108 protein-coding genes and 4 pseudogenes (1 of these 112 running past the window's edge) are annotated in these 115,343 nt (G+C 67.6%); 30 read left to right on the plus strand and 82 right to left on the minus strand.

The window, feature by feature from the left end; genetic code table 11:
• On the plus strand, positions 1-472 hold a 472-nt coding region (locus tag GKO32_RS09895; protein WP_154756514.1), incomplete at its 5' end, for a zinc-binding dehydrogenase.
• Between the two features lie 286 nt (positions 473-758).
• Here the strand turns inward: GKO32_RS09895 and GKO32_RS09900 are convergent.
• Positions 759-1,403 carry a TetR/AcrR family transcriptional regulator gene (locus GKO32_RS09900; RefSeq protein WP_154756515.1) on the minus strand — a complete coding sequence of 215 codons (645 nt, stop codon included), beginning with the start codon at positions 1,401-1,403 and terminating at the stop codon, positions 759-761.
• Between the two features lie 119 nt (positions 1,404-1,522).
• Here GKO32_RS09900 and GKO32_RS09905 point away from each other — a divergent pair, with 119 nt between their 5' ends.
• The 3 genes from GKO32_RS09905 to GKO32_RS09915 all read left to right on the plus strand — a co-directional run bounded on the left by GKO32_RS09905 (position 1,523) and on the right by GKO32_RS09915 (position 3,911).
• Entirely contained in the window at positions 1,523-2,302 is a 780-nt protein-coding gene (locus GKO32_RS09905) for an SDR family oxidoreductase (RefSeq protein WP_154756516.1), read from the plus strand.
• A complete protein-coding gene (locus tag GKO32_RS09910) occupies positions 2,299-2,775 on the plus strand; it encodes a nitroreductase/quinone reductase family protein (protein WP_154756517.1) in 477 nt (158 codons plus the stop codon). The genes GKO32_RS09905 and GKO32_RS09910 overlap by 4 nt, the downstream gene beginning before the upstream one ends.
• An 89-nt stretch (positions 2,776-2,864) precedes the next feature.
• On the plus strand, positions 2,865-3,911 hold the full coding sequence (locus GKO32_RS09915) for an aldo/keto reductase (protein ID WP_312867772.1): 1,047 nt from the start codon (positions 2,865-2,867) through the stop codon (positions 3,909-3,911).
• Between the two features lie 14 nt (positions 3,912-3,925).
• Here GKO32_RS09915 and GKO32_RS09920 read toward each other — a convergent pair whose 3' ends face one another.
• The 11 genes from GKO32_RS09920 to GKO32_RS09970 form a co-directional block, all read right to left on the minus strand.
• Entirely contained in the window at positions 3,926-4,783 is an 858-nt protein-coding gene (locus tag GKO32_RS09920) for an amidohydrolase family protein (protein WP_166459467.1), read from the minus strand.
• Between the two features lie 96 nt (positions 4,784-4,879).
• On the minus strand, positions 4,880-5,884 hold the full coding sequence (locus tag GKO32_RS09925; RefSeq protein WP_154756519.1) for a sugar ABC transporter substrate-binding protein: 1,005 nt from the start codon (positions 5,882-5,884) through the stop codon (positions 4,880-4,882).
• 9 nt (positions 5,885-5,893) lie between these two features.
• The gene (locus GKO32_RS09930; RefSeq protein WP_154756520.1) at positions 5,894-7,408 is read right to left on the minus strand and encodes a sugar ABC transporter ATP-binding protein; all 1,515 of its coding nucleotides are present in this window, start codon (positions 7,406-7,408) and stop codon (positions 5,894-5,896) included.
• Positions 7,405-8,403 (minus strand): ABC transporter permease, encoded by a 999-nt coding sequence (locus tag GKO32_RS09935; protein ID WP_154756521.1) that lies wholly within the window; start codon positions 8,401-8,403, stop codon positions 7,405-7,407. The genes GKO32_RS09930 and GKO32_RS09935 overlap by 4 nt, the downstream gene beginning before the upstream one ends.
• Positions 8,404-8,492: 89 nt before the next feature.
• Positions 8,493-8,729, minus strand: a complete 237-nt coding sequence (locus tag GKO32_RS09940) for a hypothetical protein (protein WP_154756522.1) — start codon at positions 8,727-8,729, stop codon at positions 8,493-8,495.
• 73 nt (positions 8,730-8,802) lie between these two features.
• Positions 8,803-10,101: a CaiB/BaiF CoA transferase family protein gene (locus GKO32_RS09945; RefSeq protein WP_154756523.1), complete on the minus strand. Its 1,299-nt coding sequence runs from the start codon at positions 10,099-10,101 to the stop codon at positions 8,803-8,805.
• The gene (locus GKO32_RS09950; RefSeq protein ID WP_166459468.1) at positions 10,091-10,549 is read right to left on the minus strand and encodes a Zn-ribbon domain-containing OB-fold protein; all 459 of its coding nucleotides are present in this window, start codon (positions 10,547-10,549) and stop codon (positions 10,091-10,093) included. Before GKO32_RS09950 ends, GKO32_RS09945 begins: the two co-directional genes overlap by 11 nt.
• A gap of 19 nt (positions 10,550-10,568) precedes the next feature.
• Complete coding sequence (locus GKO32_RS09955) at positions 10,569-11,753, minus strand: thiolase C-terminal domain-containing protein (protein WP_154756525.1); 1,185 nt, start codon at positions 11,751-11,753, stop codon at positions 10,569-10,571.
• A 153-nt stretch (positions 11,754-11,906) separates the two neighbouring features.
• Positions 11,907-12,890, minus strand: coding sequence for an NHL repeat-containing protein (locus GKO32_RS09960; RefSeq protein ID WP_154756526.1), 984 nt, complete (start codon positions 12,888-12,890; stop codon positions 11,907-11,909).
• Between the two features lie 27 nt (positions 12,891-12,917).
• The gene (locus GKO32_RS09965; protein ID WP_154756527.1) at positions 12,918-13,463 is read right to left on the minus strand and encodes a cupin domain-containing protein; all 546 of its coding nucleotides are present in this window, start codon (positions 13,461-13,463) and stop codon (positions 12,918-12,920) included.
• Positions 13,464-13,537: 74 nt separating this feature from the next.
• The gene (locus GKO32_RS09970) at positions 13,538-14,269 is read right to left on the minus strand and encodes an SDR family NAD(P)-dependent oxidoreductase (protein ID WP_166459470.1); all 732 of its coding nucleotides are present in this window, start codon (positions 14,267-14,269) and stop codon (positions 13,538-13,540) included.
• Between the two features lie 161 nt (positions 14,270-14,430).
• Here GKO32_RS09970 and GKO32_RS09975 point away from each other — a divergent pair, with 161 nt between their 5' ends.
• On the plus strand, positions 14,431-15,315 hold the full coding sequence (locus GKO32_RS09975; protein WP_312867758.1) for a helix-turn-helix transcriptional regulator: 885 nt from the start codon (positions 14,431-14,433) through the stop codon (positions 15,313-15,315).
• A gap of 26 nt (positions 15,316-15,341) precedes the next feature.
• Here GKO32_RS09975 and GKO32_RS09980 read toward each other — a convergent pair whose 3' ends face one another.
• The 6 genes from GKO32_RS09980 to GKO32_RS10005 form a co-directional block, all read right to left on the minus strand.
• Entirely contained in the window at positions 15,342-16,379 is a 1,038-nt protein-coding gene (locus GKO32_RS09980; protein ID WP_154756529.1) for an NAD(P)-dependent alcohol dehydrogenase, read from the minus strand.
• A gap of 33 nt (positions 16,380-16,412) precedes the next feature.
• Positions 16,413-17,747, minus strand: a complete 1,335-nt coding sequence (locus GKO32_RS09985; protein WP_154756530.1) for an MFS transporter — start codon at positions 17,745-17,747, stop codon at positions 16,413-16,415.
• 11 nt (positions 17,748-17,758) lie between these two features.
• The gene (locus tag GKO32_RS09990) at positions 17,759-18,163 is read right to left on the minus strand and encodes a RidA family protein (RefSeq protein ID WP_154756531.1); all 405 of its coding nucleotides are present in this window, start codon (positions 18,161-18,163) and stop codon (positions 17,759-17,761) included.
• Positions 18,160-19,752: an FAD-dependent monooxygenase gene (locus GKO32_RS09995; RefSeq protein WP_154756532.1), complete on the minus strand. Its 1,593-nt coding sequence runs from the start codon at positions 19,750-19,752 to the stop codon at positions 18,160-18,162. The genes GKO32_RS09990 and GKO32_RS09995 overlap by 4 nt, the downstream gene beginning before the upstream one ends.
• Before the next feature lie 28 nt (positions 19,753-19,780).
• On the minus strand, positions 19,781-20,260 hold the full coding sequence (locus GKO32_RS10000) for a cupin domain-containing protein (RefSeq protein ID WP_154756533.1): 480 nt from the start codon (positions 20,258-20,260) through the stop codon (positions 19,781-19,783).
• A 78-nt stretch (positions 20,261-20,338) separates the two neighbouring features.
• The gene (locus tag GKO32_RS10005) at positions 20,339-21,517 is read right to left on the minus strand and encodes an FAD binding domain-containing protein (RefSeq protein ID WP_154756534.1); all 1,179 of its coding nucleotides are present in this window, start codon (positions 21,515-21,517) and stop codon (positions 20,339-20,341) included.
• A gap of 278 nt (positions 21,518-21,795) precedes the next feature.
• On the opposite strand from GKO32_RS10005, the gene GKO32_RS10010 reads away from it, so the two are divergent.
• Together GKO32_RS10010 and GKO32_RS10015 are read left to right on the plus strand one after the other, a co-directional pair.
• Positions 21,796-23,061, plus strand: coding sequence for an MFS transporter (locus GKO32_RS10010; RefSeq protein ID WP_166459471.1), 1,266 nt, complete (start codon positions 21,796-21,798; stop codon positions 23,059-23,061).
• A gap of 98 nt (positions 23,062-23,159) precedes the next feature.
• On the plus strand, positions 23,160-25,478 hold the full coding sequence (locus GKO32_RS10015) for a helix-turn-helix transcriptional regulator (RefSeq protein WP_166459472.1): 2,319 nt from the start codon (positions 23,160-23,162) through the stop codon (positions 25,476-25,478).
• A 97-nt stretch (positions 25,479-25,575) separates the two neighbouring features.
• Here the strand turns inward: GKO32_RS10015 and GKO32_RS10020 are convergent, their stop codons facing one another.
• From GKO32_RS10020 to GKO32_RS10030, 3 genes are all read right to left on the minus strand, one after another.
• Positions 25,576-27,231 (minus strand): methyltransferase, encoded by a 1,656-nt coding sequence (locus tag GKO32_RS10020; protein WP_208024349.1) that lies wholly within the window; start codon positions 27,229-27,231, stop codon positions 25,576-25,578.
• Positions 27,232-27,286: 55 nt separating this feature from the next.
• The gene (locus tag GKO32_RS10025; protein ID WP_154756537.1) at positions 27,287-34,975 is read right to left on the minus strand and encodes a type I polyketide synthase; all 7,689 of its coding nucleotides are present in this window, start codon (positions 34,973-34,975) and stop codon (positions 27,287-27,289) included.
• A 230-nt stretch (positions 34,976-35,205) separates the two neighbouring features.
• The gene (locus GKO32_RS10030) at positions 35,206-35,808 is read right to left on the minus strand and encodes a TetR/AcrR family transcriptional regulator (RefSeq protein ID WP_154756538.1); all 603 of its coding nucleotides are present in this window, start codon (positions 35,806-35,808) and stop codon (positions 35,206-35,208) included.
• Between the two features lie 166 nt (positions 35,809-35,974).
• On the opposite strand from GKO32_RS10030, the gene GKO32_RS10035 reads away from it, so the two are divergent.
• Genes GKO32_RS10035 through GKO32_RS10045 form a run of 3 tightly spaced genes read left to right on the plus strand, consistent with a single transcriptional unit; the run spans position 35,975 to position 39,651 of the window.
• Positions 35,975-37,447: an APC family permease gene (locus tag GKO32_RS10035; protein ID WP_154756539.1), complete on the plus strand. Its 1,473-nt coding sequence runs from the start codon at positions 35,975-35,977 to the stop codon at positions 37,445-37,447.
• 33 nt (positions 37,448-37,480) lie between these two features.
• A complete protein-coding gene (locus GKO32_RS10040) occupies positions 37,481-38,806 on the plus strand; it encodes a flavin-containing monooxygenase (RefSeq protein WP_154756540.1) in 1,326 nt (441 codons plus the stop codon).
• Between the two features lie 2 nt (positions 38,807-38,808).
• On the plus strand, positions 38,809-39,651 hold the full coding sequence (locus GKO32_RS10045; protein ID WP_154756541.1) for an SDR family NAD(P)-dependent oxidoreductase: 843 nt from the start codon (positions 38,809-38,811) through the stop codon (positions 39,649-39,651).
• 38 nt (positions 39,652-39,689) lie between these two features.
• Here GKO32_RS10045 and GKO32_RS10050 read toward each other — a convergent pair whose 3' ends face one another.
• The 3 genes from GKO32_RS10050 to GKO32_RS10060 form a co-directional block, all read right to left on the minus strand.
• Complete coding sequence (locus GKO32_RS10050; protein ID WP_376765944.1) at positions 39,690-40,649, minus strand: IS110 family RNA-guided transposase; 960 nt, start codon at positions 40,647-40,649, stop codon at positions 39,690-39,692.
• Between the two features lie 314 nt (positions 40,650-40,963).
• Positions 40,964-41,773 carry a helix-turn-helix domain-containing protein gene (locus GKO32_RS10055; RefSeq protein ID WP_154756542.1) on the minus strand — a complete coding sequence of 270 codons (810 nt, stop codon included), beginning with the start codon at positions 41,771-41,773 and terminating at the stop codon, positions 40,964-40,966.
• Positions 41,770-42,498, minus strand: coding sequence for a peptidoglycan-binding protein (locus tag GKO32_RS10060; protein WP_154756543.1), 729 nt, complete (start codon positions 42,496-42,498; stop codon positions 41,770-41,772). Before GKO32_RS10060 ends, GKO32_RS10055 begins: the two co-directional genes overlap by 4 nt.
• Positions 42,499-42,792: 294 nt before the next feature.
• Between GKO32_RS10060 and GKO32_RS10065 the strand changes: the two genes are divergently transcribed.
• Positions 42,793-43,179: an alpha-amylase inhibitor gene (locus GKO32_RS10065; protein ID WP_154756544.1), complete on the plus strand. Its 387-nt coding sequence runs from the start codon at positions 42,793-42,795 to the stop codon at positions 43,177-43,179.
• A 128-nt stretch (positions 43,180-43,307) separates the two neighbouring features.
• Complete coding sequence (locus tag GKO32_RS10070) at positions 43,308-43,469, plus strand: hypothetical protein (protein ID WP_154756545.1); 162 nt, start codon at positions 43,308-43,310, stop codon at positions 43,467-43,469.
• 50 nt (positions 43,470-43,519) lie between these two features.
• Here GKO32_RS10070 and GKO32_RS10075 read toward each other — a convergent pair whose 3' ends face one another.
• The 14 genes from GKO32_RS10075 to GKO32_RS10140 all read right to left on the minus strand — a co-directional run bounded on the left by GKO32_RS10075 (position 43,520) and on the right by GKO32_RS10140 (position 56,733).
• The gene (locus GKO32_RS10075) at positions 43,520-43,948 is read right to left on the minus strand and encodes an HIT family protein (RefSeq protein ID WP_154756546.1); all 429 of its coding nucleotides are present in this window, start codon (positions 43,946-43,948) and stop codon (positions 43,520-43,522) included.
• Entirely contained in the window at positions 43,945-44,796 is an 852-nt protein-coding gene (locus GKO32_RS10080; protein ID WP_154756547.1) for a fumarylacetoacetate hydrolase family protein, read from the minus strand. Before GKO32_RS10080 ends, GKO32_RS10075 begins: the two co-directional genes overlap by 4 nt.
• Positions 44,797-45,213, minus strand: coding sequence for a Zn-ribbon domain-containing OB-fold protein (locus GKO32_RS10085; RefSeq protein ID WP_208024350.1), 417 nt, complete (start codon positions 45,211-45,213; stop codon positions 44,797-44,799). It abuts the gene before it with no gap.
• Positions 45,214-45,233: 20 nt separating this feature from the next.
• On the minus strand, positions 45,234-46,376 hold the full coding sequence (locus GKO32_RS10090; RefSeq protein ID WP_154756549.1) for a thiolase family protein: 1,143 nt from the start codon (positions 46,374-46,376) through the stop codon (positions 45,234-45,236).
• A complete protein-coding gene (locus GKO32_RS10095) occupies positions 46,373-47,932 on the minus strand; it encodes a class I adenylate-forming enzyme family protein (protein ID WP_154756550.1) in 1,560 nt (519 codons plus the stop codon). Before GKO32_RS10095 ends, GKO32_RS10090 begins: the two co-directional genes overlap by 4 nt.
• 5 nt (positions 47,933-47,937) lie before the next feature.
• Positions 47,938-48,375 carry a nuclear transport factor 2 family protein gene (locus tag GKO32_RS10100; protein WP_166459473.1) on the minus strand — a complete coding sequence of 146 codons (438 nt, stop codon included), beginning with the start codon at positions 48,373-48,375 and terminating at the stop codon, positions 47,938-47,940.
• 108 nt (positions 48,376-48,483) lie between these two features.
• Positions 48,484-49,599: a sugar ABC transporter substrate-binding protein gene (locus GKO32_RS10105; protein WP_154756552.1), complete on the minus strand. Its 1,116-nt coding sequence runs from the start codon at positions 49,597-49,599 to the stop codon at positions 48,484-48,486.
• A gap of 66 nt (positions 49,600-49,665) precedes the next feature.
• On the minus strand, positions 49,666-50,670 hold the full coding sequence (locus tag GKO32_RS10110) for an ABC transporter permease (RefSeq protein WP_154756553.1): 1,005 nt from the start codon (positions 50,668-50,670) through the stop codon (positions 49,666-49,668).
• Complete coding sequence (locus GKO32_RS10115; protein ID WP_154756554.1) at positions 50,667-52,169, minus strand: sugar ABC transporter ATP-binding protein; 1,503 nt, start codon at positions 52,167-52,169, stop codon at positions 50,667-50,669. Before GKO32_RS10115 ends, GKO32_RS10110 begins: the two co-directional genes overlap by 4 nt.
• 40 nt (positions 52,170-52,209) lie before the next feature.
• A complete protein-coding gene (locus GKO32_RS10120; RefSeq protein WP_154756555.1) occupies positions 52,210-52,926 on the minus strand; it encodes an SDR family oxidoreductase in 717 nt (238 codons plus the stop codon).
• Positions 52,923-53,756, minus strand: coding sequence for an LLM class F420-dependent oxidoreductase (locus GKO32_RS10125; RefSeq protein ID WP_154756556.1), 834 nt, complete (start codon positions 53,754-53,756; stop codon positions 52,923-52,925). Before GKO32_RS10125 ends, GKO32_RS10120 begins: the two co-directional genes overlap by 4 nt.
• A 13-nt stretch (positions 53,757-53,769) precedes the next feature.
• A complete protein-coding gene (locus GKO32_RS10130; protein WP_154756557.1) occupies positions 53,770-54,603 on the minus strand; it encodes a mycofactocin-coupled SDR family oxidoreductase in 834 nt (277 codons plus the stop codon).
• A 30-nt stretch (positions 54,604-54,633) separates the two neighbouring features.
• Positions 54,634-55,071, minus strand: coding sequence for a nuclear transport factor 2 family protein (locus tag GKO32_RS10135; RefSeq protein WP_154756558.1), 438 nt, complete (start codon positions 55,069-55,071; stop codon positions 54,634-54,636).
• A gap of 18 nt (positions 55,072-55,089) precedes the next feature.
• A complete protein-coding gene (locus GKO32_RS10140; protein WP_154756559.1) occupies positions 55,090-56,733 on the minus strand; it encodes a flavin-containing monooxygenase in 1,644 nt (547 codons plus the stop codon).
• Positions 56,734-57,141: 408 nt separating this feature from the next.
• Between GKO32_RS10140 and GKO32_RS10145 the strand changes: the two genes are divergently transcribed.
• The gene (locus tag GKO32_RS10145; protein ID WP_312867759.1) at positions 57,142-58,122 is read left to right on the plus strand and encodes an alpha/beta hydrolase; all 981 of its coding nucleotides are present in this window, start codon (positions 57,142-57,144) and stop codon (positions 58,120-58,122) included.
• A 58-nt stretch (positions 58,123-58,180) separates the two neighbouring features.
• Here GKO32_RS10145 and GKO32_RS10150 read toward each other — a convergent pair whose 3' ends face one another.
• Both GKO32_RS10150 and GKO32_RS10155 read right to left on the minus strand, forming a co-directional pair.
• Positions 58,181-59,281, minus strand: coding sequence for a 2-oxo acid dehydrogenase subunit E2 (locus GKO32_RS10150; RefSeq protein WP_154756560.1), 1,101 nt, complete (start codon positions 59,279-59,281; stop codon positions 58,181-58,183).
• A pseudogene (locus GKO32_RS10155) lies at positions 59,281-61,603 on the minus strand (thiamine pyrophosphate-binding protein). The gene GKO32_RS10150 and the pseudogene GKO32_RS10155 overlap by 1 nt, the downstream one beginning before the upstream one ends.
• 310 nt (positions 61,604-61,913) lie before the next feature.
• Between GKO32_RS10155 and GKO32_RS10160 the strand changes: the two are divergent.
• Positions 61,914-62,399, plus strand: coding sequence for an MDR/zinc-dependent alcohol dehydrogenase-like family protein (locus GKO32_RS10160; protein WP_208024351.1), 486 nt, complete (start codon positions 61,914-61,916; stop codon positions 62,397-62,399).
• 172 nt (positions 62,400-62,571) lie between these two features.
• Here the strand turns inward: GKO32_RS10160 and GKO32_RS40105 are convergent, their stop codons facing one another.
• Positions 62,572-63,666, minus strand: a complete 1,095-nt coding sequence (locus GKO32_RS40105) for a helix-turn-helix domain-containing protein (protein WP_154756561.1) — start codon at positions 63,664-63,666, stop codon at positions 62,572-62,574.
• 126 nt (positions 63,667-63,792) lie between these two features.
• Here GKO32_RS40105 and GKO32_RS10170 point away from each other — a divergent pair, with 126 nt between their 5' ends.
• Positions 63,793-64,818 (plus strand): alpha/beta hydrolase, encoded by a 1,026-nt coding sequence (locus GKO32_RS10170; RefSeq protein ID WP_312867760.1) that lies wholly within the window; start codon positions 63,793-63,795, stop codon positions 64,816-64,818.
• Between the two features lie 71 nt (positions 64,819-64,889).
• Here the strand turns inward: GKO32_RS10170 and GKO32_RS10175 are convergent, their stop codons facing one another.
• On the minus strand, positions 64,890-65,813 hold the full coding sequence (locus GKO32_RS10175; RefSeq protein ID WP_154756562.1) for a LysR family transcriptional regulator: 924 nt from the start codon (positions 65,811-65,813) through the stop codon (positions 64,890-64,892).
• A gap of 71 nt (positions 65,814-65,884) precedes the next feature.
• Here GKO32_RS10175 and GKO32_RS10180 point away from each other — a divergent pair, with 71 nt between their 5' ends.
• The gene (locus tag GKO32_RS10180; RefSeq protein WP_154756563.1) at positions 65,885-66,811 is read left to right on the plus strand and encodes an EamA family transporter; all 927 of its coding nucleotides are present in this window, start codon (positions 65,885-65,887) and stop codon (positions 66,809-66,811) included.
• 272 nt (positions 66,812-67,083) lie between these two features.
• Here GKO32_RS10180 and GKO32_RS10185 read toward each other — a convergent pair whose 3' ends face one another.
• Genes GKO32_RS10185 through GKO32_RS10235 form a run of 11 tightly spaced genes read right to left on the minus strand, consistent with a single transcriptional unit; the run spans position 67,084 to position 79,123 of the window.
• Positions 67,084-68,286, minus strand: a complete 1,203-nt coding sequence (locus GKO32_RS10185; RefSeq protein ID WP_154756564.1) for an acetyl-CoA C-acetyltransferase — start codon at positions 68,284-68,286, stop codon at positions 67,084-67,086.
• 4 nt (positions 68,287-68,290) lie between these two features.
• Positions 68,291-69,550 (minus strand): acetyl-CoA hydrolase/transferase family protein, encoded by a 1,260-nt coding sequence (locus GKO32_RS10190; protein WP_312867761.1) that lies wholly within the window; start codon positions 69,548-69,550, stop codon positions 68,291-68,293.
• 5 nt (positions 69,551-69,555) lie between these two features.
• Positions 69,556-70,893, minus strand: a complete 1,338-nt coding sequence (locus GKO32_RS10195; protein WP_154756565.1) for an MmgE/PrpD family protein — start codon at positions 70,891-70,893, stop codon at positions 69,556-69,558.
• A complete protein-coding gene (locus tag GKO32_RS10200) occupies positions 70,887-71,591 on the minus strand; it encodes a maleate cis-trans isomerase family protein (protein ID WP_154756566.1) in 705 nt (234 codons plus the stop codon). Before GKO32_RS10200 ends, GKO32_RS10195 begins: the two co-directional genes overlap by 7 nt.
• Complete coding sequence (locus GKO32_RS10205; RefSeq protein ID WP_312867762.1) at positions 71,588-72,979, minus strand: amidohydrolase family protein; 1,392 nt, start codon at positions 72,977-72,979, stop codon at positions 71,588-71,590. Before GKO32_RS10205 ends, GKO32_RS10200 begins: the two co-directional genes overlap by 4 nt.
• Positions 72,972-73,658 carry an aspartate racemase/maleate isomerase family protein gene (locus tag GKO32_RS10210; protein WP_154756567.1) on the minus strand — a complete coding sequence of 229 codons (687 nt, stop codon included), beginning with the start codon at positions 73,656-73,658 and terminating at the stop codon, positions 72,972-72,974. The genes GKO32_RS10205 and GKO32_RS10210 overlap by 8 nt, the downstream gene beginning before the upstream one ends.
• Entirely contained in the window at positions 73,655-75,145 is a 1,491-nt protein-coding gene (locus GKO32_RS10215; RefSeq protein ID WP_154756568.1) for an MFS transporter, read from the minus strand. The genes GKO32_RS10210 and GKO32_RS10215 overlap by 4 nt, the downstream gene beginning before the upstream one ends.
• A 28-nt stretch (positions 75,146-75,173) precedes the next feature.
• Positions 75,174-76,379: a CaiB/BaiF CoA transferase family protein gene (locus tag GKO32_RS10220; RefSeq protein ID WP_154756569.1), complete on the minus strand. Its 1,206-nt coding sequence runs from the start codon at positions 76,377-76,379 to the stop codon at positions 75,174-75,176.
• Complete coding sequence (locus GKO32_RS10225; protein ID WP_166459474.1) at positions 76,376-77,176, minus strand: CoA-transferase; 801 nt, start codon at positions 77,174-77,176, stop codon at positions 76,376-76,378. Before GKO32_RS10225 ends, GKO32_RS10220 begins: the two co-directional genes overlap by 4 nt.
• Positions 77,173-78,081, minus strand: a complete 909-nt coding sequence (locus GKO32_RS10230; protein ID WP_166459475.1) for a CoA transferase subunit A — start codon at positions 78,079-78,081, stop codon at positions 77,173-77,175. The genes GKO32_RS10225 and GKO32_RS10230 overlap by 4 nt, the downstream gene beginning before the upstream one ends.
• Positions 78,074-79,123: an amidohydrolase family protein gene (locus tag GKO32_RS10235; RefSeq protein ID WP_154756572.1), complete on the minus strand. Its 1,050-nt coding sequence runs from the start codon at positions 79,121-79,123 to the stop codon at positions 78,074-78,076. The genes GKO32_RS10230 and GKO32_RS10235 overlap by 8 nt, the downstream gene beginning before the upstream one ends.
• A 471-nt stretch (positions 79,124-79,594) precedes the next feature.
• Between GKO32_RS10235 and GKO32_RS10240 the strand changes: the two genes are divergently transcribed.
• Positions 79,595-80,287, plus strand: a complete 693-nt coding sequence (locus tag GKO32_RS10240; protein WP_154756573.1) for a GntR family transcriptional regulator — start codon at positions 79,595-79,597, stop codon at positions 80,285-80,287.
• Between the two features lie 60 nt (positions 80,288-80,347).
• Here the strand turns inward: GKO32_RS10240 and GKO32_RS10245 are convergent, their stop codons facing one another.
• Positions 80,348-81,874: a class I adenylate-forming enzyme family protein gene (locus GKO32_RS10245; protein WP_312867763.1), complete on the minus strand. Its 1,527-nt coding sequence runs from the start codon at positions 81,872-81,874 to the stop codon at positions 80,348-80,350.
• A 188-nt stretch (positions 81,875-82,062) separates the two neighbouring features.
• On the opposite strand from GKO32_RS10245, the gene GKO32_RS40110 reads away from it, so the two are divergent.
• Positions 82,063-83,064: a zinc-binding dehydrogenase gene (locus GKO32_RS40110; RefSeq protein ID WP_208024352.1), complete on the plus strand. Its 1,002-nt coding sequence runs from the start codon at positions 82,063-82,065 to the stop codon at positions 83,062-83,064.
• Entirely contained in the window at positions 83,061-83,843 is a 783-nt protein-coding gene (locus GKO32_RS40115) for a 2-keto-4-pentenoate hydratase (protein WP_154756575.1), read from the plus strand. Before GKO32_RS40110 ends, GKO32_RS40115 begins: the two co-directional genes overlap by 4 nt.
• On the opposite strand, the gene GKO32_RS10260 is transcribed toward GKO32_RS40115, so the two are convergent.
• From GKO32_RS10260 to GKO32_RS40465, 3 genes and pseudogenes are all read right to left on the minus strand, one after another.
• The gene (locus tag GKO32_RS10260; protein WP_154756576.1) at positions 83,836-84,744 is read right to left on the minus strand and encodes a LysR family transcriptional regulator; all 909 of its coding nucleotides are present in this window, start codon (positions 84,742-84,744) and stop codon (positions 83,836-83,838) included. The genes GKO32_RS40115 and GKO32_RS10260 overlap by 8 nt on opposite strands.
• A gap of 57 nt (positions 84,745-84,801) precedes the next feature.
• A complete protein-coding gene (locus GKO32_RS10265) occupies positions 84,802-85,158 on the minus strand; it encodes a helix-turn-helix domain-containing protein (protein ID WP_208024353.1) in 357 nt (118 codons plus the stop codon).
• Positions 85,133-85,231 (minus strand): annotated as a pseudogene (locus tag GKO32_RS40465) (hypothetical protein); the annotation flags it as partial. The pseudogene GKO32_RS40465 and the gene GKO32_RS10265, both read right to left, overlap by 26 nt.
• Before the next feature lie 46 nt (positions 85,232-85,277).
• Here GKO32_RS40465 and GKO32_RS10270 point away from each other — a divergent pair.
• Positions 85,278-85,406: a hypothetical protein gene (locus GKO32_RS10270; protein WP_376765943.1), complete on the plus strand. Its 129-nt coding sequence runs from the start codon at positions 85,278-85,280 to the stop codon at positions 85,404-85,406.
• Here GKO32_RS10270 and GKO32_RS10275 read toward each other — a convergent pair.
• Together GKO32_RS10275 and GKO32_RS10280 are read right to left on the minus strand one after the other, a co-directional pair.
• On the minus strand, positions 85,382-86,461 hold the full coding sequence (locus GKO32_RS10275; RefSeq protein ID WP_154756577.1) for a CE1758 family FMN-dependent luciferase-like monooxygenase: 1,080 nt from the start codon (positions 86,459-86,461) through the stop codon (positions 85,382-85,384). The two genes, GKO32_RS10270 and GKO32_RS10275, sit on opposite strands and share 25 nt — an antisense overlap.
• 10 nt (positions 86,462-86,471) lie before the next feature.
• Entirely contained in the window at positions 86,472-87,533 is a 1,062-nt protein-coding gene (locus GKO32_RS10280; RefSeq protein ID WP_312867764.1) for an LLM class flavin-dependent oxidoreductase, read from the minus strand.
• A 69-nt stretch (positions 87,534-87,602) separates the two neighbouring features.
• On the opposite strand from GKO32_RS10280, the gene GKO32_RS10285 reads away from it, so the two are divergent.
• The 4 genes from GKO32_RS10285 to GKO32_RS38890 all read left to right on the plus strand — a co-directional run bounded on the left by GKO32_RS10285 (position 87,603) and on the right by GKO32_RS38890 (position 90,551).
• On the plus strand, positions 87,603-88,067 hold the full coding sequence (locus GKO32_RS10285) for a MarR family winged helix-turn-helix transcriptional regulator (protein WP_312867765.1): 465 nt from the start codon (positions 87,603-87,605) through the stop codon (positions 88,065-88,067).
• A gap of 131 nt (positions 88,068-88,198) precedes the next feature.
• The gene (locus tag GKO32_RS10290) at positions 88,199-89,416 is read left to right on the plus strand and encodes an MFS transporter (protein WP_246243414.1); all 1,218 of its coding nucleotides are present in this window, start codon (positions 88,199-88,201) and stop codon (positions 89,414-89,416) included.
• A 105-nt stretch (positions 89,417-89,521) separates the two neighbouring features.
• On the plus strand, positions 89,522-90,019 hold the full coding sequence (locus GKO32_RS10295) for an Lrp/AsnC family transcriptional regulator (protein WP_154756580.1): 498 nt from the start codon (positions 89,522-89,524) through the stop codon (positions 90,017-90,019).
• A 283-nt stretch (positions 90,020-90,302) separates the two neighbouring features.
• Positions 90,303-90,551, plus strand: coding sequence for a hypothetical protein (locus GKO32_RS38890; RefSeq protein WP_246243415.1), 249 nt, complete (start codon positions 90,303-90,305; stop codon positions 90,549-90,551).
• A 28-nt stretch (positions 90,552-90,579) separates the two neighbouring features.
• On the opposite strand, the pseudogene GKO32_RS40470 reads toward GKO32_RS38890, so the two are convergent.
• The 9 genes and pseudogenes from GKO32_RS40470 to GKO32_RS40120 all read right to left on the minus strand — a co-directional run.
• A pseudogene (locus GKO32_RS40470) lies at positions 90,580-90,729 on the minus strand (hypothetical protein); the annotation flags it as partial.
• Position 90,730: 1 nt separating this feature from the next.
• Complete coding sequence (locus GKO32_RS40475) at positions 90,731-90,913, minus strand: ABC transporter substrate-binding protein (protein ID WP_166459476.1); 183 nt, start codon at positions 90,911-90,913, stop codon at positions 90,731-90,733.
• 20 nt (positions 90,914-90,933) lie between these two features.
• Positions 90,934-91,263, minus strand: coding sequence for an ABC transporter substrate-binding protein (locus GKO32_RS40480; RefSeq protein WP_154756582.1), 330 nt, complete (start codon positions 91,261-91,263; stop codon positions 90,934-90,936).
• 507 nt (positions 91,264-91,770) lie between these two features.
• A complete protein-coding gene (locus tag GKO32_RS40485) occupies positions 91,771-92,274 on the minus strand; it encodes a serine hydrolase (RefSeq protein ID WP_154756583.1) in 504 nt (167 codons plus the stop codon).
• Positions 92,189-92,599: a serine hydrolase domain-containing protein gene (locus tag GKO32_RS39710; RefSeq protein ID WP_154756626.1), complete on the minus strand. Its 411-nt coding sequence runs from the start codon at positions 92,597-92,599 to the stop codon at positions 92,189-92,191. Before GKO32_RS39710 ends, GKO32_RS40485 begins: the two co-directional genes overlap by 86 nt.
• Before the next feature lie 322 nt (positions 92,600-92,921).
• On the minus strand, positions 92,922-93,875 hold the full coding sequence (locus GKO32_RS10325; protein ID WP_154756584.1) for an HpcH/HpaI aldolase/citrate lyase family protein: 954 nt from the start codon (positions 93,873-93,875) through the stop codon (positions 92,922-92,924).
• A 350-nt stretch (positions 93,876-94,225) separates the two neighbouring features.
• A complete protein-coding gene (locus GKO32_RS38900; RefSeq protein ID WP_312867773.1) occupies positions 94,226-94,414 on the minus strand; it encodes a hypothetical protein in 189 nt (62 codons plus the stop codon).
• A 130-nt stretch (positions 94,415-94,544) separates the two neighbouring features.
• A complete protein-coding gene (locus GKO32_RS38905; RefSeq protein ID WP_312867766.1) occupies positions 94,545-94,913 on the minus strand; it encodes a CoA transferase in 369 nt (122 codons plus the stop codon).
• A 4-nt stretch (positions 94,914-94,917) separates the two neighbouring features.
• A pseudogene (locus GKO32_RS40120) lies at positions 94,918-95,354 on the minus strand (CoA transferase).
• A 130-nt stretch (positions 95,355-95,484) separates the two neighbouring features.
• Here GKO32_RS40120 and GKO32_RS10335 point away from each other — a divergent pair.
• Genes GKO32_RS10335 through GKO32_RS10345 form a run of 3 tightly spaced genes read left to right on the plus strand, consistent with a single transcriptional unit; the run spans position 95,485 to position 97,759 of the window.
• Complete coding sequence (locus GKO32_RS10335; RefSeq protein ID WP_246243439.1) at positions 95,485-95,961, plus strand: thiamine pyrophosphate-dependent enzyme; 477 nt, start codon at positions 95,485-95,487, stop codon at positions 95,959-95,961.
• Entirely contained in the window at positions 95,958-96,959 is a 1,002-nt protein-coding gene (locus GKO32_RS10340; protein ID WP_154756586.1) for a carbohydrate kinase family protein, read from the plus strand. Before GKO32_RS10335 ends, GKO32_RS10340 begins: the two co-directional genes overlap by 4 nt.
• Positions 96,956-97,759, plus strand: coding sequence for a 5-deoxy-glucuronate isomerase (locus tag GKO32_RS10345; RefSeq protein WP_166459480.1), 804 nt, complete (start codon positions 96,956-96,958; stop codon positions 97,757-97,759). Before GKO32_RS10340 ends, GKO32_RS10345 begins: the two co-directional genes overlap by 4 nt.
• Positions 97,760-97,764: 5 nt before the next feature.
• Here GKO32_RS10345 and GKO32_RS10350 read toward each other — a convergent pair whose 3' ends face one another.
• Genes GKO32_RS10350 through pdhA form a run of 3 tightly spaced genes read right to left on the minus strand, consistent with a single transcriptional unit; the run spans position 97,765 to position 101,060 of the window.
• Complete coding sequence (locus GKO32_RS10350) at positions 97,765-98,988, minus strand: dihydrolipoamide acetyltransferase family protein (RefSeq protein WP_154756588.1); 1,224 nt, start codon at positions 98,986-98,988, stop codon at positions 97,765-97,767.
• Entirely contained in the window at positions 98,981-99,976 is a 996-nt protein-coding gene (locus GKO32_RS10355; RefSeq protein WP_154756627.1) for an alpha-ketoacid dehydrogenase subunit beta, read from the minus strand. The genes GKO32_RS10350 and GKO32_RS10355 overlap by 8 nt, the downstream gene beginning before the upstream one ends.
• A gap of 16 nt (positions 99,977-99,992) precedes the next feature.
• Positions 99,993-101,060 carry a pyruvate dehydrogenase (acetyl-transferring) E1 component subunit alpha gene (pdhA, locus tag GKO32_RS10360; protein WP_312867767.1) on the minus strand — a complete coding sequence of 356 codons (1,068 nt, stop codon included), beginning with the start codon at positions 101,058-101,060 and terminating at the stop codon, positions 99,993-99,995.
• A gap of 102 nt (positions 101,061-101,162) precedes the next feature.
• Between pdhA and GKO32_RS10365 the strand changes: the two genes are divergently transcribed.
• The gene (locus tag GKO32_RS10365) at positions 101,163-101,672 is read left to right on the plus strand and encodes an Lrp/AsnC family transcriptional regulator (protein ID WP_154756590.1); all 510 of its coding nucleotides are present in this window, start codon (positions 101,163-101,165) and stop codon (positions 101,670-101,672) included.
• 22 nt (positions 101,673-101,694) lie between these two features.
• Here GKO32_RS10365 and GKO32_RS10370 read toward each other — a convergent pair whose 3' ends face one another.
• From GKO32_RS10370 to GKO32_RS10415, 10 genes are all read right to left on the minus strand, one after another.
• Positions 101,695-102,450 carry an alpha/beta hydrolase gene (locus tag GKO32_RS10370; RefSeq protein ID WP_154756591.1) on the minus strand — a complete coding sequence of 252 codons (756 nt, stop codon included), beginning with the start codon at positions 102,448-102,450 and terminating at the stop codon, positions 101,695-101,697.
• A gap of 1 nt (position 102,451) precedes the next feature.
• Positions 102,452-103,462, minus strand: a complete 1,011-nt coding sequence (locus tag GKO32_RS10375; RefSeq protein WP_312867768.1) for an LLM class flavin-dependent oxidoreductase — start codon at positions 103,460-103,462, stop codon at positions 102,452-102,454.
• Entirely contained in the window at positions 103,459-105,153 is a 1,695-nt protein-coding gene (locus GKO32_RS10380) for an FAD-dependent monooxygenase (RefSeq protein ID WP_154756592.1), read from the minus strand. The genes GKO32_RS10375 and GKO32_RS10380 overlap by 4 nt, the downstream gene beginning before the upstream one ends.
• Complete coding sequence (locus GKO32_RS10385; RefSeq protein ID WP_154756593.1) at positions 105,153-106,493, minus strand: NtaA/DmoA family FMN-dependent monooxygenase; 1,341 nt, start codon at positions 106,491-106,493, stop codon at positions 105,153-105,155. The genes GKO32_RS10380 and GKO32_RS10385 overlap by 1 nt, the downstream gene beginning before the upstream one ends.
• A 12-nt stretch (positions 106,494-106,505) precedes the next feature.
• Positions 106,506-107,321, minus strand: a complete 816-nt coding sequence (locus GKO32_RS10390) for an ABC transporter ATP-binding protein (RefSeq protein WP_154756594.1) — start codon at positions 107,319-107,321, stop codon at positions 106,506-106,508.
• Positions 107,318-108,175, minus strand: a complete 858-nt coding sequence (locus tag GKO32_RS10395) for an ABC transporter ATP-binding protein (protein ID WP_154756595.1) — start codon at positions 108,173-108,175, stop codon at positions 107,318-107,320. Before GKO32_RS10395 ends, GKO32_RS10390 begins: the two co-directional genes overlap by 4 nt.
• A gap of 157 nt (positions 108,176-108,332) precedes the next feature.
• A complete protein-coding gene (locus GKO32_RS10400; RefSeq protein WP_154756596.1) occupies positions 108,333-109,205 on the minus strand; it encodes an ABC transporter permease in 873 nt (290 codons plus the stop codon).
• A 2-nt stretch (positions 109,206-109,207) separates the two neighbouring features.
• Positions 109,208-110,224: an ABC transporter permease gene (locus GKO32_RS10405; RefSeq protein ID WP_208024356.1), complete on the minus strand. Its 1,017-nt coding sequence runs from the start codon at positions 110,222-110,224 to the stop codon at positions 109,208-109,210.
• On the minus strand, positions 110,214-111,737 hold the full coding sequence (locus tag GKO32_RS10410) for an ABC transporter substrate-binding protein (RefSeq protein ID WP_154756597.1): 1,524 nt from the start codon (positions 111,735-111,737) through the stop codon (positions 110,214-110,216). Before GKO32_RS10410 ends, GKO32_RS10405 begins: the two co-directional genes overlap by 11 nt.
• Positions 111,738-111,763: 26 nt before the next feature.
• Positions 111,764-113,113, minus strand: a complete 1,350-nt coding sequence (locus GKO32_RS10415; RefSeq protein WP_154756598.1) for an NtaA/DmoA family FMN-dependent monooxygenase — start codon at positions 113,111-113,113, stop codon at positions 111,764-111,766.
• A gap of 316 nt (positions 113,114-113,429) precedes the next feature.
• On the opposite strand from GKO32_RS10415, the gene GKO32_RS10420 reads away from it, so the two are divergent.
• Entirely contained in the window at positions 113,430-114,299 is an 870-nt protein-coding gene (locus GKO32_RS10420) for a LysR substrate-binding domain-containing protein (protein WP_154756599.1), read from the plus strand.
• A 10-nt stretch (positions 114,300-114,309) separates the two neighbouring features.
• Here GKO32_RS10420 and GKO32_RS10425 read toward each other — a convergent pair whose 3' ends face one another.
• Complete coding sequence (locus tag GKO32_RS10425; protein ID WP_166459481.1) at positions 114,310-114,675, minus strand: YciI family protein; 366 nt, start codon at positions 114,673-114,675, stop codon at positions 114,310-114,312.
• Positions 114,676-114,832: 157 nt separating this feature from the next.
• On the opposite strand from GKO32_RS10425, the gene GKO32_RS10430 reads away from it, so the two are divergent.
• On the plus strand, positions 114,833-115,343 hold the 5' portion of the coding sequence (locus GKO32_RS10430) for a fumarylacetoacetate hydrolase family protein (RefSeq protein WP_154756601.1). 440 nt of this gene lie beyond the right edge of the window; only the first 511 of its 951 coding nucleotides appear in the window; it begins with the start codon at positions 114,833-114,835; its stop codon lies beyond the right edge, outside the window.

The following is a 115,343-nucleotide window of genomic DNA, read 5'->3' on the forward strand; positions in this document are numbered from 1 at the left end:
CGGGTGCCTGGGCGGGGTGGGCCGGGCCGCCGTCCAGTTCGCCCAGACGCGGGGAGCCTCGGTCGCCGGCAGCTGCCGCGACACCGCGGCTGACGAGGCCCGCGAGCTCGGCGTCGAACCGGTCGTGGGTTTCGGCTTCGACCCGGCCGCCCTCGCGGGACGGTTCGATCTCGTCTTCGACACGCCCGGCATGCTTCCCTTCGCCGCGGCCCGAACGCTGCTGAAGCCCCGCGGAACCATCGTCGACATCGTCCCGACGCCGGCCAAAATGATCAGGAGCGCCCTGCCCGGGCCGTACCGGGCGATGATGGGCCGGCTGGTGACCGCGGACCTGGAGGAGGTGGCCCGGACCCTGCGCCTACCCGTCGCCCGTACGGTCCCGTTGGCCGAGGCGATTCAGGCCCTGACGGAGCTGGAGCGCGAGCAACGCCCGAAGGGCGGCAAACTGGTCATCGCCATGGCCGGAAGCTAAGCCGGGCCGAGCCAAGGGTGTCCCGTGACTGCTCTTGGTAGTGACCACTGACCGGGTGCTGGCCGCGCGGCGGTGGTCCCGCAGGATTTTCCTTTGCGGTCGATGGCGTTGAGATCTTCCTGCCAGCCCTGGTAGCCGCCGTCAGCCATCACCGGACGCCCGGGCCAGTTTCTGGTCGATCCGGCGGCGCCGCGCTGGGCCTCTGCACAATGGGGCTCGTCACAGCTGAGGGTGTTGCCGACGGCCTCGATTGCGTAGGCATGGGCTCCTTTGGTCGCGGCGGGACTCAGTCGTTGGTGGACGTCCCTGGTCCGGTTGCGGCGTACCGGGCGGCGATGGTGCGGACGGCCTCGTCGACTACCTGGGCGACGCGTTCGGTGCTCACCTCCCAGCCGGGCACCAGGAGTGTCGGCCAGAAGACGTAGTTGGAGATCATGCCCAGGAACTGGGTGGCTGCGAGGTCGGCGTCCTCGACCCGCACGGTTCCCGCCTCGTGCTCGGCCAGGAGGTAGCTGCGTACGGACTCGAAGTAGGGCATCTTTCCGTGCGAGAACTGCGCATGGGCCAGCTCGGGGAACCGTGGCAGCTCGGCGATGACGATCCTGAACAGGTCGGTCATCTGGGCACGGCCCAGCAGCTCGGCGTAACGGCGACCGATGATGCTGAGTCCGTCGACGACGTTGCCTGCCGGCGGGGGATCCTCCTCGTCAGCGGTCGACCATGACTCGGTCACGATGGCGTCGAACAGGGCAGCTTTGCTCGGAAACTGCTTGAACAAGGTGGCCCGCGAAACGCCCGAGCGCTCCGCGATCCGCGCCAGCGACGTCCGGTCGTAGCCCAACTCGAGAAACAGTGCGGTCGCGGCCGTCACGATCAGCGCGCGCTTCTCCTGGGCGATGCGCTGGTGATACGTCGTCACAGCCCTGCTCATGGGCCGAGCATACGAGGTGAGTGGCTTGACTCGCCACTGCCCCCAACCTAGTGTCGGGAGTGGCGAGTCACCTGACTCACCACTGACCGCTGTTCACCCATGTACCGAAGGAACATCTGATGCCCCGCTTCGACAACCAGACCGTGCTCGTGACCGGTGGGACCGGCGGTCAGGGCTCGAGCCACGTGCGCGCCTTTCACGCGGAGGGAGCGAACGTGGTGATCGGCGGCATCGACGTGCAACGCGGCGCCGCTCTCGCCGACGAGCTCGGGACCCGTGCTCGCTTCGCCCGCCTCGACGTCACCGACGAGAGCTCGTGGTCCGCCGCTGTGCTAGCCGCCGAGAACGCCTTCGGCGCCCTGAACGTGCTCGTCAACAACGCGGGCGTGCAGAATCCGCCAGCGACAATCGAGAACACGGAGCAGGCCACGTGGTCGCGCATCCTCGACGTCAACCTCACCGGGACCTTCCTCGGCATCAAGGTCGCAGCTCCCGCTCTACGCCGCGCGGCAGGGGGAGCCATCGTCAACATCGCCTCGATCATGGGCCTGGGCGGCACGGCTCACTACGCGCCGTACGTCGCCGGCAAGTGGGCCGTGCGAGGGCTCACCCGAACGGCAGCACTCGAACTCGGCCGCGACCACATCCGGGTAAACACCATCCACCCCGGCGTGATCGCGACCTCCTTCATCCACGAACCAGCAGCCGGCGCCACCGCGGCAATCGCCGACTTCTACTCACCCGAGCCGTTCGCTATCCCCCGGCTCGGGGAGCCGACCGACGTCACCCGTCTTCTCCTGTTCCTCACCTCATCGGACGCGTCGTTCATCACGGGGTCGGAGTACGTCATCGACGGTGGCCTCCTCCTCGGCCCCGCCCTTCAGGCCGAGACCGCATGAGCACTCCAGACACGACCGGGTCGAACGACTCCGCACGGGACGCGTCTTTATCCCACCTGCCCGATTACATCCGGCGAGCCATCGAGATCACCCCCGCCGCAGGCACCAGAGAACGGATCATCGACATCACGACGCTAGGGCGCCGCACCGGCCGGCCACGCCGCATCGAGATCTTCTTCTACCGAGCGGCGGGCACCACTTACCTGTGTAGCGGCGCCGGCGGTGCCGCGACCGACTGGCATGCGAACCTTCTCGCCAATCCCACCTTCACCTTCCACCTCAAGAACGGGATCCGCGCAGATCTGCCCGCACGGGCCACGCCTGTCACCGACCCAGCTGAACGTCAGGCCGTGCTGGCGGAGATCGTCGCGGATCTCAATCAGCCCCACGACCCCGGCACCATCCGGCCGACCCGGCTCGAAGACTGGGCCGACAGCCGGCTGATGCGCATCAGCTTCCCCCATCGCCCGTGATCGCGAGGCAAGACTCACCGCTGAGGCCCGGACGCTGCATCGTCGAGGCCACTGTGCCGATGCCCGGACCGTCGTACTACCGTCCGGCTGTGGATTATCGCGGTCTTGGTCGTACCGGCATGCAGGTGAGCCCGCTGTGTCTTGGGGCCATGATGTTCGGAGCCTGGGGGGAACCCGACCACGACGCCTCGGTGAAGATAATTCATCGCGCGCTCGACGCCGGTATCAACTTCATCGATACGGCTGACGTCTACTCACTCGGCGAGTCGGAGGTCATCGTCGGCAAGGCGCTGGCTGACGGGCGCCGCGATGACGTCATTCTGGCCACGAAGTTCCATGCCCCGATGGATGTCGCATTGGGCCAGTCCGGCGGGGACCCGAACAAGCGTGGCAACTCCCGCCGGTGGATCGTGTCCGAGGTCGAGAGCAGCCTGCGGCGGCTGAACACCGATTGGATCGACCTTTACCAGGTGCACCGTCCCGAGGACGGAACCGATGTGGAAGAGACGCTGGCCGCGCTGACCGATCTGCAGCGCCAGGGCAAGATCCGGGCATTCGGCTCCTCGACCTTTCCGGCGCACCAGATCGTCGAGGCCCAGTGGATCGCCCGCGACCGGAAGCTGTCGCGCTTCGTCACCGAGCAGCCGCCGTACTCGATTCTGGTCCGGGGCATCGAGACGGACGTGCTGCCGGTGGCTGAGCAATACGGCATGGGCGTATTGCCGTGGAGTCCGCTGGCCGGCGGCTGGCTGACGGGGCGCTATCGCAAGGGCGAAGATGCGCCGCAGTCCCATCGCGCGGCCTGGAGGCCGGGCCGGTATGACCTGTCGAAGCCGGACAATCAGGCCAAGCTCGACGCGGCTGACGCGTTGGCGGTGCTTGCGGATGAGGCCGGAATTCCGCTGATCCACCTCGCTCTTGCGTTCGTTCTTCAGCATCCGGCGATCACTGCACCGATCATCGGACCACGGACGTTGGAGCAACTCGAATCGCAACTCGGTGCGGTTGACGTGACCCTGTCCGGTGATGTGCTCGACCGAATCGACGAGATCGTGCCGCCCGGTATCACACTCTCACGGGCCGACACCGGGTACATCCCGCCGGCGCTCGAGGACGCGAGCCGGCGTCGCCGGTAGTGCGAATGAACTTCCTAGGTATTCCAGCTCAGTAGCCGTCGGATGGTGCCGCCCAGCAATTGCTCCTTGACGTCGTCGGTCAACTCTTCGGTATCCCGAATGAAGTTCACCGCGTCGCTGTACAGACCAAACCATCCCGCCCTTGGTCCGCGCTCGACCGAGCGCGGCGCGTAACGCATGCGGGTGAAATCGCTCCCCCACATCACTCGGTTGGCACCGAATGCATCGATGACCTGATGCACGTAAGGCCAGACGTCGGTGAACGGGAACGGAGAGCGCGCCAGCGTAGGAACACCAGTGAGCTTCAACGCGACGTTGGCGAACCGTGCCATTTCCAGTACTTCGGGCAACCGTTCCCAAGGATCGTCCGGGACGACGCCCGGCTGCTGGTCGAGGCCCACGTGGTCTAGCACAAAGAGAAGATTCGGGTGGTTGCGGACCACAGGGGTGAGATCCGAGGGCAGGTATCCGGCCGCCTGAATGAACATGGGAACATTGTGTTTTTCCGCAACGTCATACGCCGGTTCGAATCGGCCCTCGATGAAGTCTTCGGTGAGCTTTCCGTCTACCCAGCTTCTCGCGATGGTACGCAATGCCAGCATGCCGGGACGATTCCGATAGCCGCTCACGAAGTTCGCTACCTCTGTATCGTTTGGATCGAAGGTCAAACAGCCCGCGAATCGATCGGGGTAGGTTTCGATCGCGAACTCGCAATACGCGGCGTTGCCGGTGTGAATCAGCGCGGCATCCACTCCCACGGAGTCCATCGCCTCACGGGCAAGCTCGCAACTCAACGCGATCTTCGAGTCCTCACCATAAACCCACGGAGTCGCCGGGTCCGGCGGATGTATTTGGGCGTCGACAATTTCCACTACAACCTCCATCCATAACGGAACGCCGCACGTCCGCCCCGGATCCGGCCGAGTTGCCGGCGGGAGCCCGGTATCGGGCTCCCCCCAATCCCACGTCTAGGAGGTGCAGCGCGCCGTCGGCGGAACCCACGAGTTGATGTCCGCCTTGGTGTAGGAGGTATAGGACAGCGTGGGGTTCGTAATGGTCTGGCCGGCGATGGCCTGATCCATCAGGCCCACCAGAGCCTCGCCCCACTCGTACGACTTGTTGTCGACCATGATGCTCAGCGTCCCGGCGCGCACATCCGCAGCCACATCTGGCGACGCTCCGACTCCGACGGTGAACACCTTCGTGCCAACGGCGTCTCCCTGGGCGTTGGCGGCCTGCGCAGCAGACGAGGCCGTGGCACCAGTAATACCCCAAATGATGTTTGCCTGCGGGTACTTCAGCAGCAGGCTCGACGTCTTGGCTTGAACGTCAGTCGCAGCCAGGGTGAGGCTGTCCTCCTCACCGAGGATCTGGATACCGGCTTTGCCCGCCGCCGCCCTGAATGCGTTTTCACGCGGCGTTACGCCGGCAACCGCCGGCGGTCCCCCGATCATGATGGCCTTCGCACCCGACGGAATTGCCTTCATGATCGCGTCTACAGTCGCCTGTGCGACCGCACTCGGATCCTCGCCGACGTTGGTTGCGTTCGGCGGGGACGCGTTCGGTCCGGCGTAGTCGATGACCGGGACACCCTCTCCATGCGCCTTCGCGTAAGAGGGATACATCGCCTGCTGATTGACGGGGTTGGCGATGATTCCCTTCGCGCCTTGAGTCAGCGCGGTATCGAACTGGTTGATCTGCTTGCCCTGGTCAAAGCCGGCGTTCAACGACACGATCGTGTCGCCGTCCTTCTTCGCGGCACACTGCATGCCCAGGGTCACCGACTGCACGCTCGGGTCAACCAGCGGCTGGAGGTAAGCAATCTTGTTGCCGTGCTGCGTGGCCGCGCTGCTGGATCCGCTTGCGGTCGCCGCCGTATCGGCAGCCGAACCACTTGAACCGCACGCCGTGATAGCTGACATCAGGGCGGCCAGAACTGCCATGTACCCGACGCACGCGAGTTTCATCATCATTGATGCTCCTCATGGTTTGTCATCCCGCGCGGCACCTTGCCGGCTCGGGGCCGTACCGATAATTGCCCGCCCGATATCAACGGCGTCCGAACCGCGGGGGAACTCCTCAACGACACGTCCGGAGCGCAATGCGATGATCCGGTCGCTGAGGCCAAGGAGTTCGGGCAGCTCAGACGCCACGAGCACAATTGCTGTGCCTTGCTCTGCGAGCTCGTGAATGAGGTCGTAGATCTCGCGCTTCGCACCGACGTCGATACCCCGCGTCGGCTCATCGAGCAGGAGCACTCGTGGCACCGCTTCCAGCAAACGACCGAGCACGATCTTCTGCTGGTTCCCACCCGACAGCGTGCTTGCGGCGAAGCGCGAGTTCGGAGCCTTCAATCGGATCCGCGCTGTCATCACTTGCAGGTGCCGATCTGAGCGGGCACCCGAGGTAAGCCGCGCGAGTCCGCGCCTCGTCGGGTCGAGCAAGCTTGCGTTCTGACGAAGAGATTGACTCAGCGCCAAGCCCTGCCGCCGGCGATCCTCGGGGACCAGGCCGACGCCGGCCCGCATCGCATCAGCGGGATTGCGCGTACGTATGCGGCGACCCTCACAGGCGACCAAACCGTGACGAGGCCGCAGCCCATAGAGCGACTCGAGCAGATTGCTTCGCCCGCTGCCAACCAGTCCAGCGATGCCTACCACTTCGCCCGCGCGAACGTCGAGTTTGAACGGTTCGCCGTCTTCCCGGTTTATGACACCCTCAGCGCTGAGGACTACCGGACCCTGCTGAGCGGCCGGGCGGAAGAACTGGTCACGGATGCTTCGGCCGACCATCAATTGGACGATGCGATCGGTGTCGAACTCGTCAAGCGGCGCAGTCTGGATGTGCTCTCCATCGCGCAGGACCGTGACGCTGTCACAGATGTCGAATACCTCGGCCAAGCGGTGCGTCACGAACAAGATTGCCGAGCCGCGATCGCGCAGCCTGCGGATGACGGCGAAGAGGTGCTCGACGTGATCCTCCGTCAACGACGCGGTTGTCTCATCGAACGCGATGATCCGGGATTCCTGCGCGATGACTCGAGCGACCTCGACCAGGTGCTGTCGATCCTGGGAGAGGTTTCCGACCCGGGTTCTGGCGTCGAGCCCGAGCCCCCACTCGTCCAGGAGCCGCTGGGCGCGGTCGACCACTCGCCGCGTCTGCATCCCCCGAAGCGATGACCGCCTACGCTGCGCGAGGAACATGTTGTCGGCGACACTCATGCCGGCACAAATCTCCGGAGACTGACCAACGATGCCGACACCAGCGAGCTGCCGGCCACGGATGTCCCTTGGTCGCAACGGGACCTGGTTGGCCGAGACCAACCCGCTGTCCTGGGCTACCTCACCGGCCACGATCCGGATCAGTGTGCTCTTCCCGGAACCGTTCTCTCCCAGGAGTGCGCGTACCTCCCCCGCCGGCACATCAAGGGAAACCCCACGAAGGGCTCGCACGCCGCTAAAGCTCTTGACGATCCCCTCGAGCTGAAGCCCGGTCATGCGCGTTTCCGCAACAACTCGAGTCCGACGGCGGCGATCAGCACGGCGCCGGTCACAACGCCTTGCCAGAATGTAGCCACGCCGATGAGGTCCAGGCCGTTCTGAACGATGGCAACAAAGGTGACACCGAAGAAGGTCCCGGTGAATGTGCCCGCTCCGCCTTGAAACGATGATCCACCAAGCAGAACGCCCGCGATCACTGAGAGTTCGAACCCGATGCCCGCGTTCGGGTCGGCAGAGGCCCCCCGGCCGGCGAACAAGATCGCTGCCAGGCCGACAGTGAGTCCGCTGATTGCAAAGACAATGACTTTGACTCGGGCGACAGGTAGCCCTGCGAGGCGCGCGGCTACCTCGTTACCACCGACCGCGCGAACCGCGTTCCCAAACTCCGTACGTGCCGTCACCAGTGCGCCGAGCAGTACGACCAGGAGGGCCACAAGAAACGGGACCGGGAACCCGCCCGCGGTCGAGTTGCTGAGCCAGCCGACAATCGACGCACCGGACTGTCCGAGGTCACTGGGCACGCCGTTGCCCGGGAGTTGCGCGATGGAACGGAAGATTGCCTGCATCCCGATCGTCACGACGAAGAAGGAGAGGCCGACCTTGCCGACGAGGATTCCGCTGGTAAGCCCTGACGCAGCGCCGGCGAACGCGACGGTCAGAACCACGACCACGATTCCGGGTAGGCCGGTGCCCATGAGGCCGGAGAGCACGATTATGGCGAGCGCCATGAGTGACCCGATGGACAGATCGACGTATCCCAGGGTGATCAACATAGTGGCGCCGGCCGCCATGAGCAGCACGGGCGACAAGCCCGTGAACAACGTCTGAAGGTTGCGCTCGGTCAGGAACAGGCTCTGGGATAGCGAGAGAACGACTACGAGGCAAGCCGTCGCCACGACGATCCCGGCCCACGGCGGCAGGGCGCTCAGCCGGGCTCGCGCCCCGGCACCACGAGGACGCGAGGGCTCTCCGGTGATCTTCGTCGCCGCCACCGGGTCAGCGGGATTTGTGGTCGGTTGCACGGTCTTCTCCTCATGCACACTATCCAGGGGTAGACGATGGGATCACTCGACCTTGCCTGTCAGTCCGACGACGGCAGTGGCTTGGTCGGTACCAGTTCGAGGGGATTCCCGTTGGCCAGCACGGGAAGCCCTCCCGGGGCCGTACACAGGACCTCGAGTCCACCGGTCGGGTCCCAGTAGCGACGTCCCATTTCCAGGCCGCCGTTCGTGGCTGGCTCGCCACCGTCCACAGCGGACTCCCCCATGGGTTGTCCGCCGCAGGTCAGGTCGGTGTGCACGGTTGGGGCCCGTACCACGATGACTCCTGTTGAGTCGACTTTGCTGTAGAGGGCTCTTCCTGGAGCTAGTTCCACGTGTGTGTCTGCCTTTCTAGCGGTGATCGGGGGCGGTTTGTTCGGTGCGTGCGCGTCCGGCCGCGGACTCGAACACCGCCCCGGATCGGACCAGCTCGTCGAATTGGCCCTGCTCCATGCCCAGGATGTTCGCCAGTACCTCTCGACTGTGCTGGCCCATCTCGGGCGCTGGTCCCCGCACGGAGGCGTTGGCGTCGGAGAACTTGAACGGTGGCTGGACCATCGTGACCGGACCGAGCCCGGGATAGTCAACCTCGCCGAAGGTGCCTCGCTCAGCGAAGTAGGGGTGGTTCAGCATGTCCATTTGGGACAGGACCGGTGCACAGAGAACGCGCTCGGCGTCGAACAGGGTCAGCGCGACGTCCCGGGAGGGCAACGATTCCAGCCACTCCTCGATGGCGGCCACCACGTCGGCAGTATGGACGACCCGGTCTGCGTCGGTGCGGTAACGCGGGTCATCGATCATGTCCAGCCGGCCGATGAGCTGCGCCACCCGCCCCCACGGACTGTCCGGTCCTTCGCCGTAGGCCTGAATCGAGAGGTATCCATCTTTCGCCTTGAGGGGGCCCATCGGGGATTGGTAGCTGTTCTGGGCGCCATTTCGGGCCCCGAGTTGTCGACCGGTCATCGCGGTATAGGGAAGCGACGTGCAATCGAGGTATGCGACGGATTCGACCATGGCGAGGTCGACGTACTGGCCTTCGCCCGTCGTGTTGCGGCCCACCAGCGCGGCAAGAATCGCCGACACGCCCACCATGGAGGTGATCGTGTCCGCGATCCCGCCACCGATCGCGTACGGGTAGCCATCACGTTCACCCGTCAGCCAACTCAAACCACTCATCGCCTGCGCAATGGGATCCGAGCACGGCTTTGTCGTATCCCCGTTCAGGCCCGCCTGCCCGAAGCCACTCATCGAACACATCACGATCCGGGAGTTGATGCGCTTCAACTCCTCATACGTCAGACCAAGACTCTGCATCACGCGGGGTGTCATGTTTTCCACGACCACATCACAAGAGGCCACCAGTTGCCGGATCAACTCCAGTCCCTGCGCGGACTTCAGGTTGATCGCCAGGCTCTTCTTGCCCGCATTCACGTGCGCGAACAACTGGTCACTCTGGTTGTCCGCGAGCATCCGATCACGACGAAACCTCGTGCCATCGGGATCGAATTCCTGCCCGTCAAAACGTTTCCGCGGCCACTCGACATGGATCACCTCCGCTCCCAGGTCGCACAAAACCCGGGTACAGAACGGCCCGACAGCCGCCAAAGTAAAATCGAGAACCCGGATGCCGGCCAACAGGTCAGTGCTCATCGTTTGCCTTCTCACGATCGGAATAAGACACCGGCCGGAACCGGGGCACGGTCACATCGTCGGAGACGTCGTCCCACACAACCTCGACCGGGAGACCGGGCCGTAACTGGTCGTTGTCGATATCGAGCACATTGCTCGTGATGAGCGCACCACCACAGTCATCGAGTTCGATGACTGTGGTGTTATACGGCACCGCTGACGCCGTCCCGGCCTGGATCGCACGAGGCGTCACCGTCCATGTGTAGACCCGCCCCCGCCCCGCCGACTCGACCCACGTGGTCTCCCACGACTGGCAGCAATGACACAGTGGAACAGGCGCAAAACGATACTCACCACACCGCGCGCACTGCTGCACCACCAACCGATGCTCCCGGCACCCCTCCCAGAACGGCAGCGTGTCCGGATCATCCACGCGCGGCCGGGCCATCTGTTCATCAAAGATCAGCACAATGGGATTCCTTCCCCGCTCACCGCGGCTCATTCGCCAGAATCAGCGCACTGGACGGCATCGCACCAGGACCGGCCGTCACCAGACAGGTAGACGCCCCCGCCACCTGCGAGGTCGACGTGCCACGCAACTGCCGCACACCCTCGACCAAATTGTTGAAGCCGTGAATATAGGCCTCCGCGAGCCCACCACCCGCCGTATTGATCGGAACCTCACCATCAGGCCAGCCAACACTGCCCGACTCAACAAACGGACCACTCTCACCCCGGCCACAAAAACCAAAATCCTCCAGTGCCATCATGCCCTGACCCGTGAAAGTCTCGAAAATCTGCGCAACATCCATATCGCTGGGGCCCAGCCCGGCGCGACGATATAGATCCTCAGCAATCTCGACAAAACCAGCCGTATTGAAACGCGACTGGTGCCGCACCTGCGTGTACAGATGATTCGAGGGACCACTACCCTCCGCCGCCGCCACCACAAACGCAGGCTTATGCGGCAGCCCTGCCGCCCGCTCCGCACCGGTGATGACCACCGCACAAGCCCCGTCAGCCTCCTGAGTACAGTCATACAAACGGTAAGGATCAGCCACCACCCGACTCGACTGATGATCCTCCACAGTAATCGGCCGACCATAATGAATCGCATTGGGATTACGCTGCGCGTTCCGATTCTGATTCACCGCATACGCACCGAACTGCTCACTCGTCGTACCGAAATCAATCATATGCCGCCGCGCATGCATCGCATAGAACTGCGCCGGGACGGTGACCCCGAACGGGAACAGGAAACTCTTCCGGAAGAACCCGTTGTCATCCTCGGCACTGATCTCAGGGCTATTCCCAAGGTAAAGCCGCCCACTCAGCGACCGGTAGGCGACCACCGTGTCCGCCACCCCCGCGTGGATCGCCATGGCTGCGTGGTGGACCACGCCGGCCAGTCCCTCGCCACCGCCCGGATAACGGTCCATGAACGTCGTCTTCTCGACGCCCAGCGTCTCCGCCAGGGTGTAGGGATCAGTGGACTCCACCCCGTAGGTCACGAAACCATCGACATCTGTCGGCCGCACGCCCGCATCCGCGCACGCACCCAGCGTGGCTTCAATCGCCAGAGAGAACGCGCTGCGACCACTCGCTCCAGGCTTCGTGAACGCCGTCTGACCGATCCCGACAATGGCCACCTTGTTTCTCAAAGCCCAACTCATCTCGCCCACCCCATGTCTACCAGCGTCAAAAACAAACCCCTTTCCCATGGCGGCAGGCCGAATACGGAGGGCCGATAGAGGTCAAAATCTGCGCCCTCGCCACAGAAATTGTCGCCTGGGTGCAACGCGCGATCGCCGAACGAAAAATTGACGCTAATGCAGGCGGACATATTTCACCACCCGCTTGCCGTCGACGTTCCGGTTGACATATACCGACCCGCTCGAGTCGACCCAGAGATCGTGACCGCCGAAGAGTTGATGGCGCCCACTGGAAATCGGCCCGTCCCCGGCGTCCAAGCGCGCCAATACCCCGCCGTCCTGGTCGAGGATCGTACAGACCGACGGCCCCGCGCACTCGGCGACGTACAGCCTCCGATCGGCGCTCATGAACAGGTCACAGGGCATCATGAAATCGGGCCAGATCTCGAGTGGCCGGCCGTCCGGACTGAAGACCTGGATCCGGTCGTTCTCGCGGTCCGCGACGTAGACTCGTTCTTCGTCGGCCCAGATTCCGTGCGGCAAATGCAGCTGCCCGGCGCCGCCCTTTCCTGGTTCGCCGAACGACGAAATCAGCTTGCCGTCGGGAGCGTAGCGATGGATCCGGGCGTTCCCGTAGCCGTCGCTGATGTACACGCTGCCGTCAGGCGCCACCGCGACATCGGTCGGCAGGCACATCGGCGGATGCGCGCTCGGCGGGGGCGCGTCGAGCCATTGCAGCTGCACGCCGTTCCAATCCGGATTCGACGCCACGTCACGAAGCCCGAAAGTCTGAATCAACCGCCCGTCCAGATCGCACTTGAGCACGACGTGGCAGGCAAGGACGCAGAAGTAGAGGTTCTGCTCCTCGTCGATGAACAAGCCGTGGGCACTGCGCAGGACTGAGTCGGTCCAGGCATGTGGGTGACCGAGCGGGCTGAACAACGCTTCGATGACGTCGTCGTCCCAGGCGCGCAGGAAGTCGCCATCGGCATTCAGCACGATCATCGGATGATCGGAACGGTTGTAAAGGTAGACGTTGTCGGCGGCATCAGTGACGATCGCGGCTTGGCCGAGTACCCAACCGTCCGGAAGTTTCGCCCAGTCGTCGTGGATCTCGAACTGGAATTCACCGCTACCGGTACGAGAATATGTCACCATGAAACCTCCAGCCTGCCGATTCGTCGGCTAGGCGAAGTCGTCGTGGTCAACACCGATAATGACGGCCACCATAACCGCCGGCACGTCGCCGTTATTGATCCACCGGTGCTTTGTCCCATTCTGGATGATCGTGTTGCCTGCCTTCACGGTCTTGCTGGCGCCATCGTCGAGTTCGAGGGTGAGCTCCCCGGACAGGACCATCATGAGGTCGATGCTGGCCGTCTTGTGCATCCCGGCGCCTTCGGGAAAATCAGCATCGAAACCGTAACGCATCGGCCGCCGCGGAGTAAAAGTGCCCGACGCCGGCTCCGGCACCGGGGCTGCGCCATTCGGCGGCGTCGTGATCTTCAAAAAACGAAACCCGCCCGTGCGCGGGAAGTACTCGTCTTCAACGGCAGGCTCAGAACCGTCGTCCGGCAGGTGTACACCTTTGTAGTCGCCGGCCCAAATCTGGTAAATAATAGGGCCACCACCCCCGTCGTGCTCAAGTTCCACGTCGCTGGCAAAAACAGCCTTGCCCTCCGCGTTGTGACCAGTAGCTACTCGTCTTATCGTCATGTTGAGCTCCCTCATGCGCTGATCGACACCACGGCGCCGCACGACTCGGTCTCGCGCCGACGCCGAGATCTCCCGGACCGGGACAAGTACTAGGTATGAGCGCCACCATTGATGTGCAAGACGGCTCCGGTAATAAATCCGGCGCGCTCTGAAGCGAGGAACTCGATCGCATCAGCGACTTCTTCGGCCGTACCCATGCGGCCCATCGGATTCCCGGCTGCCCTGGCCCGAATGGCCTCGGTTGCCGCGGCCAGCATTGGTGTATCGATAGCGCCCGGGGCCACGACGTTGGCCGTAATGCCCAACGGACCCACCTCTCGGCACAACGACTTGGCGAATCCGATCATCGCGGCCTTCGCCGCCGAGTAATGCGGACTCGTGCCGCCCGTGGCTGCCATCGAAGATACGAGAACAATACGACCGTAGTGATGGGCCGCCATGAAATCGATACACGATTGAGCCACATTGAATGCGCCCCGGGCGTGTACGGCCAGCATACGATCCCACTGCTCGGACTTGATATCCCGAATTCCCAGGAAATCCTGATAACCACCGGAGGCCACGGCGACGTCAATGCGCCCGAAATGCGCGCCGGCCGCGCCGATCTCGCGGGCGACCTCATCCGCATCGGCAACATCGAATTGATGCGCCTGTGCGCGGCCACCGGAGTCGCGGATCACAGCGGCGGTTCGTTCGGCCGCCTCACCATCGAGATCACAGACCGCGACCCGCATGGTTCGAGCCAACGTCAAGGCCGTCTGGCGGCCGATACCGCTGCCGCCACCGGTGACGACGGCAACCCGGTCGCTTGAGTCGCTCATGCCACACCGCGTAGGGAGATCGCCCCGGACGGGCTTACGATAACCGTGGTGTCTGTCATGGCTCACACGATGACCCGTGTTCATGGGCGGGCGGGAGCTACTGCTCTTCCCGGTAACGGCAGTACCTCCCAGCACGCCGCCGCACGACCTATGGTGGTCGTGTGACCGACCGCGCGAGGAATGAGCACGCCGACGAGGTGCGGGAGTTCCTCAGTAGCCATCGCGCCCGCATCACGCCTCAGCAGGCAGGGCTGCCTGCCCTCAACGTGAAACGACGGGTAACCGGGTTGCGCCGGGAGGAGGTGGCACTGCTGGCCGGCATGAGCATCGACTATTACATCCGTCTTGAGCGCGGGAACTTGAGCGGCGTCTCGGACTCGGTGCTGGACTCCTTGTCCCACGCACTCCAGCTCGACGATGCCGAGCGGGCCCACCTTTACGACCTGGCCCGCGCGACCAGGGCGTCCGAGCGCCGATCACCCGCCGCGAGCGGGCGGATCCGACCGGTGGTTCTGCGGATGCTCGACGCGATGATCGACCTGCCGGCCTTCATCCACAACGGGCGGTTCGACATCCTCGCCGCCAACTCTCTCGGCCAGGCTGTGCATGCCCCGGTCTACGATTCCCCGTTGTTCGCGCAACGTAGTCCGGTCAACATCGCGCGGTTCCTGTTCCTCGATCCTGGTTCCGCCGTTTTCTGGCCCGAGCGGGAGAAGGCGGCCAGCGACACGGTCGCGTTCTTGCGCACCGAGACCGGCCGCTCGCCGCGCGACAAGGGCCTGACAGACCTGATCGGCGAGCTCTCCACCAATAGCGCCGAGTTCGCCCAGCTATGGGCCAGGCACGACGTGAAATTCCACCGCTCCGGCGTGAAGCAACTCCACCACCCGGTCGTCGGGGACCTGGCCCTGCCCTACGAAGCCCTCGATCTGCCCGCTGACCCCGGGCTCCACATCAGCGTCTTCTCGCCCGAGCCCGACTCACCCGCGCGCCAGGCGCTCGACCTTCTGGCCAGCTGGAGTGCCCCGGCCCGGCACCTCAAGTAACACCAGCAGGGGTGGTATGACCACCGTCAGGCAGACGGCACCAGGATGGCGCGGCCCCGCACCCGGTTCGACGCGAGGTCTTCGAACGCCTCTGCCGCCGCGTCGAGCGGGTAGCGCCGGGTGTGCAGGGCTACCTTGCCGGATTCGGCGAGCGCCATCAGCTCAACGAGCTCGCTGTAGGTACCGACCATGTTCCCGACCACGTTCTTCTCCTGGCCGACCAGGGCCATAGTGGGGATCCGCAGCTCGCCCCCATACCCCACCACGAACAGGGAGCCACCCGCGGCGGTCATGGACCACGCATCGCTTTCCGCGCCCTGCTCGGCGACGAAATCGAACACGACGTCCGCGCCCTGCCCACCGGTGAGATCCAGGACCGCGTCAACCGGGTTGTCACCGTCAGAACGGACGCTCGAGTGCGCGCCGAGTTCGGCGGCGAGTGCGAGTGCGTCCGGGTCCCGATCGACGACGATGATCCTCGTCGCGGTCAGCTCAGCCAGAACCTGGATGCCGATGTGCCCGAGTCCGCCGGCGCCCTGAACGACCGCCGTGCTGCCGGGCGGCAGCAGCGGGATCGCCTTACGCACCGCGTGGTAGGCGGTGAGCCCGGCGTCGGCCAAGGCGGCGACCTCCGCGGGCTCGGTGGTGGCATCGAGGCGGACACACGCCCGCGCACTCGTGCGTACGTACTCGGCCATCCCACCGTCCTGATCGGACACTCCGGGGAACGTACCGGCGGCACACCCCATGTCCCGGCCCGACCGGCAGGCCAGGCACTGCCCGCAGGACGGTTGCGGATGCAGGATCACGGTGTCGCCGACCGCGACATTGGTGACCCCGGAGCCGACCGCCTGCACCCAGCCGGCGTTTTCGTGCCCCAAGGTGTAGGGCAGCCGGGGGTTCATCGCCCCGGCCCACTGTCCCTCGATGATGTGCAGGTCGGTCCGGCACACCCCGGCGCCCCCGACCCGGACGATCACGTCCAGCGGACTCGCCAGGGCCGGATCCGGCACTTCCTCGATGACGGGCTGCTTGTGGTAGTCGTGCAGGCGTACAGCCTTCATTGGCGCTCCTCGCGGGTGACGATTGTGAGCGGATCAGGGCAGCGCAACGGGTTCGCCGGTTTTCGTGGCCGACCGCGACGGCCGCCGGGACGTGGTGGCCGCGAAGGCCGCTACCGCAGCCACCACCAGGGGGACGACGAGCAGACCGAACAGAGACCGCGGCGACCACGAGTGGTCAAGCAGCACGCCGGCCAGCGCCGGCGCCGTCAGTGCGCCGACGCGCCCAACGGCCAAGGCCCACCCGACGCCCGTGGCACGCACGGAAGTGGGGTACATGCCGGGCGCGAGAGCATTGAGCCCGTTGCCGCTGGCGTTGATGAACATCCCGACCGCGACCGCGGCTGCCAGCGCGGCGGCGACCGCACCGAGGAAGAGGCTCATCGCAAGGAACGAGACTCCCGCGGCCAGGAAACACAACACCGTCAGCACGCGCAGCGACACCTTGAGCGCGAGCGCGCTGAACATCAGGGTGCCGGCCATACCGCCCAGGTTGAGCAGGAGACCCGCATTTGTGCCCTCTCCGGCCGAAAATCCGCTCTGCTGCAGCAGCAGCGGTGTCCAACTCGCGGCGAAGTAGAACCCGGCCATCATGACGAAGTAGGACAGCCACAGCAGTGCGGTGCGCACCGCGTCTCGGGTCAGCAACGTCGTCACCCGCACCCGGGCTTCGCTCGGGTCAGGCTCGGGCAGAGTGTCGATACCCGCCAACCGCATCCTGGCCAGCAGCGCGTTGACCTTGCGCAGCGCACCTTGTGGCCGGCGGCTGATCAGGTAGTCCAGCGACTCCGGCATCGCCACGGCCACCGCGAGCACCATGACCGACGACAGCACCGCGCCCACGAAGAAGGTGCCGCGCCAGCCGTACTGGTCGACCACGAGTGCCGCGACCGCGCCGCCGAGCACCCCGCCCACCGGCAGACCCGTGCCGTAGAGCGCGATCATCGTGCCGCGCAGGCGACGCGGCGAGTACTCGGTGATGACCACGGGCAGGCCCGCCACCATCCCCCCGATACCGAGCCCGGTCCAGAGGCGGGATCCCACGAGCATCGCGAAACCGTCGCTGAAACCGGCCACCGTCATCCCGGCAGAGCACATGATCAGGCAGATCAAGGTGAGCGGCCGCCTGCCGATGCGGTCAGCCAGCGGGGCGAGCACCGCCGAGCCGACTGCCATCCCCACGAGCCCGCTGCTCAGCAGCACACCCACCTGAGAGTCCGACAGGCCCCAGTCGTGCGCCACACCCGGCGCCGCGAACGACATCACCAGGACGTCGAAACCCTCGACGAGGTTGATGACGAGGCAGAGCACGACAACCGTGACCTGGAACCGGCTCATTCCCGCGCGATCGATCGCATCACGAACCGACATGGCTTTCCTCCTTATCGGCGATAGGCCGTGGCATCGATCTCGACCAGCAGGTCTGCGCGCACGAGGCCCTGGACGATCAACAGCGTGTTCGGCGGGTATGCGCGTTCGGGGTAGTGCGCGGCGAAGTACTTGTCTCGAGCGGCGTAGAAGTCGCTGACGTCGTCGCGGGTTGTCAGGTAGCTGACGAACCGCACGACGTCGCCCAACGAGGCACCCTGCGACTCGAGGATGATACGGATGTTCTCGTAGGCACGGATCGTCTGAGTCGCCACGTCCGGCCCCGCGACGGAATTGTCTTCGACGATTCCGCATTGGCCCGCGACGCAGATCAGCTCACCCGCGCGTGCCACATGGGAATACGCGCTGAATGGCGTCCCGATCCCAGCCGGGTTTTCGTAGGTGGGCTCAGTAGTCATAGTGCTCCCCCGGCGAGCACGCGGTCGAGTGCCAGCGACAGTTCGCTGCCCTCTCCGGGGTGCCGGGACCGCCAGGCGACGTGCCCGTCGGGGCGCACCAGGGCGGCCCCCTCCCGGCCGATCGACAGCGGCCCGAGCAGGTGCGGCAGTCGTTTGACCTGAACGGAAACGCCGGCCGTCGCGGCCAGGTCCTGCCCGGCCCGCTCCCATGCCTTCGCCTCCGGTCCGCAGACGAGAACGAAGGCGGTGTCGAACCAGTCGATGCTCGACTCGGTCTGGTCGACGTCGAGCCAGAAGTGCGGGAACCGCGCACCGGGACGGTCGGTCGGCCAGTAGTGCTGTGAGTCGTACGGCGGTATCAGGGAGCCGTCGTCGACAATGGCGCCGTTTGCGTAGACGTATCCCAATGTGTGACCGTCGCTGTGGAGCTGCTTGTTCTGCTCGATGAGCAGCTCTCGCCAGCGCTCGGGTTCTTTTTCGCGATTGCGGAACGCAACGGTCATTTCGTCCAGCCGTTGCTGGTTGCGCACGGCGAAGTCGGTATTGGACTGTGCGACCGGACGACGCTCGGACTCGTAGGTGTCGAGCAGGGCGTCATCGGCCGCGCCGGAGAGCACCGACACGAGCTTCCAGGCGAGGTTGTGCACGTCCTGGACTCCTGAGTTCAGCCCATTGCCGCCGGCCGTGGGAAAGCGGTGGGCGGCGTCCCCGGCGAGGAACACCCGCCCCTCTCGGAACCGCTGCGCGACCTGGGCGCTCATCCGCCAGGTCAGCACGTTGATGCGCTTGACCTCCAGGTCAGGCATTTCCCACTGCTCGCGCACCGTCTCGATCAGACTCTCCTCGGACAGCGGCTCCTCGCCCTCCCGCAGCTTCTGTACCGCGAGCCACCGGTCACCGTCCGGGCCGGTGGTCAGGACGTTCAGCTCGGGCAGCTGGGGGTCGGGCGGCCGGACCAGGAACCCGATGGCGCTCCGCACATGCGGCAGATGCCCCAGGTCGGCGCGGTAGTAGTGGTTCGCCATCAGCTCCAGGGTCTCCGGGCCGTCCATCGCGATCCCGACGGTCTCGCGGACCTTGCTATTCGCCCCGTCGCACCCAACCAGGTACTGCGCGCGGACGTCGAACTCTGCACCGCCGGACTCCGACCGCACCCTCGCCGTCACGCCACCGGCGTCCTGGGTGAGCGACACGAGTTCGGCGGACCGGCGCACCCGTGCCCGTGGCCGGGTGGACAGCGCGTCGTCGAGGGCTTCCTCCACCGCGTCCTGAGGGACGATCGACCGGGGCGCCGGGGTGTGCAGGCTCGGGGCGGGATCGGTGTAGGCCACCAGTGGCCCGTTGAGGCTCTCGCACCAGCAGGCCACATCCGCCTCCTGCGCCAGCCCGGCACGACGCACCCGATCTTCGATTCCCCACAGGCGGAACAGCTCCATGGTCCGGGGATGGCACCCCCGGGCTTTCGGATGTCTGGTCGTGGTGGGCCGGCGCTCGACGAGCAGGCTCTCCACCCCGAACCGGTCCAGCAGCAGCGCGAGGCTCATGCCGGCCGGTCCGCCCCCCACGATGAGCACAGGTACCTCGATCATCAGGAACTTTCCTTTCCCCGTGCGGGATTCAGTCGATCCAGGCGATGCGGGACTCGCAACGGCCGTCATCGAGCTCCGGGGTCGTCACGACACGCTCCTGCTCCAAGGGGTCAGTACGCGCGACGACGAAGGTCGCGCCCTCGGTCCGGCTGCGGCTGAACGTCTTGTGCGGCGTGAACGGCGGAATGTACACGAAATCGCCGGCCTCGACCTCGAGCATGACCTCGAGCTCGTCGCCCCAGAACATCACCGCCTTGCCCTCGGTGCAGTACAGCGCTGTCTCGTGGTCGAGGTGATAGTGGGTGGTGGTGGCGCCGTCGAGACCGGGGCCGCAGATCGTCACGAGCATGCAGATTTGCCGTGTGGCGACGGTGTTTTCGTTGATGCCCTGGTACGCATCGATGTTCTGCTTGATGCGGTCCGTATCCTTCACCCGGACAGCCGTGACAACTCGCTCCCACTTCCCTTCCTCGGCGAGGGGAATCCACGATGCGGTGGTGCCGCACATTTCGGTCACCTTTCTGTTTTTCGTTTCCCAAAGATTGGAGTGACCGTTATTGAGCGGCCTCACCAATACGGATTGCTGTCATCCGTGGACTCGTTCTTTGAAGGAGCGCACATCGAACGTGGGATCCCGCGGATCCCACGTGCCCTCGACCTGCCCCCGGTACCCCTGCAGGCGACCGCTCTCGCACAGGATTTCGCTTTCCCGCAGCTGGTCCTGCTCCCAGGCCTCGAGGCGGGCAGGGTCGCCATCCCAGTCCTTCAAGGCCGCGGCGAGCGTCCACGCGTTCTCGGAGGCCTTCGCCGCCCCGGAGGCGACATGCGGACGCGCGACGCACGCCGCGTCCCCGATCAGCACGACCCGTCCGTACACCATCTGCGGGACTCGCAGATCACCGATGAGCTGGCTGAACGGCTCATCCGCGCCGGCGACGACCTCGGCGGCCTGCGGGGCGAGTGCCTTGGCAGCCTCGCGCATCTCGGCCACGTATTTGTGCGCCATCAACCCGGGAGGCACTGAAAGCGGCCGGCGCACACCGTTCCGATCGGTGAGCAGCTCGGCAACTTGCCCGGGTGACTCGTAGTTGCGGTACCAAACCATGTTGATACGCCGCTCGCCGCCCGGCTCGCGCGGCGGAACGGGATAGATGACGCAATGCGTGCGGTCCCCGAGACAATAGGTGAGGCGCTGGTCGAAGGTATCCGACGTCTCCCGCGAGACGCGCGATACGTCGGCGACGCAGCGCCAAGCCAGATAGCCGGCCGGCTCCAGGGCGATGCCCGGGGCGACCGCGGCTCGCACCGTCGAGTTGACGCCGTCAGCACCGACGACCAGGTCGAACGGTCCCTCATCTCCGGACTCGGTGGCCAAGTACACCCGGCCGTTTTCGCGCTCGGTGACGCCGAGAACCGGGTGAGATGCGTGGTAGTGCTTGGTTCCGTACAGCTCCATCAGGCCGCGATGGAGGGTGCCCCAGGTCGTGAACCGGGTCGGTCGGCGGGCTTCGTAACGCACACTTCCGTCGGGGTTCAGATAACGCACGCCCTCGACCTCGAACGTGAGGTCCTCCACCTTCGCGCCCCCGCGCTCGATGAGGTAGCGGACGGACGGTTCCTGAACGGTCAGTCCGGCGCCGGTGGCCGTCATGTCCGCCGGTGCGCGCTCGAACAACTCCACGTCCCAGCCCGCGTCGCGAAGCGTGAGCGCCGCGGTGAGGCCGGCCAGGGAACCGCCGACGATTCCGGCGCGAAACCTGCTCATGGAAATTCCTTCCCTCTCACAACGTCTAATGTCCGCACACAGAACGTCAGCGGATTAGCGTCGCTGAGAGCGTGGCACGCAATGAAGCCAAATCAACCGGTGGCCGCTGGGGGCGAGGGAAACCCCTGAAAGGCATAGGGGAACCCCGCTATCTCATGCACGATGGGAGTCTTACCCGGTTTCGTGGCAGAGGATCTGAGGCAGTGACTCCCGCGGTGAACGCGGGGAGCCCAGTCCCCGGCTCTGCTCCGACACCTCACATCACTGGACGGCCAACGATGTCCAAATCCACGATGCCCGAATCCGCGTCCGCAGATCCACTCTCCGCGCGCTGGACGATGCTGACCATCGTCAGTCTCGGCTTCATCTCGCTGACCCTCAACTGGTTCGACATCGCGGCGTCGTTCCCGTTGATCGCCCCCGATCTGGGAGTCGGCATTCCGCACCTGGCGGTGCTGATCTCGCTGTTCCTCGCCGGCTACGGCCTCGCGCACATTCCCGGCGGAATCCTGACCACCCGCATCGGGATGAAACGCACCCTCGTTCTCGGTGTCCTGCTCGAGGCCGTCGCCGGCGTGCTTTCCGGTCTCGCCACCGACTACACCACGCTCGCGATCTTCCGGCTCCTCGCCGGTATCGGCGGGTCCATCTTCATCGCCGTCGCCTTTGGCGCCGTGACAGTCTGGTTCGAACGCCGCGAACTCACCCTTGCCCTGGGTATCGCCGGGGGCGCCGCATTCAGCGTCGGGGTGGCCCTCGGCCTGTACGGCTGGACCGTGCTCCAAGAGGCAACCGGTTGGCACACCGCGCTCATCATCGGTGGCGTCTTCGGCATCGTCGTCGCCGTGATCACCGCTGCCGGATTCCGCACCCCGGTCGGTGCCACCACGCTCGGGGGCGTAGCAGTCACCCACGCCGGACTGCGCCAGGCGCTCGGCCACCGTGACCTCTGGCGGTACGGCTTCGTCATGCTCGGCGGCTACGGCGCCTACTTCACCGCGTCACAACTGCTGAGCGAGTACGCCGTGACCGTCCGAGGCTTTTCCCCCGCCGCCGGTGGGCTGCTCGCCGCATTCATCGGACTGGCGGGCATCCCGGGCAGCATCCTCGGCGGATGGTGGGCCGACCACTCGGGCAGCACCCGCGCCTTCGTCCTCGTGCCGCTCCTGATCATGGCCGTGACGCTGGGTCTGGTCCCGTTCGTCCCGGCCGCCGCGTTGTGGGCCCTCGGCATCGGCATCGGCTTCTTCTTGATCTTCAGTTTCGCCGCGTGGTCGTCGATACCCAGCCGAGTGGCCGGGATCGCTCACGAGCACATCGGGACCGCCATCGGCCTCATGCTCACCCTGGCGGCCGTGGGCGGCTTCCTGGTGCCTCTCGGGTTCGGCGGCTTCGTCGACGGGGTGGGTTTCACCGGCGGCTGGATCTTCCTCGCCGTAGCCACCTTTACGTTCGCGCTCCTCGGGCTGACCCGACGACGGCAAGGAACTGGGAGCGCAGCGCCATCAGCCAAGCACCTCACAGACACCGTCATCTCCGACTGAGCACCTTCCGCCGGCGCACTCTTGAACCGTCGGCGAATTTGATACATGCTCCCGCAAGAACCTCAGACAGGATTGACCGCCGTTGCTGGGGGATGTCGATGGTGCAGCGCTACCGTCCCGAAGACCCTGCGAGCCGCGCTCCCGAGGCCGATGCCTCCGACGAAGAATTCTCGCTGCAGCAGTCAGCGGAACCTACGCCAGAGCGTCACAGCCTGACCAGGCTGGATGCTCTGGAATGGAGCACCGGGACTCGCCACCTGTCGATCATCGAACTGGCGCGCAGACTGTCGGCGGCGTCCTCCTGGCCACAACTGGCGGCGTGCGTGGCAACCACGATCGCGCCGGGTGCAGCCACAGCCGTGCGGCTGTGGGCCGTGCTGCCAGACGGTCCTCATGAGATCGTGCGGTACCCGAGCGACGTAACGATGCCCATGCGCAGCGCACGCCAAGTGCGTCAGGCGGTCACGGCGCCCTACACCACGGAAGACGGCCATAGGCTGGTGTGCCTGCGCGCCGCACGCGCTCCGCTGTATGTCCTGGAACTGCCTGCCCATGCCGCGGAAGAGGAGCTCATCCAGCAAGTTGCACCCCTGCTCGCGCTCCGGGCCGCATCGCTCTCGGCGGCAGGCGATGCCGGCCCGGCACTGACCGACTGGACCGACTATGCCGAGGAGGTCTCGGCCGTCGTCGGCAACTTCGCGGCTGAGGCGAAGCAACTGTTCGATCACGACCGGTTGAGCGTGTACCTCGTGACTCCGGACGGTCGCTACGTCGAGAGGTTGGCGGTCGCGTCCTCGCCAGTGCTCGCGGGGGAAAGCGTGATCACTCTCTTCTCCGATTTTGGGTTGCGTCGTGTTCTGGTTACGAACCGCGTGCTCGTGTCGGCGGATCTCAGTAGTGACCCGCGCATTGTCGGGCGCGAGGACCGCGTGATCGCCCGGGCCGGCTACCGAGGACTCCTCAGCGTGCCGCTCCGGCGGCGCGGCAAGCCGATCGGCGTGCTCAACTTCGTCAGTCGCAAGGTCGGCTTCTACAGCAGAGAAGACGGACTGGCCGCGGAACAGCTTGCGAATTATGTCGCCGTATTCTTCGAGCACCTGCAGCGTGAGCGAGCCGGACACGCATGGATGTCCCAGGTCATCGTGGATCGCGAACGTGCTCGCCTGGCACGGGAATTACACGAGGTACTCGGAGTGACGATGCCGGGGATGCTGCGGCGTGCGCGTGCCCTCACCGACGAGCTGACGGCAGATCTGCCGATGGTCGCAGCTCGGACGCAGGCACTCGCCGAGGACGCAGAGCGCGCACTTTCCGACTCCCGCCGGGGACTGGCTGGACTCGTCCCACCTGCACTCGACGCGCAGACCATCGAGCAGGCCATCGAAGGTGAGCTAGCGCTGTTGCGCGATACTGACGCGGTCGAGACGGCGTTCGTACGCCGGGGGGAAGGAGCATCGCTGCCCCTCAGCGTGCGCCGGGTGGTGTACGGCATCGTGCGGGAGTGTCTGAGCAACATCCGCCAGCACGCCGGAGCCACGCGTGTGGAGGTGACCTTCGAGATCGAAGACGACCTGGTCCTCAAGATCAAGGACGACGGTGTCGGCTTCGACCCGGCCCACGTGCGCGACCATCGCGGCCTCGGGCTGCGTTTCGTGCGCGAGCGGGCACAACTGCTCGGTGGAAACGTGCGGATCGACAGCGCCAAGCAGCGCGGCACAACCCTCACCGTCCGGCTCCTGGACATCAACGAGATGATCGACGCGGGCGTCGACGAGCCATGGGGCCGCGAACCGGCGATGACGGGACTGCGCTTGCGCGTGTTCGTGGTCGAGAGTCATCAACTTCTGCTCGCCGGCATCAAGCACGCGCTCGACAAGACTGGCGACGCCCGCGTCATCGGGCATGCGCAAGACGGCGCCACCGCGCTCGAGCGCATTGCCCGGATGCGTCCCGACGTCGTGCTCATCGATATCGACGCGGATCCCGACGGGGCGAGTGCGTCAATGCGGCAGATCAGGCGAGTGTCGCCGAACACGACGGTCGTCGGCATGTCGGATCTAGAAGTGAACGCATCAGCACAGATGACGGAGCACGGAGCCGCCGGCGTCGTCGCCAAGAACCTCACTGCCGAGGACCTCGTCGGGCTGCTCGTGAGCCTTTCCAGCGACGAGTTGGTGAATCCCGGCATCGAGCGTCCTGGCTCTGCCGGCGCGACGCCACTGTTGACTCCGCACGAGACCGCGATCCTCGCACTGATCGCCGCCGGGCGGACGAACACGGAGATCGGTCAGAGCCTCTTCGCCGCGACCAAGACGGTCGAACGCCACGTGATGAACATCGTTGCGAAGCTAGGCGCCCGGAATCGCACGCACGCGGCCGCGATCGCCATCTCGACCGGGCTGGTTCGCCTTCCGTAGACCGACTGCAGCGGCGTGGCACCCGATGCCGGTAGTTTCGCCAACAGCGTGGCCGCCGGCCACTGCATCGCAGGTTCTGCGCCAGTCCGTTCTCCGATCACCGCTCCCGGCGAGCGCGTAGTACGTAGCCGTCCAGTGGGAGGGGCTGGGTGTCGACGAGGGTGAAACCGGCCTTGGCGAGCAGGGCGCGATAGTGCGATTCGGTGCGTTCGCGGCCACCGACGTTGCACAGCATGTGCACATCCCAGGGGATCGCGAGTGACTCGGTGCCGGCCGACTCCGGCAGGAGGCGTTCGATGACGAGCAATTCGGCGTGCTCAGGCATGTTCGCGGCGCACGTGGTGAGAATCGTGTGGCATTGGGCGTCGTCCCAGTCGTGGAGGACACGGGACAGCAGGTAGACGTCGCCGCCGGTGGGGACGACTTCGGTGAAGTCACCGGGAATCAGGGCGCACCGGTCGGCGAAGGGGGCCAAGGCCGGCTCGGCGACGGTCAGCACGTGCGGCTGGTCCACCAGGACGCCCCGCAGGCACGGATGGGCCGCGAGGACTTGTGACAGCAGCTCACCGTTGCCACCGGCCACGTCGACCACCGTCCGCGCCGCCGAGAAGTCGATCAGCCGGACGACTTCGGTGAACATGGCGTTGCTGGCGGCCATGGACCGGTGGAACAACTCCGCGAGCTCCGGGTCTGCCGCCATGTGCTTGAAATGGTGTGCGCCGAAGACCCGCTCGTAGGACTCCGCCCCGGTGCGCACGGCATCGGTGAGGGCAGCGAAAGACCGATAGAACGGCCCGCCGTACATCGAGGCGAGTGCGGCCATGGAGTTTTTCCCGTCCGAGCGCAGCAACCGGCCCAGGTCGGTGAGCGCATAGCCGTCCGCCGACGCGTGGAGAATCCCCAGGGAACTCAGATAGCGAACAAGCCGGCCCAGGCTTTCCCGGTCACATCCGGTGGCGGCAGCCAGCGTGGCCAGATCGGCGGTCGTGCCAAGGTGATCCGGCAGGCGCAGCTCGACCGCCGTCGCAATCGCCTGTGTCGCCCACGCACCGGTCAGCAGGCGCAGCAGGCGGGTACCCGGCACGGACTCGCGCCGATGGGCGGTCACCAGGTCCGGGAACCGGCCCGTGCTGACCAGCTCCAGCCTGCGATAGGCCGGAGCCGGGTGATGGTCGTTGCGGAAGTACAGGACCGTGGAGTCTTCGTGGGCGTTGTAACCGCCCCCGTCGGGGCGCATCTGCGTGCCGGTCACCGTCATGAGTCCATTGAGGACGATGGCGTCGGCGGCCGGCACGGCCAGTGCGAAGTGGTTTTCCCAGCCATGCCGGCGTTCGTCGGCAGCGATGTGGGCCAGTTCCGGTGGAGTGACCATGGCGAAGATTTCCACTTCGCACGGCCGGTCCAGCCGGTCGGGCACCGAGGCGTGGAAGATCCCGACCGTGAGATCGGCGACGGGCACGGTGTACCGGCGGCTCAGCCGGTCCCGGACGACCACACTCGGCGTCATCGCGCCGACCGTGATGCCATGTTGGGCGAGCTCGGCGGCGAGCCCGTCGAGCGTAGTGGGAAACACGAGCACGGCGGTGTGGGCGAAGCCGGCATGACGGCTCATCGCCGCGCGCTCGGAGTCGCTGAGCGACGGCATCGCGGCGGCGAGGATCGACTCGGTGTCGTTGGCACGGATGAGTGCCATCGCCGCGGTGAGCCGGCCGAGGTCCTCAGCGGTCAGGGCGGGGGCGATCGTCGAGGTCAAACGTCCACTCCAATCAGTCGGATGCCGAAAAACCCGGGTGGTGCTGCTGAGGGGGTCAGGTCAAAGCTCCGTCCGGGGCGGGAAAGTAACCCGACTGGACAAAGAAACCGACATAGGTCTTGAACAGTTCTCTGGTTATCGAGGGACATTCGATTCCGCTGCCCTCGAGAGCCCGCTCGGTCTCACCGGGATCGGCCGCCGGGTAGGAGGCTTCACCACCGGGCGAGGTGATGGCTTCGAACTCCTCGAGCAACGAGGTCAACGGGTTTCCGTGGTCCGAGCGGATGAGGTTCTGCCAGGTCTCCCGATCGAGTTCTTCGAGCAGGTACCCGAACGAGCGCAGATACCCCACCATTTCCCGGAAGCTCACGGGGACCGGATTGGTGAGATGGAACGTCCCGCCGGTGGCGTCGGACCGCCCGGAAAGGTCGACGATCGCGCGGCTGACATAGTCGGCCGGCACCAGGTGGAAATGCCCGCGCAGTCCAGCGGGAACGGCATTGACCCGCAACATTCCCCGCATGCTCAGCCACACGAAATCCAGGGTCTGGCAGGCGCCGTTGTCCTGGGCGCCGGAAATGATGTCGGCCCGGTAGACGGAGACGGGAAGGCCACGTTCGCGCGCGAGATCGACGACTTGCTCGGCAACCCATTTGCTCTGCCGGTACCCGTTGGGCAGCAGCTGGGGCGGACCGGTCGGCTCGTCCACTTTGAGCGGCACACCCGGGGTCGCGGGCCCGGCGAACACGCCGGTACTCGACACGTAGTGCACCGCGACGGTGCGATGCGAAGCGGCCAGCCTCAGGATCTCCGCGGTGCCGGACACGTTCGCCGCTTTCAGCGCGGGATAGCGATAGAGCCAGTTGACCGCCGCTCCGGCGTGATACACCACGTCGGCTGTCTGGGCCAGCCGGTCGAATTCCCCGGCCGTCAACCCGAACCGCGGCTGTTCGAGGTCACCTACCACCAGCGAAAGCCGCGCGGGATCCACGGCGTCCCAGGTGCCGTACCACCGGGCATTCGCCCGCAATCGTTCCCGTGCCACCGCCTCGTCCGTGCCGCGAACGAGGCAGTGCACCACCGCATCCGTGGTGAGCATGAGATCACGCAGGAGAAAGGCCCCGAGGAATCCGGTGGCGCCGGTCAGGAAGATGTTCTTCGGTGCACGGCAAACCGCCATGACTTCGGCCGCCGGTGTCACGTCGTCGGCGAGCACGATCTCGGACTCGAAATCGACCGCGCCGGTCACTGCGGGCTCCGCACCGGGGAGCAACTCGGCAAGCAGATACGTGGTGAGCGCGGCGGGGGTGGGGTGATCGAAGAGGGTCCCGACAGGCAGGCGCAGACCGGTGATGGTGCACAGCCGGCCGCACAGCTCCACCGCGGTGAGCGAGTCGAGACCGAGGTCGGTGAACCGTTGCCCGCCCGGGATCCCGCCGCCGGAAGCGTGCCCCAGCACAGTGGCCGCGCTGTCCCGGACAAGCTCGGTCAGGACCTTTTCCCGTTCTCCCGCCGGCAAACCGGCCAGCCGCTGGACCACTTCGGCCGGCTCGCCGTCCGTCCGGTGTTCGTGCGGAGTCCGCCCGGCGCCGGGCATATCGGAGAGCAACGGGCTCGGCCGGCCGGAAGTGAAAACCGGCGCGAACGTGGTCCAGTCCAGGTCGGCGACGATCGCGGTGGCCTCGTCCCGGGCGAGCACATGCTCCAGTGCGGTGATGGCGAGCCGGGGCCGCATCGGCGCGACCCCCAGCCGGCGCAGGTGGTCACGGTGCCCGGGGCCGCTGTCGATCAGCATTCCCGTTTCGTCCCAGGTACCCCACGCCACCGAAGTGGCGGTGCGGCCCTGTGCCCGGCGGTATCCGGCCAGCGAATCCAGACACGCGTTGCCGGCCGCATAAGCGGCCTGACCACTGCTCCCCCAGGCCGCGGCACCCGACGAGAAGAGCACGAAAGCGTCCAGATCCGCATCGCGGGTCAGTTCGTCGAGGTGCCACGCGCCGGCGACTTTGGCCCGTGTGCCGGCCTCCAGCTGGTGCGGTGTCAACGACATCAGCGCGGCACCGTCGCCCATGACCCCGGCCGCGTGCACCACCGTCCGCAACGGGAATTCCGCCGGGATACCGGCCACCGCCGCGGCAAGGGCCTGCCGGTCGGCGACATCGCACGCGAGCACGGTCACCCCGGCTCCGGCCGTCTCCAGTTCCGCTCGTAACTCACCGGCGCCACCGGCATCCGGTCCCCGCCTGCTCAGCAACACCACATGCCGGGCGCCCCGGCCGACCAGCCACCGGGCGACGTGGGCGCCCAGCCCCCCGGTCCCGCCGGTGATCAGCGCTGTCCCCGAGGTCGTCCAGGAAGGGGACTCGAGTCCGGCCGGCGGGGCGGGTACCAGCCGGCGGCCGAACATTCCCGGGGAACGGATCGCGATCTGGTCCTCACCGCAGGCCTGCGATATCGCCGCGGCCAGCCGCCGCGCGGTCCTCGGGTCGAGCCGTTCGGGCAGGTCCACCAGACCGCCCCACTGCCCGGGGTGCTCGAGAGCCGCCACCCGGCCCAGTCCCCATACGCCGCCCTGCCAGGGACGGGTGATCGGGTCGTGGCGTCCGACCGACACCGCGCCGCGGGTCACCGCCCAGATCGGCGCGGTCATCCCGGCGTCCCGCAACGCCTGCACCAGCAATGTGGTGGAGACGAGGCCGGCCGTCGGCGAGGTTTCCCACACGGCCAGCAACGAGGCCACGCCGGTCACCGGGGTACCGGCGAGGTCCCGCAGTTTCCGGGTCAGCGCGCCGCGGTCGGTTCCGCCGTGTTCCAGCACCAGCGCATCGGTGCCGAGCGCATCGACCACGGCCCTTCCCCAGGCGTCTTGGCTCATCCCTTCCGGGACCACGACCAGCCACCGCCCGGACGGCCCGCCGGCCGGCTCTTTGCACGGTTTCCAGGTCTCCCGATACCGCCATCGCGCGACGGCCTTCTCTTCGTTGCGCCGGGAGTGCCACGACGCGAGCGCGGGCATCATCGTGGCCGCCGCGCCGGCGTCCACGTCCAGCAACTGTGCGAGCGCCCCCACGTCGTGGCGGTCCACCGGCGCCCAGAACCGCTCGTCCGCCGGGCCGGAAATGGGAAGCGGCTTGGTCTGGACCGCGTCGGACTCCGGCCAGAACCGCCTGCGTTGGAAGGCATAGAGCGGCAGCGGCACGGGATGGTGGCCGGCAAGCATCGTGGTCCAGTCCACTTCGACGCCGGCGACGGACAGCTGCGCCAGCGCGGACAGCACCGCTTCGTGGTCCGCGTGCCGGCGACGAAGCAGGGGGACCACGACCGTGCCCGGGTCGCACCCGGATCGTGCCAGCGCGGACAGCACGCCGTCGGGCCCCAGTTCCACGAGCGCGGTGACGCCCTGTCCGGCCAGGAACCGCACACCGTCGGCGAATCGCACGGTCTCCCGCACGTGTTCGGTCCAGTAGGCCGGGGAGCACAACTGAGCGGCCGTGGCGAGACACCCGGTCAGGTTCGACACCACCGGAATGCGTGGCGGCCGGAAGCTCAACGTTTCCAGGACTTCCCGGAACTCCGCCAGCATCGGCTCCATCAACGCCGAGTGGAACGCATGGGAGACGGCGAGACGCCGCACCTTGCGTCCGCGTGCCTCCACCAGCTCGCTGACATGCGCGACCTTCTCGGCCGGGCCGGAGATGACGACGGATTCACCGGTGTTGACCGCCGCGACGGACACGCCGTCCGTCAGGATTCCGGCGACCTCGGCCTCGGACATCTCCACGGCGGCCATCGCCCCACCGCGGGGCAGGGCCTGCATCAACCGTGCCCGCGCCGCGACCATCCGGCACGCGTCGGACAGTGACAGCACGCCGGCCACGTAGGCCGCGGTCACCTCACCGATCGAATGCCCCAGCAGGTAGCCGGGCGTGACGCCCAGCGCGCGCAACAGCTCGAACAGTGCCGCTTCCACGGCGAACAGCGCGGGCTGCGCCCATCCTGTTTCGTCCACCAGCCCTGCGTCGCCGCCCCAGATCACCTCACGCAAAGGCCGGTCCAGCAACGGATCGAGCTCGGCCAGGATGGTGTCCAGCGCGGCGGCGAACACCGGGGACCGGCCATAAAGGTCCTGGGCCATCCCGGCCCATTGCGCACCCTGGCCGGTGAACAACATGGCCACCTGGTGGGAACTTCGCGCGGTGCCGTGCCAGACCGACGCGGCGGGCCGGCCGGCCGCGGCGGCCCGCAGCCCGCTCAGCAGTTCGTCCCGGCTGGTTCCGGCGACGACGATGCGATGCTCGAACATCGTCCGTGAGGTGAGCAGGGACCATCCCACGTCCACCGGGTCCAGCGCGGGACGGTCTTCCACGTGCCGTGCCAACCGGGCGGCCTGAGCGCGGGCCGCGTCGGCCGTTTTCCCGGACAGCACCCAGGGAATCACATCGTCCACAGTGGATGGTGCCGGCCGTGGAACGCCGGCCCGGGTGTCGTGGTCACCGGTCCGCGGCGGGGATTCGAGGATGACGTGCGCGTTCGTTCCGCTGATGCCGAACGCGGACACCCCGGCGCGGCGCGGGTGCCCGGTTTCGGGCCAGTCACAGGTTCGCGTCAGCAGCCGCACCGCGCCCGCGGACCAGTCCACGTGCGTGGACGGCCGGTCCACGTGCAGGGTCCGCGGCAGTTTCCCGTGCCTCATGGCCAGCACCATCTTGATCACACCCGCGATGCCCGCGGCGGCGCCGGTGTGGCCGATGTTGGATTTCAGCGAGCCCAGCCACAGCGGCCGGTCCCCGGGGCGATCCTGGCCATAGGCGGCCAGCAGCGCCTGCGCCTCGATCGGATCACCCAGTTTGGTGCCGGTTCCGTGCGCCTCGACCACATCGACCTCGGCCGGCGACAGTCCGGCCGAGGCCAGCGCCCGCTTGATCACTCGCTGCTGGGACGGTCCGTTGGGCGCGGTCAGCCCGTTGGAAGCACCGTCCTGGTTGATCGCGCTGGAACGCAGCACCGCCAGCACCCGATGGCCGTTACGCCGGGCGGCGGACAGCCGCTCCACCACCACGACCCCGGCCCCCTCGGACCAGCCGGTCCCGTCGGCCGCATCCGCGAACGCCTTGCACCGCCCGTTTCCGGCCAGCCCGCCCTGCTGGGTGAACTCGACGAACGAACTGGGGCCGGCCAGCACCGTCACACCACCGGCCAGCGCCAGATCGCACTCCCCCGCCCGCAGCGCCTGTGCGGCGAGATGCAGTGCCACCAGCGATGACGAACACGCCGTGTCGACCGTGATCGCGGGGCCCTCCAGCCCCAGGGTGTAGGCCACCCGGCCGGACAGCACGCTGCCCGCGACACCGGTGATCAGGTGACCTTTCAGGTGCCCGGCCGCCGGCGCGGTCAGTTCGGCATATCCGGAATGAAAGGCGCCGACGAACACTCCGGTGGCGCTGCCGGCCAAGGACGAGGGGACGATCCCGGCATGTTCGAGCGCTTCCCAGGAGGTTTCCAGCACCAGACGTTGCTGGGGGTCGGTGGCCAGGGCTTCCCGGGGCGAGATCCCGAAGAACCCGGCGTCGAATTCGTCGACGCCGTCGAGAAAACCGCCTTCGGCCGTGGCCGATGCGCCGGAGCCGGGCCCTTCGGTCCCGAGCAGTTCCGCCAGATTCCAGCCGCGGTCCGCCGGGAACGGCGTGATGGCATCGGTTTCCTCGATGACCAAACGCCACAGGTCGTCAGGATCGGCGACACCGCCGGGGAAACGGCATGCCATGCCGACGATGACGATCGGATCGTCGGTCACCGGCGCCGCCACCACAGCGGAACTGGCGACGGCGGACTGCGGCCCGGACAAGCCCGCCAGATAGCGGGCCAGCCGAGTCACGGTCGGATAGTCGAACGCCACCGTGGAGGGCAGGCTCAACCCGGTTTCGGTCTGCAGGCGGTTCCGCAGCCGCACCGCAGTGAGCGAGTCGAAACCCAGCTCCTTGAACGGTTTGTCGTCGAGCTCTTGCCCCCACGGGTGGCCGAGCACCTCGGCCGCGGTGTCGCGGACCAACCCGGCCAGGGCCTTTTCTCGTTCCGCAGCGGGCAATCCGGCCGGCCACCCGGCGGGACCGTCGCCGTCGTGCCCGGAGTCGCCGACGAGCGCCCGGAGCATTTCCTGCGCACGGCGGCGGGCGACCTTCCCCGTCGCCGTGCGCGGCAAGTCGTCCACCACGCGCAGCGTCGTCGGGAGTTTGTGGGTGCTGGTTCCCTTGCCCACCAAATGGTCCGTGACCTCGACCAGCGAGACGGCGGCACCGTCGTGCACCGTGCACAGCAACGCCGGGATCTCCCCCAGCCGCTGATCGGGGATCGCCACCAGGACGGAGTCGCGGACCGGCGCGAAGTCCTCCAGCAGTCCCTCGATTTCCGCGGCGTTGACCTTGAGCCCGCCGACGTTGATCAACCCGGCCACCCGGCCGTGAATGGTCACCGCTCCGGTGGAGTCGATACTGGCCAGGTCACCGGTGCGCAACCAGCCGTCGGCGGTGAACGCCTGCTCGGTCGCCTCGGGGGCGCGATAGTAGCCGCGGAACACCGACGGGCCGTCGTATTCCAGATTGCCGACGACCCCGGCGGCACAGGGTCGCCCCTCGTCGTCCACCACCCGCGCCCGGCTTCCGCCGCCGGGCAGCCCGACCGTCCGGCTCATCACCTCGGCCGGGTCGCCGGGGCGGGTGTACATGCCCGCGCCGAGCTCGGACATCCCCCATTGCACGATCACGTGGTCGGCCAGTGACGGCATGAGGGCACGTACGAGGCTTTCCGGCACCAGGGAACCGCCGGTGCGGATTTCGCGCAGCCGCGGCAGCCGGAACGACTCGTTGTCCCGCAATTCGGCCACCACGTCGCGAAGCTGAGGGGGCACGGCGTAAAGCACGGTCGGCCGGACGGCCGCCACCAGCGAGACCAGCCGGTCGATGGCCCACGTGCGCAGCAACGCCTGCCGTGCGCCGGTCAGGATGCCGATGTGCGCGGACAGCAAGCCGAACGCGAAACTCAGCTGACTGCAGCTGAGGATCGTGTCGGCCGGGGAGACCGGAGTGCCGTCCGCGATCACTGTCTGCGCGTTGGAAAGCAGGCCACGGTAGGAGTGCATGCAGATCTTCGGGGCCATCGACGTGGTGCCGGACGAGGCGAACAGCAGGAACGGCGAATCCGGCCGGGTTTCGACGGCCTCCGGACGGCTCCCGGCCCACCGCCGCGCAAGTGCGGCAAGGGATTCCGGATCGTCCTCGGCGCCGTCGGCCACGAGCACCCTGCCCAGCCCGGTGATCGTGGCCCGCAGGGCCGCCCCCGCCTCCCGGCCATCGACATTCCGCCACTTCGCCGGCAGCACCAGCAGGGTGGGTGCGGTGCGGCTCAGGATCGACTCCAGATCGGCCTGACCGAGGTCCACGTGCAGCGGCAGGAACACCCCGCCGATCATGGCGACCGCGACGTGCAAAACCAGAAAATCAACGCAATTCGGTAGCCGGACCGCGATCACGTCACCGGGACCGGCACCGAGTTCCCGCAGTCCGCGAGCGACCGCGAAAGACTGCTCCTGCCACTGTTTCCAGGTCAGTTCCCGGTCACCATCGGAGGCCGCGATGCCGTCGGGATCCTTCGCGACCGTCGCGAAAAAGGCCTCGATCAACGTGACGGGTGCGATGCTCGCGTCACTCCGGGCCGGTTCGCGGAGATAGTCGTGAACGGTGATCGTCATCGTGCCTTCCCTGGACGCGAGAGAAAGAGCTCGAACGTGGTGGGTCACCCAGGGTCAAGAGCATCGCGCCACGACCTTCGACTTGTCAGGCCTGGCCGCGAGAATGGCGCGTCGAGCGAACTCGGCTTGCCCGTTCGCCGCAATGTGACCGGGTTTCCTTTACATCGCCCGGCGAGTGACGAAAAGCTGGAGGTTTCAGCGCGGGAAGACTTTCGTCCATTGTGGACATTTCACCGCGCAGAGGTGACGGCCAGACTGCTGAAGTAGTCGGCGAAGGCGTCGATGGCGGCGGTCGCACCTTCGGTGTCTCCGGCGGCGAGCCACGACAGGACAAGGCCGTCGATGGCGGTCGTGAACATCCGCACCAGGACCGCGCGGGGCACCGACCATCGCACGCCCGCCGCCGATTCGATGGCAGATACGAAGCGTTCCGACTGGGCGTAGTACTGCTCGTACTGCCAGGAGGCGAGTTCGGCCAGTTCGGGGTCACGCAGCACATAGGTCGTCAGCTCGTACCCCACCAGTTGACGTTCCGGGTGGGCCTGGGCCTCGGCCCAGACGCGCCGCATACCGTCGCGAATGGACTTCCCGGGGTCGTGGCTCACTTCCGAGACGAGGAGCGCGGCGTCGACCATGGCGACGACCGTCGTGCGCACCAGTTCCTGGAAGAGCTCCTTCTTCGACCGGAACGAATAGTGGAAGACGCTCTGGTGGACGCCCGCCTCGGCGCAGATCGCCCGTGTCGTCGACTGGCCGATGCCGTCCCGGGCGATCACCCGGAAAGCCGCATCCACCAGATCCCGCCGCCGCTGCTCCACGGAAACCCGTGCCACCGAGTGCTCCTCACGTCGTGTCGGGCGGCCACTACGCCGCGCTCGTCATGATCATACGTCAACCGACTTGGTCAGCAGACTTGGTCACTTGACTAACTTCTCCGCGGCACGTACCTTCACGCTGTGACGGGGGTCATGGTGAGGAAATCCTCTCGAAGGAGGAGCTATGACGGCACAAGGCGAGCGGCTCAAAGGAGAGCTGACGACCTTCAAGATCGTCGTGACAGTGATAGCGGCCGCGGCCCCCATGGGTGCGATCGTCGGGATCGTGCCCCTCGGATTGGCGATCGGCAGCGGCGCATCGACCCCGGTGGTGTTCGTCGTATCGGGGCTCGTGCTGCTGTGCTTTTCGGTCGGTTACGCCGCGATGAGCAAGCGGATGTCCGGGGCAGGTGGCTTCTACACGTATGTCGCGAAAGGACTGGGCAGGCCGCCCGCCATGGCCGCGGCCACGATCGCGATCATCGCCTATAACGCGCTGACGTTGCTGCTCGTCGCCGGTGTCGGCTACTTCGGCACGATGGTCGTGGAACTGCTCACCGGTGCGACCATGCCCTGGTGGGCCTTGTCGGCCGTCGCGATCGTGGTGGTCGGCTTCCTGGGGCTGCGGGCGGTCGATATCGCGAGCACCGTGCTCGCGGTGCTGCTGAGCGCCGAGGTGCTGACGCTGGTGATCCTGGACATCGCGATCGTCGCCAAGGTGGGTCTGCACGCTTTCCCCGTCGCGGCGATGAATCCGGTCGCGATGTTCTCGACGGGCTCCATCGGTCTCGGGCTGATGTTCGCCTTCACGACATTTCTCGGCTTCGAATCGGCCGCCGTTTATGCGGAGGAGTGCGCCGATCCGGTACGCGCCGTGCCCAGGGCGACCTACATCGCGGTCATCGTCATCGCCGCCTTCTACGCCATCACATCCTGGGTCACGGTCGGCGCGCTCGGGGCCGACAAAACTCAGGCGGTGGCGAACGAACAGCAGGGCAGCCTCTACTTCGGACTCAGCGACCAGTACGCGTCGTCGGTGCTGACCAAGGTCATGTACGTCACGCTGATCACGAGCCTGTTCGCCTCGATGCTGGCGTTGCACAACGCCGCAAGCCGCTACATGTACGCCGTGGGGCGGGAACGGGCGTTGCTCCCGGCGTGGATAGGGAGGCTCTCCCGTCGCGGCACCCCGGCACGGGCGAGTGCCGTGCAGACCACGATCAGCGTCGTCGTCGTCGCGGTCTTCGCCATCGCCCGCCTCGACCCCTACCGCAATATGGCCACCATCATGACCGGGCTGGGCACGCTGGGCCTGATCATTTTGTGGACCCTGTCCGCGATCGCGATCATCGGGTACTTCTGGCGGCGCGCGGACCGGCCGGTCACGGTGATCGCCGGCTCCGCGATCGGGCTCGTCCTCTTCGTGATCACCGCGGTCCTGATCGTCATGAACTTCGAGACGCTGGCCGGCAGCACGTCACCGGTCATCAGGGTCCTGCCGTGGGTTCTGATCGCGGTGTCCATTGTGGCCGGTCTCCACTCACTGCGCCTGCGCAAGGCATCGCCGACCGTGTATGCGGCCATCGGGTCGTTCGGCGAGGAACCAACCGGGAAACCACCCAAGGCCTCAGCAGAGGCGACCGAGTCGCGCGGTTAGTCCCGTCGCGAAGGAACGAGAAGAAAGTTGACCATGAGCACAGAAACTCAGGCCCCCGATCGCGTGTGTGTCGTCGGAGCCGGTCCCTCCGGCCTTGTCATCGCCCGGCAGCTCCGCGAGGCCGGGATCGCGTTCGACGTGTACGAGAAGCACTCCGACGTCGGCGGTATCTGGGACCCGGAGAACGAAGGCAGCCCGGTCTACCGCACCGCGCACTTCATCAGCTCCAAGTACAGCAGTGGTTTCTACGGCTACCCGATGCCGGACGACTATCCGGACTATCCTTCGTGGAGGCAGCTGCGCGACTACATCCGGCACTTCGCGACGGAAGAGAAGCTTTACGAGCACATCACTTTCAACACTCCGGTCGAGCGGGCCGAGCTGCTCGAGGACGGTTCGTGGCTGGTCACTGTCGGCGGGGAACGCAAGCGGTACCGCGCGCTGGTCGCCGCACCGGGCGTCACCTGGCATCCGAACGTGCCCGAGTTGCCCGGCCGTGAGACGTTCACCGGCCGGATATTGCACTCGTCGCAGTACTTCGACAGCTCTGTGTTCGTGGGCAAGACCGTGCTGGTCGTGGGCGCGGGCAACTCGGGAGTCGACATCGCCTGTGACGCGGCGGTGAGCGCCGACCGTGCCATGCTGAGCGTCCGCCGCGGTTACCGGTTCGTGCCGAAGCATCTGTTCGGTGTTCCGCTCGATGTGTTCCTGAACTACGGCGGCAAAGCTCCGGCCGGGATCACGGTGCCGGAGGACGTCAACGAGCTGGTGGACGCCATCGTCGGGGACGTCACGCGCTTCGGGCTCCCCGCCCCCGACCACGATGTGCTGTCCTCGCATCCGATTGTGAACGACCAGATCATCCACTATTTCAACCACGGCGACATCACGGCGAAGCCCGATGTGGCGCGTCTCGACGGGTCCGATGTCGTGTTCACCGACGGCTCCCGCGAGCAGGTCGACGTAGTGCTCCTGGCGACCGGATACGAGTACAAGATCCCGTTCGTCGACGAAGCGCTCTTCGAATGGAAGAGCGGCCACCCCCAGCTGTATCTGAACATCTTCAACCGGACGGTGGACTCGCTCTACGTCCTGGGCTTCATCGAGTTCGCCGACGCCGCCTACAAGCGGTTCGAGGAGATGGCCCAGCTCGTCGCCATGGACCTCAAACTGTCGGGCGCCGACAAGAACGCCTTCACCGACATGAAGCGCACCCACCGGCCCGACCTACGCGGCGGCAGGTACTACATCGACACGCCACGGCACGCCAACTACGTCGAAACGCACGCCTATCAAGCCGCGCTACACGACGTGCGCCACCGGTTCGGCGTCCCCGGACTGGACGGCGAGCCGAGCTGAGGATGGGAGCCCTCGACGACCAGGTCGCACTGGTCACCGGCGCGGGCCGGGCCCACGGTATCGGCCGGGCGGTCGCGCTCCGGCTCGCAAGCGCGGGCGCCGATGTCGCGGTCTGCGACATCGCGCGGCCCGTGCCCGAACTCGAGGCGGCCGGTGTCGGGCTCGGCGACGACCCGGCCGAACTCGAGCAGACCGCCGAACTGGTGCGGCGGCTCGGCCGGCGCAGCGTCGCGATAGCGATGGATGTGTCGAACCGGGCGAGTGCCGACGAAGGGGTCGCGGCCCTGACCGAATCCCTCGGCGGTGTCGGCGTTCTGGTCAACAACGCCGGCTCCGCCGTGGGGGTCGCCCCCTTCGAGCAGATCAGCGACACCGAATGGGAAACATCGTGGCGGGTCAACGTCCTCGGGGCGGTCAACCTCAGTCGCGCCGTGTTGCCCGGCATGAAGGAAGCCGGGCGGGGAACCATCATCAACATCGCGTCGACGCTCGGAGTCGCGGCGCTCGCCGAATACGGTGCCTACGTGCCGGCCAAGCATGCCGTGGTCGGCCTGACCCGCCTGCTGGCGCAGGAGCTGGCTCCGTTCGGCATCCGGACGAACGCCGTCGCACCCGGATACATCGTGACGGACATGGGCAAGGCGGAGCAGGCCAAGATCGCGACGGCGATGTCGGTCAGCGTCTCCGACGCCGTCGACGCCATTCTCGACGAGATCCCGGTCGGACGCCTCGGCGCACCCGATGACGTGGCGAACGCGGTGGCCTGGCTCGCCGACCCGGCCTCGTCGTTCGTCAACGGGGCGATTCTGCCCGTCCACGGTGGACAGACACCGGGCTTCGCCTGACCGTCCACAAGCGACTGAGCGGAATCTGAATGACCGTGTCAAGCCGCAGCAGTAGCGGGTTGTGGCGCGGTCGGGGTGAACTTCCGGCGGTCACGCAGCAGCGCCCACAGCACGTCGACCAGCCGACGGGCCAGGGCGAGCAGGGCTCGGGTGTGGACGAGCCGTTCACTGCGCTTCTTGTCATAGAAGACGCGCGAGGGTCCGTTGGCTTTGATGCTGGACAGGGCAGCCATGGAGAACACCCGTCGCAGCCTGCGGTTGTAGCGTTTCGGCCGGCGCAGGTTACCGGTGCCCCGGCCGGAATCCTGCGGCACGGGGACCAGCCCGGCGTAGGAGGCCAGTCGGCCGGAGGTGACGAACGTCGCGAGGTCACCGCCGGTGGCCACCAGGAACTCCGCACCCAGGATCGGTCCGAGACCGGGCAGCGAGTCGATGATCTCGGCCTGCGGGTGTTCCCGGAACCGGCTGGTGATCAGCTTGTCCGTGTCCTTGATCTGCCGGTCCAGATCGAGCAGGTGCCGGGCCAGGCGGGCGATCAGCGCGGCGGTGGTCTGCTCGCCAGGCAACCGCAAACCGGTGACCAGGACCAGGGCGCTGCGGGTGGAGTAGTCGAAGGCGCGTTCCAGCGCGGGGAAGATCCCGGTCAGCAGGTCGCGCAGCCGGTTGACGCCACGTACCCAGTCGGCCATCAGGTCCTCGCGGTGCGCGGTCAGCCGGGTCAGCTCGATCACCAGATCATCCGTGGCCGCGACCGGGGTCAGGTCGGTGCGCATGCGCGCGGTTTCGGCGATCACCCGGGCGTCTTTGGCGTCGGATTTCGCCTCACCACGGAACACTCCGGTCATGCGGTTGACGACCCGGCCGGGCACATAGACCACCTGCTGCCCGATCGCGGCCTGGTCGTTGGCGAGTTTCTGCGAGAACACCACTGTGCCGGCCGGGTCCATCACGCACGCGTGATGGGTGGCCTTGCCGACATCGACACCGACCCACACCAGCGGCCGATCCGTCCCACTCGTTCTCCTGTTGTCGCAGGTCAACCCCGCCAACAAGTCCCTAAACGAGCCACCACACGGCAACGAACCATCAGCCCCACCCCATCGCCCCGGGGCACCCAGGGCATCCAACCCCAGACAAGATCAACCTTAGGGACGAACCATGGCAAATCCGGCGGCGCTGCTGGAAAACTGGTGCCCAGTACAACAGCATGAAGCCGGTGCCAGGACCGGACAACTTGCTGGAGGTTGTCGCCAGGCGCCGCACACCGTGGTGGACGGTCTGGACAATGCCGTCGACGCGTTCCCGGGTCTTGTCATGGGGTTCCCCAGTCCGTGCACCGGCGCTCACCGCCGCGCATCAGGCAGGCCCGTACGCGGGAGTGCCGGTCCGCAGCGATCATCGGGGTCGGGAGGTACTGCCCGATCGCGGCCGGATCGGAGACGGTGATCGTCTCGGTCCGGCCGTCCCGGTCGGCCACCGATACCTCGTCTCCCAGGGCGGCGTGGGAGACACGGGCCCACGCGGCGGCGCACTGGTCGCTGATCCGCAGTTCCAGATAGGTGGTATCCACCTGGAGGCCGGCGAAGGAGGCAGCGTCGACGCCGCAAGCCATCCCCTGCGCTTCCCCACCGGTGCATTGCGGGCCCCGGCATCCGATGCTGTAGTCCGGGGCCGTCGAGCCGGACGGCTGCGCGCCGCCGGAACGCACGAGGTACAGGACGACCAGTCCGGCCACGGCCAGCGCCGCACCCACCAGGATGGCGGTGAACAGCTTCCGCCGCCCACCGGATGGATCCGCGGCATTGGGGTCCTCGCCGGGCTCACGAGGCATGGTCCGGGCGCCGGCGGTGCGGCCACTCCAGCCGGCCTCGGCGCGCTCCCACAAGGCGAACAGCCTTGCGGCCGGTTCCCCGGCGACCCTGGCGAGATCCTCGACCGCCTGCCGCGGCGGCAGGGCGATGCCGTTGAGGTAGCGCTCCCAGGAAGACTTGCTGTACGGGGTCCTGGCCGCCAGCGCGGCCAGGCTCAAGCCGGTGCGGTCTTTGAGCTGCCGCAACAGGCCGACCAGGTAGGCCACCTCGGGGGCCAGGGTGTCCGGCAACGGCCGCCACCTGCCGCTCATGAGCGCAACAGGCCCCACGTCTGCGGCCCCACAATCCCGTCGACCACCGCACCCGCCGCGCTCTGCAACTGTTCGACGGCCTGCGAGGTGCGCTGCCCGTACAGCCCGTCGACGCGCCCTGGGTCGAGGTCATGGTGGACGAGCAGGCACTGCACCTCCACCACATCCTGGCCACTGGCGTTGAGCGCGACCAGCCGGTCGGAACCGGTGCTGTGCCCGGCATAGAGGTGTCCATCGCGGGTGGTGTAGTCACAGGTATAGCCCGCGGGCTGGACCGGCGCCTGAGCCGGGGGCGACGACGACGAGGCGTCCCTGGCGGTCAGCCACACCGTCAGTCCCGCGCCGGCCGCCGCCACGGTCACGCCCGCCGCCACCGCGACGAGCCGGCCACGTCGCCGGGGTCTGGGCTCAGCGGCCGGTGCCGCATTCGGTCTTTCGGCGCCGGGTGCCGCCTGCCGGGTTCCCGGCACCTGGCTGGCCAACTCCCACGTCGCCAGCAGCCGCACGAGATCGGTCCCGGCCAGCCGGCCCAGCGCTTCCACCGCCTGCTTCGGCGGCACCACCGCGCCATTGAGGTAGCGATCCCAGGAGGACTTGCTATAGGGCGTCTTCCGCGCCAAGGCCGCGGTGCTGATTCCCAACTGGTCCTTGAGCTCCCGTAACCGGACCACCAATTCCCGCCGCCGCGGCTCGAGGCCGTCGGCGAGCGGTTTCCACCGAGCCATATTCCCACCCTGCCAACAAGACCCAGCACTATTCGATTCTCATCCAGACCTACTCCGATCACCGCATGCAGCACAAGACCTCGAGCAGGTGGACTGAACCATCGGGCCGGCGAGCGTCCCGCTGATGCCTCACCGGTTCACGCTTCTGCGCTGGTCAAGGCGCGGGACGTCCCGCGTTGCACCGCCTTGGGACGTCGACCTGGTACCGGCGGAGTCGCGCCACCCATGCTGAGGATCACCGGCGCGGGCCCTGTCATCCGCGTCGCGTCAGATCGGAAGAGAGGAACCCGGATCATGGCCATTTCCCACAAACTCGGCATGGTGTTAGGGGCCGCCGCCCTGGCCGGCGCCGCATCAGCCGGCTCACTCGCACCTGCCGCGCAGGCTGCGGTCTCCAGCCAGACAGGTGTTGTTCAAGCCGGCAGCGCGCCGGTGCTCACCGCGGCGGCCACCGCGACGCCTGCGGCAGCCAAGCCATCCTGCGTCAACGTGCGGCACACCGTCGGCACCGCCACCCAGACGGTCTATGTCACCAACAACTGCTCGTACACGGTGAGCTTCGTGGTCCACCGAGTGGGCCCGGACAGCCCCTGTCTCCACGCCGGCCCCCACGGCGGCTCTAGGTCCTACAAGTGGGCCAACGGACTCAACTACCAAGGCATCTCGTTCGGATGTGACTGAACCATCGGCCGTGCCGCCCCCGCCGGGGCGGCACGGCCGCGTGCCCTCGCCGTCCGGTGAGATGCTGGGCGAAGTCCACGCCAGGTGGAGGGTGACGGCGCTCACGATGCTGGTGAACACTGGAAATCATGACAGCGGGCAAGCCGGAGCAGTTCCCAGCCGCGATGCCCAGTGGCGAGCTGCTGACCCTCACCAGTAGCACCGCCGAGAACGAGCGGGTGATCATCGAAGCCGAGTCCCACGGTACGTCACCGACGATGCACGCCAACGATTATCTCGTGAAAAGGTAGACACCCGCCGGGTACCGGAGCCGTCCCCCGACGGTTCCGGCACCCGGCTTCTACGCCGTTCTCGACGAGTAAGCGGCCGCGACAGCAGGGGCAACCGCTTTCGCGGCCGCGAGGTCCACCAACGATTCCCGCAGCGCGAGGATGTCCGCCGACCGGTGCCGCTCCGGTAGGTCGTCACCTCGCCCGATCACGAGGGAATGGAAATGCGGGTGCCGTTCACCGAAGGACACGATGTACACGGTTTTCACGTCCAGCGCTCCGGAAACCGCCGCCGTCAGATCACGCAGCCGGGCGCCGTAGGTGGTGGCTTCGCGCTCGTCGAGGTCCCGCATATGGAGTACGTGGCGACGGGCCCGCACTACGAACCATCCGGGCACTTCGAAACCGGGAAAGATCTCGCAGGCCCACAAATCGTCGCGGAAGATCACCAGCGACGGGTCGGCGCGCTCCAGCGAGCACGGGACACAATGGACGGTCACCCTTCTTCCTTCCCCGCCTCGAAACGCGTGACCAGATCGCCGATGCCTTCGATCCTGCCCACCAAGACGTCGTCCTCGCGCAGGAAACGTGGCGGGGTACGGGAAAAACCGATGCCGCTCGGCGTTCCCGTGAAGATGACATCCCCGGGCAGCAGCGGGACGCGAGCCGAGAGGAACTCGATCAGCGTCCCGACTCCGAACACCAGATGCTTCGTCCGGGATTCCTGGACGATTTCCCCATTGAGCAAGCACGTTATCGCCAGGTCCTCCGGGTCGGCGAAATCGTCGACCGTCACCAGCCACGGCCCCAGCGGTCCGAATCCCGGTCGCGACTTCGCGAGACTGAACTGCGGCGTCTCGCCGGCGAACTGCTCCGCCCGGTCGGACAGGTCCTGCCCCACGGTCAGGCCCGCGACATACCGCCAAGCCGTGTCCGCCTTCACGCCGCGGGCGTACTTTCCCATGACGACAACGAGTTCGACCTCCCAGTCGATCTGCGCGCCGGCGAGCGTCACCACGTCCGCCGGGCCGCTCACACACGTCGGGAGTTTCGGGAACAGCAGCGGGCGGGCAGGGATTCCGGCGCCGAGTTCCCCGGAGTGATCCGCATAATTGAAGCCGACGGCGAACACTTGTCTCGGCCGCGGCACCGGGCTGCCCAGGTGCGAGGTCGCGGGAGATCCGGTTCCCGCCGGACGGTTCCGGCTCACCCAGTCCCGGAATTCCGCCCACCGATCGAAGATCGCCTGCGGGTCCGGGTCGAACCGGCCGCCGCTCGATTCGGCGACGTCGAAGAACCCGCCTTCGTATTCGGCCCACAATCGCCCGCCGGCATTGAGAAGCTTCATCTACTCGTGCCGCCAGACGGGTAGCGCGGCCGCGGGGTCGTCCGCGAACTGCAGGACGACCCGGTCCCCGATCGGCATCTTCGCGTCGGCCAGTCGCAGCCGGCCGGGCAGCCGGACACCCTCGTCGAGATCCACCAGCGCGACGGCATAAGGGATTTCCTCAGCGGGACGCCCGTCGAAGGGCATATCGACCATGCACCGCGTGTACAGCGTGCCCCGCCCGCTCGCCTCGATCCACGAGACATCGGGCGACCAGCAGTTCGGGCACCACTTGCGGGGGAAGAAGAACGGCCGCTCGCACCGGGTGCAATACGGGATCGACAGGCGCCCCTCCGCCAGTCCGTTCCAGTACGGTCCGGACACCGCGGATGCGGCGCAGTCCGCTGGGGCGACCGGCACGTGATCGTGTTCGGACATCACCATCTCCTCGCGTTTCTTCAATCACGGCCCAGGATCATGACGCCGGTCATGCCGAAATACCCGCCGGCGCCGGCGACCATCACGAAACGCGGGTCCTCGAGCTGACGTTCGCCCGCTTCTCCCCGCAGCTGCCGCACCGCCTCGGTGATGTGGAGCATGCCCGAGACGTGGCCCTGCGAAAGGTGCCCGCCATTGGTGTTCACCGGGCAATCCGCGCCGAGCTCCAGATTGCCGTCGAGTGCGTAGTCGCCGCCGGTGCCGCGTTTGCAGAAACCGAGTTCCTCAAGGAAAACGATGACGGAAATCGTGAACGCGTCGTGCACCTGCAGCAGGTCGATGTCCGGCAGGCTCAGCCCGGCGCCCTGCAGCGCTCGCGCGCCGACCTCGTCGATGCCGAGCCCGGCGACGCCGGGGAACTGGCCGATGTTGCGGTGTGACGATTTCATCGCCGACGAGCGCACGCGGACCGGCACCGCGCCCAGCTCCCTGGCGACCTCCTCCGACGCGACGATGACGGCACCCGCGCCGTCGACGATCACCGAGGAGTCGAGCAGCTTGATCGGTGACGCGATCGGCCGCGACGAGAGGTAGTCGTCCATCGAAAGCGGCTTGCGCATCACGGCGTTCTCGGTGAGCATGGCGTGCTTGCGGGCGGCCAGTGCGACCGCGCCGAAGCCTTCCATCCGCGTACCGTACTCGGCGATGTGCCGCGACATCACCAGCGCGTACGGCAGGACGGAGCCGACCAGCCCGAACGGGGCCTCGAATTCGAGGTCGTCCGCGGCCATCGTCCAGCCCCGGCCCGCCTTCGTCCGTCCCGTCGCGGCCGCTTCGCCAAAGGTACAGACAACGAGTGAGCACTCCCCCCGCTCGATCGACGCGATCGCATTGTTCAGCATATGCGACGGCGACACGATCCCACCCACGTCGATCGTTCCCTGACGCTTGAGGCGAAGACCGAGATATTCGTTGAGACTGGCCGAAAACATCGGGAACGGCCTCGAATACGGGCCGAGGTTGAACAGCCCGTCGAGATCCCCGACCGAGATCCCGGCGTCCGCACAGGCCCGGATCACCGCCTCGGCCTGAAGATCCACCGCTGTCCAGCCCGGCTGCTTCCCGACCCGGGTCTCCCCGATTCCCACTATCGCGTGGCTCATGCCTCGTCCCTTCCGGTCGCGACGTGTACGAGGTCCGCCATGGCGGTCTTGCCCGCGGCGGTCTTGGGGAGTTCATCCAGGATGAGGACCTGGCGCGGCGTCTGGTAACCGGCCATCCGCTGCCGCACCCAGGCGATGACCTCCTCGGGTGTCAGGTGCGGATCGGACGACACCACGGCCGCGACGACGCGCTCGTCGTACCGCGGATCCGGCACGCCGAAGACGGCGCAGTCGCGGATCGCGGGATGCTCACCCAGTTTCCGGGCGATCTCGCGCGGATACACGTTCACGCCCCCGGTGCGGATCATTTCCTTGAGCCGCCCGACGATGTGGAGCATTCCGCGTTCGTCGAGCCGGCCGAGATCACCGGTGTGCAGCCGGCCACCGCGGAACGCCTCGGCGGTCGCCTCCGGGTTGTCCAGATAGCCGTCCATGACCGAGTGGGAGCGCACGCAGATCTCCCCCACTTCTCCGGGCGGCAGCTCCCGTCCGTCGATGTCCACAATGGACACCACGACCCCGGGCACCGGAGTTCCCACCGAACCGATGTCCTGCTCGCACACTTCCGGCCGGGCGGTCGTGATGAGCGAGCTGTTCTCGGTCTGCCCGTAGATGTGCTCGATCGTCAGGCCCGCGGCGCCGCGCCGGCGGATCTGCTCGACGACGGGCCGCACCACGGAATTCGGGTCGTAGCTCGCGAACACGATGTTGCGCAGCGAGGAGAGATCCGACTCCTCGAAGTTCGGTGCCTCGACGAGTCCCTGTAGCACGAGCGGCACGGCGAAGAACGACGTGCACCGGTGCCGTTCGATGATCTCCAGCGCCCGGGTCGCCTCGAACGAGCGGGTCAGCACGATGGACGCGCCGACCAGAATGTACTGGCGCATCAGGGCCCAGGTTCCGCCGTGATAAGGCGCCTGGTAAACGAAAAAACGGTCGTCCGGCCGCAACCCGGAAGCGAGGGCCCCGGCGTAGGAGTCGACCATGGTGCCGCGCTGGCTCAGCACCGCGGCCTTCGGCACTCCCGTGGTACCGCTGGTGAAGATGATGAGGTGCGGATCGTCGAACTCGGCCCCCGATGCGGGCATCCCGGTGCGTTCGCTGAGCAGCTGCTCGCCCCACGTGGCGTCCCGGGTATCGGCGATCACGTGTTTCGCCGCCCCGCCGACGAGTTCGAGCTGCCGGGCGCCGGCCAGGACGAGTTTCGGCGTGGTCCGGTCGATGAAGGACAGGATCGACGCCTGGTTCAGCCGCCAGTTCAGCGGGACGAGCACGGCACCGAGGCGGGCCGTCGCGAAATAGAGCGCCACATAATCGATGCCGATCCCGTCGGCGACCGCGACGACGTCACCTCGCCCGATGCCGCGCTCGGCCAGGCCGTTGGCCATTGCCGCGATGCGCCCGGCCAGCTGCGCCCATGTGATCGATCCGGCGTCGTCGATGAGCGCGATCCGCTCGCCCCGGTACCGGCCGTGTGACTCGACGACGTCACACAGCCCCAGGCCTGCCCGCGGCGACCGCACTGCCCCGCGGGCCCGCTTACCGATGTCGGACATGGGCGCTACCGTCCGAGCGCGACCACGGTGACCATCGGGTTGTGGTATTCGACCCAATGTGAAACGAGATCGCCTTCGAAGAAAAAGAGCCCGACGTAGTCGTTCTGATAAGGGCGGCCGGTCCGCTCACGAACGGCGTCGGTGGCGTAAAGCGCGACGAGTCCGTCCGATTCCATTTCCCAGCTTTGTGACGCCTCGATACCGAATGGCCGGAAGTTCTCCGACACCCAGGTGAACAAGGCGCGCACATCGTCCTTGCTTCGGCACTTCCAGGTCATTCCGGGTGACTGGAACGGTACTTCCATCTTGAGATCGTCGGTGAACGCCGCGACGCAATCCTCGACCCGGCCCGCCGCCAGATCGGCGAAGAGCTTGTCGACGATCAATCGCCGGGAATTCCCCGGCTTTCCCGCGGGAAGGTTCATATCAGCGGAAAGCGCCATGACACTCCTTGTGAAAACCGATTTCTGGTCAGTCTTGCCCAGCACGGCCGCGGCGGTCATCCACCACGTGGCGCCGATACGACGACCGTCCTCGCCGCCCGGCGACCGTCACGAGGCGGCGCCCCACAGCTGCTGGAACATCCGGTCGCTGCCGGCGACCACGGGGATGATGTCGTCGATCGTCTGGTCGGTTTCGGCCACGTTCGACTTCGTGACGATCCAGGACCGGGGCAGCTGTGAGGGAAGCTGTGGCGCGCCGGTGACATGCCGGACGACCGAGTCCAGCCCCGCCAGGTAGGTCTCGATGTAGGGCCACGGCACCGAAGCGAGCTGGTCGCCGGTCTTGATGGCCTGGCTGGTGGCTGCGCCGCCCCCCTGGCCGACGATCTTCACCTGGTCCAGACCGGCCGCCTTCAACGCGGCCGGCACGCCCGAGGCGAGGCTGTCGATGGCCAGCGCCACGTAGTCGACGTCCGGGTGCGCCCGCAGGTAGCCGACGATCAGTTGCGGCGTCCCGTTGCCCAGCGCGGTGAGCGGGATGTCCAGCGTCCCGGTACCGCACGCGGCACAGAACTCCTTGGTGGCGGCCAGAAACTCGCCCCGCAGCTTCGACAGGTTGGTGAACGCGGGGACGTTGACGTACACGGAGTTCGCCTTGCCACCGCTGTCCGCGACGATCTCGGCGGCCATCAGCCGCCCGGTGTCCCGTTGCTGCTCGGGGGTGCAGATGGCGAAGTCGATACCGTTGCCCTGCTCGTCGGTGGAGCAGGCGCTGACCATCCAGGTGCCGTTGGCCTTCAGCTCCGGCAGGTATCGCTCGTAGACGGTGCGGTCGATGCCGACGTAGATCGCGGCGTCCGCCCTGTCCCGCGCGATCTGCGCGAACGCCTGCTGCTGGGAACCGGGGCTGCCGTCGGTGTTGATCGCCTTGAGCGTCCAGCCCAGCTTCTTCGCCGAGTCCGTCAGCAGGCCGGCGAACTGGTTGCATTCGGCGGCCGGGCAGCTGATGAAGTCGACGGTTTTGCCCGGTGGCACCGGTTTGCCCACGGGTGTCGTGCTGGGCAGCGCGGTCGGACGGTTCTGCAGCTGAGTGATCAGGTCCTTCGCCTTCTGCACACCGGCCTGGTCGACGGGTCCGGCGGCGGCGCCCCGCTCACCGGCGCCGCAGGCGGCGAGCGCGGAAGCGCAGAGCGCGGCGGCGATGACGGGCACGAGACGTTTCATGGGAACTCCGGTGGTTGGGGGTGGGCCCCGCAAGGAGGCTGGTTTCAATACAGTTCCGTGGGAAAGTCAGCCGCGGCGGCGCTGGAGACCAGTGGCGGCGAGCGCACCGATGAGGACCACGCCGGTGAACATGTCGGTGGCGTAGTTGGGGGCGGCGGACAGGCTCAGCCCGACCGTGCCGGCGCCGAGCATGACGACGGCGATGAGCGTGCCCCAGGCGTTGAACCGCCCGTTCTTCAGCTGGGTGGCGCCGACGAACACCGCGGCGAACGCCGGCAGCAGGTAGGCGGTACCCGCGGTGGGCGCGCCCGCCGACAGTGACGAGGCGAGGCACAGCCCGGCGAACCCGGCGATCGCCGAGGACACCAGGAGCCCGGCGAACCGGATCCGGTTCACGTCGATCGTCGCCAGCCGGGCCGCGTCGGGGTTGAATCCGACGGCGTAGATCCGCCGGCCCACCACGGTGTGCTCCAGCACGAACCACAACAGCGCGGCGAGCACGATCGCGTAGACCGCCGGGCCGGTGAACCCGGCGATCTGGACCTGTGCGAGCTGGGAGAACCCGCCGGAAAGCCGCACACCGGAGATGATCTGGGCGTTGGTGAAGAAGGTGATGAACGCCTGCACCAGCGAACCGGTGGCCAGTGTCCCGATGAACGAGTCGATCTTCATCACGACCACGACCACGCCGTTGATCGCGCCGATCACCAGCGCTGTCAGCATTCCGAGCAGCATCGCGGCCACGGGATTCGTCCCGCCGACCACGAAATGCGCGGCCGTGACGCCGGACAGCGTCATCACATAGGCGAAGGACAGGTCGAACGTCCGGGTCGCCAGCGGCACCACCAGCGCGAGCGCCCCCATCGCCGTGATCGAGTACCCGTTCGCCACCTGCTTGACGGTGGCCGATGTCGGGTAACTGATCGGCAGGTAGATGCTGAACACGACGACGATCAGCACCAGGATGTAGACGGCGCCGATGTTGCGCGGGCTGAACGCGGCCAGGCGCGAGGTGGCACGGGCCGTTCCAGGTGGCCGCGAAGTGGCCGGTTTCTGCACGGTCTCGGTCATGTCAGTTCCGTCTCTTCCATGGCACGGATCACCCCGTGCTCGGTGATCCCGGGCCCGGTCAGCTCCCGCACGATGTGGCCGCCGGCCAGCACCAGGACCCGGGTGCACAGGGCGAGCAGGTCGCCGATGTCCGCGGAGGTGACGATCAGCGCCATCCCCACGCGGGCGCGCTCGGCGACCATCTCGTAGATCGCCTGCCGTGCCGCGGGATCGACGCCCGCGGCCGGATCGCACAGCAGCAGCACATCCGGCTCCCGCGCGAGACAGCGCGCGATGATCACTTTCTGCTGGTTGCCGCCGCTGAGCGTGGCGATCGGTGCCGTCGCACCCGCCGCTTTCACCCGGACATCGGCCATCCAGCGGGCGACGGTGTGCCGCTCGCGGTGGTGCGCCAATACGGGACCGCTGCGCAACCGGTCGAGGATGGAGATCGACAGGTTCTCCGCCACCGACATCGAAGGCAGGATCGCGTCGCGGAGCCGGTCCGAGGGCACAATCGGCAGGTTCAGCCGCGCCGCCTTCGCGACCGGCACGGGCGGGCCCACCCCGAGGGCGACCTCACCACCCGCGCCGCGCACGGTGCCGGCCAGCACGTGCGCCAGCTCGGTGGCACCGGAGCCGGGGAGCCCGGCGATGCCGAGGACTTCGCCTTCGCGCACTTCCAGCGATACCCCGTCGAGGTACCGGCCGGTCAGACCGCGTGCGGTCAACGCGACCCGCCTGCCGTCGGCGGGCGGAAGGTCGGCGCGGTAACCGGCATCGACGTCGTCGCCGGCCATCAGCGTGGCCAGCGAGCCCGCGTCCAATCCCGCGACCGGCCGGGTCTCGACCAGTTTCCCGCCGCGCAGCACGGTGACCCGGTCGGCCAGCGCGAGCACCTCGTCGAGCCGGTGCGAGACGTACAGGATGCTGGTGCCCCGCGCCCGGACCCCCTCGACGATCTCCAGCAGGTGCGTGGCTTCCGCCGGCGGGAGAACGGCGGTGGGTTCGTCGAGCACCAGCAGACCCGCACCGCCGTCCCAGCCGGCCAGTGCCGCGGCGATCGCGACGACCGTGCGCTGCACCGGGGTCGCCGCGGACAACGGCGCCCGGACGTCGAGGTCCACGGCGAAATCGGCGAGCAGTTCCAGCGTGCGCTCGGTCTGCCGCCGCCACCGGATCCGGCCCGCGGAGGTGAGGAACTCGCTGCGCAGCGCCAGATTGTCCACTGCGGACAGTTCCAGGAACAGTCCCAGATCCTGGTGCACGAACCGCAGCCGGTGGTGCGCAGCAACAGTTTCGTGCGTGAGCTGCTCGCCGCACAACAGGATCCGCGAGCCGGGATCCGGCCGGTGATACCCGGCGAGCACCTTGATCAGCGTTGACTTGCCGGAGCCGTTCTGACCGACGAGCGCATGAATTTCGCCGTCACGTACCTCCAGGTCGACGGTGTCGAGCGCGGTCGTCCCCGGAAACGTCTTGGTGAGGCTCCGGATGTGCAGCACGGGCGGTGTGGACATGGCACCTCTCCTTTGAGGGCACGGGTTTCCTGGCCGGTTGTCAGGTCAGCGCGTAACCGCCGTCCACGGTGACGATCGACCCGGTCGCGTAGGTCGAAGTCAGGCAGTAGAGATAGGCGCGAGCCACCTCGGCCGCTTCGCCGACGTGCCCGACGAGGTTCGTCTCGGCCGTCTGCCGGAACAGCGCCTCGCGCGCCTGCTCGTCGAGATCCGCCCACATCCCGGTGTTGGTGAAACCGGGACGCACCAGGTTCACCCGGACCGGAGACAGTTCGACCGCCAGTGCTCTCGTCAACGCCTCCATCGCGCCACACACGCCGGCGAGCACGCCCGACGTGGCGCGGGGGCGGATCGACGCCGCCCCGCTGGTGAGCGTGATGGACTGCCGGACTCGCCCGGCGGCGCAGCGGATGGTGGTCACCGCACCGAAGTAGCGCGTCTCGAACGCCTGCCGGACCTCCTCGACCGGCATCGTCGTGATGCGTCCCGCGACGGGTGCGTCCGCGGCGGTATAGACCAGGTGGTCGACCGGACCGATTTCGTCGAACATCGCGCGCAGTTTGGCTTCGTCGAGCGAGCTCACCGCACGACCGTCCACATCGGACGGAAGTTGTCCGATGGCCTTCGCGACGCTCGCGTCGGTGTGCGAGAGCACCGTCACCTTCGCCCCCGCCTCGGCCGCGCCGCGTGCCGTCGCCAGCCCGAAGCCGGAGCCGCCGCCGACGACCACGACGCGGCTGCCCGCCAGCGCGGTCATGACCCCAGCCCCAATGCCGGGGCCAGTTCGGCCAGCACCGACAGCTTGTCGTCGCTGCCGAGCACCTGCAGCGGGATGTGGTCGGCGCCCGCGGCGAAGAAGTCCCCCAGCCGCGCGGCGACGGCCTCGGCGTTGCCGTGTGCGACGACGGAATCGACGAGCCGCTCGCTGCCTCCGCCGGCCAGATCTTCTTCGGTGAAGCCGAGTCGTTTCCAGCTGTTGCGGTAGTTCGTCTTCCGGATCGACGTCTCGAAGGACTTGCGCCCGATGGCACGGGCGGCACGCACGTCGGTGGTCAGGACCACTTTGTGTTCCGGCGCCACAAACGCGTCCCGGCCCATGATTTCGCGCGCCAGGGCGGTGTGCTCGGGCGTCGTCAGGTAGGGATGCGTACCGGCGGCGCGGTCGGCGGTGATCCGCAAGAGCTTGGGTCCCAGCGCGGCGACCACCCGGCGGTCCCGCGGCACACCGTGTTCGTCGAGCCGGTCCAGATATTCGGTGAGCGCGTCGAGCGGTTTGCGGTACCGCTGGTCGAGTTCCGGATGACCGGCCCCGATGCCGAGCAGGAACCGGCCCGGATGCGCCTTTTCGATGCGGTGGAAGGATTCCGCCACCGCGGCGGGGTCCGTGCTCCAGATGTTGACGATACCGGTGGCCACCCGCAACGTCGTGGTGGCATCGAGCAGGCCTTCAGCCCAGTCGAGTTCGGCCGGGGGCGATCCCGCGACCCAGACGGCACCGTAGCCCAGCGCTTCGATTTCCTTGGCCTGCTGCGGAGCCGGCGCACCGACGCCGAACACTCCGTAGCGGCCGAGATCGGGTTTCGTCATGCTTTCCGCCCCGTCACTTGATCATCGCGCCGGCGTCGACCGGGAGCGTCACGCCCGTGACGTAGCGCGCCTCGTCACTGGCAAGGAACAGCAACGCGTTGCTGATGTCGACCGGCTCCACCCACGGGACCTCCAGAGCGTTGATCCCCACGAAGGCCGGCAGCGCCGCCTCCTGGGTCGGCTCGGGAGCATCCGGCGCGAACATCCGGTAGGTACCCGGGTTCTGGATCATTTCGGTGTCCACATTGGTCGGATGCACGGTGTTGACCCGGACCCGGTGCGGGGCCAGCTCGTTCGCCATCGTCCGCATCAACCCGACGATCGCGTGCTTGGCCGAAACGTAGTGCGCGACGTTCATCATGCCGCGCAGGCCGCCGATGGAGCTGACGAACAACAGCGCACCACCGCCGCGTGCGACGAGGTGCGGCGCCGCCGTCCGTGCCGTGTTCCATACGCCCGTGAGGTTGATGTCGAGTACGTCCTGCCACTGCCGCTCGGTGAGCTCCAGAGCTGAGCCGAAGCTGACGATTCCCGCGTTGGCGATGGTGATGTCCAGACCACCGAGCTCGGCGATCCCCTCGTCGAGCGCCACGGCCAGCGAGCCGGAGTCCCGCACATCCGCCACCCGCGCGACGATCCGGCGGTCCAGCTTCTCCACCCGGCGGATCGTCTCGTCGAGATCGGCCGTGGTCGCGGCCGGGTAAGTGTCCACAGTGGACACCGTGGCGCAGAGGTCGACGGCGATGATGTCCGCGCCTTCCTCCGCCAGCCGGACCGCATGACTACGGCCCAGTCCCCGCGCCGCACCGGTGATGAACGCGACCTTGCCTTCGAGCCGGCCCGTCATGTCATCGCCTCCTTACGTGTGTTGGTCCTGTCACGAATCCACCGGGCCGTACGCGTTCGCCATCAGATGGATGACCCGGCGGCTGAAGCGCCACTCGCCGGCGCGTTTGGTGACCACATCGCGGTATTCGCCGTAGGACGAGATCTGCGGGACCCGATCCGAGCGGGTGAGCAGCTCGAATTGGCTCCACACCACGGCCTCGTCCGCTCCTGCCTTGTCGAAAAGCACGTTGGCCGGGCGGTGCTGTCCCCAGTGGAACGGGACGAACTCGGGTTCACTGTGGACCCGGTCGTACCACTGCGCGATCCGCTCGTGCCCGGCGAACTCGCCTCCCGCCAGGGAACTGTGCAGCACCCCGTCATCCCAGAACGTGCCGAGAAACTCGTCACGACGCTGGGTGTCGAGCCCACGGCAGTACCGCGCGAGCAGGTCCTGGATCGCTACCCGGTCTTCGATGGGAATTGTCATGTTCTCTCCCGTAAAGTTCTACGGCTTCAGCACGAAGCCTTCGTAACCGTTGGCAGCGACCTCATCGCATTTGTCGGCGAAGGCGTCGAAGCCGCCGACCCAGATCATGAAGCTGCGCGCTTTTCCTTCGATGTTGGCGCCCGCATACCACGAGTCGGCCAGCGGGAAAAGCGTCTGGTTCGCCACTTCCGTCACCTTGTCGCACCATTCCGATTCGGTGTCGTGCGTCGTGTCGGCAGTCGCGATACCGCGGTATTCCATGTGGTCGATCAGTTCGGCGATCCAGTCCATCTGGTATTCGCACTGCGTCACCATCTGGGCCACCACACTGGGACTGCCGGGGCCGTGGATCATGAACAGGTTCGGGAACCCGGACACGACCAGGCCCAGGTAATTCCACGGTTTGTCCGCCCATTTGTCCTTGAGGTTCACCCCGCCGACGCCGGTGACGTTCATCCGGGTCAGCGAACCCGTCATGGCGTCGAAGCCGGTCGCCAGCACGAGCACGTCCAGCTCGTACTCCCCCGCGGTGGTCCGCAAGCCGTTGGCCGTGATCTCCGTGATCGGGTTGCCGCGCACATCGACGAGCGTGACATTGTCGCGGTTGAATGTTTCGTAGTAGCCGCTGTCGATGCTCAGTCGTTTTGTGCCCAGCGGATACGTCTTCGGGCACAGCAACTCGGCCACGTCGGGGTCCTTGACGATCTGCCGGATCTTGCCGCGGAACCATTCCGCGACGATCTCGTTCGCCGCCATATTCCGCATGACGTCGTCGAAAAGGAAGAAGAACAGCACCCCGCTGCGCGCCTGCCACGCCTCCTCGAGGATTTTGATCTGCTCCTCGGGCGGGTGGTCGAAGATGGAACCGTACTGCCGCATGGGAAGCACGAGCGCATTCGGATGGTGCCGCATCATTTCCCGGCGCTCACCGTAATGCTGCTTCCAGTCCCGCTCGTACGCGGGATCGAGCGGCTGATTGTTGGCGGGCACCGTGTAGACCGGCGTCCGCTGGAAGACATGGAGATGGCCGGCGGTCTTCGCGATTTCGGGAACGACCTGCACACCGGTGGAGCCGGTGCCGATCACGCCGACGCGTTTGCCCGCGTAGTCCACGCCTTCCTCGGGCCACTGGGACGTGTGCACCAGGGTGCCCCGGAAATTCTCGATTCCGGGGAACCGCGGGATGTTCGTCGCGTCCAGCGGTCCCGTCGCGGCGATGACGTATTTCGCCGTCACCCGGTGACCGGCCTCGGTCGAGACCTGCCACTGCCCGATTTCCTCGTCGAACTCCAGCCGGTTCACCCGCGCCCCGAAGCGGATCATCCGGCGCAGGTCGAACCGGTCGGCCACGTGGTTGATGTATTTCTCCAGGTCCTCCTGCGGGGAGAACAGCTCCGGCCAGTGCCAGTCCTGCTGGAGGTCGTGGTCGAAGGAATACGAGTACTGCACGCTTTCCAGGTCGACACGTGCGCCCGGGTAACGGTTCCAGTACCACGTGCCGCCTACGCCGTCGCCTGCCTCGAAACAGATGACGTCGAGCCCGGACCTGCGTAACCGGTGCAGCGCGTAGAGCCCCGAAAAACCGGCGCCCACGACCACCACGTCGACCGTTTCCGATGTGGTGTCCGCGACGTTCCCTGCTGTTTCGGCAACGGTGGACATTCCGCTGGCCTCCTCTGAATTTCCGCACAGCGCGCGGGTCTGCGGGCGGTTCTCGTAACCCGGCGGAGGAATGCACCACCGGAGCGAGCGAATCCGGTGTGCCGGCCGCCTTGCCCGCCGGACCGAATTGGCATGGAAGGAGTCTTCAACAGCGTCGTGAGCGCCGTCACCCTCCACGTGGCGGTGACTACGACCGTCCGCCTCGCCGCGCGGCGAGGCGGACGCGTCGCCGCTGGTCACGGGCCGGTCGCGGCTCGGCGCGGACCGTACTCGCGGAGTAGCCATCCGGATCGGTGGACGCCGCCAGGCGCCGCCGCATGGATGGTGACCGGGTGCTCGCCACGACGCCAGACTGATCGGAAAAATCCGTAGTCGGATCAGTAACCAACAGCACAGTAAGGGGAAATCGTGGGATATGGCTTCGATCCGGAGCTCCAGCCGTGGATTCCGATGCTGCCGGCGCTGGACGTCCGTGACCTGTCCGCGGCGCGCACGCTGATGGCGTCGGCCGGCGAGTCGTCGGCTCCGTATGTGCTGCCGGACGGCGTCACGATGGAGACGACGACCGTGCCGGGACCGGCCGGGGAGCCGGACGTGCCCGTGCTGATCTTCTCCCCCGGATCCGGCCCGTCACGCCCCGCGATGGTCTACCTGCACGGCGGCGGGTTCGTCCTCGGCGACGCGAACGGCGACCAGGAACTGCCCGCGACACTCGCCGCCGGAACCGGCGCCGTGGTGGTGTCGGTCGACTACCGCCTCGCTCCCGAACATCCCTTCCCCGCACCGATCGAGGACTGCTACGCGGTCTTGCAGTGGGTGGCCGGGCAGGCCGGCGAACTCGGTATCGACCCGGGCCGGATAGGCATCGGCGGGGTGAGCGCGGGCGGCGGTCTCGCGGCGGGCACGGCGTTGCTCGCTCGTGACCGCGGCGGCCCGGCGCTGTGCTTCCAGCTGCTCGACATCCCCGAGCTCGACGACCGGCTGGAAAGCGCTTCCATGCAGCAGTTCGCCGACACTCCATTGTGGAATCTGCCGAACGCGATCGAAAGCTGGCGGCACTATCTGGGCGAGCCGGCGGCCGACGGCGAGGTGTCGCCGTATGCCGCTCCGGCCAGGGCCACCGACCTGTCGGGCGTGCCGCCCGCATACGTGTCGGTGTGTGAGTTCGATCCGCTCCGCGACGAGGGGATCGCCTACGCCCAGCGCCTGGTGCAGCACGGGGTCGCCACGGAGCTGCACCTGTATCCGGGCACCTTCCACGGATCACGGGGGCTGGTCCCGGGCGCGAGCCTGTCCCAGCGGATGCACGCCGAGCTTATCGACGCCGCTCGGCGGGGGCTCGCCGTCCGGACCGCACGCGACAACGGCCAGGTGGTGCCGGCGAACTAGCCTGCCCTCTCGCCGACCGCCGCCTCGCCCCGATCGGGGCAAGGCGGCGGTGTTCGTGCTACAGGGCAAGTTCGGCTTCGAAAGCGCCTTCCTCCAAGCGTTTCCGCATGGCCGCGACGAATCGGCCGGCGTCGGCGCCATCGATGAGCCGGTGATCGTAGGTCAATGGCAGGAAGCACATCGGTTTGATGGCGATGGTTTCTTCGCCATCGGCGCCGGTGACCACGGTCGGGCGCCGGACGACCGCCCCGGTGGCCAGGATCGCGACCTGCGGCTGGTTGATGATCGGGGTGTCGAACAGCGTGTCCACGCTGCCGATGTTGGTGATGGTGAAGGTGCCGCCGTTGAGCTCGTCGACGCCGATCGTGTTGGTGCGGGTGCGGGCGGCGACATCCACGATCGCCTTGGCGAGTCCCGCGATGGAAAGCTCGTCGGCATTGCGGATCACCGGCACGAGCAGTCCGCGCGGGGTGTCGACGGCGACGGCCAGGTGGATTTCGCGGTGATACACCACCTGCCCGTCCGGTGTCAGGGTGGCGTTGAAGGCCGGGAAGGCGCGCAGGGTTTCGATGGCGGCCTTGGCGAAGAACGGCAGGTAGCTCAGCCCGACCCCGTGCCGCTGCCGGAACTCGTCCTTCGCCCGGGCACGCAGGGCGCTGACCCGGCCGAGGTTGACCTCCTGAACCGTGGTCAGCTGGGCCGACGTGGCCAGCGATTCCACCATGCGCTCTCCGATGACGCGGCGCAGCCGGGTCAACGGCGCAACCGTCCCGGGGACCGGTCCGGTCGACGTCGCGGCGGGTTGCGGCGCCTCGGCTCGTGGCGCCGAGGCGCGCTCGACCGGCGGCGGGATGTCTTCGGCCGGTTCCGGTTGCACCACAACAGGTTCCGGCCCAACTGCACCGACGTCCGCCGCCTCGCCGACGAGCGCGAGTTCTCCACCCACCGGCACCGTGGCGTCCTCCTTGACCAGAAGCTTCACGACCGTGCCGGCGACAGGCGACGGGATCTCAGTGTCCACTTTGTCCGTCGAGACCTCCAGCAACGGCTCATCGGCTTCGACATGATCACCCGGCTGCTTCAACCACCTCGTCACGGTTCCTTCCGTGACGCTCTCCCCCAGCTCGGGCATGGTGACGGTAAATGGCGTGACGGTCATCAGATGAGGTCGAGCGCGGCGGCGACGACGGAGTCCGTATCGATGCCGTGATACCGGTACACGCTGCCCAGATCGCCGGATTGGCCGAAGCGGGTGACGCCGAGGTGCGTGGCGCGCACCTGGTTGATCCCGGCGAGGAACGCCAGGGTGTGCGGGTGCCCGTCCAGCAGCGTCACCAACGGCGCCGCCCGCCGCGCGGGGAAGGCGGCATCCAGCACCCAGGTATCGCCCTGACCGTGGCCGGCGCGGGCCTGCACCGCGTCGAACAGCAGCCCGGCGCTGGTCACCATCACCACATCCACCGCGGTGCCCAGGGACTCCAGCCGCTGGGCCGCGGCCAGCGCTTCGGGCACCATCGCACCCATCGCCGCGATCGTCACCGCCGGCGCCGTCGCAGCCCGCCGCAACGGATACGCCCCCGCCACGACCTGCTTGCGCCGCCGCTCCCTGGCCGCCGCATCGGTGGGCACCGCGGCCAGGGTCTGATCCACCGGCCGCGTCGACAGGCGCAGATACGCGCTCGTCCCGTCCGGGCGACCCAACCGTGCCAGCGACGCCAACAAGGTCCACTCCACATCAATCGCAAACGCCGGCTCATAGCTGATACAGCCCGGCTGCTCCAGCCCCACCGACGGCGTCGTGATCGACTGATGCGCGCCGCCTTCGGGTGCGAGTGACACACCCGAGGGAGTGCCGACGAGGATCGACTGCCCGCCCGCGTAAATCCCGAACGACCAAGGCTCCAATGCCCGCTCCACGAACGTGGTCATACAGCACCCCGATCGGCAACAACGGCTGCCCCCACCTGCTCCAGGTGGCACCCAGCTCACCAAGCGCCCCCACCAGATTGCCCTCCGCGATCCCCAGCTCGATGTGCTGGCCGGTCGGCTTTTCCCGCCAGTGCAGGATCGTCTCCGGATCGTCGTCGAACCAATCGCGCCGCTCATCCGGCGACCACACACCCACCTTGTTCACCCAGCCACCAAGATTGGTCGAGCTGGACACATCCGGGCACAACGTCACCACCCGCCGCGCCACCTCCGGAGCCTCCCGCGTCAGATCGAGTAGCACCCGGCCGAGCGCGGCCTGCGTCGTCGCCCGCCCCGACGGAGTACGACCAATATCCTTCGGCAACACCGGCACCGCCCCGGCCGGCACCGGCTCCCGGCGCAGCCGTTCGGCGGTGGCGGCACAGACCCGCCCGGCCGCGCTGTCCGGAGCGAACCGCTGCCAGGGCGCCTCCACCGAAATCCCGGACCGGGCAGCGAGCTCGCCGAACTGCTCCCCCGTCAGCAACGACGAATGATTCTGCGGATGCCCCTCACTCGCCAACCCAAAACCCTTGACCGTATAAGCAAAAATCACCGTCGGACGAGTGTCATCGATCCGGGCGAACGCATCCCCGACCGCCCGCAGATCATGCCCGCCGAGATTACGGATCGCCGCATGCAACGTTTCATCGTCCACAGTGGACACAAGCCGGGTCAGCTCCGGCGAATCCGGCAACCGATCCCGTAACTGAGCCGGCGTGCACCGCAACAACCGCTGGTATTCCGGGTTGCTCATCTCATCGATCCGCCGCCGCAACGCATCCCCGCCCTCGCGTGCGAACAACTCCTCCAGCAGCCGCCCGTACTTCACGGTGAGCACCTGCCAGCCCGCCGCACCGAACATCCCCGCCAACCGCGGCCCACCGATATTCGGCACCACGCGGTCGAGGCTCTGCCGATTCAGATCGACGATCCACACCACTTCGCCCAACTCGCCGACCATCGGATCCAGGATGGCCTCCCACACCGCACCCTCGTCCAATTCGGCATCCCCCACCAACGAGTACTGCCGACCGGCGCCCGCCTGCTCCCCCAACGTCGCGACGTAACGCCGAGCCAGCGCACCCCAAATCGGGGCCGTGGCACCGATCCCCACCGACCCCGTCGAATAGTCCACCGGATCCGGATCCTTCGACCGCGACGGATACGACTGCAAGCCACCGAACTCCCGCAACGTCGTCAGGTATTCCTCATCCAGCTCACCCAGCAAATAGTTGATCGCGTGCAACACCGGCGACGCATGCGGCTTCACCGAAACCCGGTCCCCCGCCTGCAAATGCTCGAACCACAACGCCGTCATCAACGTCGTCATCGACGCCGACGACGCCTGATGCCCACCCACCTTCAACCCCGTCGTATTCGGGCGCACCCGGTTCGCGTGGTCGATGATCGCGGTCGCGAGCCACCGCACCCGCTGTTCGATCTCACCCAGCACGGCAAACCGATCCCCCGAAACGGCCGGGGTCACGGGCGCGGACGGTGCGGACATCATGAACTCCTCTCGAGCAACGTGCCCGACCAGCGCACCACTTGTCGCCTCACTGCACAAGCGATGGCCATCTCCGCGTGCATCTTGCACACATCCTGCACGCCGGACCTCAGGAAGGCGAGCACGATGCACCGCATATCCGACCGTTCACAACGGAGCAGCGCAAGCTCGATCCGGTCGCCGGCGCGCTGCGAGTGGACGAAGCCGGTTCGGCCCATCTGCGGCACCGACGCACGCACCAATCAGCAGCGACCAGCTGGAACTCAGGGAGGTCCCGATTCCCGAGCCGCAGCGCTTCGACATCGGCGAGCACGTGATCTCCACCTTCACCCCGGACTGGGTCGACGGCCTCCGCCACGGCGACGCCCGGACACCGTCCTACCGGACCCTCGGCGGCTACTACCCCGGCGTCCTGGCCGACTACGTGAGCTTCCCGGCGGAATGGTTCGTCCACGGGCCGGAAACACTCGACCACCCGGAAGCCAGTACGTTGCCGTGCGCCGGGCTGACCGCGTGGTTCGCGCTCGCCGAACGTGGCCGGGCGCGTGCCGGCGACACGGTGCTGGTCGAGGGAACCGGCGGGGTGTCGTTGTTCGGCATCCAGATCGCGAAGGCACTCGGAGCCGAAGTCATCGTGTCCGGCAGCGCCCACAAGCTGCCATCCTCAAGATCACTGACGATTGCGGCGCGGACCGCATCCTCGAGATGGTGGGTGGGCCCCATCTCGGCAAGGCCGTCCAGACGGCGGCCGTCGGCGGGACGATCTAGCAGATCGGTGCGCTGGAAGGCTTCGACGTGACGGCTCCCGTCATGCCCCTGATGCTCAAGGACGTCACCATCCAGGGCATCGGCACCGGCCACCGCCGCGCGCTCGAAGACCTCGTCCACTCGATCACCTCGACCGCGGCGCCTTCGGCAAGATCGTCGTCGAAGTGGCCTGACCCCGCGATCACCCGGCCCGGAATCCGCGTTCAGGCCAGGAGGTCGGTATCACGCAGGCGCCGCAGCGCCAGCGCGAGCCCGAGGCGGGCGATCCCACTCGGCTCGGTGACGCGGTATCCCAGCCGTTCCTCCGCCCGGGCGACCCGGGCGGACACCGAGTTGTGATGCAGGTGCAGCTTACGGGCGGCCTCCCGGAGCGATCCGGCCTCGACGACCACCTCGAGCGCCCGAAGCACGTCGAGCCCGCTCGAATCCTCCGCGAGCTGATCCAGGACGTCGATATCGGCCACCCCGACGATGTCCGCGCTCCGGAGCCGCCCGGCCAGCAACTCGAAAGGCCCGAGGTCCGAGGCGAAGACCACCGGGTGCACGGCGGCGTCGGTGCGGGCGGTGCCCGCGGTGGCGTACCGCAGCGCGCGAAGGGCTTTCTCCCAAGAGGACGGTGCGTCGACCGCGTGCCCGCTCGTGCCGACGCCGACCGTCACCCCGGCGGGAGGCGTCAGATCGGCCGGCAGCGCCCCCGTGATGGCCATTGCGTGCGCGGAACCGATGATGGCGCGGCGTGGAGCAGCCCCGGACCGGTTCAGCCCCATGGCGAACGCGTCGACACACTCGACCGGTCCGAGCACCGCGAGCATGGTCAGCTGCGTACACGGCTTGAGGCCGAGCAGGTGCAGGGCCCGGGTTCGCTCGGGGGCGCCCGCGGACCGTCCGACGACCAGTTCCAGGAGGGCGGGATCACCAAGCAGCGGTGACGGCGCGTCGCTCCGGCCGAGCGTGGCGATACAGGCGATCGCGAGCCGTTCCAGCAGCATGTCGTCCATGGGCAGGGCACGGGCACCGCCGCGGCTGAGCCACACCTGATGTCCCGACGTCGCTTTGCGGACGGCGGCTCCAGTCCCGGCCCGTTCGGCGTCGAAGGTGCCGTCGGGCAGCGCACGGGCCGCGAACTGCCCGTCGACGTCCTGGAGCCCCACCGCGCACTCGGCCACGACGGCGGCGCTGCGCAGCAGCTCCTCGAGTTTGGCCTGCTGCTCGACGAGGGAGTCGAAGAAGCTGATCAGGCGGACCGCGTTCTCCGCATCGGCATCAAGCGCCGACAGCCTGAGTAAGAGCCCATGCACGGATCCACCTCGACCCTCGGCCAAAACGACACTTGGCACGCCAGCGTAGCAGCTCGCACCGTGGGCAACGGCCGCTCGAAGCGCCGGTAGCCAACTGGCTGGATCGGGGTGGCAAGGCGACGCCGGGTGGATGATGCCCCGGAGATCGGCACGGCGGGACACTGGTGCGGAGATACCTTCGAACGAGAGGCCACCGTGGGACACGCCTTCGACCCGGAGCTCCGGCCGTGGATTTCGCTGCTCCCGGTGCTGGATCTCCGGGATCTGCCGGCCGCGCGAACGTTGCTGGACTCGGTGAACAAGGCGGCGCCTTTCGTGCTGCCAGAAGGCATCTCGATGGAGGCGAGGTCCGTACCGGGGCCGCCGGGCGCACCCGATGTGCGGGTTCTCGTGTTCTCGCCCCACGGGGGCACGTCACGCCCGGCGCTGGTCTACATGCACGGGGGCGGCTTCGTCCTCGGCGACGCGGACGGCGACCGGGAGCTGCCCGCACAGCTTGCCGCCGAGGTCGGTGCCGTGGTCGTATCGGTCGACTACCGGCTGGCCCCCGAGCATCCTTTTCCCGCGGCGATCGAGGACTGTTACGCCGTCGTTCGATGGGTCGCGGGATATGCGGCCGAGCTGGACGTCGACCCGGCCCGGATCGGAATCGGCGGGGTCAGCGCGGGCGGCGGGCTCGCGGTCGGCACGGCACTGGTCGCTCGTGACCGCGGCGGGCCGGCGCTCTGCTTCCAGATGCTCGACATTCCCGAACTCGACGACCGCCTGCAGACCCCCTCCATGCGGCAGTTCGTGGACACTCCACTGTGGAATCTATCGAATGCGGAGGAAAGCTGGCGGCGCTATCTCGGGGCGCAGGCGGGCGGCGATGCGGTGTCCCCATATGCGGCGCCGGCACGCGCGCACGACCTGTCGGGGCTCCCTGCGGCTTACGTCTCCGTCTGCCAGTTCGATCCGTTGCGGGACGAGGGAATCGCCTATGCCCAGCGGCTGGTGCAGCACGGCGTCCCCACCGAGCTGCACCTGCACCCGCGTGCCTTTCACGGGTCGGGCGGACTGATCCCGACCGCGGCGATCTCATGCCGGATGCGCGCCGAGCTCGTCGACGCGACGCGGCGAGGACTGGCCACTGTTCACTCCAGTTGCCGATGATCCCGGAGGCGATCGTCGATGAGGCGCCCCACTTCCGGTGAGGAAGTGAGGCCCCTCCTTCGTCGTCGAACTCAGGCCGCACTTACGCTGCTCTTCCCCACCTCCCGCGCCTCGGCGAGCAACGCGTCCCGCACCAGCCGGACCGCCTGCCGCGCGGCGCGATCCGGTCGCGACAACGCTTCCAGGCACCGGCCCGCACGCACTCCCGTCAACGGCAGCAACGCAAACCGGCCGGGCGCACGTTCCCCCGAACTGTGTCGCGGCAGCAACGCGACCCCGCGGCCCTGCGCCACCAGTTTCTCGATCAAGGGCAGGTGTGTCGACCGGACGAGCACGTTGGCCGGCCGTCCGGCCTGTGTGGCCATCGCTGTGAGAATCCGGCCCAGCGAGAACTTCTCCGGAAACGCGATCCACGGTTCGTCGATCACCTCGGCCGCACTGACGTGCTCCCGGGTCGCGAGCGGGTGGGAGAGCGGGACCGCCACGTCGACCGGTTCCCGGAGCAGGTGCAGCACATTCAGCCGTGACCGCTCCGGCTCGACACCGTCATCGGCGCAATGCGCGATCACGATGTCGAAATCCGCGGTCAACGGGGCGAACTCTTTTTCACCGGCCTCGTGTTCATCGGTGATCAGGTCGATTGCCGGATAGCCGGTCATCCGTGCCAGCAATCCCGGAATGAGTATCTCGCCCGCGGAATGGAACATCGCGAGCCGCACGGTTCCCGTCGCGGTCCGCCGGTAACGCTGCCATTCCGCCTCCGCCTCGGCGACCGCAACCGCTACTCGCGTGCCGGCACGAGCCAATGCGAGGCCCGCATCGGTCAGCCGGACCCCGCGGCCGGACCGTTCGACGAGCACGGCGCCGACGTCACGTTGCAGTAGCCGCAATTGTTGTGACACCGCCGAAGTCGTCTTTCCTGTGACGCGCGCGACTTCCGTGACACTACCTCGATCGGCAAGCTCGCGAAGAAGCTCGAGATGAGCGATTTCCATTAAGTCAGGCTACACCATTCTGGACGGAAATCGTCCTTGTCCTTGATTACCGGCGGGCATTGACTGGTGGTATGTCATTACGTGATCGCCTGCTCGCCCTTCTCGTCGCACTGCTGTGGGGGCTGAACTTTCCCGCCACCGAAATCGCACTGTGGCAGTTCCCCCCGATTCTGATGGTGTCTCTGCGCTGGGCATTGCTCGCCATCCCGGCGATTCTTTTCGTGCCACGGCCGCAGGTGAAGCTGCGGTGGCTGGTGGGTACCGGTCTCGGTATCGGGGTATTGCAGTTCGGATTCGTGTACGTGGGCATGGCCGCGGGAATGCCGAGCGGGCTGGCGGGACTGGCACTGCAGTCGTCCGCACCGTTCACCATGCTGCTCGCCGGAATCTTCCTGCGAGAGAAGATCAGCGCGCGGCAGGTGACCGGGATCGGCGTCGCCGTACTCGGGCTGGCCGCCATCGTGGCCTACCGCGCCCAGGTGGCCGCCCTGCTGCCCGTCATCCTGACCCTGGCCGGCGGACTCGGCTGGGCGATCGGCAACATCTGCAGCCGGCAGGCCCGCGCCCCGAAACCACTGCACCTGACCATGTGGATGTCCGTGATCCCGCCCGTTCCCATGGCACTGCTGTCTTTGGTGCTCGAAGGTCCCCGGCGAATCGGCAGCACGTTCACCACGCTGACCACCTGGCACGCGTGGACCGCGGTACTCGCCCTGCTCTACATCGTGATCTTCGCCGGGCTGATCGCGTACGGCATCTGGAACACCCTGCTGGCACGCAACCCGTCCTCACAGGTCGCGCCGTTCTCCATGCTCATGCCCGCCTTCGGCGTCGCATCAGCCTGGATCGCACTCGGCGAAGGTATGTCCACTGTGGAAATCGTCGCCGGCGTGGCGGTGATCTGTGGCGTGCTCTACGCCAGCCGGCCCGTGAAGAAAGCGCCCACCGTAACCCCCGTCGTCGACGAGGGGCGCGAAGTCAGCGTTCCCGGCGAATGACCGCCCCCAGCCCGCCGGGCCGGCGACACGTTCGGCCTCCCCGTCCCCGGGGAGGCCGAAGTCGGCGAGGATCTGGCGGGTCCGGGTGAAATGCGCGGAAAACCGGGAACCCGGAACGCGTGCCGTCGTACCGCGTGGTCCACGCACCCCCGCTGCTGCGCCACTTGAACCTGAAGCTGGCACAGATCCCGGCCTGACGCTCAACTCGCGGGTCCGCAACCTTCAACTCGCGCGCCCGCAACGCACAACTCGCGGGGTCGCGGCGGCATCTTTTACCGTGCGGCCTCGAAGATCGCGGCCATTCCCTGCCCGCCGCCGATGCACATCGTCTCGAGGCCGTAGCGACCGTCGCGGCGGCGGAGTTCGTGCAGCATCGTGGTCATCATCCGCACGCCGGTGGCCGCGATCGGATGCCCCAGCGAGATGCCGGAGCCGTTGACGTTCAGGCGGCCGGTGTCGCGCCATCCCCAGGCCTCGGTCACACCGAGTACCTGGCACGCAAAGGCTTCGTTCAACTCGACCAGGTCCATGTCGTCGAAACCGAGGCCCGTGCGGGCGAAAAGCTTCGCGACGGCGGGCACCGGACCCAGTCCCATCGTCGCCGGGTCGCAGCCCACCGCGGTCCAGCCGGTGAGGAATCCCGCCGGCACCAGTCCCAGCTCGTCCAGGCAGTCTTCGGCGACGACCAGGCAGGCGGCGGCCGCATCGTTCTGCTGGCTCGCGTTCCCGGCGGTCACCGTGCCGCCGGGAAGCACGGGGCGCAGCTTGGCGAGCGTCTCGAGATCGGTCCCGGGACGGACACCCTCGTCCCGCGCGAACACCTGTGGTTCGGCGCCCCGCCGTCCGGGCACGATCACCGGAACGATCTCGTCGTCGAACCGCCCGGCGGACCAGGCCTTCGCCGCCTTCGCATGGCTCTCGGCCGCGTAGGCGTCGGCGTCCTCGCGGGTGATATCGTATTTCCGCGCGACGTTCTCGGCCGTCTCGACCATGCCGCTGATGGCTCCGAATCGCCACTCGGGCTGCGCGCGCTCACGACCCCGATCCAGCCGGTCGTACAGCCGGACCCCGCCGGAACGGCTCCCCCACCGCACCCCGGTCGTGTAGTGCTCGACATTGCTCATGCTCTCGACACCGCCCGAGAGGACGACATCGGCGGCGCCGGTCTGCACCATCATCGCCGCCGTCACGATCGCCTGCAGGCCACCGCCACAGCGCCGGTCGATCTGCAACCCCGCGACCTGCTCGGGCAACCCGGCGTGCAGGGCAACCCACCTGCCGACGCACGGCGTCTCGGAATTCGCATACGACTGCGCGAAACTCACATCGTCGATCCGGCCCGGATCGATCCCCGACTTCTCCACCACCGCACGCACGACCGTGGCCGCCAGGTCCTCCACCGGCACGGTCCGCAGCGCCTTGCCGAAGACGCCGACGGGTGTCCTCAAAGGACACACGATGGCCGCTCGCCTCATCCGGTCACACTCCTTTCGCCGCCGCAAGGGCCGCTTCCGTTACCTCGTCGAGCTCGGCGCGTGCCTCCGGCGCCGCGATCGCGATCATGCGCTCGGCTCGTTGCCGGAGCGACAGCCCACGCAGGTCGGCGATCCCGTGCTCGGTCACCACCACGCCCGCGTCGCTGCGCGGGGTACTGACCGGGCCGGTCAGCTTCGCGACGACGCGGCTCACCGGCCCGGCACGCGAGGGCAGCATGATCACCGGGACACCGCCACGGGACCGGGCCGCGCCGCGCAGGAAATCCACCGCACCGCCCACCGAACCGACATACCGGCCGCGAGCGACCTCGGCGTTGACCGCACCGGTGAGGTCGACCTCGATGGCGGAGTTCAGCGCCACCAACTTCTCTTGCGCCGCAAGCACATCCGGATCATGGGTGTAGGACGTCTCGCGAAGTAGGATGCGCTCGTTTCGATGGGCATAGCGGAAAAGCCGGTCGCCGCCGAGCAATATCCCGCCGACCGCGACCCCCCGGTCGACCGACTTACGTTCACCCGTAACGACTCCCTGCTCCATCAGATCCACCAGCGCCTCGGGCAACAGTCCGGAATGGACACCGAGTTGACGCCGGCCGGTGAGCCCGGCGAGCACCGCCTGTGCGAGCGACCCGATCCCCACCTGGAGCGTCGCCCCGTCTTCGATCAGCTCCGCGACGTTCGCGGCGATCGCCTTGTGCACCGCGGTCGGTTCGGTGACCGGATATTCGGCCGGCGCGTGCCGGGACGGGACCACCACGGTGAGATCGTCGGCCGTAAGTGCAGGGCCGCCGTAGGTCCACGGTACGGCCGGGTTGACCTCACCGATGATCACGCGCGCTTTCGGTAGCACGTCGGCGACGTAGTCCCGCGCGAGCCCCAGGCTGTAACGCCCGCCGGAGTCGGGTGGCGACAACTGGAGCAGCACCACATCGGCGCGAAGCAGGTCCGGAAGGGACGAATAGTGCGCGGGCAGCAGGTCGGCCGCATTCGCCTCGTGCAGCGCCGAGTTGGCACCGGCACCGGTATACGAGGTGAACCGCAGCAAAGCCGCATGCTCCGGGTGAATCAGCCCGGCCACCGGAATGCCGAGGAAGGCACTGAGGTCCTCGGCCCAGGGCCGCGAGATCAGCCGGTTCACCAGGGTCAGCGGTTCGGCGCAGGCCTGCGCCCACAGGACCCCGTCCCCCACCCGCAAGTAGCGGCGAAAGTCCAGTTCCTCAACGGAATTCAGCGTTGTCACCACGAGAATCAGCCCACCGGCCGGAGTTGCCGGCTGAGTGCGGTCAGCGAGCCGTTCTCGGCGAGTCCGCCGACCGCGGAGATCACCCCATCGATCCGCTCCCCCGACAGTGCCGGGCTCGCGTACTTGCGGAACTTGGCGATGACGCCATCGGCGGTCAGATACGCGCCGCCCCGGACCTCCTCGCGCAGCACCTCTCCCCCTTCGGTGGTGACCCTGACACGGACAGTCGGAGTGGCGGGATATCGCGCTTCGAGATCCGCGTGCTCTTCGACGAAGATCCGCTTCGCGAGCTCACCGATCGGTGGGTGCAACGGGCCCAGATAGCGGTCGAGGCCGAGCTCACCGTCGACGAGCATCGCGGCGACGCCGAACTGGTTGCTCATCTGACGCTCGAGCGTCGTGTCCAGCGAGCTGCCGTTGTCGCAGCCGGGATACCGCTTGCCCATGCCGTAGGTCTCGACCACGGCCTCGGCGACCTGCTCACCACGCAGCCCGCGACCCGTCAGCCGCCGGGTCGCCTCGATCGCTTCCTGGGTGAAGGCGCAGGACGGGAACGCCTTGAAATAGACGTCCGACACCGCCCACCTTCCGGTTTCCCCGACGGCGACAGGTGTTCCCGGCGAAACCCCGCAGAACGCCTGAAGCAGTCCCGATGGTCCTTCGAGGATCCCGGCCGTCCCGGCGACGCGCTGTGCCGCGAGCTGGGCCGCGAGCACCCCGGCCCGCGCGGCAGCGCCGTTCTGGAAGTACACGTCGGGTGTTCCCCCGTAGGCCCAGGCCGTCGTTCCCGAGGCCGAACTCCCGGCCAGACCGAGCGCATCGACCTTCTGCTCGCGGTCGAGGCCGAGCAAATGGGCCGCCGCCATCGCCGTGCCGAACGGCCCGAACATGCTGCTCGGCCGCAGCCCTCGCGCGATGAAATCGGGAGTCGTCATGACCGCGGCGACCCGCGCCAGCGCCTCGTAACCGGCGATGACCGCCTCCAGCACCTGGCGTCCGCTGGAGCCGAGTGACTCGCCCAGCGCGAGCACGGCCGGGACCACCATGGTGCCGGCGTGACTGCGACTCGCCGGGTGCATGTCCTCCTGCACGATGGAATGAGCGTGCACGCTGTTGACATAGATCGCGTCCAGCACGCGATGCGTGGTGCCGCGCGACCACACCGTGCTGGGGCCGGCCACGTCGTCGATCAGCGCGTTCGCGGCCACGCTCCACGCGAAATCGCGGCCACCGAACGAGCAGGCAAGCGCGTCGAGCACGCACAGCGCCGCCTTGTCCAGCACGTCACGGCCGACGTCCGGCAGGCGCTCTTCGATGTCGCTGACGATCGCACGGGTCAGCATTCCGGAACCTCCCGCGGCCGGATATCGGAGCGCAGCGTGCGCACGATCGCGTCGATCACCGCCGAATTCGCGGTCACCACCGGCTTTCCGCTCCTGGCTTCGATGTCCCGCATGGCCTCGTAGCCACGCAGGTTGCCGCAGGCGATCAGGATCGAGTCCGCCTCCGCGCGCGGGCGGGCGAGGGTGAACTCGACGATTTCCTCCGGCAGAACCCGCCCCACGTCCGCGTTGCGTCCGATGGCCATGTTGGCCTCGGCGACGACGTCGAACCCGGCGGCCTCCAGCCGGCCTCGCACGGCGTCGTGCAGCGGCTGCTCATACGGGGAAACGAGCATGATCCGGTGCGCCCCGACGCCGTGCAGGGCATCGATCAGGCACGGGTTCACACCCAGCACCGGGCTGCCCGCGAGTTCCGATATCTCGCCGATGAACGTCGCGGCCCGCTCGACCCCGAGCAGCGAAACCGCCGACGAGCAGCCGAAAACCGTCAGATCGGGCCGGTGGTGCGCCAGCTTCCGGGCCGCCTCGGGGGCGTGCGTCCGCACCATCGCCAGCTCGCCGTCCGGTGTCACCGGCTCGGGCAGGTGCATCGTCTCGACATGCAGGCGGGCGAAATCCCGCAGTCCGGTGCGGATATCCGGCGCGGTCACGGTGTTGGAGTCCGGGATCATCAGCCCCACCTCGAACGGTGCGCTCATGACGGATTGACCTTGCTGTCGCTGAAGTCCTCGGTGGACGGTCGCCACGTCCCGTCGAGCCGAATGCGGTCGGCGGCAGGCCGGGCGGCGTTGACGGCGTCGACGACGGCGTCGCGGGAGGCAGCCGCCCGTTCCCGCAGCCGCGGGAGGTCGATCCCGGCCAGGGTGCCGTTCTCCTTCACGATCTCGCCGCGTACCAGGACCGTGTCGACGAGCCCGGGATGGGCCTGCAGGACGACGGTGCCGGCCAGGTTGTTGACCGGGAAGACAGACAGGTCGTCACCCCGCAGCAGCACCAGGTCCGCCTCCTTGCCGACCCGGATGCTGCCGATCCGGTCCGCCAAACCGCAGGCACGGGCGCCCTCGATGGTGGCGAACTCGACGACGTCACGGCAGGTGATCCGGTCGCGCCCCGGGGATGGTTCCGGCGTGTCCAGCCCACGTTGGGTGACGAACGTCGTCCGCATCGTGCCGAACATGTCGCCACCGACGGCCGCGCAGTCGTCGATCGACAGGCTCGGCCGGATACCGGCGTCCAGCAGCCGTCCCGTGGCCGGCCAGCCGAAGCCCATCAGCAGCTCGACGTCCGGGCTGACCGACGCGGTGGCGCCGACATCGGCCATCAAGCGGAGTTCGTCGTCGGCCAGGGTGGTGCAGTGCACCACGGTGGTCCGGTCGTCGAGCAGGCCGTGTTCGTGCATACGCCCCACCGGCCGCCGCCGGCCCCACTCGGCCGAACCCCCGTGCACCGTCACGCGCAGCCCGAGCTCGCGGGCCAGCGCCACGTCGTCCTTGACCACCCCCATCCGGCTGTACTGCGGACCCCGCAACGCCAGCGCAAGGGTCACCAGGTCATCGTCGTGGAAGCCGTCCCGGATCCGCCGGAGATCGGCCTCGATGGGATCGTTGCCCGGCAGCCCGAACCCGCCGCTGTAGCCGAAAACCGATCGGCCGGGACAGTCCCGCAGCCCCGCGGCGGCCGCATCCGTGTGATCCGGCGTGCTGAGGCAGTGTGACCAGTCGAGCATCGTGGTGATACCCGAGTTGAGCGCCTCGGCCCGGCCGAGCAGGTTTCCGAGGTAGACGTCCTCGGGGCGGAAATGCGGCTTCAGCGTGCCGTGCAGGCCGGCCCCGTACTCCTGCAGCGACCAGTCCGCGGCCAGCCCGCGAAAGGCCGCCTGCCAGGTGTGCCGGTGGGTGTCGACGAACCCGGGCAGAACGAGGTGGCCGCTCGCATCGATCACGTGCGCGTCACCGGCCGTCAGCCCGGTCCCGATGGCCGCGATCCGGCCGTCTTCGATCAGGATGTCCGCCCGCGCCTGGTCGCCGGTCCCGGAATCGAGGGACAGCACCGCGGCCGAACTGATCAGGATTCGCTGCTCAGACACGATCACCTCCGTGCTTCGCGAGCCACAGCTCGATCTTCTCGATGAGTGCCGAGTTCACCGATACGGCCGGCACGCCCGCCTCCCGGCTGATGTCCGCCAGTGCCTCCCGCGAGCGAAGCGCGCAACCGGCCAGCATTACGCCGTCGCCGCTGGGATCGACGTGCGCGAGGGCGAACTCGGTGATCTGTGCCGGTGATATCGCGGTGATCTCGGCGGTACCGGCGATCTCGAGGCACGCGGTCAGGACGACCTCGACGTGCTGCTTGAGCAGTTCGCCGCGCAGGGTCAGGGTCAGCGGCCATTCGTACGGCGTCAGCAGCACCGGCCGTTTGATCGCGTTGCGGCGCAAGCTCGCCAGAAACGCCTGGTTCGCACCGATCACCGGGACCCCGGTCGTGCCGCGAAGGTCGTCGCACAGGTCCTGTTCGCCGTCATGGCCCAGCAATGCGGCCGCCGACGAGCAACCGACGATCACCACGTCCGGGCGCCGGGCGGCCAGTGCCACCGCCGCGCGCGGCAGGTCGTCGCCGACCATCTTCAGTTCGCCCTCGGGTGTCACCGGTTCGTGCCGGGCGAGTGGCTCGACGTCGACGGTCGCACGCGTGCCCAGCGCGGACCGCAGATCGGCGGCGAGGGTCGGATTGCTGCTGGGCACCAGAAGCCCGATCCGGGGTGTCACGAGGCGTCCTCCCCGCTGGTCACGCGCCGGTCCCGGGGTGCCGCGGTGCCCGGAACCTCGTCGACGGGCAGGGACACCACGGTGCCCAGTTCCTCCGCCTCGATCTCCTCGAGGGTCTTGTTCCTGGTCGCCACACCGAACACGAGCACCCCCAGCCCCCCGATCACGAGCATGCCCATGAACAGCGCGAACACTCCGCCGAAGCCGAGCGCGGAGTAGCTCGTGCCGACGACGATGGGTGCCGCGATGGCACCGACCCGGCCGACCGCGGAGCACAGCCCCGAGCCGGAGGAGCGGATCGCGGTCGGGAACACCTGGGGCGTATAGGCATAAGTACAGCCGGAGACACCGCTCATGAAGAACGACAGCAGGCAGCTCGCGGCCAGGATCGTCGCGGTCGTGCTCACCTGGGACAGGATGAACGCGGAAATCGCACCACCTACGAAGTAGCCCACGATCACCGTCTTCTGGTCGAACCGGGCGAACAAGCGGGCCGCGGAGTAGTAGCCGGGTGCCTGCGCGACGTAAATCAGGATGGTGAACGTGAAGCTGCTGGTGATCGTGTAGCCACGGGCGATGAGCAGGCTCGGGATCCAGGTGTTGAACCCGTAGAAGCAGAAGAACACCACCAGCCACAGGAAACAGGTCGAGAGCGTGACCCGGCGCAGTCCGGGCTGGAGCAGATCGGCGAAGCCGCGCAGTGACCGCAGTCCGCCCCGGATCTGCAGCCGTGGCCGCGGCACGGACATGTCGTCCACTCCTGGCGCCGGGCCGGGTTCGAGCCCGCTTCCGCGTTCGAAGCGGGCGACGACCTCGTGGGCTTCCCGCCGCCTGCCGCGCAGCAGGAGCCACCGGGGCGACTCGGGCAGGTACCGCCGCCACCACAGCAGCAGCAACACCGGTGTCGCGCCGAGGACCTGCAGCCAGCGCCAGCCTCCGTCGAGCGGAATCACGAAACGGCCGGCCAGTGCGGCGATGATCCAGCCCAGCGCGAAGAACGCCACCAGCGAGCCGACGAACCGGCCGCGATGCCGGGCCGCCACGAATTCGCTGGCATAGACGGAGATCACGGCCGCCTCGGCGCCACAGCCGAGCCCGGTGACCACCCGCGCCGCGAACAGCAGCTCCCAGTTCGGGGCCAGCGCACCGAGCAGGCTGCCCAGGCAGAACAGCAGCAGGGCGTAGGTCATCACCCGGCGCCGGCCGAAGGCGTCGCCGATCGCACCGGAGGCGAGCGCCCCGAACATGAACCCGATCAGCACGCTGCTGCCCAGTACGCCCGTCTGTCCCTTGTTCAGATGCCAGACGACGGAGACCGCGGGCAGGATGAGGGCGAGCGTCGCGGTGTCCGCGGCGTCGAACGCGTAGCCGAGACCGGCCTGAAATCTCAGGCGCCGCAACGGTTTGGTGATGTCCAGCCGCTCGAGCCGGGCGAGGATCGCGGTGTCGCGGCCGGGCGGGGACAGTGGTTCTCCGTGCACGTCCATTTGAGCTCCTTTGCTGAATGGAGTGAGGTCAGGAGTGGTCGGGCGATTCCTCCAGGCCACCGGACTCGGCGAGCCGGGCGATCAGTTCGCCGGGCAGGCCCAGTTGCCGGAGGCGCTCGGCGGTGGGCCTTCGCAACGACGGTGGGGCGAGGGTGTCCGTCCGCTCGTCGCTGAGCCGGATCGGGCTGCGGACGAGGCGGCCGGAGGCGTCCGCACCGAGCGGATGAGTCGCGACCGTCCCCAGCGCCTGCACCTGCGGGTGCTCAAGGGCCTCCGGTACGGACATCACCGGCCCCTGGGGAATGTCGTGTTCGGCCAGCAGGGCGGACAGCCGGGCGGTGCTCGAGCGCGAGGTCCACGACGCGACGAGCTTGTCGACCTCATCCCGGCGTGACATGCGGACCGCCGACGTGTCCAGCCCCTCGGCGTCGGCCGTGACGTCGAGGGCACGGACCAGCCTCGCCCACTGCCCGTCGTTGCCGACCGCCAGCACGATGTGCCCGTCGGACGTCGGGAAGACGCCGTAGGGCGTCACGTTCGGATGCGCGTTGCCCAGTCGCTGCGGCACCATGCCCGCAATCAGATATCCCGCCGTGAGGTTCGGCTGGATGGCCAGCACCGACTCCAGCAGGGACAGGTCCACCCGCTGGCCGCGCCCGGTCGTGGTGCGCCCGTTCAGGGCGGCGACGATGCCGACCGCGGCGTAGAGCCCGGTGCAGATGTCGACGATCGCGACCCCGGACCGCATCGGCGCGCCATCGCGCTCCCCCGTCACGCTCATCAGCCCGCCCATGGCCTGCATCAGTACGTCGTATCCGGGCTGCTGGGCCAGCGGACCGGTGCGCCCGAAACCGGACACCGAGCAGTAGACCAGCCCCGGGTTCGCCGCCGACAGGTCCTCGTAGCCGAGCCCGAGTTCCTCCGCCATGCCGACGCGGAAGTTCTCCACCACCACATCGGAAGTACGGGCGAGTTCCCGGACGAGCTCGAGCCCGCTCGGTGACTTGAGGTCGACGGCCATCCCGGTCTTGTTGCGATTGACCGTCTGGAAATACGTGCTGTCACCGCCCGGACCGTAGGGCGGCCCCCAGGCCCGCAGGTCGTCCCCGGCGCCCGGCCGTTCGATCTTGACCACGTCGGCGCCGAGATCGGCCAGCACCATGGTGCAGTACGGACCGGCCAGCACCCGGCTCAGGTCCAGCACCCTGATTCCCGCCAGTGGTCCGCCTGTCATGCGGCTCTCCCTTCGCCCGGAAGCAGGTAGTGGCTGGCACGTGCCTCGTCCAGGACAGCATGCGCGGCCGCGAGCTCCTGTTCGCTGGGATCCGGCAGAACGCGCAGCGATGCGGGCGGTTCGGCCGGGAACCACGTGAAGCACTCGCGTGCCTGCGCCCACGTGACACCGGTATGCAGGGCGTCGGCGGTGATGCCGTCGGCGTCGTTCACGGCGAACCGGCCGAGCGGCGTGATCAGCACCTTCGGACCCGTTCCGTCCGGATAGCCGTGGGCTCGCCGTTCGCCGGGCTCGCGCAGATATCCGGGGCTGGTGATGTAGTCGACGATCCTGCGGGGGAAACCGCGGGCGCTCGTGCTGGTCGAAAGCAGCGTCAGACCCCGGCCCAGCGCGGCCAGCTCCGTTCCCCCGCCCGAGCCGGGCAGCCGGACACGCGGCGCGTCGTAGTCACCGACGACGGTGGTGTTGACGTTGCCCCGCCGGTCGACGATCGGCGCCCCGAGCACGGTGCGTGTCACGCGGCCACGCGCGAGCCAGCCGCACAGCGCGTCGAAACACGTTCCCCAGTAAGGGGATCCGACCGCCGCACGCAGATCGGACGGCGACGTCGACAGGGTCGGCGTCGCGGCGTCCTCGACGACGCCGCTTTCGTAGACCGCGACGAGGTTCGGTGCGTGCGTGCGGCGGGCGATCCGGGCCGCGAGCATCGGCCAGTGGAAACCGACGAACGCCACGTCCTCGTCGGCGTATTCGCGTGCCGCGGTCACCAGGAACCGTTCGAAGAGTGTTGTGGTCACCAGGCACCTCGCAGAGTCAGGGCCGCGCGGGTCTCCTCACCGAGGCGGTCACGGTAACCCTTGTGGCTGCCCGTGCCGTACACCCATTCCCGCAGATAAGCGTCGAAGCCCTCAGGCGTGCGGGTGGCCGCGCCGTACAGATCGTGATGGTCGAGATCGCGCACGTAGTACCCCGAACAGTCGGTGGGATGGGCGCTCCACGGTTCGACGACGGCCGCCTCGACGAGGAACCCCGGTGCGACCGTCAGCTCGGGACGCGACCGGATCACCTCCGGCTCGACGATTTCCTCGGCGATCACGAAAACCCGGTCACAGGCGGCGATCGCCATCCGAATCTCCGCGGTCGGCCCGAACATCTGCGCGTTGCCGTAGCGGTCGATCCGCTGGACGTGGAAGATCCCGAGCCGCGGCCGGATCGCCTTGACCACCGTGACCGGCTCGCCCCCGAACGGCGAAGGGACGGTGCCGAGCTTGTCCGGCCACGTCCGCCGCACCTCGAAGTGCCCGGCACCGCTCATCGGCGTGGTCGGCAGGAACGGCAGCCCCCACGCACCGGCGGCGAGTCCCATCGCGAACGAACCGTAGCTGAGCTCGTCGACCTCGACCGGATGCGGCACCCCCTCCTCGACCGCGCGCCGAAAGGCGTGTGCCGGTTGCGGCCCGACCGAATTCCACACGTGGCAGAACAGCAGCCGCCGGACACACCCGGCCCCCACCAGCATGTCGACGAGAAGTCCACCGCTGGTCTTGAGAATCTCCAGATCCCGGCGCTCCTGGCGGACGATCTCGTGGGCCAGCGCAATCGGATCACTGAACGCGAAACCGCCGACGAACAGTTGTTGTCCGTCCTGGACGTGTTCGGCGACCAGTTCGTCGAGGCCGAGCAGGGCGACCGGCTCAGGCATCGGTGACTTCGAACATCTCGAACTTCGCCGCATCGACGAGTTCCGGGCGGAACTTCCGCAGGTTCAGGGCATCGATCGCGTTCAGCCGGAAGAAGCGCTCCAGGTTCTCCTCGCGGAAGTACTTGGTCTTGCCGCCCCACTGGAAGCCGTTTTCGATGTACTGCGCGAACTGGTCGATCCAGATCTTCGGGCTGATCGCCGGGTAGTCACTGCCGTAGACGAACTTCTCCGGCAGCGTCGAGTTCATGTACTGGAAAACGATCGGCTGTGTGTCGTAGATGTGCTTGGGCAGCCACCCCGAAAGGTCGCAGTACACATGCTCGTGCCGCCACATCACGGCCAGCGCCTCTTCCGTCCACGGCCAGCCGAAGTGGCTCATGATGATGCGCAGATCCGGGAAGTCGGTCGCGACCTCGTCGATGTATTCCGGCTTGCAGCTGCGAATGTGGCACTGCGTCATCCGGGTCGATCCGGTGTGGAAGAGGATCGGCAGGTCGTACTCGACGCAGCGTTCGTAGATCGGGTACAGCTTTTCCTTGTCGTTGGGCCAGAAATCCTGGTATGCGGGGTGGAACTTCAGGCCGGAGACCTTGAGGTCGTTGACGCAGCGGTCCAGTTCGCGAAGCGAGTTCTTCACGGGCATGTTCGGATCGATGCCGGCGTAACCGATGTAGAGATCGGGCACCTTTTCGCAGTACTGCGCGATGTACTCGTTGGGAAGCGACGAGCCCCAGGTGCAGCAGGCGTTCATGTTGAGCACGACCGCGGCCTGCACGTACCCGCCGATCCGGATCTGTTCGGCACTCGTCTCGATCGACATTGTCCGCTTGTTCTTGTACCAGCTCTCGTGATGCGGAGCTTCCGGACGGCTCCCGAAGAAATCGTGCGCCTCCTGGAACGACACCCCCTGTCCCTTCACCACCTCTTCGGTGAAGGGATGCGTGTGGATGTCGATGATCCCCTTGAATCCGAGCATGCGTGCGCTGTCCTCTCTGGCGCTGATGATGGCGTCGTTGCCCTCGGTGCTGACCGAGAAGCTCACCCGAAAGATGATAAAGTATTCCGGAGTCTGGTTGCAAGACTGAGTCGAAACCTGGCGCTTCAGCCAGGGACACACAGCCGGCGGCTCGTGAGCCTTTCCGCTAATTTCCTTTTGATACAAGGCTTTTCGTCGGCAAACGTCGGCCAATGACCGCTGGATGACGCCTCGGAGGCCACCTCAGGTCGACGGCTTAGTCGCGGACTTTGTGATACTTTATCGGCCGCAGTGAGGCTGTGGAGTCGTTCGACCGAGGAAGCGGCTTCCTCGGTGACGCGCCCCGTCGACGCCGCGACGTCCGCCCACCAAACGGAGCTGCGATGCCGGAGGAGTCCGGCCGGATCGTCAACGGGTTCGGGTCGTACCGGCTAGGGGTTTTTCGCCACCAGGAGCCGTCCCCGACCTCAACCTGCACTGGCTTCATCCGATGTGATAACATATCCGCTGCGGAATCATTGTGACGAGGGGACGAGCGTGGCGACCGCCTTAGGACCGTTGACCGTCGGCGATACCTCCAGTCGCCAGAACCTCCGCGACGAGATCGCGTCGCACATCCGTGGGCTCATCTTCTCCGCCCACTTGCTGCGGGGCCAGCGTATCGATCCCACTGAGCTCGCCGCCGTGTTCGGCGTGAGCAAGCTGCCGGTGCGCGAGGCGCTGATCCAGCTGGAGTCAGAAGGCCTGGTCGACAATATCGCGCGCCGCGGGGCTTTTGTCGCGATGCTCGACCCTGATGACTTCTACGATCACTTCCAGGCCTTCGGCAAGATCGTCGCCGTCGCCGCGGAGCGGGCCGCCACCAGGATCTCCGAGGAAGACCTCGATCAGCTCGAACGGCTGGTCCGCCGCATGGAAGCATGGGACGAAAACGACCGTGAGCGTGACGTGGAACGGCTCAACCACCAGTTCCACCGGATCATCAACCGCTCCGGTGGTTCCCGGCGGCTGAAAGGCATCATCCGCTCGCTCGCCGCCAGCATTCCGGAGGATCTCTACCATCGCAGCCGGGGCTGGACCCCCGAGGCGCAGGCGGAACACCGCCTCATCCTGACCGCGCTGAGGGCACGAGACGGGTCCGTCGCCGCGGTGGCCTCGGCCCGCCACGCCGAAGCCGGCGGGCGTGACCTGGTGGAGTCGCTCCGCGCTTCGGGCTTCTGGGCCAAATAGCGGCTCGGCCGCCTTCGCACGAGACCGGCAAGCTGTCCCGTCCGGACGGATGTCGCCGGCCTAGCTGGCGATGCGAAACCGGCGGATTTTTCCGACGCTCGTGCGTGGGAGCTCGTCGATGAAATGCCACGCCCGGGGCCGGGCGGCGGGGGCGAGATGCCGCACCGCCCACTCCTGGAGGTCCGCCACTGCCGGCGGGGCCGACTTGTCCTTGGGCACGACGTAGGCCACCGGAACGTGGTCGCGCACCGGATCGGGCTGGGCCACCAGCGCGACTTCCAGCACCCCCGGGGCCTGGGCCACCGCCGCCTCGACCTCGGTGAGGCTGACGTTCTCGCCGGCCACCTTGATCACGTCGTCGACCCGGCCGACGAAGCGCAACGCGCCGTCCTCACCGCGGACGGCCAGGTCGCCGGTGTGGAACCACGACCGATCCCCGTCCGGCGTGAACGCTCTCGCGTTGATCTCCGGGGCGTCGAGATAGCCGGCGAACAGGTCCTTGCCCCGCACGCCGCGCACCCAGATCTCACCCGGCACCCCGTCCGCAACGTCCTGGCCGTCGACGACAAGCCGGACCTCGCGGCCACCGAACGGCGGGCCGATGATGTCGGGCACCGGGGGTTCGCGGGTGTCCGCGGTGACGATCGCGATGGTCTCGGTCATGCCGTACAGCTGGCGTGGCAGCGTGCCGGCGAGCTCGCCGAACGCCTTGTGATGCTCGGTGCCGAGGCTCTGCGCGAACCAGACGTGGTCAAGGGCGAGCGGAGGCTCGCTGTCCGGGCAGCGTGCCAGGATCATCCGGATCGGCGCCGCGAACAGGCTGGCGTGCGTGACGTCGAGTTCGCGTGCGGCGGGGACCCAGCCCGACGCGGAGAACGACGCGGTCAGCGCCACGCTCGCACCCACGCCGATCGCGGACGCAAAGCAGTAGTACTGCGCGTTGGCGTGAAAGAGCGGCAGCGTGACGAACCACCGGTGCCGCGCCGCCAGCTTCGCCGCCGCGGCCATCGCGGTGGCGGCCGAGACATAGTTGGCGTGGGTGACCTCCACGCCTTTCGGCTCGGACGTGGTGCCGGACGTGAACATCACGGCGAGCCGGTCTTCCGGGGTGACCGGCTCGCCCCGTAACAGGGGCGCGCCCTGTAACAACGGCGCCCCGGGTTCTAGGTCGGAGGCGTCTTCGGCGAGCTCGATGACGGCGGCGCCACCGGCACCGTCCTGGAAGGCGGCGAGCCGGGTGGTGGCCACCATCGAGATTGCCGGCGCCACGCGGCGGAGCTGGCTCCGGATATCGCGCGACGCCGACGCCGGGTCCACCGGGACCATCCAGGCGCCGAGCCGCGCGACCGCCAGCCAGAGCGCCACGAACGCGGGGCAGTTGCGGAGCACGAGGTGGACCGCGGCACCCGGCCGCACCCCCGACTCGGCGAGTGTCCCGGCCACCCGGGAAACCACGTCGTCGAACTCGGCGTAGGTCCAGCTGGTGGTCTCGCCGGAGTCCGCACGGAACAGGAGAAACGGCGACTCGCCGTACTCGTCGACGGCTCGCCGCCACAGGTCGCTGAAGGTGCCGGTGCTCACGCTCACCGACGTAGCCTCACCTCCCGAATGCGCACACGCAATGCCGTTCTTCGCACGTTCCGCGTGCATCGATGCACAGCCGGCCGGGGCCGATGGGCGTGCGTTCCCGCACATGCGGGGTGCGGGATCCGCTATTGCCCCCGCCGCTGACCGGCACCGACGATGGGCTCGCAGCGTGGAAGGGAACCAGGAACGTGAACTCGATCAAGGCCATGGTGGTCGCCGGCACCGCGTCGGGTGCGACGATCCAGCAGCGCGAGCTCGGCGCACCGGTCCGGAACGCCGGTCAGGTGCTCATCGGCGTGCGGGCGGCGTCGGTCAACCGGGCGGATCTCGCCGTCCGCGCCGGTACCCACGTCAGTGCGGACGCCACCGCGGGGCCGACGGTGGTGGGCCTGGACTGCGCGGGGGTCGTCCTCGATGCCGATGCGGACTCCGGTCTCGCCACCGGTGACCGGGTGATGACGATGGCCGGTGGCGGACTCGCGGAGCAGGTCGTGGTCGACGCCCGGATGCCGATCCGGTTGCCGGACTCGTGGTCGTTCGAGATGGGGGCCGCGGCGGTACTCGCCCTGATGACCGGGCACAACGCGCTGCGCACCGCGGGCCGGCTCGTGCCGGGGGAATCCGTTCTGGTCAACGCGGCTCGCTCAGGTGTCGGGCAGGCGACCATCCGGATCGCGAACGAGCTGGGGGCCGGCCGGGTCATCGCTGCGGTGCGGTCCCTTCGTGACGAGGATTTCCTGACGGAACTGGGCGCCGACATCGTCGTGGACACCGGCTCCGGTGGCTTCGCCGAGGCCGTGCTGGCGGCCACGGACGGGCGCGGCGTGGACGTCATCGTCGACCACGTCGGCGGGCCGTATCTGGCCGACCACGTCAAGGCGGCCGCGCTCAAAGGCCGGATCGTCGGGGTCGGCAGGCTCGGCGGCGCCGAGGGCACGCTCGACATGGAAACCCTTGCGGTCAAACGACTTGAGCTGGTGGGCGTCACCTTCCGCACCCGGGACGCCGACGAGAAGGCGGCCATCGCCGCCGGGGTCCGCGCGGACCTCATCGAGGCGCTCAGTGAGGGCAGGCTGGACCCGCGGATCGACCGGGTGCTGCCCTGGACCGAGGTGCTCGGCGCGCAGGACGTCGTGGCGTCGGACGCGCACCTGGGCAAGATCGTGCTGCGAGTCTCGGCGGACGCGTGACGGCGACCGGGCAGACCGACGCCTGGCGCGCCGCGGAAATGCTGTGGCAGCGCTGGCAGAACCGGACCCCCGGCGGTGCACTGCCGGCGGAGATCCGTCCGGTCACGGTCGCCGGCGCGTGGGCCGTTCAGCAAGCGTTCACCGAGCTGGCCGGGCCGCGGATCGGGTGGAAGATCGCGGCCAGCAGCCCGGCGGGGCAAGCGCATATCGGTGTCCCAGGCCCGATCGCGGGGCCGCTGCTCGCCGGCGGGCTCCGCGCCTCCGGCGCCGGCGTGCCGCTCACTTCGATGGCCTCGGCCGAGCCGGAAATCGCCTTCCGGCTCGGCACCGATCTGCCCGCGCGCGAGCGCCCGTATGACCGGGAAACGGTATTGGCGGCGGTGGCCGACGTCCTGCCGGCGATCGATATCCCGGACTCCCGATACGCCGACGTCCCGGCCGCCGGCGAGGCCCAGCTGGTGGCCGATCTGGCCTGCACCGCCTACGTCGTTCTCGGCGAGCCGATACGGCAGTGGTCGCCCGGCGAGCTGAAGGACCGGCGGGTCGTCCTGCGTATCAACGGGGAGATCGTGTCCGAAGGCAGCGGCGCCGATGCCCTCGGCGATCCCTGCGCGGCACTGGTGTGGCTCGTCGACGCGGTCACCCGTCACGGCTGCGGGCTGCGGGCGGGCGAGGTCGTGATCACGGGTGCGGCGGCGCCGCCGAGGCCCGTCAAGGCGGGCGATGTGGTGACCGGCGAGGTTGCCGGCGCCGCTCCGGTGACGGCGACGATCAGCTGACCGGGTTCCCCGCGGTGCCGGACGAGAGGGCGGCCGCGCTGTCTTTGAGCTGCGCCACGGTGGCGGCCACGGCGGGCCGGCGTAACGCTTCGGTCCGGGTGACCAGCCAGTAGTCCACCGTTCCCGTGATCTCTTCGGGCAGCACCCGGACGAGATCGTCATGGCGTTCGGCGAGGAAGGTGGGCAGCAATCCCAGGCCGGCGCCCGCCCGCGTCGCGGCGACATGGGCGAACACGTGGGTCGATGTCACCGCGTCGCGCATCTCCGGCACGACCCGGCGCCCGACGTCGAGGTCGTCGATCTGCAACATCGACGGGATGAAATAGACCAGCCCATGCGCGGTGAGTTCCCGGACCGATTCCGGCGCGCCGTGGGTGGCGAGATAGTCGCGCGATCCGAACAGCCCGAGTGTGTAGGACGCGAGTTTGAAGGCGTCGGCGCGCAGCACGCGGGGTTCGCCGACCACCACCTCGATGTCCAGCCCGGAGCGGTGCGTGCCCGCCGGACGGGTCGCGGAGACGATCTCGATTTGCAGCCGTGGATGCCGGGTCCGCAGCCGGGCCGCGGCCGGTGCGGCGACCAGGACGCTGAACGCGTCCGGCGTCGAAAGCCGCACGACGTCGTCGAGCAGCGCGTCGTCGTCTCCGGTGCGCAACTCGTGCAACGCCTGGTCGAGCTGCTCCGCGGTCCGCAGCGCCCGCCGGCCGAGCGGGGTCAGGTCCCAGCCGGTCGTGGTCCGGACCAGTACCTTGCTGCCGAGTACCCGCTCCAGCGACTCGATGCGGCGTGCGACCGTCGTGTGACTGAGCCCGAGCACCTCGGCCGCCCTGGTGAGACGTCCGGAGCGGGCGACCTCGAGCAGGATGAGCAGGTCATCGGCACTGACCCGTCGCGTGTCCATGCGCATACCGGAGACTAACGCGGCCCCGTTGGCATCGATCGCAGGGCGAGGCGTGGGTCAACGCAGCTGCCGGCATGTTCCGGCGGCGGTGAAGGCGTCGTTGACCGGCGCGATGAGCTCCGCGAGGCGACGGGCGCCCGTGCCCCCGATCGGCTCCCACAGCGCGGCGCACCGCTCATCGGTTTCCACCTCGATCCGCTCGCGCGCCGCGATTCCGGCGTCGGTCACGGTCCCGTCCGCGTCGAGCCAGCCCCGTGCGGCACGTGCCGTCGCCCCGGCCCACTCCTCGTCGTCCCATCCGCGGGTCGCCCGGATCACCCCCACCGGAAGGCGGCCGGTCGCGGCGTTGGATGACGTTGCCGTGGCACGGCCCGAGGTCGTTGGCGGCCAGCACGACGAGATGCGCGTCGCCACGCCATTCGCGCAGCACGGTGAATCTGCTGCCACAGCGCAACGAGCGGATCGGCCGGAAGCGGAACCGACGCATTGGAGGGCTGCGGTAATCCGATTCTGCTGGAGATCTTCGACCGTAGGTGGTCGGCCAGCGAACTGGCGCGCCGCTGGCCCGCGATGCCGCCACCGCGACCGCGGTCCTGGTCCGGCACCTGACCATGACCGCGGACGGCCTGACCGGCGGTTACCGCACCCCGCCGGCCTCCTGAAACCCGGTGACGGCGGGAAAAGCCGCCCAGGCCGTGCCTTCGGGCGGCTGCGGCATTTCCCGCCGCAACACCGGCAGGACCTCGCTGCCGAACAGGTCGAGTTGCTCGTGCAGCGAGGATTCCGGCACCCCGCCGAAGTCGAGCCCGAACAACTGCCGGTGATACGGCCCGAATTGCGCGGGGAAGGACATGATCTTGTCGATCACCTGCTGCGGGCTGCCGACGGTCAGCCCGGTGGTGCGCACCGCGTCGTCCAGGCGCGCGCCCCGGTTCGCCCTGTTGGCCCGGAAGTACGGTTCGTATCCCCGGTAGGCGTCCTGGGAGTTGCGGTGCACGTACGCGCCGCCGCCGACCCCGACGATCGCCTCCGCTTCGCTGCCGTGGCCGTGCCACGCGAAGCGCTGACGGTAGAACGCGACGGTCCTGGCGAAGTGCCCGACCGGCATGAACAGGTTGTTGACGAAGAACCCGTCGCCGTAACGCGCGGCTTGCTCGGCGATCTGCGGCGTGCTCACCGAGCCGTGCCAGACGCCCGGTGGCTTGCCGTGCAACGGCCTCGGGGTCGCGGTGAACCCGACCAGCGGCGTGCGGAACCGTCCCGACCAGCTGACCGTGTCCTCATCCCACAGCCGCCGCAACAGTTCGTAGTTCTCCACGGCGAGCGCGATGCTGGCTTCGATGTCCTTGCCGAACCACGGGTAGACCGCCGGCGTGTTTCCCCTGCCGAGCATGAGATCGACCCGGTCACCGGCGAGGTTCTGCAGGGTGGCGAAGTTTTCGGCGATCGTGACGGGGTCGTTCGTGGTGATCAGGGTGGTCGAGGTGGACAGCACGAGCCTGCTGGTGCGGGCGGCGAGGTAGGCCAGGATGGTGGCGGTCGAGCTGGACAGGAACGGCGGGTTGTGGTGCTCGCCGAGGGCGTAGACGTCGAACCCCGCCTCCTCGGCGTGGGTCGCGACACGCGCCATGGCCTGCAGCCGTTCCGCCGCGGTGAGCGTGGTGCCGGTGACGGGATCGGTGGAGATGTCCCCGACACTGAAAAGCCCGAACTGCATATTGTGTCACCTATCTCGTGGGATTCGGGACGGCTTGGCCGATGGCGGCTCTGACCCGGGGCGCGACCTCGCTGCCGAACAGGGTGATCGCCCGCAGCGCGCTGGCGTGCGGAAGGCCGACGATGCCGTATTTCAGGTCGAATCGGTGCGCGCCGAGCGCCGTCATGGTGCGCACGATCTTCTTGCTGACCGTGTCCGGCGAGCCGACGAACAGGGCTCCGGTGGGGCCGATCTCATGCCGGAACGATTCCGGCGTCGGCTGCGGAATCCCCCGCGCGGCCCGCTTTTCCGGCAGGAAATCCCGGTAGAACGGCCAGTATTCTTCGGCGGCCTCCTCGTCGGTGGCGGCGACATGCCCGGGGGCGTGCACCCCGAGGAGGCCGGGAGAACCGCCCAACCGGTCGAAAGCCGAGCGGTAGAGATCCGCCAATCGTGCGAAGCGCACCGGGTCACCACCAATGACGGCGAACATCACGTGCAGGCCATGCCGGGCGGCCCGGACGACCGACGGCGGGCTCCCGCCGACCCCGACCCAGACCGGCAGGCCGGCTTCGGTACGCGGGACGACCTCCTGGCCGGTGAGCGGGGCCCGGGTCCGCCCTTGCCAGGTGATCGGTTGTTCGTCACGCAGTTTGGCGAAAAGGTCGAGCTTTTCCTCGAACAGCAGCTCGTAGTCGGCCAGGTCGAACCCGTACAACGGAAACGAGTCGATGCTGGAACCGCGACCGAGCATGACATCGGCCCGTCCGCCCGACACCGCGTCCACCGTGGCGAAACGCTGGTAGACCCGGACGGGATCGTCGGAGCTGAGCACCGTCACCGCCGAGCTGAGCCGGATACGGCTTGTCCGCGCGGCGATCGCGGCCAGTACCACCTCCGGGGCCGATATCGGCATCTCGTCGATGTGGTGCTCGCCGACCCCGAAATAGTCGAGCCCCAGTGCGTCCGCGGCGACCGCCTCGGCGACGACGTCGCGGATGGCCTGCGGGTGGCTCACCAGCTGCCCGCCGGGGCCGTTTCCCGGTTCGCCGAACGTATCCAGCCCCAGACTGATCAGTCTGTCCACGGTCACCGTGTCCTCTCCCCGATCACTTGATCGTCGGGTAATTACATGAACGTTCACGTATCGTACCCTGAGATCGTGGGAAATGACGAGCAGTGGCTGGACGCGGACGAAGCGGCGGCGTGGTTGAGCCTCAGCACCTTGCTCGTCGTGCTGCCACCGGTGCTGGACTCCCGGATGCAGGCCGTGGCCGAACTCACCCATTTCGAATATCTGGTGCTGTCCCGGCTTTCGGAGGTGCCGGGGCGGTCGATGCGGATCAGTGAGCTCGCGGCCTTCTCCCACGGGTCGCTCTCCCGGATGTCACACCTGGTGAAACGCCTGGAGGGGCGCGGGTGGGTGCGGCGGGAAACCTGCGCCGACGACGCCCGTTCCACCGAAGCGGTGCTCACCGACGAGGGCTACGCGAAGGTGGTGGAAACGGCGCCGCATCACCTGGCGGCGGTCCGCGACCTGGTCATCAGCCGGCTCACCCGCACCCAGTTGCATCAGCTGCACACGGTCGCCGGCCGGCTCACCGAAGGCGTGACCCCACACCGGTAAACGCTCATGCGCTGATCATCTGCAGGACCTCAAGTCTATGCAAACTTTCTGGCATCGCGGTTCTGCCGGCCGTACGGTGAGGCGGTGATCGCGAGCGGGAATCGGATTGTCGCCGGGCCATGATCGGTCTGTTGCGCGAATTCCGGGGTTTCGATTACCGGGTCCGTATTCTGCTGGTGAACCAACTGGGGATCTACCTCGGTTTCTTCATGCTCCTGCCGTACCTTTCCCTTTACCTGTCGGAACAACTGGGCCTGGCGGGCTGGGCGGTGGGGCTGGTCCTGGGCGTCCGCAATTTCTTCCAGCAGGGAATGTTTCTGCTCGGCGGGACGATCACGGATCGATTCGGATACCGGCTTCCGGTGATTCTCGGCTGTCTGTTGCGCACCGCGGGATTTGCTTTGCTGGGCGTCGTCACCACTTTGCCCACGTTGATTCCGGCCGCGATGATCACCGGCCTGGCCGGCGCATTGTTCACCCCGGCCGTGCGGGTCGGCTTGGCGATGGAGGCGGGCGAGCGGCGTATCGAGGCGTTCGCGATCTCCAATGTCGTCTTCCGGATCGGGGGGCTGGCCGGTCCACTTCTCGGTGTGGCACTGCTTTCGGTGAGTTTCCGTGTCGCGTGCCTGAGCGCCGCGGCGGTGTTCGCCGCGCTGTCCCTCCTGCAGATCCGGGCGCTGCCCAAGCGGGAGGTCCCGCCGCGCGAAGGCCGGATACGGGAGGACATTCGCACCGCGGCCGGGAACCGGCGGCTGCTCGCCTTCGCCGCGGCGATGACCGGGGCCTACCTGCTGTCGTTCCAGATCTATCTGGCGCTTCCCGACCAGGCGCGCACCGTTGCGGGGGCGGACAGCGATGTGCTGGTCACGGTCTTGTTCCTCATCGAGAGCGCGCTGGCGCTCACGTGCCAGTTGCGCGTGACCGCCTGGTGCCGCCGGGTTCTCGGGCCCACCCGGACCCTGCCGGCCGGGATGGCACTGCTGGCCGTGGCGTTGCTGCCGCCGGCACTGCCTACGGGACTGCTCGGCCACGCCCTGGCCTGGGTGCCGCTGCTGCTGTCGAGCGCCTTGCTCTCGCTCGGCACGTTGATGGTGTTCCCGTTCGAGATGGACACCATCGCCACGATGGCTCAAGACCGTCTCGTCGCCACCCACTACGGGCTCTACAACACCATCGTCGGCATCGGCATCCTGGCCGGGAACCTGTTCACCGGCAGTGTGCTCAGCTGGGCACAGGGAGCCGGCGTACCCGCACTCCCCTGGCTCGGCCTGTCCACAATCGGCGGGATTTGTGCGATCGCCCTGTACCGGCAACGACCGCGAACGGCGCGGGACGTCGAACCCGTTTGAGGCCGGTGCGCACCATGCCCGGCCAGCGCACCACCAGTAAGCTCACTGCACAAGCGATGCGTTCAGGGAAGGCATCCTGCACAGGGCCTCGGGAGGGCAGGCACGATGCACAGTGACCCGGACAAGAAGCCGGCCCCGATCGACGCCATCGACGCGAGGTTGCTGCTGGCACTCACCCGGAACCCGCGCGGGACGGCGCTGGCACTGGCCGAGCACGCCGGCCTGTCCCGTAACACAGTGCAGGCCCGGCTGACCCGGCTGGAGGAAAACGGGGTGCTGGGCAGCCTCGAACGGCGGATCGATCCCGCGGCGCTCGGCTACCCGCTCACCGCATATCTGAGCGTCACCGTCGAGCAACGCAAACTGGACCGGGTCGGCGACGCACTGGCCGGCGTGCCGGAAGTCATCGAGGTCCTGGGCCTCAGCGGCGAGGGCGACCTGCTGGTCCAGGCGGTCGCCCGCGACGCCGACGACCTCTACCGCATCGCCGGCCGGGTCCTCGCCATCGACGGCGTGGAACGCACCACAACCTCCCTCGTCATGCGCCGCATGGTGGGCCATCGGGTCACCGCATTGGTGGAACGCATCGCCACCCAGCGGTGAGGCTCCGTCGGTCACGCTCGCGCGCGGTCGAGATGTGAGAAGTCGGCTCGCGCCGACAGCTCGGTGAACCGGTATCCGAGCCGAATGTCGGCGATCTCAGCGAATCGGTCGAGTTCGGGGGTGGATCGTCGGCGAATACCCGTCGCACCTCACATTTTCCGGACTTGATCGGTCACGCGCGAGGGTGCGAGACAACCGAGGACAACGACGTCCATGCCGACTTCGAGAATGGTGGCGTCGGCAACACAGGTAGCTCCGATTCCTCGGAGGTGCGAACAAGTCCGTGGACGTAGTCATCAAGTTCGGCTGCGGGGTCGAGGAGCTGACTTACCTCACCTTGGAACAGAACCTGTCGGCGCCGCAGAACGAGAACGTCGTCGGCGAGAACCCTCGCGACCGCCAGGTCATGGGTGACGAGGATACCGGCGAAATGGTGCTTCTTCTGCAGTGTCATCAACAGATTGAGAACCTGCCCTTGGACGGACCCAACTGTCACCAACCGCTCCCCCGACTCCGCCCAGCACTGCCTTGACGAGCGCTTGACGATCGATCGCATGGGTGAGTGCCTGCCTCACCTTGGGGTTGTCCAACGGCGCGGTCTGGGTGGCAAGCGACAGCCGGCCCACGGCCCACGAGCTGTTCTGAACAACCTCGATGTCCGTGTTGCGCCGCAGCGATGCGGCGTTCTGCGGGGCCAGACGTAAGACCACGTCAAATGCTGCCTGACCGCAGTGCGGCTACCCGGGCATCGGCGTCAATGATGATAGGAAATTCCAGCCGCTGCAAGTACGGACCTGTCCCACGATAGCCAGGGTTGGCCTCCAGAATGACGTTTCGCGCGGTCGTGTAGCTGACGAACTTGAAGGGAACGGTTCCAGTCGGTGTCTTCGCCACCGCAGCGGCCCCAGCGCGAATCAGCTTCGGGGAAATGACGCGCAGAACCGACAGGTTGCAGCGAGATCAGAGAATGGCGCCGGCAGCACGACCCGCACTGCGTGTGGATCAGAGTCGTCGTAGACAGCTTTCGAAGGCAGGAAATCTCCGAACGCGCCGGCGCTGTTCTTCGCATACTCGAACGAGGCTCTCGCCGCCGATGCCGTAAAGGGTTCACCGTCATGGAAGACGACACCGTCGGGGAGATGGAAAACCCACTCGCGAGCATCCGGGGAAGATTCGAAACTCGTTGCGAGAACTCCCTCGAGGTCACTGCTGTCGTCCTTGTACCGCACCAGGCTTTCGTCCACATTGTGTGCGGTGTCCCCCTGTCAGCGATGCTGGCGCCAATTGCCGGGTCGAAGCTGATCGGTTCGCCGTTATTTGCCACCCGCAGTACGCCCGTAGGTGTTGGCGACGGTGTTCCCACAGCACCCGGCTCCGTATTGCCGTTCTGGCATGCGGTAATGGCTGGAACGCCCAGTGCGAGACCAGCGCCGGTAATGCGCTGAGCCGCAGAAAGTCTCGGCGGTTGCGGCGTGCGGCTAATTCCAGTCGTAGTGGGGCATGCCCGGGAGATGGTGCTTGCATGACGACTCCTCTGTCGTTCATTACACATGCAGTAATCGGTGTCGGAAATGATTACGACGGTCTTCGTGGGCCACCCGCATGCTTGGCCGAGACGGCGTCAATGGGGTTCATGAATGAAGCCGTCGGTATACCCGGCGACCGTCTCGCGGTCTCAACCTCGGCGAGCCTCGCGAACAGACAATCGCCACAAACACCCATGATGAAGCACGGAAAACCGCCAGAGGATCCTACATCGGAAAACCAGTCATTCCTGCCAATTCCCCAAATACAGTTACTCCCAGGCTTGCTTGACCAAATTGAAGCTCGAGAGGCCGAATCTCTTGCAAGCACGCATAGAATGCGTCCACGAGGCGCCCTCCCACAGCCGATTTCCACGAATGCCGACTCCGCACGAAACATGCACCGACCCCGCTCGCCGGGTCGGCGAGGGCAACCTGGCCCCCACCACCGTTGAAACCAAAAGCCTCATCGTGCGGCCCCCAACTGTCCAGCGCGTCCGCATGTACCGGTTCACGCAGTTGGAACCCCTGGCCCCAGCGCTTCTCGATACCATCCGCGGCGTCGGTCGCTCGACCATGCTCAGCCGCGAACAACCGGATCGTCCGCTGATTAAGCAGGCGTGCAATCCCGTCGTGCGCGTCATCGTCAAGCGTCCCGTACAGATTGGCGACAGCGCGCGGCCCCCGTCGCGTTGAAGGACGGAAACTCCATGGCGACATATTTCGGACCATTCAACGTCACGTCGTAGTAGCTCATGAAACCGTATCCGTCGACCGCGAAAGACAAGCGCCTGAAGTACGGGGTCCGGTCGTACTTCGCCTCCTTCATCGGTTGATAAGGCAATATCGGCCCCACTCGAGCCTGCTGTCGCGCCGGTGTACCGAGGTCGATATCCAACTTCTGAGGTTTCGCGATACGCTCACGAAAAATGGCGCCCGCCGAGGTCCCGGCAGCGCGGCGGACAATTTCTCCGACCAGCCATCCATAGGTAAGGCCATGGTAACCGTGGGTGGTGCCGGGCGGCCATTCGGGTGACGCCGACGCCAGGCGACGCAGGACCTCGGACGTTTACTCAAATCCTTGCCCATTCGTGCCGAAAACCTCTTCGTATCCCGGAACAGTCGGTAGTCCGACCGAATTCGACAAGACGTGCGCGACCACGGACTTGTGCCAGCCTCGCCTGCCCACAGATCGACGACGGGCCGGCCTCGGACGGCGGCCGCGAAGGCCGCGCCTCCTTCACCGATATCACCGAGCTGCCCGGTGAACCCTTCGCGTACCGGCTCGAATCCATCGGCTACTTCGCCGCAAACCTGAGTATCGTTATGTGTCATAAGCCAACGTCTCTGTTCGCCACCTTCGGTATCACGTTCGGCACCTAGACCGCACCATTGTCGAGTGCCGCCGTCCGCCAGGATTCGTATCGACTTATCCGTTCTCTGGCCAAGCGGTAGATCGGGTAGTCAACAAAACGGCCGTCAACGCGAATTGATGCGACGCCATCCTTTTCGGCCGTCTCGAAGGCCTCGACGATCCGGCGGTTCAGTGCCTCCTCATCTTCGTCGAGACTCGCATAGGACCGCAGGATCGTGTCCAGCTGTTTGGGGTGCAGTGCGACGCGGCCCTGAAATCCCAATTGGCGCGACCGCGCACTGTCCGCTTCGAGTCCCTGATCGTCGTCGAGACTGAACCACGCGCCATCGATGGGCGCTGGGAACCCGGCAGCTCTCGTGGCGATGACGATCCGCGACCTGGCGTAGAGGATCTCGGTCGCGTCGACCGTGAGATCGACTCCCAGTGCTGTGGAGAAGTCGCCGGAGCCGAACACCGCGGTGAAAGTGCGGTCCGGGGCTTTCGCCAGCAGCTCCTCGCACCGGGCGACTCCAATAGGCGTCTCGATCGAGACCAGCAGCCGGATTGCACCAACCGTCAACCCGGCAGCGCGTTCGGCAGCCGCGATGACAGCGTCAGCGTGCCGCAGAGTCTGCACGGTCTCGACCTTGGGGAGGACGATGACATCGAGCCCAGACAGGACAACGGCCGAGACGTCGCCCTCGAACCAATCGCTTTCCACGGGGTTTACCCGCGCCGCGGCAACCGACTCCCGGCCGTATGCCGAAATGGCCGCGGACGCGCGGTCACGAGCGACCAGTTTCTGCCCGACGGCCACGGCGTCCTCGAGGTCGACGACAGTCATGTCGGATCCGTACGACCACACTTTGGCGAGTTTATGTTCGTCGCTTCCCGGAACGAACATCAGCGCACGTATGGCATGGGCGTCCCAATGAGTCATCCGGAAATCTCCTCGTCGTTCCACACGGTTTGGGTCCATAAGGAATTCCTGAGTTCATTTTTCACAGAAAAGTCAAGAAATCACGAAGCACAGACAAGCGGAGCGCCGGCATCACCACAGTCAAAACGTCACCCTTGCGAAGGCCTGCTTTTTGCAGCACAACAGCCGGTTGAGCCGCCGAGCAGGGTATCGATACCGACCAGTATGCGAATCCGTATGTGACGCCACGCACGGGAACAAAGGTAGTCGTGCGACGACGCGCGGGTCCCAGTCGGCGAGCGGCACTGTCCGGTTATCGGGAGACGGAAACGTCTCCAGCAAGCTGAGGTTTCACGGCGACTCTATTGTCACCCATCGACAACCGTCAATGGAACGTAGCTTCTTCGGTATCAGATGATCTGACTGTCACGTAGCTGTGCGAGTTGTTCAACCGTCGTCCCGAGCGTCTTGGCATAGATCTCCTCGTTGTCCTCCCCGAGGTCGCGTCCTGTGAACCGTACCTGACCAGGGTTTTGTTTGAGGCGCGCGATCAGGTTCTGCATGAGTAGCGGTCCCAGCCGTGGACGGGGAGCTTTCACGATCGCTTCCCGGGCGATGAACTGTGGATCTTGGACAAGCTCATCGACCGTGTACAATGGGCGCGATCACTGCTCCCGCCTCTTCGAAAGCCACGATCGCTTCGTCAGCAGTACGTACACCGATCCAGTCCTAAGCGGCGTCCATCTCGGGGGCGTGCTCGACGCGACCGCTGTTGTCCCGAAACCACGGCTGCTGGACCAGATCGTCCCTGCCGATCAGACGCATGACCCGTTCTGCGATCGACTGAGCGCTGGCAGACAGGCCCAGCCAAGAGCCATCTTTGGCCTGATAGGCGTTCCGTGGGGCAACAAACGGCGCCGCATTACCCGAGCGGCCCTGGACGATGCCCAACTGATCATAAACCAGGGTCTGGGGACCGAGAATCCAGAACAACGTCTCGTAGATCGACAGATCGATCACTTGACCACGGCCCGACTCACTCGTGTCCCGCCACCAGAGCGCCAGCGTGGTCGCGAAGGCACCGACAAGCGCAGCCACCCTGTCACCGGGGGCGAAGGGGGCAGCACCGGCGGCTTGTCCGGCCACCCATTGATGGCCGCGAAACCGGACATCGATTCGGCCAGCGTTCCGAACCCGGGACGCTGGGCATAGGCCCGTCCTGCCCAAACGCGGTGGTACGTACGATTACCAGCCGACTGTTGATCGTATGCAACTCGTCAGGCCCCAGCCCCCATCGCTCCAAGGTCCCGGGACGGAAGTTCTCGATCAGAACGTCAGCATTCCCCACCAGCTCGCGGAGAATTTCCTGCCCTTCGGGTTTCGACAGGTCAAGCGCCACACATTCTTGTTCCGTGCGGCCAAGGCGCACCAAAGCGGCACCCCGTCCTTGCTCCACCCCAAGCTGCGCAGTGAGTCATCTCGAGTGCGCTCGACTTTGAGAACATCGGCACCGTAGTCAGCAAGAAGTGAAGCCACCACCGGCCCGGCGAACAGAGCTCCACGTTTCAATATACTATATTTTCTCTTAGGTATGTGTCAGCGGTATAGCGGTCCTTGCGGGATGTTCAGCGGAAGCCCGGCAAAGGCAGTCGCTACGCGCCCCGTCGTGATGAATTCCGAACTCGCCACAGCTGTTCGGGAACGTATCAAGATCACCCTGGTGCTCATCGACAACCACGGCTATTCCAGTGTCGGCAACGTGTCCGAGCAGGTCGGCTGCGAAGGATTCGGCTGCCACTACCATTTCCGTGGCCCGGACGGGAAATATTCGGGCGACGTGCAGCACCACGACCTCGGCAAGATCTGCGAAGGTCTCGGCGCGCGCGTGCTCACCGTGTCCAGCCTCGATGAATTCGAGAAGGCGCTCATCGACGCGCGCGGGTCGGCGGAGACGACCGCCATCGTCGTGGAAACCGACTGGCACGAGCGTGTTCCCGGCTACTCCACCTGCTGGTGGGACATGGCCACCGCGGAGGTGTCCGAGATGCCCGCCGTGCGGGAAGCCCGCGAAGACTATGTCCGGAACAAGGTGCAACAGCGCTGGCTGAGCACCCTCGGCACCGACGAAGCCGCCGGAACGCGATGAGCCCCGGCAGTGGCGCGCCCCTGGATCGGGAGCCGCCCCGGCTGCTCACCGTCGGCCGGATGAATCTCGACCTCTATGCCAAGGAACTCGGCGTGAGAATGGCGGATGCGACGTCGTTCCGGGCGTCGATCGGCGGCAGCCCGACCAATATCGCCATCGTGGCGCAACGGCTGGGGTTGCCCTCGGCGGTGTTGTCCGCGGTCGGTGCGGACTTCACCGGCCAGTTGCTGCGCAACCAGCTGGCGGCGACCGGAGTTCGTACCGACTGGGTGTTCACCCGTGCCGGCGCCACGTCACTGGCGCTGCTGGCGACGGTGGCCGCGGACCAGGGCGAGCGGCAGTTCTACCGGCACGACCCTGCCGACTCGCATGTCGAGCCATCGGTCGTGCCGCAACTGCCCTGGGGTTCACTCGAGGCGATCGCCGTCTCCGCCGACGCGATCGCCCGCGGCGAAATGGCCGAGACCGTCCGGGCGGTCTGTGCGGAGGCGGACCGGCTCGCGATCGGAGTCTGGTGGGATCTCGATCTGCGACCGAGCACCTGGCCCGACCTGTCCGAGTACGCCAGGGCGAACCGGGCATTGGTCTACGGTGCGTCGGTGCTCATCGGGACCGAGGCCGAATTCGCCGCGCTTTTCGGTCTCGCTGCCGATGACATCACCGGGGTGGAAAAAACCCTTGGCACCGCGCCATTCCCGTTGGTCGTGCTCAAGCGGGGCGCGCAGGGCGCCTCCTTGCTGGTGGACGGCAAGGAGGAGATCTCGGTGCCCGCTCACGCCGTCAGTCCGGTCTGCACCGTCGGCGGCGGCGACGCGACCGCGGGCTCGCTGATCGCCGCCCGGCTCGCGGGTTTCGGCTGGGGGGACTCGCTACGGTTGGCCATGCGGGTGGCGGGTTGGACCGTCGAACAGCCCTTCTGCTCGACCGGATTCCCGGCGCTGAGCGATATCGGCATGTCCGCGCTCGACCCCGGTCAACTGGGCGAGGTGGTGTCGTGAGCACGAAGATCGTCCAGCTCACCACCAAGGACACGGGCTGGAAGTACCTTGGCGTCGAGGTTGTGTCCCTTGCGGCCGGTGACCGGCTCGACCTCGACAGCCCGACCCACGAGACGGCGGTCGTGCTCGTCGAGGGGGCTGTCGAGGTCCACGGCGCCGGGTTGGACGCCCGTATCCACCGCGGCAGCGTCTTCGCCGAAATGGCCGAGATCGCTTACGTCCCACCGAAACAGCGGGTGACCGTCGCCGCGGTGGCTGATTCCGAGATCGCCCTCGGGACCGCCCCGGCGGCCGGGCTTCACCCCGCCAGGCTCGTGCGCCGGCACGAAATGGCCAGTGTCGTACGTGGCGGCGGCCCCGCCGTCCGGCAGGTCACCTCGCCACTGGCCGACCCGATCCCGGCCGAGAGCCTGATCGTCTACGAAGCATGGGTCCCGCGCGGCGGGTACGCGGGCTGGCCGCCGCATCGGCACGACGGCGCCGACGGTTCGCCCTATCTCGAAGAGACCTACTATTTCCGGTTCGATCGCGACGTCGGTTTCGGGTGGCATCGCAACTTCGCCGCCGACCTGGACCTTGACGACTCCTTCTCCATCAGGAACCGCTCGCTGGTCGCGGTACCCGCCGGCTATCACCTGTGCACCGCGGGCCCGGCGGCGAACATGTGGATCCTGAACTTCCTCGCCGGCGCGCCCGAGGACCGGGCACAGCCGCCGTGCTTCGATCCCGCCGAAACCTGGATCAACGAAGACTGGACCAGAGGGCAACTCCCGATCCCGGCCGTCGATCCGCGCAAGTAGTTCACCTACAGCTCGCCGAGGGCGGAGAGTGGGGATTCGGTGCAGTCGGCGACGAAGCGGAGAAAGCCGCCGGCGGTGGCGCCGTCGCAGACTCGGTGGTCGAACGTCAGGGTTAGCTGGCAGATGGTGCGGGGCACCACCTCGCCGGCGACCACCCACGGGCGTTCGATGATCCGGCCGATGCCGAGGATCGCCGCCTCCGGGTGGTTGATGATCGCCGCCGAACCGTCCACGCCGAAGACCCCGTAGTTGTTCACCGTGAAGGTGCCGCCGGTCAGTTCGGCCGGCGGCAGGCTCCCGTCCCGCGCCGCGGCGGTGCGGGCGGCGATCCCTTCGGCGAGCGCCCGGGTGCTGAGCCGGCCGGCGTCCCGCACCACCGGCACCACGAGCCCACGATCGGTCTGCGCCGCGAACCCCAGATGCACCGCACCGAGCACCACGATCTCGTCGCCTTCGACCCGTGCGTTCAGCTCCGGATAACGACGCAGCCCGGCCACCGCGAACCGCGCGAACAGGGACAGCAGGCTCACCGGATGGTCCGGATCCCGCTCGTTGATCGCGGCCCGCGCCGCGAGCAGCCCGGTCGCGTCGGCATCCACCCACACCGTGGCCTCCGGGATCTCCCTGCGCGACGTGGTGAGCTTGTCGGCGATGGCCTTTCTCAAGCCCCGCAAGGGAATCCGCCGGTCCTGCGCGCCGTCGCGGGGAGCGGGAACGACCGCGGCCCGCTCGGTCATCGCCAGTTCGACGTCCGCTCGGCGGATGATCCCTTGTGGACCGGTCCCGGTGAGGTGCGTCAAGTCGATTCCGTTGTCCCGCGCGATCTTCCGCACCAGCGGTGAGATCACCACCGGGGCGGCGGGCGCGTCCACGACCGCCGTCGTGGCACCGGAACGCCGGCGCCGGCTGCTCCGGCGTTCCGGAGTGCCGTAACCGATCAAGACGTTGCCGCTGCCCTCGCCGGCGGTCACCACACCGGGTTCGGTGAAACCTCCGGCCGCCGCCACGGTGATCAACGGCGCGCCCACGGCCAGCGTCTGCCCTGGTTCGCCGTGCCGCGCGGTGATCACCCCGGCGAACGGCGACGGCACCTCGACCGACGCCTTCGCCGTCTCCACCTCCACGACCGGCTGGTCCACCACGATCTCGTCACCCACCTCGACCAGCCAGCGGACGACTTCCGCCTCCGTCAGCCCCTCACCGAGATCAGGCAGCAGAAATTCAGGCATCTCGCACACTCCCCGCGAGAACGACCTCGTCATCCCATTGGAGCCGGTCGATCGCGTCGAGGATGCGGTCGGCCGTCGGCAGGTGGTGTGCTTCGAGTTTCGGTGCGGGGTAAGGAACATCGAAACCGGTGACCCGCAGCACGGGCGCCTGCAGGTGATGGAAGCACTGCTCGCTGACGCGGGCGGCGATTTCCGCGCCGTACCCGCAGAATCCGGCGGCCTCGTGCACGACGACGGCACGTCCGGTCCGGCGCACCGACTCGGTGATCGTCTCGTCGTCGACCGGGGACAGTGTGCGCAGATCGACAACCTCGACGTCACGCCCCTCGGTCGCGGCGACGTCGGCGGCCTCCAGCGCGGTGGCGATCATCGGCCCGTAGGCGAGCAGCGTGACATCGTTGCCCTGCCGCCGGATCCGGGCCCGGTCGAACGGCGTCCCGGTGCGGGTGAACGACACGGGTTCCTTGGCCCAGTACCGGGCTTTCGGTTCCAGGAACACCACCGGGTCCGGCGATTCGACGGCGTCGCGCAGCAGATCGTAGGCGTCCTGCGCACTGCCCGGGGTGACCACCCGCAGCCCCGCGGTGTGCGTGTAGTACACCTCGCTGGAATCGCTGTGGTGTTCCACGCCGCCGATCCCGCCGGCGTACGGAATCCGGATCACCATCGGCAGCTCGATCCGCCCCTTGGTGCGGTTACGCAACTTCGCCACGTGCGAGGTGATCTGCTCGAACGCCGGGTAGGCGAACGCGTCGAACTGCATCTCCACCACCGGCCGGAACCCGCCCATGGCGAGCCCGATCGCATGCCCGATGATGCCGGCTTCCGCGAGTGGCGTGTCGAAACACCGGTCCTCACCGAAGTCGCGGCTCAGCCCGTCGGTCACCCGGAAAACCCCGCCGAGCGTCCCGACGTCTTCGCCGAACACCAGGACTCGCTCGTCCTCCTTGAGTGCGTCGCGCAGGGCGGCGTTGAGCGCCTGCGCCATCGTGATCGGCTCCACGTCACGCCTCCTGTGCGGCGAGTTCGGCTCGCAACGTCTCCCGCTGCGCGACGAGCTGGCGGGTCGGTTCGGCGTAGACGTGCGCGAACAGCTCCAGCGGGTCGACCTCGGGCTCGTCGTTCATGCCCGCGCGGAACCGCGCCGCGAACTCCTCCGCCGCTGCCTTGTCCGCTTCGATGTCCTGCCCGGTCAGGCCGAGATACTTTTCCAGGCGTGCCAAGGGATCCGCCGCGCGCCACCGCTCCACTTCGGCGGCGTCGCGGTACCGGGTCGCGTCGTCGGCGTTGGTGTGCGCGTCGATCCGGTAGGTGTGGGCCTCCACCAGGAACGGGCCGTGACCGCCGCGGGCATGCGCCACCGCGTGGTCGAGCACGGACAGCACCGCGACGAGATCGTTGCCGTCCGCCTGTTCCGACGGGATGCCGTAGCCGATTCCCTTGTACGCCAATGCTTCCGCCGCGGTCTGCTTCTCCAGCGGGACGGAGATGGCGAACCTGTTGTTCTGCACGAAGAACACCACCGGTGCGTGGAACACCGCGGCGAAGTTGAGTGCCTCGTGGAAATCGCCCTCACTGGTGCCGCCGTCGCCGATGAAGGCCATCACGACCCGGTCCTCGCCGCGGCGGCGGATCGCGTCGGCCAGCCCGACCGCGTGCAGGGTCTGCGTCGCCAGCGGCGTGCACTGCGGCGCGGTGTGCGTGCGGTGCGGGTCGTAGCCGGCATGCCAGGTGCCGCGCAGCAACGCCATCAGGTCCACCGGGTCCAGCCCGCGGGCCACCAGCGCCATCGAATCCCGGTAGGTCGGGAACAACCAGTCGTCGTCGCGCAGCGCGAGGACCGCGCCGATCTGGCAGGCCTCCTGCCCCGCCGCCGACGGGTAGACCGCCAGCCGCCCCTGCCGGGTCAGCGCGGTCGCCTGGGTGTCGAACCGGCGGCCGAGCACCATCCGCCGGTAGGCCTCACGCAACCGGTCCGCGGGCGGCTCCGCGTACCCTTCGGGCCGCGCAGCGGGCGAACCGTCCTCGTTCACGAACCGCACCGGTTCGGTCCCTGGCAGCAAATCGCGCACCTGACCTCCTTGCCGACTGTTGCGCAAATACTGCCCAGTGCGACAATAAGTGTTCAAGCAATCGCAGGAATCAGCGACAATCGGCCATAGAGAGGGGCTCGGATGGGCAATCTGACTACACCTAGCCTGGAACACGGCATCGCCGCTGGACAAACGGCCAGCCTGGACGACATCGACCAGGCGATGCTCACGGAGCTGTCCGCGGACGCGCGGATCTCGGTCCGCGCACTGGCCGACCGGCTGAACATCTCCCGCGCGAACGCCTACAACCGGCTGGAACGGCTCACCCGGGACCGCGTGATCACCGGGTTCAGCGCGGACATCGACCCGATGCGGGCCGGGCTGGGCACGAGCGCGTATGTGATGCTCACCGTCGAACAGACGTCGTGGCGCACCATCGAAGGCGGGCTGCGGAAGATCCCGTATGTCGAGCACATCGCGCTCGTCGGCGGCGACTTCGACGTGCTGGTGCTCGTCCGCACCCCGGACAACGCCGCCCTGCGCGAGATCGTGCTCGAACAGATCCAGGCGGTCGAAGGGATCCGGTCCACGCGCACGTGGCTGATCTTCGAGGAGGCCACGGGGCAGGGTGCCCCGTGGGCTCGTCATTGACGGCCCGGCAGCCGCAAGGTTTTTACCAGGTGCTGGATTCCACGGTGAGGACCGGGACGAGGTTGTTGCCCAGGGTTTCGAGGAACGTCACGATCTCCGCGGCCACCGAGCGGTGCTGGCGGTCGTTGAGTACGTCGTGATGGGCGCCGTGCACCACCGAGAACCGGGCCGTCGGCGCCGTTTTCACCGCTCGCGCCAGTGCGTCGCGGTCGGCGAGCGGGTCGGCGTCCCCGGCCAGGATCAGCTGCGGGACGTCCACGCCCCCGGCATACACGGTGTCCAGCAGCTCGTCCGGGACCGCCACCGCAAGGGAGCCCCGCTGGACGGACGGGTCGCCGCTGAGCACACCTCGGTGCACCACGCACGAGGTCCGGACCTCCAGCTCCTCCTCCCAGTTCTTGGTTTCCCCGCCGCCATATCCGGGCAGTCCGGCGAGCACCACGCCGTCGGGCCACCACGGCGCGCTCCTCTCGCGTCCGGCCAGAAGCGCCGCGATCGCGGCGGCGCCGGAGTCGGCACCGGCCAGCACGAGCGGGCGGGGCAGTTCCGCATCGGCGACCGCCGCGGCGAGTTTGCCCGCCAGCCGGGACAGCGAGCCGGCGATATCCGTCTCCTCGACGGCGGGCGGGTCGATGACCCGGACCTGGTAGGCGTCGGCCGCCAGGCGCCTGCCGAGCCGGCTGTAGGTGCCGTGGGTCTCGCCGCGGCCGGGCACCACGACCACGGTGCCACGGGTGTGAAGTCCTTGCGGTGCCTCGAATTCGGTGTAGTCGCTCATGTCATGCTCCTTGCAGCTCGGCGGCCCGCCAGCCCAGCGCCGGGGCGATCTCGGTCGCGATGAGCTCGAGCGCCCGGATGGCCGCGTCCTGCTCGGGAACGGCGGGATTGAACTGGGTGATCAGATCGGTCGCGACGGGCAGCACCCGCTCCCGCCGCAGTTCTTCGATGATCTCGTCGGGATGTCCGTAGAAGGAATGGAAGCGCCGTAACGCTTCATCGATGTCCACATTGGACGGAAAGGCACCACGCTCGCCGAAGCGGAGCGCCGCACGGTGCACGTCGTCGGCGATCTGGGCCAGCGCGGTACGGCGGTCGGCGGCGGGGAAAATGAAGCGGGACAAGCCAATTCTGGGTGCGTGCGGCCGGTTCCACGCCGAGGAGTACGCGTCGGCCCATGGCCGCTGCACCTCGTCGGTGGGTTCCTCGTAGCCATAGGCGGCGCGGTTCAGCAACAGGTTCGACCCGGCTTCGGCGGCGTGTCCGGCGCCCGGTTTGCTGAACACGCCCTGCCAGATCCGGCCGGTGAAATCCGCCGCCGGTGGCTGGATGGTGAAGCCCGCCGTACCGACTTCCTCGTTCGCCAGCGCCTTGCGCAGCACGTCGAGACCGGTGGTGGTGAGCTCCCGTTTGCGGGCGACATCCCGGCCGAACGCGGCGTATTCGACCTCGCTGCCGCCGCTGCCGACCCCGATTTCGACCCGCCCTCCGCTGAGCGTGTCCACCACGGAAACGTCCTCCGCCAGCCGGATCGGGTCCTCCAGCGGCAGCACGGTGATGGCCGTGGCGAGCCGGATCCGTCGGGTGCGCGCGGCGGCATGCGCCAGGAACGTCCAGGGCGAGGGCAGTCCACCACCGCCGAGGGCGACGTGATGCTGGGCGACCCAGCCGACGTCGAACCCGAGCTCGTCGGCGACGACGAACAACTCCTGCGCGTTGCGGTAGATCTGCCTCAGGTCCTTGCCGCGGCCCTGGACGTGGGTCAGGAAACCGAGCCGGAAACGTGGCGTCACAGTGTCACCTCGTCGCGTCGCCGGAGCGGTCCGATCGGCCCGGCCACCGCGGCGACACCCAGCACGTGGTCGAACACCGCCGCCGCACCGCCCGCGGGAAGATCCGTGCCACGCCAGGCGACGTGCTGGTCGGGCCGCACGAGCACCTGGCCGGCACCGTAGAGCTCCCGCGCCGCCGGATCGGTCAGGTGGATGACGGTGAACGGCAGCCCTCGCGTGGCGGCTTCGGCGGCGAAGGCCTGCTCCACCGCACGGCCGGGCGAGAGCACGAGCAATGCGAAGTCGTTGCCGATCCGGTCGTACAGCGTGGTGCCGTGCGGATCCACCACGCCGTTCGGCGCGCGGTGTCCCGGCCGTGGGTCGTCCTCGTAGACGTCGGCCTGCCACGGGGTTTCCCGGTCGAGCTGGCCGTCTTCGTACCAGATGACCGGCGAATCGTCGTACCGCTCGTCGAAGGTGACGCCGTCCGCGCCCAGCTTGTTCTTTCCGAGCAAGGCGCCGATGGCGAGGCGGGTGCGCTCCGCGTCGGGGCTGCTATCCGCGTCGTCGGGCACCCCGATGCGGCGGATGTCGGCGATCGTCGCCTGCATGCGCCGCGACCGGCTCAGCGCGAAATCCGCGATCCGCCAGTTGTGCCTGCGGCGCTCGCGGTCATACGAGTCGAGCACCTCCTCCGGCGCCCAGCCCTGCACCACGGCGGCGAGTTTCCAGCCCAGGTTGACCACGTCGCCGAAGCCCTCCCCCAGGTTGCCGCCGGGTGTCCGCACATGCGCGGCGTCCCCGGCCAGCAGCACCCGGCCCGATCGGAAGGTCCCGGCGATCCGCGTGGCGTGGTAGAAGGTCGTCGCCGACGCCAGTTCGAGGTCCACATCGAACCCGAACGCGGCCTTCGCGGTGTCCAGAAGCTCCACTTCGGACGGTTCGTGGTCGAGCGGGAACGGTCCCGCATAAACCCGCCATTCGCGGCTGCTGATCGCCGCCAGGAACCCATCCGCACGCTGGTTGACCACGATGTTCGTGCCGCTGGGCGCGACGCCGGCGCGGGCCGAGATATCGCCGGTGCGCACGACGAGCCGCACCCGTTTCTCGGTGGCGTGCTCCCCTTGGCGCTCGATGCCGGCCAGTTTCCGCACGGTGCTGCGTCCGCCGTCCGCGCCGAGCACATACCGGGCCCGGACGGCGCGGTCGCCGACGACGGCTTCGATTCCCCCGGCGTCCTGTCGCAGCCCGGTCAGCGGCCACCCGCCCGCGACCGTCACCCCGCGCAGCGCCAGGTGACGCAGGAAAACCTGCTGGAGCGCGCTTTGCGGACGGCGAAGGGCTTCCTCCGCCACGGGGCGGGTACCGGTGAACGACGGCCGCCGGTTCGGCACCAGCTCGTGGCCCACCAGGGAGGTGACCAGCCGGATGCCCTGGTTCCACTCGGGAGGAAAGGTCCACTCGGCCCGGATTCCTTGCAGCACACCCCATCGGCGGAAATGTTCCACCACCCGCGGCGTGTGCCCCATCGCGCCGGCGCGGACCAGCGTGGCGCGCCGCGCCTGATCGACGACCGCCACATGCACACCGCGGGCTTCGAGTTCGATCGCCGCCGACAGCCCGACCGGGCCCGCCCCGACGATCAGCACGTCCACCTCGTCCGGCGGAACCGCCTCCGGGAACGGAACTTCGTGCACCGCGCGCCCGGACATCAGGCGTCCACCAGATTGCGTTCGGCGGTGTGGCGGTTGACGGGGATCGGCAGTCCCAGGTTCTCCCGCAGGGTCGTGCCCTCGTACTCGGTGCGGAACAGGCCGCGCTTCTGCAGCAGCGGCACCACCGCGTCCACAAACCACGTCAGGTCCTCGTTGTTACGGAAGGCGAGATTGATGCCGTCGAAGGTGCCGGCCGTGAACCAGCGCTCGATCGTGTCGGCGACCGTGGCGGGTGCCCCGACGAACGGCGACTGCTTGTGCTCGTTGAAGGTCTCGACCACTTGGCGCAACGTCAGCCCGCCGGCGCGGGCACGTTCGATGATCTTCGTGGCGCCGGTCCGCCCGCCGCGCTCCGCCAGGTGCGCCACGTCCGGGAACGGGGCGTCCAGGTCGTACTGGCTGAAATCGTGCGCACCGAAGGCCCGGCCGAGCAAGGCGACATTGCGGTCGAAATCGTTGTCCTCGTGGAAGATTTCGCGGGCGCGGCGCTGGGCGTCGAGATCGTTGCCCCGGACGACGGGACCACCGTGGATGAAGATCTTGATGTGCTCGGGGTCCCGGCCCGCGGCGGCGGTGCGCTGCTTGATGTCGGCGTAGTAGGCGCGGGCATCGTCGAACGAAGCCCCCGGGGCGTAGATGCCTTCCGCCACCTGGGCGGCGAGGTTCCGGCCCTCCTCCGAGACGCCCGCCTGGAAGATCACGGGTTGTCCTTGCGGGGACCGGGAAAGGTTGAGCGGGCCGTCGACGCGGAAGTGCTCACCGGCGTGGTTGAGCGCGTGCAGCTTCTCCGGGTCGAGGAAGACCCCGCGTTCGACGTCGGCGGGGAAGGCATCGTCCTCATAGGAATCCCACAGGCCGCGGATGACCTGCACCGCCTCGAGCGCGCGGCCGTAGCGTGTCGCGTAGTCGAGGTGGTCCTCCAGGCCGTAGTTGCGGCTGGTGCCGGTGTCGAAGCTGGTCACCACGTTCCAGCCGGCCCGCCCGCCGCTGATGTGGTCCAGCGAGCCGAACCGCCGCGCCAGGTTGAACGGCGAGTTGTAGGTCGAACTCGCGGTGCCGACGAGCCCGATGTGCCGGGTGTGGGTGGCCACGGCCGAGAGCAGGGTCAGCGGTTCGAGTCGGTTGAGGTAGTGCGCCGGATAGGTGGCGTTGATGAACTGACTGTCCACAATGAACAGGGCGTCGAACAGCGCGTGCTCTGCCGCCTGCGCCTGCTGGATGTAGTAGTTGATGTCGATGCTGGCGTTCTTGGCGATGCTGGGGTCCTTCCACAGGCCGTGCTGGCCGGGACCGCCGACACCGTAGGGATGCAGGGCGAGGTGGATCTTGCGGGTCATCTGGAAATCCTTTCAGGCGTCGAGAAGCGCGCGCAGGGCTTCCCGTTCGGCGCGTCCGGCCGAGGCGGTGCGCAGGGTCGGGGCGGAGCTGACGAGCAACCGCGTGTAGGGATGCCGGGGCTCGGCCACGACATCGCGGGCCGGGCCGGTCTCGACGAGTTTTCCTTGGTACAGCACGGCGATGCGGTCCGCGATCCCGGCCACCGAACCCAGATCGTGGGAGATGAACACCATCGCCACGCCGGTGCCGCGCAGTTCCTTGAGAATCTCCAGGATCTGCACCCGGTTCGCGGAGTCCAGCGCGCTGACCGGCTCGTCGAGGATCACCAGCTTCGGCTCGGTGACCAGCGCCCTGGCCACCGCCACCCGCTGCCGCTGCCCGCCGGAAAGCTCGCCGGGCAACCGGTCCAGCAGCTCCTCGCCGAGCCGGACCCGGGACAGGTACGTGCGGGCCCGCCGCGTCGCCTCCGCCTGGGAAACCCCGCTCACCAGCAGCGGTTCGATCAGTGAGTCCGCAATGGACAGATCGGGATCGAGGCTGCGCAAGGGATCCTGGAACACGTACTGCAGCACGCCCCGGCGCCGCAGTGCCATCCACTGGCGGCCGGAGTAGCCGGTGACGTCCTCGCCGTCGATGACGATGCGGCCCGCCGAGGCGCGCACCAGGCCGAGCACGGCACGGGCCAGCGTGGACTTGCCGGAACCCGTCTCACCGATGAGCCCGACCACTTCCCCGCGCTCGACCGTCAGTGACGCACCGGCCAGCGCCCGCCGGCGCCGGCGGCGCTGTCCATAGTGGACATCCAGCTCGCTGACCTCGAGGATCATGGCCGGGCCTCCGTCCGGTCGAGGAACTTCTCCAGGCCGTACTGCTCGTGCTCGCTGATCAGCAAGCGGGTGTAGGCATGCCGCGGGTGGTACAGAACCTCTGTCGTGGCACCATGTTCGACCACCTCGCCGTCCCGCATGACCAGCACCTCGTCGCACAGCTGCGCGACCACGGCCAGGTCATGCGACACGACGACCAGCGCGAGCCCGGTGCGCTCCCGCAGATCCGCGAGGAGGTCGAGAATCTCCGCCTGCACCGTCACGTCGAGCGCGGTCGTGGCCTCGTCGGCGATGAGCACCCGCGGGCCGGCCGCGATGGCGGTCGCGATCAGGATCCGTTGCAGCATCCCGCCGGACAGCTCGAACGCGTACTGCGTGTACACCAGCTCCGGGTCACGCAGCTGGACCGCGTCGAGCAGCTCGAGCGCACCGCGGCGGGCCGCACGGCGTCCGAGCTTTTTCTTCACCCGCAACACTTCGGCGAGCTGTGCGCCGACCGGGATCGACGGGTTCAGATAGGACGCCGGGTCCTGGAACACCGCGCTGATCGTCGAGCCGCGCAGCGCCGTCCACTGCGCCTGGCTCAGCGCCGACACGTCCTGGCCCGCCAGCTGCACGGAACCGCCGGAGATCTCGAAATGCTCCGGCAGGATGCCCAGAACCGCCCGGCAGGTCAGGGTTTTCCCGCTGCCCGACTCGCCGACGATGCCCACCACCTTGCCTGGCGTGAGCTCGAAACTCACTCCGTGCACGATTTCCCGGCCGTCCACCCGGCTCGAGACCCGGACGTCGCGGACGGCGAGCACCGGATCAGCCACAGTGGACACTGCAGCGCTGTCAACGAGACTGGTCATGACACCCCCTCTGTCGACTCCGAGGTTGAAGTCAAGCCCTGGGCTTCGCAGCCGCACCTCAGGGGAACGTGACGCAAACCAGCCACAAGCACGTGACCAGGCAGAACCATCCGTCCGCCACGCAACCGACCCAGTGAATTTCGGGGAGGCGGAACTGTCATGACGCTCCTCCGGCGGCGATCTGGTTGGCCCGGACCTTCCGGTTGTTCAGCAGCGCCCGCCCGGCCTCACCCGATACGTCACGGATGGCGTCGGCGAGGACGTTGCACGCCCACACCGTGATCATGATCAGCAGCGCGGGCACGAACGGCGCCCACGGCTGGTAGCCGAGGAAGCCGAGATCCGAGGCGAGCAGGCCGCCCCAGGTCGGTGCCGGTGGCTGCACGCCGATCCCGAGGAAGGACAAGCTGGACACGACGATGAAACCGACGCCGACGGTCTGGGCGAACGCGACCGCGATGGGCGGGAGCACCTTGACCCACACGTGCCGCCGGACGATCCAGCCGAGCGAGGCGCCGGAAATGAGCGCCGCTTCGACGTATTGCGAACGCGCGACCGAGAGCGTGGCCGCCCGCGCCACCCGGTAGAACAGCGGCGAGACGAGCACGCCGGTCACCAGCATGGCCTGGGTGATCCCGTTGCCCAGCAACGCCGTCACCGCCACCGCGAACAGCAGGAACGGCAGCGCCACCAGGGTGTCGGCGAGCCGGAGGGTGAGCCATTCGAACACCCGGCCCAGATACACCGACAGGATGCCGGGAATCGCGCCGACCACGAGCGCCGTCAGCGCGACCTCCAGCGAACCGAGCACGCTGATCCGCGAACCGGACAGCAGGCGGCTGAACACGTCGCGGCCGAGATTGTCGGTGCCGAGCCAATGGTCGCCGGACGGCGGCGCGAGAGTGCCGGCGCTGGTGGCCAGCGGATCGTGCGGCGCGAGCAGCGGCCCGAAGATCGCAAGCAACGCGATCACCACGAGTACCGCGAAGGCGAAGCGGCCCGAGGCGAGGGAGAAAATCCGGCGCAGCATCGTCACACTCCCCGTTGCGAGGCCGGGGCGATGCGGCCGAGGACGATGTTGACGATCAGGTTGAACGTCACCACCATCGCGACCGACACCACGAGCACCCCCTGGACCGCGGGCACGTCACCGGCCTGTGCGGAATCGTTGGCGAACCGGCCGAAACCCTGGAGTCCGAAGATCCACTCCGCGACGACGGACGCGCCGATCAGCTGCGGGAACTTGATCCCGAGCGTGGCCAGCGCGGGCCCGATGCCGTTGCGCAGCACGTGCCGGAAGAAGATCCGGCGCGGGCTCAGGCCGCGCACCATCGCGCCGAGCACGTAGTTCTCGCGGTAGGCCGACACCAGTCCGGTGCGCAGCTGCCGGGCGACGTCGGCCACGATGTCGAAACTCAGCGCGAGCGCGGGCAGGATCACGTGGGCGAGCCACGGACCGGCGCCGGCGGCCAGCGGCGAGTAGCCTGCCGACGGCAGCCAGCCCAGCGCCACCGCGAAGATCTCGACGAGCACGATGCCGACCACGAACCCGGGCATCACCGAGACCACCGTGACGAAACCGGTGATCGCCCGGTCGATCCATGTCGTGCGGCGCAGCGCGGCGACGGTGCCGAGCACCGAACCCAGCACCACGCCCAGCACCAGCGCCAGGATCGCCACCGACAGGCTGACCCCGAGGCCGAGCCCGATCAGCGTCGAGATGTCGGCGCCGTTGACCCAGCTCGTGCCCAGTTCCCCGTGCAGCAGGCCGGTGAACCAGCTCCAGTACTGAGCCAGGAACGGCCGGTCGAGACCCCACTGGCTTTCGATCTGGTGGATCGCCTCCGGGGTCGCGTCCTCACCGAGTTGCAGCCGCGCCGGGCTGAGCCCGCTCATCGACCGCAACGCGAAAGTCAGCAGCGTGCCCACGAAGAACACCGGGATGAAGATCGCGACCGACCTGGCGAGCGTCACGAGGATGCGGCCACCGGCGCGGCGCACACCCGTCAGGAAGACCGGGCCGGTGGGAACGAACGTGTCAGCGACCACCGATCGTCACACCCGTCCAGTCGAGATGCGCGGGATTCTTCGGCAGGTCCGAAATGGACTTGTTCTTGGCGAACAGGTTCGGCGACGAGTAGGTGAACACGAGCGCCTTGCTGGTCAGTCCCACGCGCGTCGCGGCTTGCAACACCGACGCGTAGTCCGGCGAGTCGATCGGGGTCTGCCGCACCTTGGCCGCCGCCTCCTCGAAACCGGCCGGCTCGTACGGAGTCGACAGGTTCAGCGGGCCGTTCGGTCCGAAGTGGGCGGTCAGCGTCTGCAGCGCGGAGTCACGGCCGGTGGTGCCGTACAAGGAAAAGACCAGATCCTTGGCGAAGAACGGCGTCGCCCAGTTCTTGTTCACCTTGATGTTGACGGTGATCCCGACGGCAGCCAGCTGCGACTGCACGATCTCGGCGGCCGGATCGGCGCTGGGGATCACCAGATCGAGCTTGAGGTCGCCAGGGTGGTAACCGGCCTCGGACAGCAGCTGCTTCGACTTCTCCGGATCGTAGGGATACCGGTTCTTCGACTGCGGATCGTAGGCGACATAACCCTCCGGGAACGGCTGGTCCGTCGCCGAGCCGTAGCCGAAGGTCAGCTTGTCGACGAATTCCTGGCGGTTCACCGCATACCGTACGGCGTCGACGACCTTGTCGTTGTCGAACGGCGCCTTGTTCACGTTGAGGCTGATGTTGGACGCGTTGAAACCGGGCTGCACGAACAAGTCGAGCCCGGCTTGTTTCGCCGCGCCGGCCTGACTCGGGGTCAGATCGGCGAAGTTGTAGACCCCGGTCTGCAGACCGGAAACGACGGTCGAGGCGTCCGGCGCGGAGGTCAGCTCCACGCTTTCGATGTGAATGTTCTTGGCGTCCCAGTAATCCGGGTTCTTCTTGAACACCGCCTTGGTGCCCGGGATCACCTGGGTGGCGATGAACGGGCCGGCACCGACGGGATTCTGGTCCAGCTTCGCCGGATCCGCCGCGGCCTTGGGGCTCGCGATCTGCAGCACCCGCTCCCCCAGCAGCTGCGGAATCTGGTGATCCACCTGGGTCAGCGACACCACCACGTCGAGCCCGTTGGCGGTGACCGCCTTGATGGACGTGAGGTCACCGAACAGTGCGGAGTTCTTCTGGTTCTTCGCCCGCTCGATCGCGGCCTTCACCGCGGCACCGTCGACGGGCGTGCCGTCGCTGAACTTCAGGCCGGGCCGCAGATGGAAGGTGACCTCGTCGCCGGTGTCGTTGTAGTCCCAGCTTTGCGCGAGATCGGGCACCGCACGGCCCTGGTCGTCGGTACGGGTCAGGGAAGCGTAGGAGAGCGCGAGTTCCCGGAACTGGGCGCCGCTGCCGGAAACCACAGGGTCCCAGTGGGCCGGGAAGTACGAGCTGGCCCATTTCAGGGTCCCGGTGCCGCCACCGGTGGCGGCACCGCCGCTGCCGCACGCGGCAAGGGTGGCGGCGACGGTGATTCCGATGGCGGCGGCGAAGAGGCGGCGGGCCGTGGTGCGTCTGGACATGTCCTGTTTTTCCTCGGGGGGATCGGTTACGGGGCGAGTGCGGGTGCGGGATGCCGCGCGTCGGTGTGGCGGTTGGCGGGCACGGGCAGGCCGAGATTCCCGCGCAGGGTGTCCGACTCGTACTCGCTGCGGACGACGCCGCGTTCGCGCAGGATCGGCAGCACCCGGTCGGTGAACAGGGCGAACTCGCTCGGCGCGTTGACGGTGACGTTGATGCCGTCGAACCCGCCCTCGGAGAACCAGTGCTGGATGGTGTCGGCCACCGTTTCCGGGGACCCGACGAACGGTGAGCGGGCCGCGTCGATGAGGTGCTGCACGACCTGGCGGAGCGTGAAACCGTTGTCCCGCGCCAATTTCTTGATGGAATTGGCTTGGGTGCGGAAGCTGCGCTCACCGGCGTCACCGATCTCGGGGAACGGCGCGTCGAGGTCGTACCGGGTGAAGTCGTGCCAGCCGAAGGGACGGCCGAGTTCCTTGAGCGCCCGGTCGAAGCTCTTCGTGCCCAGGCGGGCGTCCTCTTTGGACCGGGCTTCCTCGTCGGTGTCGGCGATGACGAGCTGGATCCCCGGCAGTGTCAGCAACCCCTCCGGATCCCGGCCCTTGGCCGCGGCCCGCTCCCGCAGTTCGGCGCGGAAAGCCTTGGCCTGCGCCAGGTTCGCGGCGTGGGTGAAGATCACCTCGCCGACGCTCGCCCCGAGATCGCGGCCTTCCTCGGAATCCCCGGCCTGGAAGATGACCGGCTGTCCCTGCGGGGAGCGTTCGAGGTTGAGCGGCCCGACGACGGAGAAGTACTCGCCCCGGTGGTTGAGCGCGTGCTGCTTCTCCGGGTCGAGGAAAACGCCGGATTCCTTGTCCCGTGGGAAGGCGTCGGCCTCGTAGGAGTCCCACAGTCCACGCACGACCTGAACGTGTTCCAGCGCACGGCCGTAGCGGGTCGGGTAGTCGAAGTGCTCGTCGCGGCTGTAGTTGCCGGCGGTGCCCGCGTCACCACTGGTGACCACGTTCCAGCCGGCGCGCCCGCCGCTGATGTGGTCGAGGGAGTAGAGGCGGCGCGCGACGTTGAACGGCTCGTTGTAGGACGTCGTCAGCGTACCGACGAGACCGATGTTGCCGGTGTGCACGGCGATCGCGGACAGCAGCGTGAGCGGTTCGAGACGGCTCAGGTAGTGGTTCGGCGAATTCCGCGTGATGAACTGACTGTCCACAATGAACACCAGGTCGAACTTCGCCGCCTCGGCCTCCTTGGCGCGGGCGATGTACCAGTTGACGTCGACGCTGGCGTTGGCCGGGATTTCGGGGTCGAGCCAGGTGTTGTGCTGGCCGGGTCCACCGACGCCGAGGAGGACGGCGCCCAGCTTGAGGGTGCGACGGGACATGAGGGACCCGTTTCCTTTCGTGGTTGACGGGCACAAGGCAGGCAGACGCACCCCGACGGGCGTCAGGAGATCACGCGGCGGCTGCCGGAACTACACGAACGCGGCCGCGTCAGCGGCGGCCGGCGGAAGCCGGACAGATCGCGGTGCCACAACGGGCATAGTCCAGCCACCGGCGGCTTGTCAGGAGCAAGCCCATGCGATCGGCAGACTGGTTCATGACCTTGAGCATGCAGGGTGAGTCACCGCGAAGTCCAACGATGTTTCACGATGCGGATTCATTACGGTTCATGATGAATGCTCTAGTAGCTTGCGCGACATGGACCAGATACTGGATATCGTCCCGCTGCGCAGCTTCGTGGCAGTGGCCGACCGCGGCGGTTTCCAGCGCGCCGCCACGTATCTTCACCTGAGCCAGGCGGCGGTGAGCCAGCACGCCCGCCGGCTCGAAGCCGCGACCGGGCGGCAGCTGGTCGAACGCGACGGCCGCCGGTCCCGGTTCACCGCCGACGGTGAGCAGCTGCTGAGCTACGCCAGGCGGATCCTCGCGCTGCACGACGAGGCGTTGCGCAGTTTCGGGGTGGACAGCGAAGAAGCGATCGTGATCGGTTCCACCGAGCACGCCGCGGCGCAGCTGCTGCCGTATCTCACTGCCACCCTCGGGAAGTCACTGCCTGATCACCGGGTGCGATACCGGCTGGATCGCGGCACCGCGCTGCGTGAGGCACTCGCCACAGGCAGGCTCGATCTCGCGCTGATCCCCGGCGCGTCCGACGATCCGCGCGCCACCCCGGTCGGGGAACTGGAACTGACCTGGTACTCCTCCCCCGGCTGGTCGAGGCCGAGCGGGCCGGTGCCGCTCGTCGCCTTCGACAGCCCGTGCGCGCTGCGGACCGCGGCACTGGAAACGCTGGCCGGGCACGGGATTCCCGCCGAGGTCGGCGCCGAGGCGAACCAGCTCGCCGGGGTGCACGCCGCCGCGGCGGCGGGTCTGGGGGTGGCGCTGCTGGCGACGTTCGGCCAGGCGCCCGAGGGCCTGGTTCCCCGCCCGGACCTGCCGCCGCCCGAGCCGCTCGCGCTGACCGTGTGGCGGCGCCAGGGCCTGGGGCCGGTGGTGTCCGGGCATGCGATCAAGGCGTTGCGGCAGCTGCTGTCGGCGAACCAGGCTCCCGGCGCCGTCGTGGCGTGAGACCTTACGATCACTCCCAGTGGAAGGTGCCGGTGCCCAGGGAGAGCCGGACGCCGATCGAGCCTTCGTTGACTCGCCAGCGACAGACCTCGAAGCTGCGCAGGCCCGCGACGACGAAAGGATCGCCGCCCGCGAGTCTGGCCGCGTGCTCGGCGTCGTCGGCCCGCAGCACCGTGATGCCGGAGCCCGGCCGCGCGCCCGGCCCGTCCAGCAACGGGCCCGACAGGACGACCAGCCCCTCCCGCTCCAGGCCCAGCAGCCACGACACGTGTTCGTCGACCAGCGGCGTAAGATCATCGGCCGTCGTGGTCTCGGCGGGAAGGCTGCGGATCAGCCAGTAGTCCTTGCCGAGCAGCTTGTCGGTGCTCCCGCTCATGGCGACTCCGAACTTCCTGAGGGCGGCTACAAACCGTAAATAACTGTATTCAGTTATAGCACCCTGCACAACGGCGACTTGACCGCTGCCCCGCGCTGGCATATTTTTGCATACATTAATTGTGGTTCAGACTTCAACGCGAGGTAGGTTCATCGAGATGTCAAGCGGCCTGGGTATCGCGACGATCGAGCTCGACGGCGCACCGGTTGCCGCCGTCGTGCTGCCGGGTGGCGTGGTGCCGTTGTCCGAACTCGTCGCGGAGGCACCGCGGGACGTCACCGTCCTCATCGAACAGTGGGCGACCTGGCGCGCGCCGGTGACCGAAGCCGCGACGGTGCACAAGGCGACGATCGACCTGGCGGAGGTCCGGTGGCTGCCGCCGCTGCAACCGCGGAAGATCCTGTGCGTCGGCTCGAACTACTACGACCATGTCGCGGAGATGGCGGGCCCGGCCGGGCTGGAGAACCGCCCGGCGCCGTTCCCGTTCAGCTTCCTCAAGCCGGGCACCGCACTCGTCGGCAGCGGCCGGACGGTAACCTATCCCTCCTACGGCAAGCAACTGGACTGGGAAGCCGAGCTCGCGGTGGTCATCGGCGACCCGGCACTGGCGACCGGCCCGGATCCGCTGGCGGCCGTGTTCGGCTACACCGTCCTCAACGACCTGTCGT

Origin of the sequence: Amycolatopsis pithecellobii (assembly GCF_009707865.1) — a bacterium.
GTDB lineage: Bacteria > Actinomycetota > Actinomycetes > Mycobacteriales > Pseudonocardiaceae > Amycolatopsis_E > Amycolatopsis_E pithecellobii.

Bases quoted from the DNA above. Each gene is read 5' to 3' on its own strand.
- GKO32_RS10150 (WP_154756560.1), bottom strand. From the start codon at position 59,281: ATGACCGTCACGCCATTTACCGTCACCATGCCCGAGCTGGGGGAGAGC.
- GKO32_RS10350 (WP_154756588.1), bottom strand. From the start codon at position 98,988: ATGCCTGAATTTCTGCTGCCTGATCTCGGTGAGGGGCTGACGGAGGCG.
- GKO32_RS09930 (WP_154756520.1), bottom strand. From the start codon at position 7,408: ATGACCGGGCTTCAGCTCGAGGGGATCGTCAAGAGCTTTAGCGGCGTG.
- GKO32_RS10260 (WP_154756576.1), bottom strand. From the start codon at position 84,744: ATGGACACGCGACGGGTCAGTGCCGATGACCTGCTCATCCTGCTCGAG.
- GKO32_RS10340 (WP_154756586.1), top strand. From the start codon at position 95,958: ATGAGCCCCGGCAGTGGCGCGCCCCTGGATCGGGAGCCGCCCCGGCTG.
- GKO32_RS09910 (WP_154756517.1), top strand. From the start codon at position 2,299: ATGAGCACTCCAGACACGACCGGGTCGAACGACTCCGCACGGGACGCG.
- GKO32_RS10055 (WP_154756542.1), bottom strand. From the start codon at position 41,773: ATGAGCGGCAGGTGGCGGCCGTTGCCGGACACCCTGGCCCCCGAGGTG.
- GKO32_RS09970 (WP_166459470.1), bottom strand. From the start codon at position 14,269: ATGAGCGACTCAAGCGACCGGGTTGCCGTCGTCACCGGTGGCGGCAGC.
- GKO32_RS09905 (WP_154756516.1), top strand. From the start codon at position 1,523: ATGCCCCGCTTCGACAACCAGACCGTGCTCGTGACCGGTGGGACCGGC.
- GKO32_RS10355 (WP_154756627.1), bottom strand. From the start codon at position 99,976: ATGGCGCAGGCGCTCAACGCCGCCCTGCGCGACGCACTCAAGGAGGAC.
- GKO32_RS10295 (WP_154756580.1), top strand. From the start codon at position 89,522: ATGCACAGTGACCCGGACAAGAAGCCGGCCCCGATCGACGCCATCGAC.
- GKO32_RS10415 (WP_154756598.1), bottom strand. From the start codon at position 113,113: ATGTCCCGTCGCACCCTCAAGCTGGGCGCCGTCCTCCTCGGCGTCGGT.
- GKO32_RS10025 (WP_154756537.1), bottom strand. From the start codon at position 34,975: ATGACGATCACCGTTCACGACTATCTCCGCGAACCGGCCCGGAGTGAC.
- GKO32_RS10000 (WP_154756533.1), bottom strand. From the start codon at position 20,260: ATGTGCGGCACCACCGCATCGTGGATTCCCCTCGCCGAGGAAGGGAAG.
- GKO32_RS10385 (WP_154756593.1), bottom strand. From the start codon at position 106,493: ATGACCCGCAAGATCCACCTCGCCCTGCATCCCTACGGTGTCGGCGGT.
- GKO32_RS10015 (WP_166459472.1), top strand. From the start codon at position 23,160: ATGGTGCAGCGCTACCGTCCCGAAGACCCTGCGAGCCGCGCTCCCGAG.
- GKO32_RS09955 (WP_154756525.1), bottom strand. From the start codon at position 11,753: ATGAGTTGGGCTTTGAGAAACAAGGTGGCCATTGTCGGGATCGGTCAG.
- GKO32_RS09965 (WP_154756527.1), bottom strand. From the start codon at position 13,463: ATGAGGGAGCTCAACATGACGATAAGACGAGTAGCTACTGGTCACAAC.
- GKO32_RS10090 (WP_154756549.1), bottom strand. From the start codon at position 46,376: ATGAGCCACGCGATAGTGGGAATCGGGGAGACCCGGGTCGGGAAGCAG.
- GKO32_RS10115 (WP_154756554.1), bottom strand. From the start codon at position 52,169: ATGTCCACACCGCCCGTGCTGCACATCCGGAGCCTCACCAAGACGTTT.
- GKO32_RS10425 (WP_166459481.1), bottom strand. From the start codon at position 114,675: ATGAGCGGGAGCACCGACAAGCTGCTCGGCAAGGACTACTGGCTGATC.
- GKO32_RS10180 (WP_154756563.1), top strand. From the start codon at position 65,885: ATGTCATTACGTGATCGCCTGCTCGCCCTTCTCGTCGCACTGCTGTGG.
- GKO32_RS10175 (WP_154756562.1), bottom strand. From the start codon at position 65,813: ATGGAAATCGCTCATCTCGAGCTTCTTCGCGAGCTTGCCGATCGAGGT.
- GKO32_RS09995 (WP_154756532.1), bottom strand. From the start codon at position 19,752: ATGATCGAGGTACCTGTGCTCATCGTGGGGGGCGGACCGGCCGGCATG.
- GKO32_RS10365 (WP_154756590.1), top strand. From the start codon at position 101,163: ATGGGCAATCTGACTACACCTAGCCTGGAACACGGCATCGCCGCTGGA.
- GKO32_RS09945 (WP_154756523.1), bottom strand. From the start codon at position 10,101: ATGAGCACTGACCTGTTGGCCGGCATCCGGGTTCTCGATTTTACTTTG.
- GKO32_RS10335 (WP_246243439.1), top strand. From the start codon at position 95,485: ATGAATTCCGAACTCGCCACAGCTGTTCGGGAACGTATCAAGATCACC.
- GKO32_RS10275 (WP_154756577.1), bottom strand. From the start codon at position 86,461: ATGCAGTTCGGGCTTTTCAGTGTCGGGGACATCTCCACCGATCCCGTC.
- GKO32_RS09925 (WP_154756519.1), bottom strand. From the start codon at position 5,884: ATGATGATGAAACTCGCGTGCGTCGGGTACATGGCAGTTCTGGCCGCC.
- GKO32_RS10130 (WP_154756557.1), bottom strand. From the start codon at position 54,603: ATGACGGGCCGGCTCGAAGGCAAGGTCGCGTTCATCACCGGTGCGGCG.
- GKO32_RS10220 (WP_154756569.1), bottom strand. From the start codon at position 76,379: ATGACAGGCGGACCACTGGCGGGAATCAGGGTGCTGGACCTGAGCCGG.
- GKO32_RS10035 (WP_154756539.1), top strand. From the start codon at position 35,975: ATGACGGCACAAGGCGAGCGGCTCAAAGGAGAGCTGACGACCTTCAAG.
- GKO32_RS10215 (WP_154756568.1), bottom strand. From the start codon at position 75,145: ATGGACGTGCACGGAGAACCACTGTCCCCGCCCGGCCGCGACACCGCG.
- GKO32_RS10005 (WP_154756534.1), bottom strand. From the start codon at position 21,517: ATGAGCAGGTTTCGCGCCGGAATCGTCGGCGGTTCCCTGGCCGGCCTC.
- GKO32_RS10080 (WP_154756547.1), bottom strand. From the start codon at position 44,796: ATGAAGCTTCTCAATGCCGGCGGGCGATTGTGGGCCGAATACGAAGGC.
- GKO32_RS10100 (WP_166459473.1), bottom strand. From the start codon at position 48,375: ATGGCGCTTTCCGCTGATATGAACCTTCCCGCGGGAAAGCCGGGGAAT.
- GKO32_RS10390 (WP_154756594.1), bottom strand. From the start codon at position 107,321: ATGATCCTCGAGGTCAGCGAGCTGGATGTCCACTATGGACAGCGCCGC.
- GKO32_RS10010 (WP_166459471.1), top strand. From the start codon at position 21,796: ATGTCCAAATCCACGATGCCCGAATCCGCGTCCGCAGATCCACTCTCC.
- GKO32_RS09960 (WP_154756526.1), bottom strand. From the start codon at position 12,890: ATGGTGACATATTCTCGTACCGGTAGCGGTGAATTCCAGTTCGAGATC.
- GKO32_RS40485 (WP_154756583.1), bottom strand. From the start codon at position 92,274: ATGGTCCGAAATATGTCGCCATGGAGTTTCCGTCCTTCAACGCGACGG.
- GKO32_RS09980 (WP_154756529.1), bottom strand. From the start codon at position 16,379: ATGAAGGCTGTACGCCTGCACGACTACCACAAGCAGCCCGTCATCGAG.
- GKO32_RS10105 (WP_154756552.1), bottom strand. From the start codon at position 49,599: ATGAAACGTCTCGTGCCCGTCATCGCCGCCGCGCTCTGCGCTTCCGCG.
- GKO32_RS09985 (WP_154756530.1), bottom strand. From the start codon at position 17,747: ATGTCGGTTCGTGATGCGATCGATCGCGCGGGAATGAGCCGGTTCCAG.
- GKO32_RS10110 (WP_154756553.1), bottom strand. From the start codon at position 50,670: ATGACCGAGACCGTGCAGAAACCGGCCACTTCGCGGCCACCTGGAACG.
- GKO32_RS10395 (WP_154756595.1), bottom strand. From the start codon at position 108,175: ATGACCAGTCTCGTTGACAGCGCTGCAGTGTCCACTGTGGCTGATCCG.
- GKO32_RS10040 (WP_154756540.1), top strand. From the start codon at position 37,481: ATGAGCACAGAAACTCAGGCCCCCGATCGCGTGTGTGTCGTCGGAGCC.
- GKO32_RS10065 (WP_154756544.1), top strand. From the start codon at position 42,793: ATGGCCATTTCCCACAAACTCGGCATGGTGTTAGGGGCCGCCGCCCTG.
- GKO32_RS10410 (WP_154756597.1), bottom strand. From the start codon at position 111,737: ATGTCCAGACGCACCACGGCCCGCCGCCTCTTCGCCGCCGCCATCGGA.
- GKO32_RS10045 (WP_154756541.1), top strand. From the start codon at position 38,809: ATGGGAGCCCTCGACGACCAGGTCGCACTGGTCACCGGCGCGGGCCGG.
- GKO32_RS10230 (WP_166459475.1), bottom strand. From the start codon at position 78,081: ATGCCTGAGCCGGTCGCCCTGCTCGGCCTCGACGAACTGGTCGCCGAA.
- GKO32_RS10195 (WP_154756565.1), bottom strand. From the start codon at position 70,893: ATGCTGACCCGTGCGATCGTCAGCGACATCGAAGAGCGCCTGCCGGAC.
- GKO32_RS10140 (WP_154756559.1), bottom strand. From the start codon at position 56,733: ATGTCCACCGTTGCCGAAACAGCAGGGAACGTCGCGGACACCACATCG.
- GKO32_RS10400 (WP_154756596.1), bottom strand. From the start codon at position 109,205: ATGCTGCGCCGGATTTTCTCCCTCGCCTCGGGCCGCTTCGCCTTCGCG.
- GKO32_RS10085 (WP_208024350.1), bottom strand. From the start codon at position 45,213: ATGTCCGAACACGATCACGTGCCGGTCGCCCCAGCGGACTGCGCCGCA.
- GKO32_RS10120 (WP_154756555.1), bottom strand. From the start codon at position 52,926: ATGACCGCGCTGGCGGGCAGCCGCGTCGTGGTCGTCGGCGGCGGCTCC.
- GKO32_RS09990 (WP_154756531.1), bottom strand. From the start codon at position 18,163: ATGACTACTGAGCCCACCTACGAAAACCCGGCTGGGATCGGGACGCCA.
- GKO32_RS10420 (WP_154756599.1), top strand. From the start codon at position 113,430: ATGGACCAGATACTGGATATCGTCCCGCTGCGCAGCTTCGTGGCAGTG.
- GKO32_RS10095 (WP_154756550.1), bottom strand. From the start codon at position 47,932: ATGTCCGACATCGGTAAGCGGGCCCGCGGGGCAGTGCGGTCGCCGCGG.
- GKO32_RS10325 (WP_154756584.1), bottom strand. From the start codon at position 93,875: ATGGACCCAAACCGTGTGGAACGACGAGGAGATTTCCGGATGACTCAT.
- GKO32_RS10370 (WP_154756591.1), bottom strand. From the start codon at position 102,450: ATGAGCGACTACACCGAATTCGAGGCACCGCAAGGACTTCACACCCGT.
- GKO32_RS10200 (WP_154756566.1), bottom strand. From the start codon at position 71,591: ATGAGCGCACCGTTCGAGGTGGGGCTGATGATCCCGGACTCCAACACC.
- GKO32_RS10185 (WP_154756564.1), bottom strand. From the start codon at position 68,286: ATGAGGCGAGCGGCCATCGTGTGTCCTTTGAGGACACCCGTCGGCGTC.
- GKO32_RS10125 (WP_154756556.1), bottom strand. From the start codon at position 53,756: ATGACGAAACCCGATCTCGGCCGCTACGGAGTGTTCGGCGTCGGTGCG.
- GKO32_RS09900 (WP_154756515.1), bottom strand. From the start codon at position 1,403: ATGAGCAGGGCTGTGACGACGTATCACCAGCGCATCGCCCAGGAGAAG.
- GKO32_RS10060 (WP_154756543.1), bottom strand. From the start codon at position 42,498: ATGGCTCGGTGGAAACCGCTCGCCGACGGCCTCGAGCCGCGGCGGCGG.
- GKO32_RS10070 (WP_154756545.1), top strand. From the start codon at position 43,308: ATGACAGCGGGCAAGCCGGAGCAGTTCCCAGCCGCGATGCCCAGTGGC.
- GKO32_RS10135 (WP_154756558.1), bottom strand. From the start codon at position 55,071: ATGACAATTCCCATCGAAGACCGGGTAGCGATCCAGGACCTGCTCGCG.
- GKO32_RS10380 (WP_154756592.1), bottom strand. From the start codon at position 105,153: ATGTCCGGGCGCGCGGTGCACGAAGTTCCGTTCCCGGAGGCGGTTCCG.